We start from the raw sequence: 113,318 nt of genomic DNA, 5'->3' as shown, positions 1-113,318 counted from the left end.
ATGTGGCGTGGGTCGCGGGTGAACAGCGGTTCGATGTAGAACGGCTTGTCGGCCACCACGACGAAATCGACCCAGGAGGCCGGGATGTCGACGCGAGGCAGGTCAGTGACGTCGTCCACCAATTGATTGACCTGGACAATGACGATGCCGTCGCTGAAGGCGGCTGGTTCGATCAATGCCGGAGTGTCTTCAGTGCTCGCGCCGGTGTAGATGTTGCCGGCGCGGTCGGCCATGAAACCGGCCGAGAGCACGACGTTGGGAATCAGGTCCACCACCAGCCGCGCGTAGAGTTCGATGTAGGTGTGGATCGCGCCGATTTCCAGCAAGCCGTCTTCCAGCAACTGGCTGATGCGCAGGCTCTGGGTACCGGCGAAGGAAAAATCGAGCTTGCGGGCAATGCCGCGTTCGAACAGGTCCAGGTGCTCAGCGCGGCCGACGCTGGGCATGATCATATGCAGGTCATGCAGCTTGGCGGGGTCAGCCTTGACCAGCGAGCGCGAAAGAAAATCCGCCTGCTTCTGGTTATTGCCCTCCAACACCACACGGTCGCCGGGCAGGATCAACGCCTCCAGCGCCGCAACGATCTTGTCGGTGGGCAACACCACACCGTCAGCCAGATCCTTGACCAACGCCAGACGCCGCTGCTTCTCGCTGTGCCGCCGCGTCCATCGCGAGTCGGGGGATATTGTTGTTGTCATGACCACTCCACGGGTTCGCTGTCGTGGGGTAACCATAGGAGGGATGTGTCAGGGCATCAATCAAGCGCAGCGTTGGATCGTTACGCTCACCGTAACGATCACGCAAACCCCTGTGGCGAGGGAGCTTGCTCCCGTTCGGCTGCGCAGCAGTCGTAAAACCATGACGCGGTGCACCTGACACACCTCGGTTGCAGGGGTTGGGGCCGCTTCGCGACCCAGCGGGAGCAAGCTCCCTCGCCACAGCATTGCCCGGTCAGGTCTGCGGTGAATTGAAGGCCGCCATCGCGAGCAAGCTCGCTCCCACATTTAATCTGCGGCGTGCACAAAACCTGTGGGCGCGGGCTTGCTCGCGAAGGGGCCAGAACAATCACCACAACTTTCAATGACAGAGCATCACAACCCGGCCATCTGCTGCTGCACACGAATCAGAAGCTGCTCAGCACTTTCCAACAGCTGCGCCAGCAACGCCGGATCTTCATCCATATAGCCTTCGTACTCCGCCAGGTTCCGTCGCTCATGACACAGGGCGAACAACCGAACCTGTACTTTGCCAATATCAGCCGTATGAACCAGGCACTGAAACACCAGATATCGCTTGTCCGAACGGTAGCCACACAAGCGAAGCGCCGTCAGTGCAAGCGCATGGGCAGCGTTGTAAGCCAGGTCGAACCGACTCGCGAAGGACAGCGAAGGCGTTTGCGCATCTTTCAATCGATCCACCGCCGAACGCAGCAGCCCTTCGCACTCCTTGCGAGTCCGACGGCTCGGCTTTCAGTCCACCGCTACGTAACAGGTTCTCCAGATTCTCGTTGCTGCCCATCCTTGGACTCCAAAGGGTTTTGCCCCATCAGGTTGATCTTGTCCTGCTGCGCTACCGCACGACAAAGCTGTTTTCAGCCGCCAGTTTTGCGGCCCAGTCGCCGGGGGTGTAGAGCGTCGGGTTGAGGACGCGGCCCAGTTGTTCCTCCAGAGGCATGAGCCGCTCCATCACTTCACTGTAGTGGAGGCTTTCGCCGATCAGCATGAGATCAATGTCACTGGATGCGTTTGCCGAGTCCTTGGCGATGGAACCGTACACAAAGGCCCAGGTGATCTGTTCGGCAAAGGGTTGCAGCGCTTGGCGCAGAGGCTCGGCAATACCAAAGGTCTTGCGGGCGATGCCCAGCAGTTCGGCATAGATCGGGCAGTCGGGATTGGCTTGATAGTGGGTCTGGTTACCCTGGCGTGTCAGGGTCAGCACGCCGGCCTGCTGCAACCGATCCAGCTCGCGCATGAGGCTGCCTTTACCCACTTGCGCCCAGCGCGCGATCTCGTTGGCGTAAAAACTGCGGTCGGGTTTGCCGAACAATAAGCCCAGTACTTTTTGCTGAGTAGTTGTGAACAAGGCTTCGCTGAGGGAAAGGTTTTTCACAGTGGCAACCGATGAGTCCCAAAAAGGGAACGATAGGTCCCTTTTTGGGAATCTTCAACCCTGTGGCGAGGGGGCTCGCCCCCGTTCGGCTGCGCAGCAGTCGTAAAACCATTGCGCGCGGTGTACCTGATACACCTCGGTTGCAGGTTTTGGGGCTGCTTCGCAACCCAACGGGGGCAAGCCCCCTCGCCACAACAGCGCTGGCTGCCGATTGGGGTTTTGTGTTTAAACGTTTGTCCGTATGAACGGCTGGAGGCTACACAGTCTGGCGTCGCTGCCTACAGCAATGCCGGAATCCGCTGACTGGTGGGGTTTTGCGTTGATCTTTATCGTTTACGGGTCGCTGACAACTCAGCGACCGGGCTTGGAAACCCGAGGTGTAAACGACACAAAAGCGCTGTTCTTAACGTATGCTTGCGCACCTTTAATGTGTGCACTCCGTTATGGCGGCTGTGCGCGGGAGACTTCAATGTCTGCCGGGTTTTGTCCGTTTACCCCGGGTTTCCAGCCCGCGTACAGCTGCCACCCTTTCGCCTGGAAGCCTAATGGAGCAGCTAAAACTCGTTAGACGGAGCTTCACTATGTTCAAACCTACCCCCAATCCCCCGGAATCCGGCACCGATTCCCAAGCATCCCTCGATGCAGAAAAAATGAAAGAAGCCGCCGACCGCGCCTTCGCTCACTACTTCCCCCCGGCTGACGAAAAACCGGCCAAGCGCCGTAAACACCAGCTCTTCAACGTCGCCCCCGACATCGACGCCGAAGCCCTGCTCGCCAACGCCTCCGAAGACTTGCTGTCCATCAGCGCGATTGCCGCCAACCTGGCGGACGATGTGGAAGGCTCACGCCGCTCGGTGGCCTTGGCCCTTAGTCGATTGGCGGATGGGGTGCAGTTGCTGGTGGAGCAGGCGTTGGATCATTACGAGGCGTTGCAGATGCAGATGCGCGCCAAGGTCTAGCGCATAACCCCTGTGGCGAGGGAGCTTGCTCCCGCTCGGCTGCGCAGCAGTCGCAAAATAATCGGTTCGCTGGAGATTTTGGGGCTGCTTCGCAACCCAGCGGGAGCAAGCTCCCTCGCCACAGGGTACGGGTCAGACCAACCCGGCACTCACAAGTAACTCCTCAAGCGCCAGCAAATCCGGCACTTTCGCCACTTGCTCCCCCACCTGCACCGCCGCCTGTTCCAGCGAACACAACGGCACATCGACATAGCTCAACTGGCTATCGAGCTTGTAAGACCGCGGAATCCCCTGCACCAGCAGTGCAATGAACTTCAACTCCGGCCGTCCTCCAAGGGCATTGAGGATGACGATCCGCGCGCGCTCGCCAATCACCACTTTATTGCCACACGCCGACTCGAAACTCAGCAACGGAATCTGCCGATCCCGCCACGTCACCAACCCCAAATACCACGGCGGTGTATCGAGGTCGAACGCCCCCGGCTGATAGTCGATCAACTCCGCGACGGCGACGTTTGGCAGGATCAAATTGCGATCAGCCAAGGGCAGCAACAGCCCGGTGAGGTTGCTGGTGCGGTGCTCAAGCATGGGTTTTGCTCCACAGGGCGATGCTTTCGAGCAGCACCGATTCCTGGTATGGCTTGCCGAGGTAGTCGTTGACGCCGATGGCCATGGCGCGGTCGCGGTGTTTCTGGCCGGTGCGCGAGGTGATCATGATGATCGGCAGGTGCTGCAAACGTTCGTCGGCACGGACCTGGGTCGCCACTTCGAAGCCGTCCATGCGTGGCATTTCGATGTCCAGCAACATCACGTCGGGCAGGTGATCTTCGAGCAGCAGCATGGCGTCGACCCCGTCCTTGGCGGTCAGCACGTTCATGCCGTGGCGTTCGAGCAAGCGGCTGGTGACTTTGCGCACGGTCACCGAGTCGTCGACCACCAACACCAGCAGCGGCTTGTGCGGCTCGGCTTCAACCTCTTGAGTCATCGACTGTTGCGGCACACGCGCCTGCATGGCGCGAATCGGCGCCAGCAAATCCAGAATCAGCACCACCCGGCCGTCACCGAGAATCGTCGCCCCGGACAAGCCCTGCACCGCCGCAAATTGCGGACCGAGGCTTTTGACCACAATCTCGCGGGTGCCGGCCATTGAGTCGACCTGCACCGCGATGTGCCGCTCGTTGCATTGCACCAGCAACACCGGCAACGGCAAGCTCTGGCCCAGCAGTTTCGGCCGAGTGCTGGTTTTCAGCAGTTCGCCGAGGTAGCACAGCTCATAGTGCTGGCCGGCGTATTTGTAGGTCGGCGGATCGAGCCGGTAATGCCCTTCGAGTTCGTTGGGCAGCACACGGACGATGCCGTCGATGGTGTTCAGCGGGATCGCGTATTGATCATCAAAGCACTGCACCATCAGCGCCCGATTGACCGACACGGTGAATGGCAGGCGAATGCGGAAATGCACGCCCTGCCCCGCCGTCGAGTCGATGCTCATCGTGCCACCGAGTTGCCGCACCTCTTCATGCACCACGTCCATGCCGACGCCTCGCCCGGAAATCTGGGTGATTTTTTCAGCGGTGGAGAACCCCGGTTGCAGGATGAATTGCAGCACGTCACGGTCGCTGATGTTGCTGTCCGGCGCGAGCATGCCGCGCTTGATCGCCTTGCGCCGCACCGCATCCAACGGCACTCCGGCACCATCGTCGCGGATGTCGAAAATGATGTCGCCACCCTCACGGGACAGGTCGAGGGTGATCCGCCCCTGGGCCGGTTTACCCGCCGCGATCCGCGCTTCGGTGGATTCCAGACCGTGATCCACGGCGTTGCGCAGCATGTGTTCCAGCGGCGGCGCCATGCGTTCCAGCACGTTGCGATCCATCTCGCCTTCAGCGTTGCCGACGACGAATTCCACGTCCTTGCCCAGCTCGCTGGACACCTGGCGGACGATGCGTTTCAAACGCGGCAGCATCCGTTCGAACGGCACCATGCGCGTGCGCATCAGGCCTTCCTGCAATTCGGTGTTGATGCGGCCCTGCTGTTGCAGCAGGTTTTCCGCGTCCTGATTGCGCCGGTCGAGGGTTTCCTTGAGGTCGAGCAAGTCGGAGGCGGATTCGAACAGTGCCCGAGACAGTTGCTGCAATTGCGAATGACGGTCCATTTCCAGCGGATCGAATTCTTCGTAGCCCAGGCGTTCAGCTTCTACCTGCTGACGGCTGAGAATCCGCCCCTGGGTTTCGGTGTCGAGGCGACGCAACTGGTCGCGCATCCGCTCGATGGTGGTTTCCATCTCGCTCAGGGCCACGCGGGCATCGTTGACCTGCTGCTCGATACGGCCACGGAAGATCGAGGTTTCCCCGGCCAGGTTGACCAAGTCGTCGAGCAATTCCGCCGAAACCTTGACCATGTCGGCGCCGGCATCAGGCGTTGGCGTCTCGACTTTGACCGTGGCCGGTGCCACCACTGGCGCCTCGGGCACGGCCGGGTGGCTGAAGTTCTTGATCGCATCGATCAGCCGATCCGCCGGCGGGCAAGGTTCCCCGGCGCGAGTGGCGTCGAGCATCTGCGCCAACCGGTCGTGACTGCTTTGCAACAGCGTGAACAGCGCCGTCGTCGGTTGCAGCACCCCGGCCGACAGGCCTTCGTAGAGAAACTCCAGTTCGTGGGCCAGGTCGCCAATCGGGGCGATTTCCACCATCCGCGCGCCGCCCTTGAGGGTGTGCAGGTCGCGCAGCAGGGTCTCGACTTCCTGTCGATTCGACGGCTCGGCCTGCCAGCGCACCAGCGCCGCGCCGGAGTTTTCGATGATGTCGAAACCTTCCTCGAGGAAGATTTCCAGTAGCTCCGGATCGTGGCCCGGCGAATCATGATCGTGCGTCGGTTCGACGGTTTCAGCCGTGCCGGCATTGCCGTGGCGGAACGCGCGAATCGCTTCGATCAGCTCGTTCGGGTCGTCTAAAGGCTTTTGCTTTTGCAATTGCTCAAGCAACACCGCCAGTCGGTCATGGCTGGTTTGCAGCAACTGGGCCAGTGCTTCGCTGTGGCTGTAGCGGCGATCCACCAGACCTTCATAAAGGTGTTCCAGTTCGTGGGCCAGGTTACCGACCGGCACGACTTCGGCCATCCGCGCGCCGCCCTTGAGGGTGTGCAAATCCCGCTGCAACGACGATAGCGGCGCGGCGTTGTCCGGGTCGCTCAACCAGCGCTGCAACGCCTGGCCGGCGCTTTCGAGGATATCCATCGCTTCTTCGAGGAAGATCGAAACGATCTCGTCATTCTGCTCAACCCGAGTCGAGGACTGCGCCAGCTCAGCGGTGGCACTGCCCAGTTCGCGAATGCTCAACGTCCGGCTGCCGTCGCTGCGGATCAGCCCCGTGGCCGACGGGTCGAGGCTTGTATCGAGCAAATCGCGCAAGGCCCGGACGCGCTCCGGTTGCGAACTGACTTCCTGGCCGGCGGCCAGTTCGTCGAGCATATTGATCAGCGCTTCATGGGCACTTTGCGCTTCATGGAAAAACCCGTCGCTGACCGCCAGGCTGCTTTCTTCCACCGCGCCATACAGGTCGAGCAAGGCTTCGCAGAGTTCGTCCACCGGATGCAGATCGGCCAGGTGCGCGCCTTCGCCGAGGGTGGTCAGTTCGTCCAGCAGCGCGCTGAGTTCCTGGCGCTCGCCGGGGTGTTGCTGCCAACGGCGCAACAGGCTTTCGGCATCCAGCAGGATGTCCATGCCCTGGGCCAGGAAGTTGTTGATCAGTTGCGGATCGCGCTTGATCCGCAAGCCGCGGTTTGGTGCTGTAAGAATGGAATGCAGGTGTTCTTCCAACAACGTGTGAGTGCGCTCGATCAACGAACGAGCGCCGGGAATCTCGCCCAGCGGATCAGTCTTGAGTTGGCGCAATCCGAGGCGGAACAGCCCTTCGGCTTCCAGTAGCAACTCGACTTCATCCAGGTCCAGGGCGATCAAGTGCGCCTTGTACTCGCGGGCCAGTTGGTCCAGCGGCGCCGCCAGTTCGACAATCGGCAACACACCAGCCATCGAGGCGCTGCCCTTGAGCGTATGCAAGGCCCGCTGCAACTCGTCGCTGGCTTGCAGTGGCACATGTTCGGCGGCCTGATCGAGAAAACGATTGAGGCTGGCGAGATGGGTTTCGGCCTCTTTGCGGAAGATCTCCAGCAGCAACGGATCGAGGGCGGCGACGTCTTGGGTGTCCTCATCCGACAGCGACCCATCGCCCTTGGCCAAGGCGTGCGCCCGAGCGGCCAAGCGGTCCACGTCGTCGCGTTGACGCTGGGCATTGGCGGCAAATTCGGTGACCAGTTCCGGCAGCAGGTTCAGCGCGTCAGTCAGCAACTGTTGCACTGCTGGTCCCGGCTCGACGCTGTGTTCCAGCACCCGGTTCAGCAGGTTTTCCATCGCCCAGGCCAGCTCGCCCAGCACCAATGCGCGGACCATCCGGCCACTGCCCTTCAAGGTGTGGAAGGCCCGGCGTAGCTCACTTAATGCGCCTGTGTGATCAGCGTTGGCCGACCAGCGCGGCAGGTATTCGTGCAGGGCTTCCAGCACCTCTTCAGTTTCTTCGAGGAAGACTTCCCGCAGCTCATCGTCCACCGGTTCTTCGTCCACTGGCGGCGGCAATAGGCTGCCCGGCGTATTCAGGGCCGGTGGATTGACAGCAGAAACCGGGCTGGCCAGCACATCGGCCAACGACTGCACGGTGTCGGGATCATCCAGTTCCTGCATATCCTGCATGACCTGGGCTTCATTGGGGCTGAGCACGTCTTCGAGCACCGGCACCCGTTTTTCGCTAGGGAAAAACCCGAGCGCGGCCAGGCTCTTTTCCGCCACGTCGAGCAGTTGTTCACTGGACTCTTGCGGGTCGTCGTTGAGACGCTCCAGGTAATACTCGATGCTGGTAATGACGTCGGCCAGGCTGTCCAGTTGCTGCCAACCGGGATGATCGGTGTCCACCAGCAGGTGTTCGCGAATGAAGCTGTTGCACGCTTCGATCAGGCTCGCGGCACGGCTCAGCGGAATCATCGCCAGCGCACCGCGCACTTGGGTCAGCAACGCCGGCAAAGGCTGCAGTTGCTGGCGATCCCAGTCGGCGTCGATGTAGTCGACGATCATGTCCTTGGCTTGTTGCAGGCAGATCCGTGCTTCGCGGATCACGATCTGGTGGATCTGGGTCAGGTCGGTGGTCGGCAGGCGACTTTCTTCCTGGCTCTCCGGCTCCACGGTGCCGACCATCCCGGCCAGCGTCGCCTCGACGTAAAGCAAGGCGCCAGCCACGTCCATCAGGATCGCGTCGTTGGGCTCGCGCTGGCCCTGGGCGAGGCTCAGCACCACCGCCAGTTGATCGATGATGACCTTGCGCGGCTGGCCAAAACCGAGCACCGCCAAGGTGTCGGCGATTTGCCGCAGCGGCGCCAGCAGGCTTTCGAGGTCCGAGGTGTGCTGGCGGTCGCTGCGCACAAACAGGTCCAGGCGTTCCTTGACCCGCACCAGCTCTTCGCACAGCGCGGCGAGCACCGAGCGCATGGCATCGCGGTCAGGGCCGGCCAGCCGTGCGCGTTCTTCGTCGACCATCGCGCTGTCGGGCAGCGCTTCGTCCAGTCCGTAGCGATCTTTCATAGTCAGCATCTGCCCGGTGGGATGTTCGGCTTTGGCAATGTAGAACAACAAGCTTTTGAACAGCTCTGGCGGTGGCGCCTGATTGACGCCGGACATGCCCTGTTCCAGCAAGCGCTTGAGTTCTTTGTCAGCGTTCTTGAACAGACTGCGCAGCGCCGGGCTGTTGGCAATCGAGCCGCCGCGCATGCCTTCGACCAGCGCCGAAGCGACCTGCCACAACGGGCTCAGCGGCGCGTCACCGCACAACGCTTCGAGCCTGGCGAAGACTTTGGTCAGGTAGTCGAGATTGGTCTCGCCATCCTGTTCACGCAACAGACCGACCAGCGCCATCTGCAACATTTGCCGCAACTTGCGCAGCACATTGGGTAATTCCGCCGGTTCCAGCAGCGCCAGGGCTTCCTTGTCCAGCGCCGGCAAATGCGGCAGTTGCGGGCTGAACAGGCTGGTTTCCGACAGCAGGCTTTCACCCCGGGCACTGCGCAAATCGTTGATCAACGGCAGCACCACCAGCGGCAAGTCACGTCGTGCCCCTTGCACCCGGTCGAGGTAGATTGGCAGTTGCCCCAGTGCCTGTCTTAACAGGTGGATGGCTTCATCGCGATGATTGACGCGGTTTTGTTGCAAGGCGACGGTCAGTTGTTCCATTTCTTCGGCGAGCAGGGCCGCACCGTAGAACTCGACCATCTGCAAACTGCCGTGAACCTGGTGGATACACCCCAGGCACTCGTCCAGCGCATACGTCGCCTGCGGGTCATCCAGCAAGGTTTCCAGTGCTTGATGAGCCTGCTTCAGCGTTTCGGCAATCTCGCCTTTGACCCACTCGAGGGCCACATAGTCGTGCCGATCACCCATAACCACTCCAATCCCCACTTCACTCAAAATGCAGTCGCCCGCAGGCGGTTCAGGCTTTGTCCGTGACCTCGGCCGGCGCGGTCGGCAAGGTGAAACCCGATACAGAACGCCGCAGCTGACTGGCCATTTTCGCCAGGTTGCCGATGCTTTCGGCCGTCGCCGTGGAGCCGGACGAGGTCTGCGTGGTGATCTGCTGGATCACGTTCATCGTCAGGGAAATCTGGCCGGCTGACGACGTCTGTTGCTGCGCAGCGTTGGAAATGCTCTGGATCAGCGCCGCCAGGGTCTTCGAAACGCCTTCGATTTCTTCCAGGGCCACACCGGCATCCTGCGCCAGCCGCGCGCCGCGCACCACTTCGGTGGTGGTCTGCTCCATCGAGATCACCGCTTCATTAGTATCGGTCTGGATCGCCCGCACCAGTGTTTCAATTTGTCGGGTCGCGGCGGACGAGCGCTCGGCCAGGCGCTGCACTTCGTCCGCCACCACGGCAAACCCGCGCCCGGCATCACCGGCCATCGAGGCCTGGATCGCCGCGTTGAGGGCGAGGATATTCGTCTGGTCGGCAATGTCGTCGATCAGGCTGACGATGTCGCCGATTTCCTGGGAAGACTCGCCCAGACGCTTGATCCGTTTGGCGGTGTCCTGGATTTGCTCGCGGATGTTGTCCATGCCATGGATGGTGTTGTGCACCACCTCGTTGCCCTTGTTGGCGATTTCCACCGAACGCTCGGCCACCGCGGAAGACTCGGCGGCATTGGCCGAGACCTGGTCGATGGATTGCGCCATCTCGTTGATCGCCGTGGAGGCTTCCGAAATCTGCTGCGCCTGATGCTCCGAGGCCTGGGCCAGGTGCATGGCAGTGGCCTGGGTTTCCTGCACAGCGGCGGCGACCTGGCCGGCGGTGAGGTTGATGGTTGCCACCAAGTCGCGCAATTGGTCGACAGAATAGTTGATCGAGTCGGCGATGGTCCCGGTGAAGTCTTCGGTCACCGAGGCGGTCACGGTCAGGTCACCGTCGGCGAGGTCTTCAATTTCATCGAGCAGGCGCATGATCGCGTTCTGGTTGCGCTCGTTCTTCTCGGCGGTTTCCTGAAGCTGACGATTGGTTTCGCGGACCATCACCAGGCCGATAAGGATGATCGACATCAGCGCCAACAGACCCAGTACGTAGCCGCCGATGGTGTCGGTGTTGCGCCCGCCCGCCAGGTTTTCGAAACCGGTGGCCAGGTGCGAGGCTTCGTCGAGCAGGGTTTGCGACAGGGTGAAAATGTTGGTCGCCGATTCCCGGACCTTGAACAGCTCCGGCGAGGTTTCGAGGATTTCATCCACCGAGCCCGAGACGAATTCGAACAGTTCGGCGATTTCGCTCAGTCGGGCGCGTGCATCCTTGTCTTCAACCTGGCTGATTTTCAGTGCCGGATTGCCCTGGAGCATGCCGTTGAGCACCTGGCCGAACCGCGCCGCATCGCGACCGAAGGCGTCGGCGGCCTGTTGCGAGTTTTCGTCGCCGGACAACACCGTGTTCACCGCACCTAGAATCCGTTCAGCCAACAACGACTGACGCTGAGCCATCACCACCTGAGCCGCCGGGGCGCCGCGTTGGAGGAGGATCTCGACGACCTTCTCGTACTCGACCTGCAACTGCGGCACGGTTTCGGCCAGGGTCGCGGCGACTTGATGCAGGGACAGCACGGTCTGTTCACTGGAGAGAATGGCATCGGTGTTTTTCAGCAGGCGCTCCCAGTCCAGCTGCACGGCGCGCATTTCCGGGCGCACGGTGGACGGGGCTGGCGGCAGGCCGGTGCTCGGATCACCCTTTTTCAGGTAACCCCAGCGCTGGGCAAAGTCGTTGCGCGCATCGCCGAGCAACTTGAACGCGGCAGCCTTGCCGGCGGCGGCTTCGGTGGCGTTCTTGGCGATGCGCTGGGACAGCACGCGCAGCTCACCGGCGTGACCGATGTACTGTTTGTCGTAGGTTGCCTGAGTGTTGAGGTAAGCGAAGTTGGCGAACAGCAGCATGATGAAGACGATCAGCGCGATAAACAGCACGATAATCTGCGAACGGCTGCGCGATCCTTCTGGCTTGCCTGTTTTTGCTTTTGTCATCGGTCCTCGCCTGTTAACCAGCACCCTTCGAACTCACCAAGAAACCTGTGGCGAGGGAGCTTGCTCCCGTTGGACTGCGCAGCAGTCCCCTTCTTTTGTGTTAAGAGGGGCCGCTTCGCGGCCCAACGGGAGCAAGCTCCCTCGCCACAAAAGCTCACCCGCACAAAATTCTGCGATTACACCGCGACTTGCATGAAGCTCTGGGATTGCGCCAGTGCAAACGGGCTGAACACTTGCCAGCTCTGTTCACGCTGGAACCGGCCTTTGACGAAAGCGCCAATCGGGCCGTTGCGTTCGTTCGGCGGCACCGCTTCCAGGCTTTCCTGGGCAAAGTGCTGCAAACCGTAGACTTCATCGACCATCAACCCGGCAAACACATCTTTGTATTCCACCACCAGCACCCGCCGCTGCTTGCGCACCGCCGACAACTCATGACCAAGCTCTTGATCAGAAAAGAAAGCGCACACATCCATGATCGGCAGCAGCCGCCCACGCAAGTTGGCGACGCCCTTGACCCACGGCTTGACCCCCGGCAACTGAGTGAAGCGCGGTTCATGCAGGACTTCGCTGACTTCGCCCATTGGCGCGACATACCAGTGCTCGCCCAGGCGAAAACCGATGCCGCTCCAGCGGTCCTGTCGGGTCAGCTGGGACGGCAAGTCTGCCGCCAGCACGCGACAACGCTGGTCGATCTGCAGCAGCAGTTCGAAAGCCGTCAGCGACTCGGTCATGGCCGCACGATCAACCGGCCAGCACGTTGTTCAGGGTTTTGATCAGGGTTTCTTCGTCGACCGGTTTGGTCAGGTAGTCCTTGGCGCCCTGGCGTGTGCCCCAGACCTTGTCGGTTTCCTGATCCTTGGTGGTGATGATGATCACCGGGATGTGCCCGGTTTCCGGGTCTTTGGTCAGTTGACGGGTCGCCTGGAAACCGTTGAGGCCGGGCATGACGATGTCCATCAGCACGGCGTCGGGTTTTTCCTGACGGGCCAGGGCCACGCCGTCGGCGCCGTTTTCAGCTTTCAACACTTCATGACCGTGCTTTTCCAGCATGCCGGTCAGTTTGTACATTTCAGTCGGCGAATCATCGACGATCAGAATACGTGCCATGGTCTTCCCCATTCTTCTTGTCGACGCCGGGCCCGCTGGCCGAGCGTCACTGTGCGTGTCCTACTGCGGCAAAACGGCGGCAAAGCCCGGTACATGGGCCTGGATCGCGTTCAGCAGTTCTTCCTTGCTGAAAGGCTTGGTCAAAAACTGATCGGAGCCGACGATGCGCCCCTTGGCCTTGTCGAACAGCCCGTCCTTGGACGACAGCATAATCACTGGCGTGGACTTGAACGCACTGTTGTTCTTGATTAAAGCGCAGGTCTGATAACCATCCAGGCGCGGCATCATGATGTCGACAAAGATAATGCCGGGGTGATTGTCGGCAATCTTGGCCAGCGCATCGAAACCATCGATGGCGGTGATGACTTCACAGCCCACGTTTTTCAACAGCGTTTCGGCGGTGCGGCGAATCGTCTTCGAATCGTCGATCACCATGACCTTCAAGGCGCTGGAATGCTGTTCCATAAATGCTCTACCGTCGCCTTTGCGAATCAATTTGTCCGTTTGACGGCTCGAAACCCTTGATGCTCAAGGGCCAGCGCGACATGGCGACCTTTTTAGCACAGTCTCCAATACCAATCTATCGGGCGACCCTGGCGATGGTTTTTCCTTGACCGGGAACACACTCAGCGCCACTCTGACGCCACTTTTTCTGGCCTTGCGCCTACCCAAATTTCGAGGAAATACCCATGAGCGTTCGCGTCGGGATTGTCATGGACCCAATCGCCAGCATCTCCTATAAAAAGGATAGCTCGCTGGCCATGCTGCTGGCCGCGCAAAAGCGCGGTTGGGAACTGTTCTATATGGAACAGCGGGATTTGTACCAGGGCGAAGGTGAAGCACGGGCGCGGATGCGGCCGCTGAAAGTTTTCGCCAACCCGGAAAAATGGTTCGAACTGGAAGCCGAGACCGACGCGTTGCTGAGCGATCTGGACGTGATCCTGATGCGCAAGGATCCGCCGTTCGACATGGAGTTCGTCTACTCCACCTATCTGCTGGAGCAAGCTGAGCGCGCAGGCGTGCTGGTGGTCAACAAGCCGCAGAGCCTGCGCGACTGCAACGAAAAGCTGTTCGCCACGCTGTTCCCGCAGTGCACACCGCCAACCGTGGTCAGCCGCCGCGCCGACGTGCTGCGTGAATTCGCCGCCAAGCACGGCGACGTGATCCTCAAGCCGCTGGACGGCATGGGTGGCACCTCGATCTTCCGTCACCGCGCAGGCGATCCGAACCTGTCGGTGATTCTGGAAACCCTGACCGCGCTGGGCACCCAGCAGATCATGGGCCAGGCTTACCTGCCGGCCATCAAGGATGGCGACAAGCGCATCCTGATGATCGACGGCGAGCCGGTGGATTACTGCCTGGCGCGGATTCCTGCCGCTGGCGAAACCCGTGGCAACCTCGCGGCCGGTGGCCGTGGCGAAGCCCGTCCGCTGACCGACAAGGATCGCTGGATCGCCGCTCAAGTCGGCCCGACCCTGCGCGAGAAAGGCCTGCTGTTCGTGGGCCTGGACGTGATCGGCGAGAGCCTGACCGAAATCAACGTCACCAGCCCGACCTGCATTCGCGAGATTGATAACGCGTTTGGCACCGACATCGGCGGCCTGCTGATGGATGCCATCGATCAGAAGCTCAAGGCCCGTTGATGTAGAACAGCCAAGAAACAACCAACATTGCGTTATCATGCGCGGCCTGTAAAAAACGCGATGTTGGTTTTCTTGTCATGACGCTCCCGTCCGATCTGCCCGCTGAACTCGCCCATCGTGGCGTGCGCCCGGCCGATCGCCTCGGTTTTACCCTGTTTCTGGCGGCGCTGATTCACCTGGCCTTGCTGTTGGGCGTCGGGTTCACCATGGTCGAACCCAAGCAAATCAGCAAAACCCTGGAAATCACCCTCGCCACGTTCAAAAGCGAAACCAAGCCGAAAAAAGCTGATTTCATCGCTCAAGAGAATCAGCAAGGCAGCGGCACCCTGGATAAAAAGGCGATTCCCAAGACCACCGAGGTCGCGCCGTTCCAGGACACCAAGGTGCAAAAAGTCACCCCGCCGCCGGCCGCCAAGCCTGAAGTGCAGGCAGCCGCGCCCAAGGCAGCCGTGACGACCATCGCGCCGAAGCCGAAAAAAGCCGTCGCCAAAAACGAAGAACCCAAGACTGAACCCAAACCCGCCGTGGCCGCGCCGACGTTCGACAGCTCGCAGCTGTCCAGCGACATCGCCAGCCTCGAAGCGGAACTGGCCAACGAACAACAGCTGTACGCCAAACGCCCGCGTATCCACCGCTTGAGCGCGGCGTCGACCATGCGCGACAAGGGCGCCTGGTATAAGGACGAATGGCGCAAGAAAGTCGAGCGCATCGGCAACCTCAATTACCCCGACGAAGCACGGCGCAAGCAGATCTACGGCAATTTGCGGCTGATGGTTTCGATCAACAGCGATGGTTCGCTGTTTGAAGTGCTGGTGCTGGAGTCGTCCGGGCAACCGTTGCTGGATCAGGCAGCACAGCGGATCGTCAGGCTGGCGGCGCCATTTGCACCGTTTACCGGGGATTTGTCGGATGTCGATCGGCTGGAAATCATCCGCACGTGGAAATTCGCCCGGGGCGACAAACTCTCCAGTAACTGAGCACCGCAAATCCCCTGTGGGAGCGGGCTTGCTCGCGAATGCGGTCGATCATTCAACATTGATGCCGACTGACACGACGCCTTCGCGAGCAAGCCCGCTCCCACATTTGATCGCCGTTGACTGCCAAATTGCGGCATCCCCAGCTTGTCAGTTCGCCCCTCCAACGCCACACTAGCGCTCATGAAGAACGTCAGCCCCAGCTACCTCAAGCATCACTTCCTGATCGCCATGCCGCACATGGCCGACCCGAACTTTGCGCACACCTTGACCTACATCGTCGAGCACACGGCCAATGGTGCCATGGGGCTGGTGGTCAACCGTCCGCAAGAACTGAACCTGGCCGATATCCTCGAGCAACTGCGCCCGGACATCGAGCCGCCGTTGCTCTGCCAGCATGTGCCGATATTTATCGGCGGGCCGGTGCAGACTGATCGCGGGTTTGTCCTGCATCCCTCGGGGAAAACCTTTCAGGCCACCGTCGAACTCGACGGCGAACTGGCCCTGTCGACCTCCCAGGATGTGCTGTTCGCCATCGCTGACGGCGTCGGCCCGGCGAAAAGTGTGATCACTCTCGGCTACGCGGGCTGGGAAGCCGGACAACTGGAGGCCGAACTGGCCGACAACGCCTGGCTGACCTGCCCTTACGACGCCGACATCCTGTTCAACACCAGCAGCGAACTGCGCCTCGAAGCGGCGGCCAAGCACCTGGGTGTCAATCTCAGCCTGCTGACCAGCCAGGCGGGCCACGCCTGATGGCCCTGCGACTGATTTTGGGTTTCGACTACGGCACCAAACAGATCGGCGTAGCGGTCGGCCAGGTGATTACCGGCCAGGCCCGTGAGCTGTGCACCTTGAAGGCACAAAACGGTATTCCCGACTGGAATCAGGTCGAAGCCCTGATCAAGGAATGGAAGCCCGACGCCGTGGTGGTCGGCCTGCCGCTGAACATGGACGGCACGCCAAGCGACATGTGCCTGCGGGCCGAGAAGTTCGCCCGCCGCCTCAACGGTCGTTACAACTTGCCCTTCTATACCCACGACGAGCGTCTGACCACGTTCGAAGCCAAGGGCGAGCGGCGTGATCGTGGCGGCCAGAAAGGCAGTTACCGCGATAACCCGGTCGATGCCATCGCCGCCGCCCTGCTGCTGCAAGGCTGGCTCGACGAAAACACCGCACTGTTCGAATCCTGAAGAGCCGCCCCTGGCGACTCTCTATAGCTACAACCCGAGCCACCACTCAAGCATCACTCGGCTCGGGCCCAAGAAGGAGCAACCATGAGCCTGCCCAATCCCGTTGAACTGATCAGCCAGATGGCGACCCGGCTTGACGCCTACCTGGCCAAACGTGGCATCAGCGAACCGCGCTACATCGGCATTCGTACCGGCGGCGTCTGGGTCGCCCAGGCGTTGCTCGATGAACTGGGCAGCGATTCGCCGCTCGGCACCCTGGACGTTTCCTTCTACCGCGACGACTTCAGCCAGAACGGCTTGCACCCGCAAGTGCGCCCTTCGGCCCTGCCGTTCGAGATCGAAGGCCAGCACCTGGTGCTGATCGACGACGTACTGATGAGCGGCCGGACCATCCGCGCCGCCATGAACGAACTGTTCGACTACGGCCGCCCGGCCAGCGTAACGCTGGTCTGCCTGCTGGACCTGGACGCCGGCGAGTTGCCGATCCGCCCGAACGTGGTGGGCGCGACCTTGTCGCTGGCCGCCCACGAGCGGGTGAAGCTGTCCGGCCCGGAGCTCAAGCTCGAACTGCAAGACCTTGCCCTTTAATTCGCCCTATTGAGAGTCCCCCTCGCGATGACGCCTCTAGACACCAAGCGCCCGCTGCAGCTCAATGATCAGGGCCAGCTGCGCCACTTCCTCTCGCTCGACGGTTTGCGCCGCGAGCTGCTGACGGAAATCCTCGATACCGCCGACTCGTTCCTCGAAGTCGGCGCCCGGGCGGTAAAGAAGGTCCCGTTGCTGCGCGGCAAAACCGTGTGCAACGTGTTCTTCGAGAACTCCACCCGCACCCGTACCACTTTCGAACTGGCGGCCCAGCGCCTGTCGGCGGACGTGATCACCCTGAACGTATCGACGTCGTCGGCGAGCAAGGGCGAAACCCTGCTCGACACCCTGCGCAACCTCGAAGCCATGGCCGCCGACATGTTCGTCGTGCGTCACGGTGACTCCGGCGCGGCGCACTTCATCGCCGAACACGTGTGTCCGCAGGTGGCGATCATCAACGGCGGCGACGGCCGTCACGCCCACCCGACGCAGGGCATGCTCGACATGCTCACCATCCGTCGGCACAAGGGCGGCTTCGAAAACCTCTCGGTGGCCATCGTCGGCGACATCCTGCACTCGCGGGTCGCGCGCTCGAACATGCTCGCGCTGAAAACCCTCGGCTGCCCGGACATCCGCGTGATCGCGCCGAAAACCCTGCTGCCGATCGGCATCGAGCAATACGGCGTGAAGGTCTACACCGACATGACCGAAGGCCTGAAAGACGTCGACGTGGTGATCATGCTGCGCTTGCAGCGTGAACGCATGACCGGCGGCCTGCTGCCGAGCGAAGGCGAGTTCTACCGCCTGTTCGGCCTGACCACCGCGCGCCTGGCCGGCGCAAAACCGGATTGCATCGTCATGCACCCGGGGCCGATCAACCGCGGGGTGGAGATTGAGTCGGCAGTGGCCGACGGCCCGCACTCGGTGATCCTCAACCAGGTTACCTACGGTATTGCGATTCGTATGGCCGTGCTGTCCATGGCCATGAGCGGGCAGACTGCGCAACGTCAATTCGAGCAGGAGAAAGCCCAGTGAAGCTCAGCATTCTCGGCGCCCGCGTCATCGATCCAACCTCGGGGCTGGATAAAGTTACCGACATTCATATCGAAGCCTGCAAGATCGTCGCCCTTGGTGCTGCGCCGGCCGGTTTTGTCCCGGTCGAGACCATCGACGCCAAAGGCCTGGTGGCCGCACCTGGACTGGTTGACCTGAACGTCGCCCTGCGCGAGCCGGGTTACAGCCGCAAAGGCTCGATTGCCAGCGAAACCCGCGCCGCTGCGGCCGGTGGCGTGACCAGCCTATGCTGCCCGCCAAAAACCAAACCGGTGCTGGACACTTCGGCCGTGGCCGAATTGATCCTCGACCGCGCCCGCGAGGCCGGCAACACCAAAGTCTTCCCGATTGGCGCCCTGAGCAAAGGCCTGGACGGCGAACAGCTGGCCGAGCTGGTCGCCTTGCGCGATGCCGGCTGCGTGGCCTTCGGCAACGGTCTGGAGAGCTTCCGCAACACCCGCACCCTGTGCCGGGCGCTGGAATACGCGGCGACGTTCGACCTGACAGTGATTTTCAACTCGCAGGATCATGACCTGGCCGAAGATGGCTTGGCCCACGAAGGCCCGACCGCGAGTTTCCTTGGCTTGCCGGGCATTCCGGAAACCGCCGAAACCGTGGCCCTGGCCCGGGATCTGTTGCTGGTCGAGCAAAGCGGCGTGCGTGCGCACTTCAGCCAGCTCACCAGCGCTCGCGGCGTGGCCCTGATCGCCCAGGCCCAGGCCCGCGGACTACCGGTGACCGCCGATGTGGCGCTGTATCAGCTGATCCTGACTGACGAAGCGCTGATCGATTTCAACAGCCTCTATCACGTCCAGCCGCCGCTGCGCACCCGCGCCGACCGTGATGGTCTGCGTGCGGCGGTGAAGTCCGGGGTGGTTTCGGCCATCTCCAGCCATCACCAACCTCACGAGCGCGACGCCAAACTGGCGCCGTTCGGTGCCACCGAGCCGGGCATCAGCAGCGTTGAACTGCTGCTACCGCTGGCGATGACGTTGGTGGAGGACGGTTTGCTCGATCTGCCGACACTGTTGACCCGTCTCAGTGCCGGACCTGCCGAGGCCTTGCGCCTGCCGGCGGGTAAATTGACCGTCGGTGGGGCGGCGGACATCGTGCTGTTCGACCCGGCGGCTTCGACCGTGGCCGGCGAAACCTGGCTGTCCAAGGGTGAAAATTGCCCGTTTATTGGCCACAGCCTGCCGAGTGTGGTGCGTTACACCTTGGTGGATGGACGGATTAGCCACCAGGTTTAAGACCGCGCCGCTCCCATCGCGAGCAGGCTCGCTCCCACATTGGAATGCGTTCCCCTGTGGGAGCGAGCCTGCTCGCGATGACTTACTGGAAGGCGCCGCGACTCTGTGCGTTACGCACCGACACTTGGTCGTTCAGTGTCCAGAAGTCATACAGCACTCCCACGAAGAACAACCCGCCCGTCACCAGGTACAGCAACCCGCTGATCCACTTCCCTTGATACATCCGGTGCACGCCGAATACCCCAAGAAACGCCAGCAGAATCCACGCAACGTTGTATTCGATGGGCCCGGCGGTAAACCGCAGGTCGGCTTCCCGGTCCATGGCCGGAATCAGAAACAGGTCGATCAGCCAACCGATGCCCAGCAAACCAAACGTGAAGAACCAGATCGTCCCGGTCACCGGCTTGCCGTAATAGAAGCGGTGAGCCCCGGTAAAACCGAAAATCCAAAGCAGGTATCCGATCACTTTGCTGTGGGTGTCTTGCTGCGCCGCAGACTGTTGATAGGTGTTCATGAAGGACCTCGATTCACACGATAGATAAATATTGTTGAATTCTTTGTGACTTTTTTACAGGCGTCCGACGTATGGCAAATGCTACCTTCACTCCCGTCAAAGCCTTATACCACCTGACCTCTGTCAGACAATCGCGTCAATCTACCGCTTATTTGGTTCCGTTGACCCCCAGGTCCAATCGACCAACGGACTCGGAAGGGCCAAAAAAGCTGTTATAAAGTTGCGCGCTAACCCATATGAGCCTTGCCTAATGCGTCCATTTTTCAAGACATGGCTAACCATTTGCCTATTAATGCCACTGGCCGCCCACGCCACCAATCGTGAGCAACGTCTTCCTAACGTTAATGGTTACACCCCTAAATCCCATGTTTCTGCTCCTACGAGCAAAAACAAACAAACTGCAAAACATTCCACCCACCTGGCCACTGCCAACAGCAAGCTGGTTCCGCCGATGGCGAACAAGCAAAGCAGCAACGTGTTGAGCCGTGCCGTGAATGTCCTCGGCACTCCTTATCGTTGGGGCGGCAGCAGCCCAAGTAAAGGGTTCGACTGCAGTGGTTTGGTGAAATATGCGTTTAACGACGCTACCTTCGACCTGCCACGGACCTCCAACGCGATGGCCAGCGGTCATGGGCAGAAAGTCGAACGCAAGGATCTGAAGCCGGGCGATCTGATTTTCTTCAATATCAAGAGCCGTAAGGTCAATCACGTTGCCATCTACCTGGGCAACGACCGCTTCATCCACGCACCGCGCCGTGGCAAGGCGGTGTCCATCGATACGCTGAAGAAACCGTACTGGGAAAGCCACTACGTGGTAGCCAAGCGGGTTTTGCCGAAAGAACCGCATCAGATGCGCGTCGTTCAGCGCTGATTTGAATTTCCGGGGTCAGCTCCGGAAGTTGCTTTGGACATGATGGCCTCTTCGCGGGCAAGCCTCGCTCCTACAGGTTTTATATGTGCCGCAAAAATGCGCATAACCTGTAGGAGCGAGGCTTGCCCGCGAAGGCGTTTCTGGACCGATCAAAAGTTATCCGGCGACCGCGCCTTCTCCCGCGCATGCTCGCGGCTGATCAAGCCCTTGGTCACCAACTCCTTCAGGCACATATCCAGCGTCTGCATCCCCAGGTTGCCCCCGGTCTGAATCGACGAGTACATCTGCGCCACCTTGTCCTCGCGGATCAGGTTACGGATCGCCGACGTGCCGAGCATGATCTCGTGTGCCGCGATCCGCCCGCCGCCGATCTTCTTGACCAGTGTCTGGGACACCACCGCCAGCAATGACTCGGACAACATCGAGCGCACCATCGACTTCTCGTCCCCCGGAAACACGTCAACCACCCGGTCGATGGTTTTCGCCGCCGACGTGGTGTGCAGCGTGCCAAACACCAGGTGACCGGTCTCGGCCGCCGTCAGGGCCAGGCGAATAGTCTCCAGATCGCGCATCTCCCCGACCAGAATCACATCCGGGTCTTCGCGCAGGGCCGAGCGCAGGGCGGTGGCGAAGCTTCGGGTATCGCGGTGGACTTCGCGCTGGTTGATCAGGCATTTGCGCGATTCATGGACGAACTCGATCGGGTCTTCGATGGTGAGTATGTGGTGATGGCGATGGTTGTTCAGGTAATCAATCATCGCCGCCAGGGTGGTGGACTTGCCGGAACCGGTCGGGCCGGTCACCAGCACCAGGCCACGGGGCGCTTCGGTAATCTTGCGAAACACATCTCCCATGCCAAGGTCATCCATGCTCAGGACCTTGGACGGGATGGTCCGGAACACCGCACCGGCGCCGCGGTTCTGGTTGAACGCGTTAACTCGAAAGCGCGCCACGCCTGGCACTTCAAAGGAGAAGTCGGTTTCCAGGTGCTTCTCGAAGTCCACCCGCTGGGTGTCGTTCATGATGTCGTAGATCAGCTCGTGCACCTGTTTGTGGTCCAGGGCCGGCAGGTTGATGCGCCGCACGTCGCCGTCGACGCGAATCATCGGTGGCAGGCCGGCAGACAGGTGCAAGTCGGACGCGCCCTGTTTCGCGCTGAATGCCAGCAGCTCAGTGATATCCATAGCGCTCCTCAATTCCAGTAGAATGCCGCGAACCTTCAGACCAGCGGCGCCTCTTGATGTCCACGATAGCAGACAACATTCTCCAGGTTAGTTCGCGCATACACGCAGCAACACTCGCCGCCCAGCGCGACGAGCACAGCGTCCAGCTACTGGCCGTGAGCAAGACCAAGCCTGCCGAGGCCCTGCGTGAAGCCCACGCCGCCGGGATCCGCGACTTTGGCGAGAACTATCTGCAGGAAGCCCTCGGCAAACAGCTCGAATTGGCCGACCTGCCCTTGATCTGGCACTTCATCGGCCCCATTCAATCGAACAAGACTCGCGCTATCGCCGAGCACTTCGCTTGGGTGCATTCCGTGGATCGTTTGAAAATCGCACAACGCCTGTCCGAACAACGTCCTGCCGATCTGCCCCCGCTGAACATCTGCATCCAGGTCAACGTCAGCGGTGAAGACAGCAAGTCCGGCTGCACCCCGGCCGACCTGCCGGCCCTGGCCAATGCCATCAGCGCCTTGCCGCGCCTCAAGCTGCGCGGGTTGATGGCGATCCCTGAGCCGACTGAAGATCGCGCCGCCCAGGACGCCGCTTTTGCTGCCGTGCAAAGCCTGCAAGCCAGCCTCAATCTGCCGCTCGACACACTTTCCATGGGCATGAGCCACGACCTTGAGTCAGCCATCGCCCAAGGCGCCACTTGGGTCCGCATCGGTACGGCCCTGTTTGGCGCCCGTGATTACAGTCAACCGAACAATGGCTGACTTCTCTCTTGATAAGGACCTGACATGAGCAAGACTCGTATTGCCTTTATCGGTGCCGGCAACATGGCCGCCAGCCTGATCGGTGGCCTGCGCGCCAAGGGTCTGGACGCGGCCCACATCCGCGCCAGCGATCCCGGCGCTGAAACCCGTGCTCGCGTGAACGCTGAACACGGCATCGAAGTATTCGCGGACAACGCCGACGCGATTCAAGACGCCGACGTGGTCGTACTGGCGGTCAAACCCCAGGCGATGAAAGCCGTGTGCGAAGCGATTCGCCCAAGCCTCAAGCCGAATCAACTGGTGGTGTCCATCGCCGCCGGCATCACCTGTGCCAGCATGACCAACTGGCTCGGCGCCCAGCCGATCGTGCGCTGCATGCCCAACACCCCGGCGCTGCTGCGTCAGGGCGTGAGCGGTTTGTACGCCACCGCCGAGGTGAACGCCGAACAACGCCAACAGGCGCAAGAGCTGCTGTCCGCCGTCGGCATCGCGCTGTGGCTGGACGAAGAGCAGCAACTGGACGCGGTGACCGCTGTTTCCGGTTCGGGCCCTGCGTACTTCTTCCTGTTGATCGAAGCGATGACCGCCGCGGGCGTGAAACTCGGCCTGCCGGCAGACATCGCCGCACAACTGACCCTGCAAACCGCACTGGGCGCCGCCCACATGGCGGTCGCCAGTGACGTGGACGCAGCAGAACTGCGTCGCCGCGTGACTTCGCCGGCCGGCACCACGGAAGCGGCCATCAAGTCGTTCCAGGCCGGGGGCTTCGAAGCCCTGGTCGAAAAAGCACTCGGCGCCGCCGCCCACCGCTCAGCCGAGATGGCCGAGCAACTGGGTCGCTAATCAGCTCTTACAAAGGAATCAATGATGCTTGGACTCAATGACGCTGCCATTTTTGTAATTAAAACCCTGGGCAGCCTGTACCTGCTGATCGTGCTGATGCGCTTTATCCTGCAACTGGTTCGGGCGAATTTCTACAACCCGCTCTGCCAGTTCATCGTCAAAGCCACTCAACCGTTGCTCAAGCCTCTGCGCCGAGTCATCCCGAGCATGTTCGGGCTGGACATGTCGTCACTGGTATTGGCGCTGATCATTCAGATGGCGCTGATCGCGGTCATCCTGACGCTCAAGGGCTTCCAGGTCGACTGGCTGTTTTTGATCCCTTGGGCTCTGATCGCTCTCTTCGCGCTGTTTTTGAACATTCTGTTCTACGCGATGATCATCAGCGTGATTCTGTCTTGGGTCGCACCGGGTAGCCACAATCCGGGCGCCGAACTGGTTGCTCAGATTACTGAACCGGTACTCGCGCCGTTCCGCCGGATTCTTCCGAGCCTGGGCGGCCTCGACATCTCGCCGATCTTCGCGTTTATCCTGATCCAGTTGCTGCAAAGCTGGGTGATCCCGCGCCTGGCTTACTTCGCCTTCATGCCGCAGGGCCTGCTCGGGCTGATCTGATGAGCTACTTTCGCTGGGACGGTGATGATCTGATTCTGGAGTGTCACCTGCAACCGGCGGCCCGCGGCGATGATTTCTGCGGGCTACACGGCGATAGATTGAAGATCCGCCTGACCGCGCCGCCCGTTGAGGGCAAGGCCAATGCGTACTTGATGGCGTTTTTGGCCAAGGCGTTCGGGGTTTCCAAGAGCCAGGTGAGCTTGCTCAGCGGCGAGTTGAACCGGCAGAAACGAGTGCGGATTTGTTCGCCGAAGAAGCTGCCGGAGTTGCCGGACCTGGTGCGTCCGGCAGGTTGACCGCGTCATCGTTCTTCGCGGGCAAGCCACGCTCCCACAGGGGTACGCATTCCAATGTGGGAGCGTGGCTTGCCCGCGATGGCCGCACCACGGTTTAACTGAATGAAATCAGGCCCGGCCTTTGCTTGCCGCTAGCCACACTGGTCTTTAGACTTACGCCTCATTTCAACGAGAGCAGGGTCGATGCCAACTGCCTTTCCCGCCGATTCTGTTGGTCTGGTGACGCCGCAAGTGGCGCACTTCAGTGAACCCCTGGCCCTGGCCTGCGGCCGTTCGCTCCCAGCTTATGACCTGATCTATGAAACCTACGGCACGCTGAACGCCACGGCGAGCAACGCCGTGCTGATCTGCCACGCCTTGTCCGGCCACCACCACGCTGCCGGCTTCCACAGCCCCGACGACCGTAAACCCGGTTGGTGGGACAGCTGCATCGGCCCCGGCAAGCCGATCGACACCAGCAAGTTCTTCGTGGTCAGCCTGAACAACCTCGGCGGCTGCAACGGTTCTACCGGCCCGAGCAGTATCAATCCGGAAACCGGTAAACCGTTCGGCGCCGATTTCCCGGTACTGACCGTGGAAGACTGGGTGCACAGTCAGGTGCGCCTGTCCGACTTGCTCGGCATCAGCCAGTGGGCGGCGGTGATTGGCGGCAGCCTCGGCGGCATGCAGGCCTTGCAGTGGACCATCACCTACCCGGACCGCGTGCGGCATTGCCTGGCCATCGCCTCGGCGCCCAAGCTGTCGGCACAGAACATCGCCTTCAACGAAGTGGCGCGCCAGGCGATCCTGACCGACCCCGAGTTCCACGGCGGTTCGTTCCAGGAAGCGGGCGTGATCCCCAAGCGCGGCTTGATGCTGGCGCGGATGGTCGGCCACATCACCTACCTGTCCGACGATTCCATGGGCGAGAAATTCGGCCGTGGCCTGAAGAGCGAAAAGCTCAACTACGACTTCCACAGCGTCGAGTTCCAGGTCGAGAGCTACCTGCGCTATCAGGGCGAAGAGTTCTCCGGGCGCTTTGACGCCAACACCTATCTGCTGATGACCAAGGCGCTGGACTACTTCGACCCGGCGGCGAACTTCGACGATGACCTGGCGAAAACCTTCGCCGGCGCCACCGCCAAGTTCTGCGTGATGTCCTTCACCACCGACTGGCGCTTCTCCCCTGCCCGCTCGCGGGAACTGGTGGACGCGCTGATGGCGGCCAAGAAAGACGTCTGCTACCTCGAGATCGACGCTCCGCAAGGCCACGACGCCTTCCTGATTCCGATCCCGCGCTACTTGCAGGCGTTCAGCAACTACATGAACCGTATTAGTTTGTGAGAAAGCCATGAGAGCTGATCTGGAAATCATCCAGGAATGGATTCCCGCCGGTAGCCGCGTGCTCGACCTCGGTTGCGGCGACGGCGAACTGCTGACCTGGCTACGGGACAACAAGCAAGTCACCGGCTATGGCCTGGAAAACGACGCGGACAACATCGCCGAGTGCGTGGCCAAGGGCATCAACGTGATCGAGCAGGATCTGGACAAGGGCCTCGGCAACTTTGCCAGCAACAGCTTCGACGTCGTGGTCATGACCCAGGCGCTGCAAGCCGTGCACTACCCGGACAAGATCCTCGACGAAATGCTGCGGGTCGGTCGCCAGTGCATCATCACCTTCCCCAACTTCGGTCACTGGCGCTGCCGCTGGTACCTGGCGAGCAAGGGCCGGATGCCGGTTTCCGAGTTTCTGCCGTACACCTGGTACAACACGCCGAACATCCACTTCTGCACTTTCGGCGACTTTGAAGAATTGTGCCGCGAACGTGAAGCGAAGGTCATTGATCGGCTTGCCGTGGATCAACAGCACCGACACGGGTGGGCCAGTAAGCTATGGCCTAATCTATTAGGTGAGATCGGTATCTACCGCGTCAGCAGCCCAGGGCTGCAAGACCACAAGGTCGCGGTCTGAACCACGCCACTTCAAGGAGAACGATCATGGGTCGTCTAGCACTGTTTCTACTTACTGCCTGCCTGAGCGTCACTGCCATGGCCGCCGACGTCATCAAAGGCGAGCGTCAGGAAACCTTTGGCGACGTGACGGTGCACTACAACACCTTCAACTCCACCTACCTGACGCCGGACATTGCCAAAGCGGCGGAACTGATCCGCAGCAAGAGTCAGGGCGTGATCAACGTTTCGGTAATCAAGGACGGCAAACCACTGATCTCTCAGGTCAGCGGCACGGTCAAAGACCTGACCAGCCAGAGCGTCCCGTTGAGTTTCAAACAGGTGACTGAGCAAGGTGCGGTTTACTACATTGCGCAGTACCCGGTGCCTCAGCAGGAAATCCGCACGTTCGAGATCAAGGTCCAGAACGGCGACAAAATCAACACCATCAATTTCAACCAAGAGCTTTTCCCCGGCGAATGATGAACTTCACGCAACTCGTACTGGCCAGCCATAACGCCGGCAAACTCAAGGAACTCCAGGCCATGCTCGGCGAATCGGTGCAATTGCACTCGATCGGCGAGTTCAGCAGCGTCGAGCCGGAAGAAACCGGCCTGTCGTTCGTCGAGAACGCCATCCTCAAGGCCCGCAATGCCGCGCGCATCTCCGGCTTGCCGGCGCTGGCCGATGATTCGGGGCTGGCGGTGGATTTCCTTGGCGGTGCGCCGGGGATCTACTCCGCGCGTTACGCTGACGGTCAGGGCGATGCGGCGAATAACGCCAAGCTGCTCGACGTACTCAAAGACGTGCCTGAAGCCGAACGCGGCGCGCAGTTCGTTTGCGTCCTGGCGCTGGTGCGGCATGCCGACGATCCGTTGCCGATCCTTTGCGAAGGCTTGTGGCACGGGCGCATTCTGCCGACGGCCAGCGGCCAGCACGGTTTTGGCTATGACCCGCTGTTCTGGGTGCCGGAGCGCAACTGCTCCAGCGCCGAGCTGAGCCCAAGCGACAAGAACCTGATCAGCCACCGCGCCCGTGCAATGGATCTGCTGCGCCAGCGTCTGGGCCTGAAATGACCCACGACTCATCCGCGTCGCCGCTGATCTTCGGCGGCGCCGCCCAATCGCCTCGGGCCGCGCTGCCAACGTTGCCGCCCCTGGCGCTGTACATCCACATCCCGTGGTGTGTGCGCAAATGCCCTTATTGCGACTTCAACTCCCACACCGCCAGCCCGGTGTTGCCGGAAGAAGAGTACGTCGACGCGTTGCTGGCCGACCTTGATCAGGATCTACACGCGGTTTACGGCCGTGAGCTGAGCTCGATCTTCTTTGGTGGCGGCACTCCGAGCCTGTTCAGCGCCGAGGCCTTGGGCCGTTTGCTCAAAGGCGTGGAGCAGCGGATTCCGTTTGCCAGCGACATCGAAATCACCCTGGAAGCCAACCCGGGGACGTTCGAGCAGGAGAAGTTCGTCGCCTACCGGGCACTGGGCATCAATCGCCTGTCGATCGGCATCCAGAGCTTCCAGGAAGAGAAACTCAAAGCGCTGGGGCGGATTCACAACGGTGACGAAGCGGTGCGAGCCGCCGGCATGGCCCGTCAGGCCGGGTTCGACAACTTCAATCTGGACCTGATGCACGGTTTGCCCGATCAGTCGCTGGACGACGCCTTGAGCGACCTGCGCCAGGCCATCGCGCTGAAGCCGACCCACTTGTCCTGGTATCAGCTAACGCTGGAGCCGAACACGGTGTTCTGGAACCAGCCGCCGACGCTGCCGGAAGACGACACGTTGTGGGACATTCAGGAAGCCGGGCAGGCGCTGTTGGCCGAGCACGGTTACGCGCAATACGAAGTCTCGGCCTATGCCCAGCCCGGTCGCCCGGCGCGGCATAACCTCAATTACTGGAGTTTCGGCGACTTCATCGGCATCGGCGCTGGCGCCCACGGCAAGCTCAGCCACCCGGACGGGCGCATCGTCCGGACCTGGAAGACCCGTCTGCCGAAGGACTACCTCAACCCGGCCAAAAGCTTCAAGGCCGGCGAGAAAGCCCTGACCAACGACGAGCTGCCATTCGAGTTCCTGATGAACGCCTTGCGCCTGACCGAGGGAGTGGAATCGCGACTGTATCCGGAACGTACCGGGCTGCCGCTGGAAAGCCTCGCCGAAGGTCGCCGTGAAGCCGAACAAAGCGGCTTGTTGCAGGTCGAACCGTCACGTCTGGCGGCCACCGAGCGCGGACAACTGTTTCTCAATGACTTGCTGCAGACATTTCTGAGCTGATTTCAGCCTTAAGGGAAAACCAATGGATTTGATCCTCGACCTGCTCGCCACCGTGTCCCGCTGGAGCCGTAGCAACCTGTCGGAAATCTCTCTGGCACTGGTGGGTTGCCTGCTGGTGCTGTTCGGCGCGGACATCAAAGGCTGGGTCGAACAACGCCTGGGCGGCCTCGCCGGCGCCTTGCGCGTCCCGATGATGGCCCTGCTGTGCATGGTCGGCAGTGGGCTTGCGCTGATCTACGCCACGCCATGGATCATCAAAGGCCTGAGCCAGTTCAACAACTACAGCCTCGCACCGGTGTTGTTGGTGGTGCTGGTGTTGATTGGCGTAGTAGCCGACCGCCGCTGATTTCAGCTGCAACCGAAAACAACTGTGGGAGCGAGCTTGCTCGCGAAGGCGGTGTATCAGTCGACATTAAAGTTGAATGACACACCGCTTTCGCGAGCAAGCCCGCTCCCACATTGGGTATTGCGTAGGGCTTAGGACTGCTTTTCGAACTTCAGGTCCCACACGCCATGCCCAAGACGTTCGCCGCGGCGTTCGAACTTGGTGATCGGGCGCTCGGTCGGGCGCGGGACGCATTTGCCGTCTTCGGCAAGGTTGCGGTAACCCGGTGCGACGTTCATCACTTCCAGCATGTACTCGGCGTACGGTTCCCAGTCGGTGGCCATGTGCAGAATGCCGCCGACTTTCAACTTGCTGCGCACCAGTTCAGCGAACGACGCCTGAACGATACGGCGCTTGTGGTGACGGCTCTTGTGCCATGGGTCCGGGAAAAACAGCATCAGGCGATCGAGGCTGTTATCGGCCACGCAATTGTTGAGCACTTCGATCGCGTCGCAATCGTAGACCCGCAGGTTGGTCAGGCCCTGAGTCAGCACGCCATTAAGCAGCGCGCCAACACCCGGGCGGTGAACTTCCACACCGATGAAATCCTGCTCCGGCGAAGCGGCAGCCATTTCCAACAGCGAATGACCCATGCCGAAACCGATTTCCAGGGAACGCGGCGCCGAACGGCCAAACACTTGGTCGAAGTCTACCGGCGCATCGGCCAGCGGCAGGACGAACAGCGGGGTGCCCTGCTCCAGGCCTTTTTGCTGGCCTTCGGTCATGCGCCCGGCGCGCATCACGAAACTCTTGATGCGGCGGTGTTGGCGTTCTTCGCCTTCTTCCGGCTGGATAGGCGTGTCGTTTGATTCAGTCATCAATGGCTCTTACTTGATCAGACCATCCAGCGGCGAGGAGGCGCTGGCATAGAGTTTTTTCGGCATGCGGCCGGCGAGGTAGGCCAAGCGGCCTGCAACGATGGCGTGTTTCATGGCTTCAGCCATCATGATCGGCTGCTGGGCGTGAGCAATGGCCGAATTCATCAGCACCGCTTCGCAACCCAGTTCCATCGCGATGGTGGCGTCGGAAGCGGTACCGACACCGGCATCCACCAGCACCGGGATCTTGGCTTCTTCGAGGATGATCTGCAGGTTATACGGGTTGCAGATCCCCAGGCCAGTACCGATCAGACCGGCCAGCGGCATGACCGCGATAACGCCGATTTCCGCCAGTTGACGGGCAATGATCGGGTCATCGCTGGTGTAAACCATCACGTCGAAACCTTCCTTGACCAGCACTTCGGCGGCCTTGAGGGTTTCGATCACGTTAGGGAACAGGGTTTTCTGGTCCGCCAGCACTTCCAGCTTCACCAGGTTATGGCCGCCGAGCAGCTCACGGGCCAGGCGACAGGTGCGCACAGCCTCGGTAGCGTCGAAGCAACCGGCGGTGTTCGGCAGGAAGGTGTAGCGATCCGGCGACAGGACTTCAAGCAGGTTCGGTTCGCCCGGGTTCTGGCCCAGGTTGGTGCGGCGCACGGCGAAGGTGACGATCTCGGCACCCGAGGCTTCGATGGCCAGGCGGGTTTCTTCCATGTCACGGTACTTGCCGGTACCTACCAGCAAACGCGACTGGTAAGTACGACCGGCCAGGACGAAGGGCTTGTCGCTACGAACGATGCTCATGGGAAATCCTCTGTAGGGGTGAGGTTCTTGCAGAATTCTGTGCCCTTATGGGCCGGGCGACTAGCCGCCGCCGATGGCGTGCACGACTTCGACGTTGTCGCCATCGCTCAGCGTGGTGTCGGCATGCTGGCTGCGCGGGACGATATCCAGATTGAGTTCGACCGCCACCCGGCGTCCGGTCAGATCCAGACGGGTCAGCAGGGCCGCAACGGTTTCACCGTCGGGCAGTTCAAGGGATTCGCCGTTCAACTGAATGCGCATGCCGGATGCCGCCATCATTTTTAGGGGCAGGCATTCTAGCCCGATCGGTCAGGCTGACCCAAGCCATTCGTCTTGAAACACAATCCCGTAGGAGCTGCCGCAGGCTGCGATCTTTTGATCTTGCTCTTTTGAAGATCAAAAGAGCGCAGCCTGCGGCAGCTCCTACAAGGTCAAGTCAAGCGCCAGGCGGCAAGCCCCAGGCAGAACCAGCCCACCAGGAATGCCAGGCCGCCGAAGGGCGTGATGATCCCCAGCTTGCTGACGCCGGTGATGGTCAGCAGGTACAGGCTGCCGGAGAACAGCAAGATACCGATGGTAAACGATGCGCCCGCCCAAGTGATCAAACGACCGGGAATCTGCGTGGCTAGCAGGGCAACACCTAGCAATGCCAGGGTGTGTACCAGTTGATAGGTGACCCCAGTGTGGAAAATCGCCAGGTACTCGGGTGTCAGGCGGTTTTTCAAGCCATGGGCGGCAAACGCGCCAAGGGCAACGCCGGTGAAACCGAAGAAAGCGGCCAGCATCAGAAAGCCACGCAGCATGAAGAACTCCAGTCAGTCTCGATCAACAGGGTCTGTATAATGGCCCGCTCAACGGGTTCGGCCAAGCCATCTCTATGCTGCGTTTAATTTTCCGTCGTTTCACGAAGGCCCTGCTCTGGTTCGCTGGCGGCAGCATATTGCTGGTGCTGATTTTTCGCGTGGTGCCGCCACCGGGCACGGCGTTGATGGTCGAGCGCAAGGTCGAATCCTGGTTCGACGGCGAGCCCATTGACGTGCAGCGCACCTGGCAACCCTGGGATCAGATCTCCGACGACCTGAAAGTTGCGGTGATTGCCGGCGAGGACCAGAAATTCCCGGAGCATTGGGGTTTTGACTTTGGGGCGATTCAGGCAGCGCTGGCCCATAACGAACTCGGCGGCTCGATTCGGGGCGCCAGCACCTTGAGCCAGCAAGTCTCGAAAAACCTCTTTCTTTGGTCCGGTCGCAGTTGGCTGCGCAAAGGGCTGGAAGCGTGGTTTACCGGGTTGATCGAAGTGTTCTGGCCCAAGCAGCGGATTCTTGAGGTGTATCTCAACAGCGTCGAGTGGGATGACGGAGTGTTTGGCGCCGAAGCGGCGGCCCGGCATCACTTTGGCGTGAGCGCTAAAAATTTGAGTCGTCAGCAGGCGAGCTTGTTGGCCGCGGTGCTGCCGAACCCGCGGGTGTGGAGCGCTAGCCATCCGACCAACTACGTCGCACGCCGGGCCGGCTGGATTCGGCAGCAGATGAGCCAACTAGGCGGCGATAGCTACCTGCTCGGCCTTAACGATTCGCGGCGGGCGCCTTGGGCTCAATAACACCCAAGATCTCCTGTGGGAGCGAGCTTGCTCGCGATAGCGGTTAGTCATTCAACATTTATAGAGACTGACTTGACGCGATCGCGAGCAAGCTCGCTCCCACAGGGGCCAGGGTGAGGCTGGAATATCGGATACAAACAAAAACGCCCCGATCATCTCTGATCGGGGCGTTTTTTATTGCCGGTGCGCGGGCTAGGCGGCGATCGACAACTTGAGCTTGTTCATCGCGCTCTTTTCAAGCTGACGAATACGCTCGGCCGACACGTTGTACTTTTGCGCCAGGTCGTGCAGCGTGGCTTTTTCTTCTGCCAGCCAGCGCTGGTAGAGAATGTCACGGCTGCGGTCGTCCAGCACTTCCAGCGCTTCGTGCAGGTTGTGGTTGGAGTTGTCGCTCCAGTCGGCATCTTCCAGTTGACGGGCCGGGTCGTACCGGTGGTCTTCCAGATAGTTGGCCGGCGATTGGAAAGCGCTGTCGTCGTCCGCTTCGGCGGCCGGGTCGAAGGCCATGTCATGGCCCGTCAGGCGACTTTCCATCTCGCGCACTTCCCGCGGCTCTACGCCGAGGCTTTCCGCCACACGGTGGACTTCCTCGTTGTTCAGCCACGCCAGACGTTTCTTCTGGCTGCGCAGGTTGAAGAACAGTTTGCGCTGGGCCTTGGTGGTCGCGACTTTCACAATGCGCCAGTTGCGCAGGATGAACTCGTGAATTTCCGCCTTGATCCAGTGCACAGCGAACGAAACCAGACGCACACCCATTTCCGGGTTGAAGCGTTTTACAGCCTTCATCAGGCCGACGTTGCCTTCCTGGATCAGGTCAGCCTGGGCCAGGCCGTAGCCGGAATAGCTACGGGCAATGTGTACAACAAAACGCAGGTGGGCGAGCACCATCTGCCGAGCCGCCCCCAAATCCTGCTCATAATAGAGACTCTCGGCCAGTTCACGCTCCTGCTCCGGCGTCAGCAATGGAATGCTGTTCACGGTGTGCACATAGGCCTCCAGGTTTGCGCCTGGGACCAGAGCATAAGCAGGTTGCAAAGAAGTGGTCATACGAAAAAACCTCCGACTTACATAACTCGTGCAGTTCAGCACTGCGAAAATTGACCGGAAACCGTTGGACAAGTTCCCATAAAAACCGAAAGGTCAATACGCGCAAAAAGATACTACTTCGGCGCCAACTCCCTGAGATGGCGTGCGACTGCAATCCATGCACCGATATAACCCAACAGCACCGCGCCAAGCAAGAGCGACAGACCATCGGCAACTGGCACTCCGGCCAGCGCAAAATTACTGCCGTACAAGCCGGCCAAACCAACCACTGCGTCGTTCAGCCAGTTCAGGCCAAACGCCAAGACACCCCAGGAAAGAACCCCCGCACCGAAGCCATAAAGCGCGCCCATGTACAGAAAGGGCCTGCGCACATAGCTGTCCGTGCCGCCGACGAGTTTAATCACTTCTATCTCTGTGCGGCGGTTTTCAATATGAAGACGAATGGTATTGCCTATCACCAAAAGTAATGCAGAAACCAAAAGCACGGTCAGACCGAAGACAAACCGGTCACCCAGCTTGAGGATGGCGGCCAGACGCTCGACCCAGACTAGATCAAGTTGCGCTTGTTGTACCTTCGGCAATTCGGAAAGTTTTTGTCGTAATGCTTCAAGAGTCGGCTTGTCGACCTCTTTCGGCGTCACCAGGACCACGCCTGGCAGCGGGTTTTCCGGCAACTCCTTGAGCGCCTCACCCAGGCCCGACTGTTGCTGGAACTCTTCCAGCGCCTGATCGCGACCGACATATTCAGCATCTGCTACGCCGGGCATGCCTTTGATCTGTTCGCGCAACGACTCGCCCTGTTCCGGGCTGGCGCTGAGTTCCAGATACAAGGAAATCTGCGCCGCACGTTGCCAGGAACCACCGAGTCGCTCGACGTTATTCAGCAAAAGTGACAGGCCCATCGGCAAACTCAGGGCCACTGCCATCACCATGCAGGTGAAAAAGCTGCCGATCGGCTGTTTGCCCAACCGACGCAGACTGTCCACCAGGCTGGCGCGATGGCTTTCGATCCAGGCACGCAACAGCGTGGCGAAATCCGGGCCGTCGTCATCATCGCGTTTTTTCTTTTTCGGTTGCTGATCGGCAGCCTTGGGGGCTACGCGCTCGGAAACCTTGGGGCTGCGTGTCGCACTCATACGCCGGCCTCCCCGTCACCGATCAATCGACCGCGCTGCAAGGTCAGCATGCGATGGCGCATACGGGCGATCAGTGCCAGGTCGTGACTGGCGATGAGTACGCTGGTGCCCAAGCGGTTGATGTCTTCGAACACGCCCATGATCTCGGCCGCCAGACGCGGATCGAGGTTACCGGTCGGTTCGTCCGCCAGCAGCAAGGCCGGACGGTGAACGATGGCGCGGGCGATGCCGACGCGCTGCTGTTGACCGGTGGACAGGTCGCCGGGGTACAGATCGGTCTTGTCCGAGAGCGCCACGCGCTCCAGGGCCGAGTCGACACGTTTGGCGATCTCGGGCTTGGACAGGCCGAGGATCTGCAACGGCAGCGCGATGTTGTTAAACACCGTGCGATCGAACAGCAGTTGGTGGTTCTGGAACACCACGCCGATCTGCCGCCGCAGGTACGGAATCTGTGCGTTGCTGATGGTGCCCAGGTCCTGTCCGGCCAACAGCAATTTGCCGGTGGTCGGACGCTCCATGGCCAGCAACAGCCGCAGCAAGGTGCTTTTACCGGCGCCGGAATGGCCGGTGACAAACAAGAATTCGCCCCGACGGACTCGAAAGCTCAGCTCATGCAAGCCGACGTGACCATTCGGGTAGCGTTTACCGACCTGTTCGAAACGAATCATGAACGCTCCCGCTCGGCAAACAATGCCTGGACAAAGGGTTCTGCTTCAAAAGTACGCAAGTCGTCGATGCCTTCACCGACGCCGATGTAGCGAATCGGCAAGCCAAACTGCTTGGCCAGGGCGAAAATCACCCCGCCCTTGGCCGTGCCATCGAGCTTGGTCAGCGCCAGGCCCGTCAACTGCACGGTCTGGTTGAACTGCTTGGCCTGGTTGATGGCGTTCTGGCCAGTACCGGCGTCGAGCACCAACAGCACTTCGTGCGGCGCGTCGGCGTCAAGTTTGCCGATCACCCGACGAACCTTCTTCAGTTCTTCCATCAGGTTGTCTTTGGTGTGCAGGCGACCGGCGGTGTCGGCAATCAGCACGTCGATGCCCCGGGCCTTGGCGGCCTGCACAGCGTCGAAGATCACTGAAGCCGAATCGGCGCCGGTGTGCTGGGCGATCACCGGGATCTTGTTGCGCTCACCCCAGACCTGCAATTGCTCCACCGCAGCGGCGCGGAAGGTGTCACCGGCGGCGAGCATGACTTTCTTGCCCTCCAGCTGGAGCTTCTTCGCCAGTTTGCCGATGGTGGTGGTTTTGCCGGCGCCGTTGACGCCAACCACCAGAATCACGAACGGTTTGTTCTGCGAGGTGATTTTCAGCGGCTGCTCGACAGGCTTGAGCATCGCTGCCAGTTCCGCTTGCAGGGATTTGTACAGCGCATCGGCATCGGCCAGCTCTTTGCGCGCGACTTTCTGGGTCAGGCGCTGAATGATCACCGACGTCGCTTCGACGCCTACGTCAGCGGTCAGCAGACGGGTTTCGATGTCTTCGAGCAGCTCGTCATCGATGATCTTCTTGCCCAGGAACAGGCTGGCCATGCCTTCGCCGATGCTGGCGCTGGTCTTGGACAGGCCTTGCTTGAGGCGAGCGAAGAAACCGGCTTTGGTTTCTTCGGTGCGCGGCGGCTCGGCCGGGGTTTCGACGATGGCCACAGGCGCAGCAACAACCGGCGCGATGACCGGTGCAGGTGCAGGTGCAGGCGTTTGAACAATCGGGGCAACTGGCGCCACGAAAGCAGGTACTACAGGCTCTGGGATAACCGGCGCAGGCTCGGCGACAACCACTGGCGCGACAACTGGCTCAACCGCTGGCACATGAATCGGCGCAGGGGTAAACGCAATCGGGGCTGGAATCGGCGGAGTGACGTGCGGCACCTGCTCGTCTTCGACCAACGCCACCGGCTCTTCCGCTACCGGCAAGGTCAGCCAGGGCGCAGCGGCCGGCGTCACTGGCGACTCGGCCACGACTTCGACTTGAGGCTCAGGCTCAGGCTCAGCCACCGGTTGCAGCACCGGCTCGGCAATCGCCAGGACAATCGGCGCCGGCTCTTCTTCTATTACCGGCTCGGGCAGTGGCTGTGGCTGTTCGACGACGGTTTCCTGCGGCTTTTTGCGCAGCCATCCGAACAGGCTTTTCTTCTCGCCAGCCGCAGCTGGGGTCTTCTTGTCGTCGTTGGAACCAAACATGGAGGACGGCTATCTCACGGTAGCGACGCGCCAAAGGGCGCCCCGGCAAATAAATATTCAATGCAGAACAGACTGCGATTCATCCAGCTTGTTCACGCGCAACTATTTGTCGAGGCACCAACGGCACCTCAAAGGTCGACTAATACGAAGGACTGGACCGGCATCGTCGGCGAAAACGCAGAGTTTAGCTGACAAACTGAAAGCTTCTGCCGAGAACCCATACAACCTGCAGGCCGATTAATGGCCTGATAGGCGTGGCCGCCAGTAAAACGGATCAGTATCCTAGCACCTCCTCGCCCGCCTAGGCTAAGACCAAGCGGGCAGCTCAACAGGTTTAAAAACGTATGAATGCTCTAGCCCGCCGCGCCGCAGGCCTGCTGCTCAGCACAGTTTGTCTGCCCCTCTCGGCCCTGGCTGCCGATCCACAACCCACCCACGAATTCACCCTCGACAACGGCTTGAAGGTCGTCGTGCGCGAAGACCATCGTGCGCCGGTGGTGGTTTCCCAGATCTGGTACAAGGTCGGCTCAAGCTATGAGACGCCGGGGCAAACCGGTTTGTCCCACGCCTTGGAACACATGATGTTCAAGGGCAGCGAGAAGGTTGGCCCCGGCGAAGCGTCGCTGATCCTGCGTGACCTCGGCGCCGAAGAGAACGCTTTCACCAGCGACGACTTCACGGCGTACTACCAAGTGCTGGCCCGTGATCGCCTGGGCGTGGCCTTCGAGCTCGAAGCGGACCGCATGGCCAACCTGAAATTGCCGGCCGACGAGTTCAGCCGCGAGATCGAGGTTATTAAAGAAGAGCGTCGCCTGCGCACTGACGACAAGCCGATGTCCAAGGCTTACGAACGTTTCAAGGCCATGGCCTACCCGGCCAGCGGTTATCACACGCCGACCATCGGCTGGATGGCTGACCTCGACCGCATGAAGGTCGAAGAACTGCGCCACTGGTACAAGTCCTGGTACGTGCCGAACAACGCCACTTTGGTGGTGGTCGGCGACGTAACCCCGGATGAAGTCAAAGCCCTGGCCCAGCGTTACTTCGGCCCGATTGCCAAGCGCGACGTACCACCGGCGAAAATCCCGCTGGAACTGGCCGAGCCCGGCGAACGGCAGATCACCCTGCACGTGCAAACCCAACTGCCGGCCCTGATGCTGGCCTTCAACGTGCCGAGCATCGCCACCGCCGAAGACAAGCGCTCGGTAAATGCCTTGCGCCTGATCTCGGCCCTGCTCGACGGCGGCTACAGCGGACGTATCCCGACACAACTGGAGCGCGGCGAAGAGCTGGTGTCCGGCGGTTCGTCGAGCTACGACGCCTACACCCGTGGCGACAGCTTGTTCACTCTGTCGGCGACCCCGAACACCCAGAAAAACAAAACCATGGCCCAGGCTGAGGCCGGTCTATGGAAGCTGCTCGAACAGCTGAAAACCACCGCACCATCGGCGCAGGAACTGGAGCGCGTGCGGGCTCAGGTCATTGCCGGCCTGGTCTACGAGCGCGACTCGATCACCAGCCAGGCCACCTCGATCGGCCAACTGGAAACCGTCGGTCTGTCGTGGAAGCTGATGGACACCGAACTCGCCGATCTGGAAAGCGTCACCCCCGAAGACATCCAGAAAGCCGCCAAGCTGTATTTCACCCGCGAACGTCTCAGCGTCGCCCATGTACTTCCACTGGAGACGACTCATGAGTGAGCATAAAAAATCGCGCCTGCCACTGATTGGCCTGATCGCTGTCGCCCTGATCGGCTCGGCCGCGTTCTATTTTTCCAAAACCGATGAGTCCAAGGCCAGCGAAGCCCTCGATAAAGCCAAGACCAGCCAGAAGCTGCAGTCTTTGGCCGAACTCGACGGCAAAGCCCCGAGCCATCGCAACATGAACGTGCAATCCTGGACCACCGCCGAAGGCGCCAAGGTGTTGTTCGTCGAAGCCCGGGAGCTGCCGATGTTCGACATGCGCCTGATCTTCGCCGCCGGCAGCAGCCAGGACGGCAATGCGCCCGGCCTGGCCCTGCTGACTAACGCCATGCTCAACGAAGGCGTTGCCGGCAAAGATGTCGGCGCTATCGCCCAGGGCTTCGAAGGCTTGGGCGCAGACTTTGGCAACGGTGCTTATAAAGACATGGCGATTGCTTCGCTGCGCAGTTTGAGCGCTGTGGACAAACGCGAGCCGGCATTGAAGTTGTTCTCCGAAGTCATCGGTAAACCGACCTTCCCTGCCGACTCGTTCGCGCGGATCAAAAACCAGATGCTCGCCGGCTTCGAATACCAGAAGCAGAACCCCGGCAAACTGGCTGGCCTGGAGCTGATGAAACGTCTCTACGGCGATCATCCTTACGCTACCTCCAGCGACGGCACAGCGAAATCTGTTCCGGCGATCACCCTGGCGCAGTTGCGGGCCTTCCATGAGAAAGCCTACGCCGCGGGTAACGTAGTAATTGCGATGGTCGGTGACCTGTCCCGCGCCGAGGCTGAAGCGATTGCCGCGCAAGTCTCCAGCGCCCTGCCAAAAGGCCCGGCCCTGGCGAAGATTGCGCAGCCGACCGAACCGAAGGCCAGCATCAACCACATCGAGTTCCCTTCCAAGCAAACCAACCTGATGCTCGCGCAACTGGGTATCGACCGTGATGACCCGGACTACGCAGCACTGTCCATGGGCAACCAGATCCTTGGCGGCGGCGGTTTCGGCACCCGATTGATGAGCGAAGTGCGCGAGAAGCGTGGTCTGTCTTACGGCGTGTATTCGGGCTTCACCCCGATGCAGGCTCGCGGGCCGTTCATGATCAATCTGCAAACCCGCGCCGAAATGAGCGAAGGCACCCTGAAACTGGTGCAGGATGTCCTCGCCGACTACCTTAAAACCGGCCCGACCCAGAAAGAACTCGACGACGCCAAGCGTGAACTGGCCGGCAGCTTCCCGCTGTCCACCGCCAGCAACGCCGATATCGTCGGCCAACTCGGCGCCATGGGTTTCTACAACTTGCCGCTTAGCTATCTGGAAGACTTCATGCAGCAGTCCCAGAGCCTGACTGTCGAGCAGGTTAAAACCGCACTGAACAAACACTTGAGCACGGACAAAATGGTCATCGTCACCGCTGGCCCGACCGTGCCGCAAAAGCCGTTACCGGCCCCATCTGATAAACCCACCGAGCAGCCGCTCGGGGTTCCGGAGCATTAATGGCCAGTCCATCGCGTCCTAAAAAACCTGTTCACAACGTCCATAACGGCGTAAATCAACTGCGCATCATCGGCGGTGAATGGGGCAGCCGAAAGCTGAGCTTCCCCGATGCGCCGGGCCTGCGCCCGACGCCGGACCGGGTGCGTGAAACCCTGTTCAACTGGCTCGCACCGTATGTCGCCGGGGCCAAGGTGCTGGATCCGTTTGCCGGCAGCGGCGCACTGTTCCTCGAAGCGCTGTCCCGTGGCGCGGCCATGGGCCAGGCGCTGGACGCCAGCAACATCGCGGTCTCCAGCATCAAGGAACACTTGGGCACGCTGCGCTGCACCACCGGCCAGGTCCAGACCGCCGACGCCTTGCGCTACCTGGAAACCCAGACAGCAACCGCCTACGACGTGGTGTTCCTCGACCCGCCGTTCAACCAGAACCTGTTACCCGGTGTTTGCGCACTACTCGAAGAGCGTCAATGGCTGGCCGACGAGGCCTGGGTCTACACCGAAAGCGAAAATGCGCCGTCGTCGCTGGGTTTGCCGGGCAACTGGCGCCTGCACCGCGAGCAGAAATCCGGGCGGGTTTACTACGCGTTGTGGCAGCGTACAGCAGAGATTGCTGGTTAATCGACTAGCCTGAAACAAGGTGCGCACCGGTTGCGCACCGCTGCATCGAGAATAATGTGTCCCATCCGCCAGAACGCTTCACCCCGGCCTTCGGCTTTGGCAACCCGCACTTGCAAACCTTGTGGGGGCCGCTGTGGCGAAAAACCACCCATATTGATCGCGAGCGCGAACGGCTTTGGCTCGAAGACGGCGACTTCCTCGACCTCGACTGGCACGGCCCGCACACCGCCAACGCACCGCTGGTGCTGGTGTTGCACGGGCTGACCGGTTCGTCGAACTCGCCTTACGTGGCTGGCCTGCAAAAAGTGCTGGGCGATCAGGGTTGGGCCAGTGTTGCGCTGAACTGGCGCGGTTGCTCGGGCGAGCCAAATCTGTTGCCGCGAAGCTACCATTCCGGCGCCAGTGAAGACCTGGCCGAAACCATCAAGCACCTGAAAGCCAAACGACCGCTCGCGCCGCTGTATGCCGTCGGCTATTCCCTGGGCGGCAATGTGTTGCTCAAGCACCTGGGCGAGACCGGCAGCGACAGCGGCGTACTCGGCGCTGTGGCGGTGTCAGTGCCGTTTCGCCTTGATCAGTGCGCCGACCGCATTGGGCAGGGTTTTTCCAAGGTCTATCAAGCGCATTTCATGCGCGAGATGGTGGCCTACATCAAGAACAAGCAACGCCAGTTCCAGCATGACGGACGCCACGATGGCTTGGCCGAATTGGCCGCGCTAGGCTCGCTGGAAAACATGCGCACGTTCTGGGATTTCGATGGCCGGGTCACCGCGCCGCTGAATGGTTTCGCGGACGCCGAGGATTACTATCGCCGCGCCTCTAGTCGCTATTTCCTCGGTGAAATCCGCACACCAACCCTGATCATCCAGGCTGCTGACGACCCGTTCGTGTTTCCTCACAGCCTGCCCGAAGCCAGTGAGTTGTCTGCCTGCACCCAATTCGAGTTGCAAGCCAAGGGTGGGCATGTCGGCTTCGTCGACGGTACGTTCAGGCAACCGGGTTACTACCTTGAGCGGCGCATTCCCCAATGGCTGACCGCTGCGGGTCGCGAATAACGCCATGGATAACGATCAGGGCGAGTCGATTCGGTTCTGGCAAACGGCACCGCTGGCCGGGGTCGAACTGTTATCCGCGCGCTACATCGAACACCGCTTCGCACCCCATGTGCATGACGGCTATGTCATCGGCATGATCATGGCTGGCGCCCAGCGCTATCGTTATCGCGGCGCCGAGCATCTGGCGGGCAGTGGCACTCTCGTTTTGATCAACCCGGATGAATTGCACACCGGCCATAAAGGCGCCGAGGACGGTTGGTTGTACCGAGCGTTTTATCCCGACAGTGGGCAGATTCTCTCGCTGCTGGCCGAGCTGGAATTGCCAACCAGTGAATTGCCGGCATTCGGCGCCACGCTGTATCGCGATCCGGATCTGGTGAAGGGTTTCTGCCAGTTGCATCGTCTGCTGGAGAGCCCGTCCACAGCATTGCAACAGCAGACGGTCTGGCGGGAAATGATGCTGTCGCTGCTGCAACGCCATGCCGCCGTGTCGATTGCCGGCAAACCTGGCAAGGAACACCGGGCGGTGACGCAGGCCAAAGACTTGCTGCATTCGCAATTGGCAGCGCCGCCGTCACTGGAAGAACTGGCCACAGCAGTGAACCTGTCGCCCTTCCACTTTGCCCGAGTGTTCCGCCGCGCCACCGGCATGCCGCCGCACACCTGGCTGATGCAGCAACGTATTGCTCGAGCGCGGGCCTTGTTACAGGACGGCTGCCTGCCGCTGGAAGTCGCGACGCGATTGGGGTTTGCCGACCAGAGTCATCTGAGCCGGCAGTTCAAGCAGGTTTACGGGGTTGGGCCGGGGGCGTATCGCAGTGCCCGAAAACCGCTCAGGGGTTGAGCCTGGCGCAGAACCAAATGTGGGAGCGGGCTTGCTCGCGAAAGCGGTCTGTCATTCGACATTTCTATCGACTGACATGGCCTCTTCGCGAGCAAGCCCGCTCCCACATTTGGATCTGTGTTTATTCGCCGGTCGCAACGCCCCGCGCCGGTTCATTGATCCACTCACTCCACGACCCGGCATACAACGACGCCAACGGATAACCCGCCAGGCACAACGCAAACAGGTTGTGGCAGGCCGTCACGCCGGAACCGCAATACGCCACCAATTCCGTCGGCGAGCGATCACCGAGTTTCGCGGCAAAGCGCTGCTTGAGCTGATCGGCCGGCAGGAAACGCCCGTCGCTGCCCAGATTGTCAGTGAACGCCGCGCATTGCGCGCCGGGGATGTGCCCGGCAATCGGGTCGATCGGCTCCACTTCGCCTTTGAAGCGCGGCAAGCCGCGGGCGTCGAGCAGGGTCAGCGCAGGATGGCCGAGACGTTGCTGAAGTTGATCGGCACTAAGCAACAATGAAGCATCCGGCGTACCGCTGAAGGTTCCACGCAAAACCGAAGGCGCATCGAGACTCAATGGCAGACCGGCCGCGTGCCAGGCTTTGAGCCCGCCATCGAGGATGAACACGCCGTCACGCTTGCCCAGCCAGGCCAGTAACCACCAGGCCCGAGCCGCGTAGGCACCGGGACCGTCGTCGTACAGAACCACTTCGCTGTCAGGGCTGATGCCCCAGGCTTGCAGGCGTTCGATCAAATCTTCGGGTTCAGGCAGCGGATGGCGCCCGGTGACGCCTTTGATGACCGTCCCGCTGAGATCACGCTCCAGATCGGCAAAGCTCGACCCGGCGATATGCCCTTCGGCATAACTGCGCTGACCGTAGTCAGGGTCTTCGAGGGCAAAACGACAATCCAGAATCACCAGCCCCGGCTGCTCCTTCTTCAGGTCCAACGCTTGCGGGCTGATCAGTTGCGCAATGGGCATAACGGGCTCCTGTGATTAACTCGGTATTTGATCCTGCGGCCCTTCTTCCAGGGCTTGGGCCAGCGGCACGTAAAACTCTTCGAACAGGGCATTCACCTCTTCGCGAGACTGATCGGTGACAAACCCGGCTTCCAGCACCAACACCTGATACACCCCACGCTTGATCGCTTGCTCGCTCAAGTGGTTGGAGTTTTCCCGCGTGGTGCACAAAAAACGCACCCAGGACGTAAGAATGATCCAGGCATTGATGGTCAGGGATTCGATCTGCACCCGGTCCATGTTCAGGATGCCAGCCTCGACGAACCCTTTGTAAATGGCCGTGCCCTGAATCACGCAGCGCTGGGAAAAGCGCCGGTAACGGGCGGCCAGGTCCGGATCGCTTTCGAGCAGGTGTTCGAGGTCACGGTGCAAAAACCGGTAGCGCCACATCGCCGCCAGCAGCTCCTTGAGGTAGTAACGCTTGTCCTCAACCGTAGCGGCGCGGCCTTGGGGCGGGCGCAGGAAGCTGTCCACAAGGCTTTCGTACTCACTGAACAACACGGCGATGATCGCCTGCTTGTTGGGGAAGTGGTAGTACAGGTTGCCCGGGGAAATTTCCATATGGGCAGCAATGTGGTTGGTGCTGATGCTGCGCTCGCCCTGCTGATTGAACAGCTCCAGGCTGTTCTGCACGATGCGCTCGCTGGTTTTGATCCGTGGGGCCATGGCTTGAGCTTTAATTCAGAGTGCGGTGACGGGCATCTTACGACCTATCCGGGAGTGGATAAAACAAAGCTGCGCCAGGATGTCATTTGACTTTCTAGAGCATAGACTCTAAAAAGTTCCTCATTACAATAAATCCGGAGCCGACCATGAGTGCCGACATCGCCTACCTGCAGAACCTACAGCAGCCTTTGGACGAACTCCAAACACTGTTTGATGCGCAACGGGCCGCTTACGCCGCCAACCCGATGCCGCCCGCCGCCCAACGCCAGCAATGGCTCAAGGCTTTGCGGGATCTGCTGAGCGATGAACGTCAGGCCTTGATCGACGCCATCAGCCAGGATTTCAGCCACCGCAGCGCCGATGAAACCCTGCTCGCCGAGCTGATGCCGAGCCTGCACGGCATTCATTACGCCAGCCAACACCTCAAGGGCTGGATGAAACCGTCGCGGCGCAAGGTCGGCATCGCTTTTCAACCCGCTTCAGCCAAAGTCGTTTATCAGCCGCTCGGCGTTGTCGGTGTGATCGTGCCGTGGAACTACCCGCTGTATCTGGCCATCGGCCCTCTGGTGGGTGCGTTGTCGGCGGGTAATCGGGTGATGCTCAAACTCAGCGAGTCCACGCCGGCTACGGGTTTACTGCTCAAGGAGTTGCTCGGCCGGGTGTTTCCACAAGACCTGGTCTGCGTGGTGCTGGGCGAGGCTGATATCGGTGTCGCGTTCTCCCGACTGCGTTTTGATCACTTGCTGTTTACCGGCGCCACCAGCATCGGCAAACACGTCATGCGCGCAGCGGCCGAGAACCTGACCCCGGTGACACTCGAACTGGGTGGCAAGTCCCCGGCCATCGTCTCTCGCGACGTGCCACTCAAGGACGCTGCCGAACGCATCGCTTTCGGTAAAACCCTCAACGCAGGGCAAACCTGCGTGGCGCCGGACTACGTGCTGGTGCCCGAGGATCGTGTCGGATCTTTCGTCGAAGCCTATCGCCAAGCGGTTCGCGGGTTTTATCCGACCCTGGTCGACAACCCGGATTACACCGCCATCATCAATGACCGACAGCTGGCGCGGCTTAACGGCTACCTCAGCGACGCCACCAGCAAGGGCGCGCTGTTGATTCCGCTGTTCGACCAGGGCCAGGGCCGACGCATGGGCCACAGCCTGTTACTCAATGTCAGCGACGACATGACGGTAATGCAGGACGAAATCTTCGGCCCGGTGCTGCCTATCGTGCCGTACACCGACCTGAATCAGGCATTTGCCTACATCAATCAACGGCCTCGTCCGCTGGCGCTGTACTACTTCGGCTACGACAAGCGCGAGCAGAATCGCGTGCTTCACGAAACCCATTCCGGCGGCGTGTGCCTGAACGACACGCTGCTGCACGTCGCCCAGGACGATATGCCGTTCGGTGGCATCGGCGCCTCGGGCATGGGCCATTACCACGGTCACGAAGGTTTCCTGACCTTCAGCAAGGCCAAGGGTGTGCTGATCAAACAGCGGTTCAACGCGGCGAAGTTGATTTATCCGCCGTATGGCAAAGCTATTCAGAAACTGATTCAGAAGCTGTTTATCCGCTAATAACCCTCACCGCCGGGTAATAACAATAATGAGCCCAAGCCTGTCCGATACACCCGCGCTGTCACGGCGCGGCCTGCTGAAATTCAGCCTGGGCGCCAGCGCCTTTCTCGCCACCGCCGGGCTGGGGGCCAGCCTCAGTGGTTGCTCGTCGAGCATTCCGGCCAGCGGTTTTGCGATTTTGCGCAGCGGCGACCTGTTGTTTTTGCGAGCGCTGATCCCGGTGATGCTCGACGGCGCAGTGGCCTCAGTGAACATGCCGACGGCGGTCGACGGCACCCTGAAAAACCTGGATAGCGGCCTCAATCACCTGTCACCGGAAATGCTCAAACTGACTCAACAGCTGTTCGATGTGCTCGGGATGGCCGTGACTCGTGGACCGCTGACCGGGATCTGGGGCAGTTGGGAAAACGCCAGTGGCGATGAGATCCGGCATTTCCTTGATCGTTGGCAGAACAGTTCGTTGAGCCTGTTGCGCATGGGGCATAGCTCGTTGCTACAACTGGTGATGATGGCGTGGTACAGCCGGAAGGAGTCCTGGGCGCATTGCGGGTATCCGGGGCCACCGACCGTTTGAGACCGAGGCGACCCCTTCGCGGGCAAGCCTCGCTCCCACAGGGTTTGTGGCGGAGCGCCCATTTGTAAACGACTCAAACCCTGTGGGAGCGTGGCTTGCCCGCGAAGGCGCCAGCCGCCTCACGACTGAATCCAAAATAAAAAGAGAATTCTGAACATGCCCGTACCCGATCCGTTCCGCGAAGGCCTGGCCCGTGGCTGGAAAACCTACAACGGCGCGCAATTGACCCAGGACCTGACCCTGGAAGCCGACGTGGCAATCATCGGCAGCGGTGCCGGTGGCGGCACCACCGCCGAAATCCTCAGCGCCGCTGGCTACAAGGTGTTGCTGATCGAAGAAGGCCCGCTCAAGACCAGCAGCGACTTCAAGATGCTCGAAGACCAGGCCTACGCCAGCCTCTATCAGGAAGGCATCGGTCGCATGAGCAAGGATGGCGCGATCACCATCTTGCAAGGCCGGGCGGTGGGCGGCACCACGCTGATCAACTGGACCTCAAGCTTCCGCACGCCGGACCCGACCCTCGAACATTGGGCCAAGGAGCACAACGTCAAAGGCCACAGCCCGACCGAGATGGCGCCGTGGTTCGAAAAAATGGAACAACGCCTGGGCGTCGCGCCGTGGATGATTCCGCCCAACGCCAACAACGACGTGATCCGCAAAGGCTGCGAGCAACTCGGCTATAGCTGGCACGTGATCCCGCGCAATGTGCGCGGCTGCTGGAACCTCGGCTACTGCGGCATGGGCTGCCCGACCAACGCCAAGCAATCAATGATGGTGACGACCATTCCGGCGACCCTGGAAAAGGGCGGCGAACTGCTCTACCTGGCCCGTGCCGAGAAGCTGTCGATCAAGGATGGCAAGGTCACCGGCCTCAATTGCGTGGCCATGGACGATCGCTGCGTCGCACCGACCGGACGCACCATCACGGTCAAGGCCCGGCACTACGTGCTGGCCGGCGGCGGGATCAACAGCCCGGCGTTGCTGCTGCGTTCCGACGCACCCGACCCGCACAAACGGCTGGGCACCCGGACGTTCCTGCATTTGGTCAACATGTCCGCCGGGCTGTTCGACGAGGTGATCAACCCGTTCTACGGTGCGCCGCAGTCGATCTATTCCGACCATTTCCAATGGCAGGACGGCACCACCGGCAAAATGTCCTACAAGCTCGAAGTACCGCCGCTGCAACCGGCCTTGGCCGCGACTCTGCTGGGCGGCTTTGGCAAAGAAAACTCACAACACATGGAAAACCTGCCCCACACCCACGCCATGCTGGCGTTGCTGCGCGACGGCTTCCACCCAGACAGTCCCGGGGGCAGCGTCGAGTTGCGCGGCGATGGCACGCCGGTCCTCGACTACCAGGTTTCACCCTACGCCTGGGACGGCTTGCGCCGTGCGTTCCATAGCATGGCCGAGATCCAGTTCGCCGGTGGAGCCAAAGCGGTGATGCCGATGCACGCCGATGCGCGCTACGTGAAAACCCTCGCCGAGGCCCGATCCTTGATCGATGGCCTGAGCCTTGAGCTGTACCGCACACGCCTGGGCAGTGCTCACGTGATGGGCGGTTGTGCGATGGGCGAAGACCCGAAAAACGCGGTGACCGACAGCCTTGGCCGCCATCATCAGATCAGCAATCTGTCTATCCACGACGGATCGCTATTCCCCACCAGCATTGGCGCAAACCCACAATTGTCGGTCTACGGGCTGACGGCGCAACTGGCGACTTCCCTGGCCGAACGCCTGAAAAACCCATGAAAAACCGGAATTCTCCTATCGTCTATAGTGCTTTCTTACCCAACAGGCGACTTTCCCGACCGGGAAGGCTGCGATACCATCCGACTCCCCAACGGACTCCCGCCAGGACGACGCGATGAACCGAGTGTTGTACCCAGGTACCTTCGACCCTATTACCAAGGGCCATGGCGATCTGGTCGAACGCGCCTCGCGCCTGTTCGATCATGTGATCATCGCTGTCGCCGCCAGCCCGAAGAAAAACCCGTTGTTTCCCCTGGAACAGCGTGTGGAGCTGGCCCGCGAGGTCACTAAACATCTGCCCAACGTTGAAGTCGTCGGCTTCTCGACGCTGCTGGCGCACTTCGCCAAAGAGAAGAACGCCAACGTGTTCCTGCGCGGTTTGCGCGCAGTGTCGGACTTCGAATACGAATTCCAGCTGGCCAACATGAACCGCCAACTGGCGCCGGATGTGGAAAGCCTGTTTCTTACGCCTTCCGAGCGTTATTCGTACATTTCCTCGACGCTGGTTCGTGAAATCGCTGCCTTGGGCGGCGATATCACCAAGTTTGTCCACCCAGCGGTGGCGGACGCCCTCACCGAACGCTTCAAGAAGTAGGAGCTGCCGAAGGCTGCGATCTTTTGCCCTTGATCGCGCCCGCGTGCACTGCGGGCGCCAATGCGGCACAATTGCGCGCATTGGTTTATTGCGCCCGGGCCTGCCGCCCTGGCTGGAGTTAGCATGTCCCTGATCATCACCGACGATTGCATCAATTGCGACGTTTGCGAACCTGAGTGCCCGAACGCCGCCATCTCCCAAGGCGAAGAGATCTACGTGATCGACCCTAACCTGTGCACGCAGTGTGTCGGCCACTACGACGAGCCTCAGTGCCAACAAGTCTGCCCGGTAGATTGCATTCCGCTGGATGAAGCGCATCCAGAGACTGAAGAGCAGTTGATGGCGAAATACCGGATCATTACCGGTAAGGCGTGAGCCAGATGTTTCTGTGGCGTCTTTGCGGTCCTCTTCGCGAGCTAGCCCGCTCCCACATGGGATCTGCTGTGCTCAGACCCACTGATTAACAACACAGATCAACTGTGGGAGCGGGCTTGCTCGCGAAGGCGTCATCAGCCATACCGAAGATGTCACCGAGACTTCACTCGCGCTCCTCAAACCCATCCCCGGTACACCCCAGGCACCGCACAAACGCGGCTTTCGCCGGATCAACCACCAGCGCCTGCCCCGCATCGCCAACACCGCCACCCAACGCGGTAAACGGCAACGACACCACAAACACACCCGCACCGATCACTGTCGCCACCACCAATAAAGGTCGGGCAATCAGCAAGTCGCCGATCATGGCGTAGGCCGGTGGGTTCTGGATGGCGTAACGCGGGTCGCCGCTGCCGCCGCTGCTCTCAGCCGCCAGCGCCGGCAGACCGGCACTCAGCAGCAAAACAACGACAAAGGTTCGAAACGAATTCATGGCACGGTCCTTCGGCTAGGCAGTGAGAACACTGACTATAGACCGTAGGACGTATCAGCTCTGACAGCGTGGGCAAAAGACACTGGCGCGCTGCCCGAGGCGCACGTCCCGCAGCTCTGTGCCGCAGACTTTGCAGGGCTCACTGCCACGACCGTAGACGAACAGTTCCTGCTGGAAGTAGCCCGGCTGGCCGTCGCCGCCGATAAAATCGCGCAACGTAGTGCCGCCCCGCTCGATGGCATGGGCGAGGATGCGTTTGATCTCGATTGCCAGTTTCAGGTATCGCGCCCGGGAAATGCTCTTCGCTTCACGGCGCGGGTCGATGCCGGCAGCGAACAACGCTTCTGTCGCATAGATATTGCCGACACCCACCACCACCGCGTTGTCCATGATGAACGGCTTGACCGCCATGGAGCGCCCGCGAGACTTCTGGAACAAGCGCTCGCCATCGAACAGGTCGGTCAACGGCTCCGGCCCCAGGCGAATCAGCAATTCGTGATTGAGCGGGTCCAGGCTCCAGAGCATCGCGCCAAACCGGCGTGGGTCGGTGTAACGCAGGGCCAGGCCAGACTCGAGTTCAATATCCACATGCTCATGCTTGGCCGCCGGGGTGCCGACCTCGACCAGGCGCAAATTCCCTGACATCCCCAAATGGCTGATCAAGGTGCCGACCTCGGCATTGATCAACAGGTACTTGGCGCGTCGTTCCACCAGCACAATGCGCTGGCCGGACAGCCGCACATCCAGGTCTTCGGGAATTGGCCAGCGCAGACGCCGGTCGCGCACGATCACCCGGCTGACGCGCTGGCCTTCCAGGTGCGGGGCGATGCCCCGGCGGGTGGTTTCGACTTCTGGCAGTTCAGGCATGGTGCTCTCGAATCAGACGCTTTGATCAGGAAAAACCGGCCCCTCAGTGATGAGTGCCGAGGTCACGGATCGTTTGCTTGAGGGTTTCGAAATCGTAATCCGAGAGACCGACATAATCGAGCACCAAAGGCCCGACGCTGTTCCACTCGTGGTCCTCGGACTGGTTACCCAGCACCCGATAGGACGCGCAAATGTGTTCGGCCATTTTCAGGATCGACAGCAGGTTTTTCAGCTGGCTGTTGCGCGAGGATTCATCACTGAAGATCGCCAGCGCATTGTGGTGATTGGCGATGGCGGCGGTGATGTGTTCCGGCAAGCGCCAGGACTTGGCGGTGTAATAACCGACCACGGCGTGGTTGGTGTTGAACACCCGGTTCTCGGTGTCCACTACCCGGCATTCGGCACTCGCGTTGGCGTAGGCCTCTTCCAGGGTTTTCATGTAGTCGGGGAAACGCTTGAGCATCAACGGCACGCCGCAGTCATGGAACAAGCCCAGCGCATAAGCCTCGTCGCCGGCCTGGGAGCCGATGCGCTTGGCCAGCGTCAGGCATGTCATCGCCACATCCTGAGCGGTGTCCCAGAACCGGTTCAGGGTCACGATGGTGTCGTCGTTCATCTCACCCTTGATCGACTGCGCGTTGATCAGGTTGATGATCGAACGGCTGCCCAGCAAATTCACTGCACGCTGGATCGAAGCGATCTTGTTACTCAAGCCGTAGTAAGGCGAGTTGACGATTTTCAGCAGTGCCCCGGAGAGGCCTGGGTCCTGGGCAATCAGTTTCGCGATCACTTCCAGGTCCGGATCGGGCATGTACTGTTCCATCTGCAGATCCACCATGATCTGCGGCTGGGCCGGCACGCTGATGCCTTGCAGGGACTGTTGAATCTGTTCGGAACTCAGCTCTTGGGACATAAGTACACACTCTGGGACAGGCGGGGATTCTAACCTTTAAAAAGTTGGATCCGACACATTGGCCGGCAGATCGCCGAAAATTTCATCTATTGCCCAGTCATTCCCGGGCTGATGTGCAAGCGTCTGTGGCGAGGGAGATTGCTCCCGCTGGACGGCGACGCCGGCCCAAAATCAACGACTGCTCTGCAGCCGAACGGGGGCAAGCCCCCTCACCACAGGAAGCTCCCGCGCCACAGGTCTATCTGCCAAGCCGGGGCCTTGCACAACACGCTATACTCCCGCTCTTTTTTCCGGAGCGACGTCATGTCCCTGCCTAGCCTGCGCCTCAAAGCCAACGCCGACCGTCGCCTGCGAAACGGCCACTTGTGGGTCTATAGCAACGAAATCGATGTAGCGGCGACCCCTTTGCACGGTTTCAAGGCCGGTGACCAGGCGATCCTCGAAGCCGCCGGCGGCAAGCCGCTGGGCATCGTCGCCATGAGCCCGAACAACCTGATCTGCGCACGCCTGCTGTCGCGCGACATCAAGTTGCCATTGGACAAATCGCTGCTGGTGCATCGCCTGAACGTCGCCCTGTCCCTGCGCGATCGCCTGTTCGACAAGCCGTTCTATCGCCTGGTCTACGGTGATTCGGACCTGTTGCCAGGCCTGGTCGTCGACCGTTTCGGCGACATCCTGGTGGTCCAGATCGCTTCGGCGACCATGGAAGCTCATAAAGAAGACGTGATCGCAGCGCTGACCCAAGTGCTCAAGCCGAGCGGCATTCTGTTCAAGAACGACTCCGCGGCCCGTGACGCCGAAGGCCTCAACCGCTACGTCGAAACCGTATTCGGCCTGGTGCCGGAATGGGTTGCGCTGGAAGAGAATGGCGTGAAGTTCGAGGCGCCTGTCATTCAAGGCCAGAAAACCGGCTGGTTCTACGACCACCGCATGAACCGCGCACGCCTGGCGCCGTATGCCAAAGGTAAGCGCGTGCTCGACCTGTACAGCTACATCGGCGGCTGGGGCGTGCAAGCCGCCGCGTTCGGCGCCAGTGAAGTGTTCTGCGTCGACTCCTCAGCCTTCGCCCTCGACGGCGTCGAGCGCAACGCCGCGCTGAACGGCGTCGCCGAGAAAATGACCTGCGTCGAAGGCGATGTGTTTGAAGCCCTGAAAGAGCTCAAAGCCAGCGAAGAACGATTCGACGTGATCGTCGCCGACCCGCCGGCCTTCATCAAACGCAAGAAAGACATGAAGAACGGTGAAGGCGCCTACCGTCGCCTGAACGAGCAAGCCATGCGCCTGCTCAGCAAGGACGGCATCCTGATCAGCGCTTCGTGCTCGATGCACCTGCCGGAAGACGATCTGCAGAACATCCTGCTGACCAGCGCCCGTCACCTGGACCGCAACATCCAAATGCTGGAACGTGGCGGTCAGGGCCCGGATCACCCGGTTCACCCGGCCATCGCCGAAACCCGCTACATCAAGAGCATCACCTGCCGTCTGCTGCCAAACAGCTGATTACGCGGGTTTGACGGGGAGCCAACAGGCTCCCCGCTTGCTTTATCCCCCCTGAAATTTTTCTATTTCTTACACTTGTCGTCCTACTGACGTGCAGGAAGTTTCCCTGCATCTTTTATTCTAAAGAATAAGACTACAAGCCTTTTCAAGTTCAAAGATAGCTCCCACAAAATTTCTGGAAGTTTCCTACCGATATTCCCCTTGATAAGAACTCATTACAAACTATGATTGAGTTGTCACCACGAGGTGGCACTCACTATCACTTACATGGAGTTAAAAACATGAAAGCAATTACTCTGGAAACCAACAAAATCGCTAACCTGGCTTTTCTGGTCGCCCCTAAAGCCCGTTAAGTAAGCGAGACGCTGGGGAGTGCCGGCTACCCAGCGTTTTCCATGGCTCAGCCCAGAGTGAAACGCCCATCATGCATATAAACCCTGATTTATTCATATTGCCCCGTACACCCGGCCAAATAGTCTGGGACTACAGGCAACACAAGCAATTTGAACTCAGCCTGGAATATTCAACCCGACTCGCACAACTTATCGACAACCCTGAAGCATTCGATAACAACAACACAATAGACATTCAATTCCTGAACACCGGAATACTGACAACTGCAAAACAAGACACTACCGAATGGGGCTGGGATGAACTATCAAAGATATTTCATATCGGCACCAAGAATATACCTTGCGAACATGCCCCACAGAATATCCATGAATGGTCGAGACACTATCTGGACCATTGCAATGAAGTATTGGCCGCCAGCACACCGGGTTCCGAACTCACGCACCGCCCGGCCAGCGAACTGATTACCCTGCCTGCCCCCTCGGGACTGCCGGTCGATAGCCTGGCCAATGCCCTGGTCAGCCGTAAGACCTGCCGTTCTTTCACCGGCGAAGCCATGTCCCTCGGCGACATCAGTACCTTGCTTTACTTGTCCCTCGGGTACCTTAAAGAGCGCGAAGACGCTATCGATGAAACGGTCGCCGAAGGCCTGGGTGCCCGGCGCAGCAGCCCTTCGGGTGGCGGGTTGAATGCCTGCGAAGGTTTTCTTCATGTGCAAAACGTCGATGGCCTGGAGCCCGGGGTCTACGCCTACCATCCGGCCGATCATGCGCTGAGCTTCGTCAATACACTTCCAGGCTCGCCTCTTGGACAGCTCCTGTGTGGGCAACACTTCATCAACAACCTGCCCGCCGGCCTGTTCATCAGCGCGCGCTTCGACAAGTTGTGGTGGAAGTATCAACACTCCCGGGCCTACCGGATGGCTTACGTAGAGGCGGGTCATATTTCCCAGACCTTCCAACTGGTGGCCACTGCACTGGGTTTGAGCACCTGGCTTACCGGGGCGCTGACTGATGATCAGGTCGAAAAGCTGCTGGGGCTCGAAGACAGCGCAGAGCAACCGTTGTTTTTTGTCGGCTGCGGCCAGAGCGACGGGCAAGTGATGTGCAAGGAGCTGAAAGCGCTGCTGGACAATCAAGGCCCGCTGCAATGACCAGTGCCTCTCCTTTCCCCGATTCCTGGGCCCAGCGCTTCACCTTGGGTGAATGGAATACCCGAGCTTCGGTGCGCGTCAGTGAGCACACCTATGCATTGCCGGCTGACCTGGAACATCAACTGCAAACACGCTACTGGTTTCCCCCGGCGTTTCTGCCTTACCTCAATCACCCGAGCATCGAGGCGGCGGGCCAATCAACGCTCCATCGCTTATCGGCCAACCATCTGGTGTATTTCCTCGACTACACCACCCTGCTCGAACATCGCATCGTCAACCGCGCGGTAGAAACCATCGTTCATGGCGAACTGGATCTCAACATCCCGCAACGGATGAAAACGGCGGCGTTGCAGCTCTATACCGACGAAGGTTTCCACGCATTGTTCTCCAATAGCCTTGCCGAGCAGATTGCCCGTTTTTACGGCATCACCCAGCGTCCAATGATGCCCCAGCGGATCACCCGGCTGAACGCTCTGCTCGCCCAAACCCCGGACCGGCACAGCGCACTGGCCTGGTTCCTGGTCGGCTTTGTATCGGAGACGATTATCGCCAGGGAACTGCTCGACGTTTGCCGCGAGTCGCTGGTGACCAGCGTTCAGGAGATGCTCAGGGATCACCTCACGGACGAGGCGCGCCACAGTCGCTATTTTTCAGAGGTGTTCCACTACCTGTGGCTGACCCTGACCAGCAGTCAGCGCACGTTCGCCGCCAGACTGTTGGTGGACATCATCCAGGTGTTCTTTGAAGTCGATGAGCGATGGCTGAAGGAAAGCCTGCACAGCGCGGGCCTGAGCGCAGCCTGCATTGCAGACATCCTTGGCGGATTGACAGGCATTCAGGCGGTCGTCCAGCGTGCGCGTTCAGGCGCTGGCGCTACGCTCCAGGCATTGCGCAACGCAGGGTTCTTCGACCTGCGCAGCAACCAGCTACTTTTCACACAGGCAGGACTTCTCGATGGATGAAGGAAAATCTGCGGACAGTCTCAAAAAACGTCGTGCCGCGGTCATCCTGTTGATGACCATGGTGCTGCTCGGGGTCTTTCCGCTGGACGTTTTGTTGCCCTCTTTTCCAGCACTGGCCGAACACTTTCAGACCACCTCGGCCGACATTGCGTTTTCAATCAGCCTGTTCGCCGTCGGCATCGCCCTGTCTCAACTGCTGATCGGGCCGCTGTCGGACACCATCGGACGCAAGGGGCTGCTGCTGGCCGGGATGCTGGTCTCGATCATCGGCGCGGCAGGTTGCCTGCTTTCCACCGAGTACTCCTGGTTCCTGCTGTTCCGGGTGATACAGGCTATCGGTTGCGGTTGTTTCGTACTCACTCAAGCCTTGGTTCAAGATCTGTTCGAAGGCAAGGAGCGAGATCGCTTGAGGATTCTCATGGTGACTGCCAGCGGGATCTTCATTTCCATTTCGCCACTGGCCGGGACGCTGCTGCAACAAGCCCTGGACTGGCCCGGAAGCTTTGTGGCCTTCATCGCCCTGGCCAGTGCCGTGTTTCTGAAAGCCTGCTTCCTCCTTGAAAACCAGCGCCCGACCCATGTCATGCGCCAGGGCATTGTCCAGTCATACCGTTTGGTCTATCGCGATGCGGGGTTTCTTGGGTATTGGTTGATCGCCGCGATTGCCTTTGCCTGCCATTTTTCTTTCATCGTCATTTCGCCACTGATCTTCATGGACCAGTTGCAGCTTTCGCCGTACGAGTTTTCGCTGACGCTGTTGCTCTATGGCCTTGCGTACATCATCGGCGGCATCGTCGCCCGACTCCTCGGCGGCCGAATAGCACCCAATACGCAGATCCTCACGGGCCTGGGCCTGATCCTCTTTTCGGGCCTGGTGATGCTCATGCTTTCAACGTTGCTGGGGCTGTCGACCTTCACCGTCCTGATCCCGATGATCATCTGCACCGCCGGCACCACCATCGCCCGCCCGATCGCCACCTCCAAAGCCATGGAGGTATTTCCGGACAAGGCAGGTACATCTGCGGCGGCCGGGAACACCCTGATCTTCATATTCGGCGGATTGATCAGCGCCTTGATCAACCTGAGTGCCACCGACCTGCAGTCGACCCTGGCACTGAGTTTTCTGCTTCTCAGCGCCACCGGTATAGGCCTCAATGCGCTGATTACCCGACGCCATCGGGTACTGACCGCCGGGTGAACGTTGCCGGTCGTCATCCCACATGTTGCGTTAGCGCTGGATCAACACTTTCCGGCATTCCCTCTTGACGCCAGCGGTGTAGAATCGCGGGATTCATCGCCATTCACCCCCCGGCGGGTTTATGAGCTCAGGCTGAGGCAAGCGGCGATCCCGCAAAGTCATCGGCAACTTCCGGACACACGGCCATTTCTGAGTGTTCCAGACGTCAATAGAAGCTCACTCCCCTTTGATACCTGATTAGCCGCCCGGAGTGCTCCATGCCTGATTACCGCTCGAAAACATCCACCCACGGCCGCAACATGGCCGGCGCCCGCGCACTGTGGCGCGCCACCGGGATGAAAGATGACGACTTCAAGAAGCCGATCATCGCCATTGCCAACTCCTTCACCCAGTTCGTACCGGGCCACGTCCACCTCAAGGACCTTGGCCAACTGGTCGCCCGCGAAATCGAACGGGCCGGCGGTGTCGCCAAAGAATTCAACACCATCGCCGTGGATGACGGCATCGCCATGGGCCACGACGGCATGCTGTATTCGCTGCCGAGCCGCGAGATCATCGCCGACTCCGTCGAATACATGGTCAACGCCCACTGCGCCGACGCCATCGTCTGCATCTCCAACTGCGACAAGATCACCCCTGGCATGCTGATGGCCGCCCTGCGCCTGAACATTCCGGTGATCTTCGTTTCTGGCGGTCCGATGGAAGCCGGCAAGACTAAACTGGCCAGCCACGGTCTCGACCTGGTCGATGCCATGGTGATCGCCGCCGACTCCAGCGCTTCTGACGAGAAAGTCGCTGAGTACGAGCGCAGCGCTTGCCCGACCTGCGGTTCGTGCTCCGGCATGTTCACCGCCAATTCGATGAACTGCCTGGTTGAAGCCCTGGGCCTGGCATTGCCGGGCAACGGTTCGACCCTGGCCACCCACAGCGACCGCGAGCAATTGTTCCTGCAAGCCGGCCGCACCATCGTCGACCTGTGCAAGCGTTACTACGGCGACAACGATGAGTCGGTATTGCCGCGCAACATCGCCAACTTCAAGGCGTTCGAAAACGCCATGACGCTGGACATCGCCATGGGCGGTTCCACCAACACCATCCTGCACTTGCTGGCCGCCGCCCAGGAAGCCGAGATCGACTTCGACCTGAAGGACATCGACCGCCTCTCCCGCCACGTGCCGCAACTGTGCAAAGTCGCGCCGAATATCCAGAAGTACCACATGGAAGACGTACACCGCGCCGGTGGCATCTTCAGCATCCTCGGCTCGCTGGCTCGTGGCGGCCTGCTGCACACCGAGCTGCCGACCGTGCACAGCAAGAGCATGGCTGAAGGCATCGCCAAGTGGGACATCACCCAAACCACCGACGAAGCCGTACATCACTTCTTCAAGGCCGGCCCTGCGGGTATTCCGACGCAAACCGCGTTCAGCCAGTCGACCCGTTGGGAAACCCTGGACGACGACCGTGAAAACGGCTGCATCCGCAGTGTCGAGCACGCTTATTCGCAAGAGGGCGGCCTCGCCGTTCTGTACGGCAACATCGCCCTGGACGGTTGCGTGGTGAAAACCGCCGGCGTCGACGAGTCGATCCACGTCTTCGAAGGCAACGCGAAGATCTTCGAAAGCCAGGACAGCGCCGTACGCGGCATCCTCGCTGACGAAGTGAAGGCCGGCGACATCGTGATCATTCGTTACGAAGGTCCGAAAGGCGGCCCGGGCATGCAGGAAATGCTGTACCCGACGTCCTACCTGAAATCCAAAGGCCTGGGCAAAGCCTGCGCGCTGCTCACCGACGGTCGTTTCTCCGGCGGCACCTCGGGTCTGTCCATCGGTCACGCTTCGCCAGAAGCCGCTGCTGGCGGTGCGATTGGTCTGGTGCAGGACGGCGACAAAGTGCTGATCGACATTCCGAACCGCTCGATCAACCTGTTGATCAGCGATGAAGAACTGGCGGCACGCCGGGTCGAGCAAGACCAGAAAGGCTGGAAACCGGTAGAGAAACGTCCACGTAAAGTGACCACCGCGCTGAAAGCCTACGCCCTGCTGGCCACCAGCGCTGACAAGGGTGCTGTGCGTAACAAGGCGATGCTCGACGGGCTGTAAGGCTTAACCGTCGAACAAAAAAATGCCCCGCCAAGTGCGGGGCATTTTTTTGCGTTCAACTCGGTCAAGTAATGAAATGGCTCCCCCCGCCGCCCCCTGTGATCACCCACTAAGCTTTCACAGGGGGCTCATCGGAGACCGTTGCCATGAACAAAGTAGCTATTGTCGCCATCGATCTGGGAAAACACACCTTTCATCTGCATGCACAAGATGATCGTGGTCATGAGCTTTACCGCAAAAAGTTTAATCGGGCGGCGCTCATCCAGCATCTGGCCAATCTCGAACCCTGCACCGTTGCGATGGAAGCTTGCGGCGGAGCCCACTTCATGGCGCAGGAAGTCTCAAGACTGGGGCATATACCCAAACTCATTGCTCCGCATCTCGTGCGTCCGTATGTGAAAAGCAACAAGAACGACTTCGCTGATGCCGAAGCGATCTGCGAGGCTGCAACTCGTCCAACAATGCGCTTTGTGCCGCCTAAGAATCAGGCTCAGCAGGCGCTGGCCATGCTCAACTCGACACGTGATTCGTTCATCAAAGAACGTACTGCTACCGTCAATCGGATTCACGCAGCCCTCCTGGAAGTCGGAATCAGCTTGGCCCCAGGCTTCAAGTCCATCAAAGATCTTCCAGCGCTGCTTGAAGCGCATCCACTTCCCGATTCCATCAAAAAACTACTGACCAGGCTGCGTGAGCACTTCAATTACTTGCACGAGCAGGTCAAGGCTTTGGATAAGGAAGTGGAGTGCCAAGCCGCTGAAGATGATCTGGCTGTTCGCTTGATGACGATGCCGTGTGTCGGCCCGATCACCTCCAGCGTCCTGGCTGCCGAGTTGGGCGATGGCAAACAGTTCAAGTGCGGCCGAGGCTATTCGGCCTCGATCGGGCTAGTGCCCAAACAACACTCCACGGGCGGAAAAACCGTACTTTTAGGCATCAGCAAGCGGGGTGACCGAAACCAGAGACGTCTGCTGATCCAGTGTGCCCGCGTCTATCTGATGCAGTTGGATCGACAGAAAGGAGCGCTGGCGGACTGGGTCCGACGGCTATGGGACAACCATCACTCCAATCATGTGGTCTGCGCACTGGCCAACAAACTGGCGAGAATCGCCTGGGCGATTGCAGCACACCACACCGAATTCGATGCGGGGCCAGGCGCGATGAACGCCTGACCCCGCTGTCACCCGAGCACCACCCACCTGGTTTGCGATGCTGGATAACAGATGACGTGAACGGCCAACCGGCCTGACGAAAACCCTGAGCTCCCACACGGCTGAAAGGCCGTCCAAGTAATTAGGATCGCCGGGCATCGATTCTCATCAAGGCGCGAATGGACCAACCTCCACTCAGACGCCGGATAGATGAAAGCAAGCCAAACACATCATCAAAAACAGTATTGCAGAAAAGGGGGGAACCATAGATGTGGGAGCGGGCTTGCTCGCGAAGAGGGAGTGTCAGTCAATATCACTGTTGCCTGACACACCGCTTTCGCGAGCAAGCCCGCTCCCACAGGGGATTTGTGTCGATCACAATATTGTGGCCTTACACAAATCTTGTGGAAGCGAGCCCGTCTTACTGAATCTCTTCAGGCTTGACGATCACCCAGTTCTTGTCCGCCGTCACCGGCAAGCCTTCTTTCGCCTGAGCCGCAGCGTGCTTGGCCATCATGCCGTTGAGCTGAGTCATGTATTTGTCTTTGCGGTTGACCCACAAGTGGATGCCACCCTTGGCCACGTCGACGCTGTGAAACAGCATGTAGCCGTCACTGGTCGGTGTATCGCCACCCACCAGCACCGGTTTTTTCCACTCGTCGATGTAGGTGAGGATCGCCGCTTGCTTGCCGGCCATCCAGGTTGCCGGTGTCCACAGGTATGGCGTCAGTTCCAGGCCGAGGTTGGCCTTCTCGTCATACTTGCCAGCAGTGATCTGTTTGCGCGCGGTGGTCAGTTCGCCAGTCTTGCGGTCCTTGAGCAGCGTGCTCACGCCGATCACGTTCTGCGGTTTGACGTTGTAGCCGTACTTCGGATCGGCCGCGACCATGCGCACCAGTTCCTCGGAGGCGGCGGTCATCACGTAGACCTCGATGCCGTTCTCCATCAGCTTGTTGTAAAGCTCGGCCTGGCCGGTGAAGACTTTCGGTGGCTGGACGTCGATGTTCTTGACCACATCGCCGTCGTAATACGTGCTCGGCACCGGTTTGCCGGACGCCATCAGCTCATCGACATAACCCTTGAGCTCTTGAAGGGTGAAGCCTGCGAACACTTGGGCGACCCATGGATAGCAAACCATGTCGTCGATTTCACAGAGGCGATAGTAGTAACTGAACAGGCTTTCCTTATGGTCGGCGGTGTCCTTGAACGGAATCAGTTTCAGGGAGGGATCGAGGGTCTCGCGGGTGATCAGGCCCTTGTTTTCCAGGAACGGCAGCAACGACTCTTCGAGGTCGTAGCGGTAACTGGTGTTGTCCATGTCGAACACCGCGAAGTTACCTTTGTTGGCATTGGCCGCGATCATCGCGTCCAGTGCCTTGGCCTGATCGGCTGGCCAGTGTTTCAGGTCAGTCGCGAACGCCTGGCCCGCAAGGCTCAAGCCCAATCCTAAACCCAGTGCGACAGCCAGCATTTTCGGTGCGAACTTCATCTGCATGCTTCCTTGTAGAGAGACCCTGATTCAAAGAGATCGACGCTAACAAAAAAGTGTGACCGTTCTCGTCCGCCCGCGACCGCTTACGTCCTGATTCCGTCAGGCGCATTCCCCAGAGCGGCACTGGCTTATTCCAAAAACGACAGTCCACCTCTGTTTTTGATATTAATTCATTAGATATCAAGCTGTTAGGCTTGCCGGTTCGCAGCTGCCCTGGAAGGCAGTTGGCACAAGCCTTATCGGAGTCTTTATGAATCTGCCGCTGATTCTCAATCTGCTGGTGTTCCTCGCCCTGCTCTTCGGCCTGGTGCAAACCCGTCACACCTCCTGGAGCCTGGCCAAAAAAGTCCTGCTCGCACTGGCATTGGGTGTGGCATTCGGCGTGGCGTTGCACGCCATTTACGGTGACGGCAACCCGGTGCTGAAAGCCTCGATCGGCTGGTTCGATCTGGTCGGTAACGGTTACGTGCAGTTGCTGCAAATGATCGTGATCCCGCTGGTGTTCGCCTCGATCCTCAGCGCTGTGGCCCGTCTGCACAACGCCTCGTCGCTGGGCAAAATCAGCTTCCTGACCATCGGCACGCTGCTGTTCACCACCGCCATCGCGGCACTGATCGGTATCGGCCTGACCAACCTGTTCGGCCTGACCGCCGATGGCTTGGTGGCCGGCACTCAGGAAATGGCCCGTCTGCAAACCATCCAGACCGACTACGCCGGCAAGGTCGCTGACCTGAATGTGCCGCAGTTGCTGCTGTCGTTCATCCCGCAGAACCCGTTCGCCGACCTGGCCCGCGCCAAGCCGACGTCGATCATTAGCGTGGTGATCTTCGCTGCGTTCCTCGGGGTCGCGGCGCTGCAGCTGCTGAAAGACGACGTCGAGAAAGGTCAGAAAGTGATCAACGCCATCGACACCCTGCAAGCCTGGGTGATGCGTTTGGTGCGTCTGGTGATGAAGCTGACCCCGTACGGCGTTTTGGCGCTGATGACCAAAGTGGTCGCCGGCTCCAACCTGCAAGACATCATCAAGCTCGGTAGTTTCGTGGTGGTGTCCTACATCGGCCTGGGCCTGATGTTCGTGATCCATGGCCTGCTGGTGTCGGCGGCCGGGATCAACCCGCTGCGTTTCTTCCGCAAGATCTGGCCGGTGCTGACCTTTGCCTTCACCAGCCGCTCCAGCGCAGCGAGCATTCCGCTGAGCATCGAAGCGCAGACCCGTCGCCTGGGCATCCCGCAGTCCATCGCCAGTTTCGCCGCTTCGTTCGGCGCGACCATTGGCCAGAACGGTTGTGCCGGTCTGTATCCGGCGATGTTGGCGGTGATGGTCGCGCCGACCGTGGGCATCAACCCGCTCGACCCGCTGTGGATCGCGACGCTGGTGGCGATTGTGACCCTGAGTTCGGCCGGTGTGGCCGGGGTCGGTGGCGGCGCGACGTTTGCCGCGTTGATTGTGCTGCCGGCCATGGGCTTGCCGGTGTCACTGGTGGCGTTGCTGATTTCGGTCGAGCCGCTGATCGACATGGGCCGTACGGCGTTGAACGTCAGCGGTTCGATTACGGCGGGGGCGATTACCAGCCAGATCATGCAGCAGACGGATAAAGAGCTGCTGGATGCGGATGAGCATGCGGAGTTGGCTCAGGCTTGATCAGCGCCTGACAGACCGCTATCGCGAGCAAGCTCGCTCCCACAGGGTGTGTCGATCACACATCCAATGTGGGAGCGAGCTTGCTCGCGATGCTTTTAGGCTTTTTCCCAAATTTCAAATGCGTACGCCGGCTTATCCCCTTCCGCCGGATTCGGCACATTCGACACCAGTTTCCACTGGTTCAAATCAAACTCCGGAAACCACGCATCCCCTTCCGGGCTCAGCGCGACACGCGTCAGGTACAGCCGATCGGCCTGTGCCAAGCCTTGGGCATACAACTGCGCCCCGCCAATCAGCATCAGCTCATCGATGCCCTGCTCCTTCGCCCACTCTTCAGCGCGAACAACCGCAGCCTCCAGCGACGGATAAACCTCCGCGCCCGCCAACACCAGATCCGCCTGACGGCTGACCACGATGTTCAACCGGCCCGGCAGCGGACGACCGAGGGAATCCCAGGTCTTGCGCCCCATGATGATCGGCTTGCCCAAGGTGGTGGCCTTGAAGTATTTGAAGTCCCCCGGCAAGTGCCAGGGCATGCTGTTGTCGACGCCGATCACACGGTTTTCACCGAGGGCTGCGATCAGGCTAAGGGGGAGTGATTTAGTCATGCCGGCGAGGATACCAGAGCCTCCCTTTCCCGGATAAGCGCCACAGCGGTTATGCTCACCGTTCATTTAAGCGACGGGATGCCGCGTGACTGAACTGACTAACCTCTGGCTGACGGAAACCATCCGTTTGCGCGAAGAACATGCCGGGCCACTGGATGACCTGGAAGCCAACCGACTGGCCCGCACGGCTGGCGGCGACCTGCCGACACGGATTCAACGCCGCGCCCTGTGGCTGGCCGAACGCGATGGGCTGACCAACGCGCTCACCCACTGGCTGCAAGGTGCACGACTGGCGTTGTTGGTGCTCGTCATAGTGGCCGTGGTCAGCGGCGCCGGCCTCGCGTTTGCGGCGCTAAGCGATGGGCAAATTGCGGTGAATGTGTTCTGGGCCTTGGGCAGCCTGCTCGGGCTGAACCTGATTCTTCTACTGAGCTGGGCCTTGGGCCTGGTATTTGCCGGTGAACACGGCGCTACTCTCGGACGACTGTGGCTGTGGCTCAGCGAAAAACTCGCCCGCGACGCCAAAGCCGCACAACTGGCCCCGGCCCTGCTGCTGTTGCTGCAACGGCACAAACTCAATCGCTGGGCCATCGGCGTGCTGGTCAACAGCATGTGGCTGTTGGCGATGCTCAGTGCCCTGGCGATTCTGCTGACGCTGATGGCGACCCGGCGTTACGGCTTTGTCTGGGAAACCACCCTGCTCAGCGCCGACACCTTTGTCGCCATGACCCAAACCCTCGGCACCCTGCCGGCCTTGCTCGGCTTCAACGTGCCGACCGTGGAGATGATCCGCGCCAGCGGCGACACCGCGCTCAACATCGAAAGCGCCCGTCAGGCCTGGGCAACCTGGCTGGTCGGCGTCTTGGTGGTTTACGGCGTGGTGCCGCGCCTGCTGCTGGCGCTGTTTTGCCTGTGGCGCTGGAAAACCGGCCAGGCTGCCTTGCGTCTGGATTTGAACCTGCCCGGCTACGCTCAATTACGCGAACGCCTGATGCCCACCAGCGAACGCTTGGGCATCAGCGATGCCGCCCCGGATCAACTTCACCGCGTCGAAAGCAGCGTCAGCGAATTGCACAGCGATGGCGCGCTGCTGGTGGCCATCGAACTGGACGGTCAACGCCCATGGCCGCCGCAACTACCAAAAACCGTGAGCGATGCCGGCATCCTCGACAGCCGCGAGTCGCGCAACAAACTCCTCGAACAGCTCAGCCGCTTTCCCCCGGCTCGCCTGTTGATTGCCTGCGACCCGCGCCGTTCACCGGATCGCGGCAGCCTGGCGTTGATCGCCGAACTGGCGCGCAACGCCAGCGCCACCCGCGTCTGGCTGCTGCAAGCGCCGCCCGGCGAAGCGCTGGATGCCGAGCGACTCGGTGACTGGCATACGGCGTTGCAACAGCTTGAACTGCCATTCGCTGATTGCGCGCCCATGAACTGGCTGGAGACCGGTCATGACTAAGCCGTTGAAGCTCGCCGTCGTCGGCCACACCAACGTCGGCAAAACCTCATTGCTGCGCACCCTGACCCGGGACGTCGGTTTCGGTGAAGTGTCCCATCGGCCCAGCACCACCCGCCACGTCGAAGGCGCGCGGTTGTCGGTGGACGGTGAGCCGCTGCTCGACCTCTACGACACGCCCGGCCTGGAAGACGCCATCGCCCTGCTCGACTACCTCGAACGCCTGGAACGCCCCGGCGAACGCCTCGACGGCCCGGCACGCCTGGCGCGATTCCTCGAGGGCAGCGAGGCCCGACAGCGGTTCGAACAAGAGGCCAAGGTGCTGCGCCAACTGCTGGCCTCGGACGCCGGACTCTATGTGATCGACGCCCGGGAACCGGTGCTGGCCAAGTACCGCGACGAACTGGAAGTGTTGGCCAGTTGCGGCAAACCGTTGCTGCCGGTGCTGAATTTCGTCAGCAGCGCCAACCATCGCGAACCGGATTGGCGCGAGGCTCTGGCGCGGCTGGGTTTGCATGCGTTGGTGCGTTTCGACAGCGTCGCTCCACCAGAAGATGGCGAACGCAGACTCTATGAAAGCCTCGCACTGTTGCTGGAAAACTCCCGCGAGCAGCTTGAACGGCTGATCGCCGATCAACAGGCTCAACGCCTGGCTCGCCAGCAGAGTGCAGCGCGGCTGATTGCCGAATTATTGATCGATTGCGCCGCGTGCCGGCGCAGCGTGGCGAGTAAACCTGAGCTGGAACAACAAGCAATCAACGAATTGCGCAAAGCCGTTCGACAACGGGAGCAACGTTGCGTCGAAGCGTTGCTCAAGCTCTACGCCTTCCGCCCACAGGACGCGGCGGCCAGTGACTTGCCGCTGCTCGATGGCCGTTGGGGCGATGACTTGTTCAACCCGGAAACCCTCAAGCAATTGGGTGTGCGGGTTGGCAGTGGCATCGCGGCTGGCGCAGCGGCGGGGGCTGGCGTGGATCTGCTAGTCGGCGGCCTGACCCTCGGCGCAGCAGCACTGGCCGGTGCGATTGCCGGCGGCGCCCTGCAAACCGCGCGCAGCTATGGCGGCCGGTTGCTGGGCAAGATCAAGGGGCGGCGGGAGCTGACTGTCGACGACAGCGTGTTGCGGTTGCTGGCGTTGCGTCAACGGCAGTTGGTACAAGCCCTGAACCAGCGCGGACATGCGGCGATGGAAAGCATCCAGGTCGCCACACCGCAGGACAAAACCTGGCGCGAAGGCAAACTGCCCGAAGCCCTGAACAAGGCTCGGGCGCATCCGCAATGGTCGTCGCTTAATCCCCATGCGAAGTTGAATCAGGGGGAAAGGCAGGAGCAGGTTGAGGTGTTGGCGCAGCAGCTTTAGATCTGCGGTGCTCGAACCGGCCCCTTCGCGAGCAAGCCCGCTCCCACAGGGGAACGCATTCCAATGTGGGAGCGGGCTTGCTCGCGAAGGCCGCACCTCGGTCTTGGGGCCCTACGCAACCAATAGCCGCAACGCCTTTTCCTTCAAGACGCCAAGGTCCATCACCGGCACCCACTCTTCCTTTGCCAGTTCATCCCACTGCCGCATCCGCAAACTGACCGCACACAACGGATCACGCTCAAACGCCTCAGCCTCGGCCACCGTCATCACCCCACCCTGATATTCCAGTGTCCGGCGACTGGCTTCGCTCAAACGCTCGTAGTACCCCGGCTCCTTGAGCGTCAGATAACGCTTGGCTTGAACGTGGTATTCCACCAGCCGCGCCATGCGCTCGCTGAAGCCAGCCCGACGCAAATAATCCGCGCCCAAACGCTCATGACTGACCACGCCAAACCCGCCCATGTTCTCGGCATCTTCAGCACAGATATGCCCGATATCGTGAAAGAACGCCGCCAACACCACTTCATCGTCGAAGCCTTCGGCCATGGCCAGTTCGGCGGCCTGGGACATGTGCTCGATCTGCGACACCGGCTCACCGATGTAGTCGCTGTCGCCAAAGCGCTCGTACAGCGCGAAGACTTCGGCGATCACTTGTTCATGGCGCTCCATCAATCCTCTCCCAACAACAGTGCGACGTTACGTTCGGCCATCGCCGGCCCGACGCTCATGCCGACGCCGGTGTGCATCAACGCCACATTCACTCCCGAAGCCGGGCGCAGGAACGAGAACGGCCCCGGTCCCCGTGAACCATAGACACCCTGCCAGCGCTCGACCACTTGCACTTTGCAGCCCAGGGTCTGCTCGGCCAGCTCGATCATCCAGTCGTCCACCTGCTCGGCGTTGAACGGTGAAGGGTCGCTGCCGTAATGGTGGGAATCGCCGATGATCAGTTCGCCGTGAGGCGTCGGGCTGATCAGCAGGTGAATGCCGTTCTCCTGCAAGTGCGGCGCGTCCCGCAGGATCTGTGCTTGCACCGCCGCAGCTTCCGGCAGGTCGGCAAACGCGCCGTAATGCACGCAACTCAATCCGGTGAGCAGTGCGTGTTGCAGATTCAGGTTGATCTGCGGCCGGGCGCGAAGCATTTGCAGACGACAGATTTGCGGGTTGAGCGCGGCAATCGACTCAGCCAGCAAGGTCTGATAGTCGTGACCGGAGCAGACGATGATCTGCTCGGCAAAGAAGCTGCCGGCAGTGCTGTGCAAGCGGCCGGGCTCAATGTCGCGCACCAGGGTGGAGAAGTGAAACTCGACGCCCAATTCGCGGCGCAGGTAGTCGATCAGCGCTGGAATTGCTTCGCGCGAATACAGTTGCTGATCGTCCTTGCCGTGCAGCGCGGCGCGGTGATGGCTGAACTGGCCGCCGTACAAATCCCGCAGTGCCGCGCCACGCAGCAACTCGACGTTGTAGTTGTACTCCACGGCGCGGCCGTTGCAAAAGGCTTGCAGCAGATGTTCTTCAGCTTCGGTGCGGGCAAACAGGTACGAGCCGTTGCGCTTGAGTTGCAGGCCGGCCAACTCCGCCCATTGGCTCCAGATTTCGCGGCTGGCCTTGGCCAGTTCGAGCATTTTGCCTGGCGGTTGGCCGGTGACCAGGGCTTGGCCGAAGTTGCGGACCGAGGCGCCGAGCGGGGTTTCGCTGCGTTCGAAAACAGTGACTTTGAGGCCGCGTCGGGCGGCGGCGTAGGCGTGAGACAGGCCCAGAATGCCGGCGCCGACGATCAGCATGTCGTTGTGTTGTGTCATTGGGTTTTGTCCTGAATGACAGACCGCCATCGCGAGCAAGCTCGCTCCCACATTGGAACGCGGTCAACTGTGGGAGCGAGCTTGCTCGCGATGAGGCCGTATCAGCCGATAGAGATCTTACTTGGCAACGACCTTCTCGGACTTGCCGTCATAGCGCTTACGCCACTCGGTCAAGATCTCGTCGCGATTCTTCGAGGCCCAGGCAAAGTCGTTCTTGATCAAACGCTGCTCGTAATCCGCGGGCAATTCGGTCTGCGGCTTGGCAATACCCGGTTGCGCGAGGACCGCGAAGTTCTCTTTGTACAACTCCATCGCCGCCGGGCTGGCCGAGAAGTCCGCCAGTTTCTTCGCCGCTTCTTCATGGGCCGTGCCCTTGATTACGGCGGTCGCTTCGATCTCCCAGCCCAGGCCTTCTTTCGGCAGGATGATGTCCAGCGGCGCGCCCTGGCGTTTCAGCTGGACGGCCGGGTATTCGAAGGAAATACCAATCGGGAATTCGCCGGAAGCCGCCAGTTTGCAAGGCTTGGAACCGGAGTGAACGTACTGGCCGATGTTCTGGTGCAAGCCGTCCATGTACGCCCAACCCTGCTTCTCGCCGAAGGTTTGCAGCCAGGCGCTGACATCAAGGAAACCGGTGCCGGACGAGGCCGGGTTAGGCATGACGATCTTGCCTTTGTACTCAGGCTTGGTCAGGTCTTGCCAGCTCACGGGTTTGCTCAGGCCCTGCTTTTCGGCTTCGACAGTGTTGAAGCAAATGGTCGCGGCCCAGACGTCCATGCCGACCCAGGCTGGCGGGTTGGCGGCGTCGCGGTAGTTGCCGCCGATCTTGGCCAAATCCTTTGGCGCATAGCTTTGCAGCATGCCTTGCTGATCAAGGATCGCCAGGCTCGACGCCGCCAGGCCCCAGACTGCGTCGGCTTGTGGCCGGGCTTTTTCGGCCAGCAGTTTGGCGGTGATGATCCCGGTGGAGTCACGCACCCACTTGATCTCGACGTCCGGGTTGGCCTTTTCGAAGGCAGCCTTATAGGCCGTCAGTTGTTCGGCTTCGAGGGCGGTGTACACCGTCAACTCGGTTTTCGCCGCAAAGGCGTTCAGGCTGAAAGCGGTGAGGACAGCAGCGGCCAGGGCCAGGGGCTTGAACATGATCTTTTCCTGTTTGAGTTGAGGTTTGCGGGATTGAAAATCAATGGCCAGGCGCGGTCTGCCGCCAGGCCTGGGAGCGGCGCAGCAAACCGCGCGAAGCCCAGGCCAGCAGCAGGGACACGCCCGCCGAAGTGAACAGAATCAAAGTCGACATCGCCGCCGCGCCACCGACGTTGCCGGCGTCGTCCATGTTCAGCACCGCCACCGCCGCAAGGATGGTGTCGGGGCTGTAGAGGAAGATCGCTGCCGAGACGGTGGTCATCGCCGAGACGAACAGGTAGCGCACGATGTCCAGCAGCGCCGGCAGGCAGATCGGCACGGTGACCCGCAGGTAATGCCGATACAGCGGTGCCTTGAGCGATAGCGCGGCGAATTCGAACTCGGCGTCGAGTTGGCGCAGCGCAGTGGTGGCGGTCATTTGCGCGGTGGTCAAATAGTGAGCAATGGTGCAGACCACCAGCAGGGTCATGGTCCCGTAGAGCACATGCAGCGGGTTGCCGGTGAGGTTGAAGAAGAAGACGTAACCCAGGCCCAACACCAGACCCGGCACCGCCATCGGTACGAAACTGAGCATGCGCAGGGTCAGATTCAATCCGCGCTGGCCCTTGGTTTTTTCCATCAGGTAGGCGCCGGTGAAAATCAGCACGCTGCCGATCAACGCCGTGCACAGGGCCATCTTCACGCTGTTGCCGTAGGCCAGCCAGCCACCGCCTGCGGTGTCGTTGAACTGGTAATGGTTGAGCGACAGCGACAGGTTGTACGGCCAGAATTTCACCAGCGACGAATACACCGCCATGCCGAACACCAGCAGCAACACCGCGCAGATCAGCAGCACAACGGCCAGGTAGCAGCCGTCCCGCATCTTCGACGGCGCCGGTTTGAACACTTGCGCCCGACCGCTCATGGAATCGCCGTGACGCCGACGCAGCCAGGCGTCGACCCCGAAACTGAATAGCGCCGGCAGCAGCAGAACCATGCCGATCAACGCGCCACGACCGAACTGTTGCTGGCCGACCACGGCTTTGTAGGCTTCCAGCGCCAGCACTTGATAGTCGCCGCCAACCACTACGGGCACGCCGAAGTCGGTGATGGTCAGGGTGAACACCAAGCAGAACGCCGCGAACACCGCCTGACGCGTCGCCGGCCAGGTGATGCTGCGGAAGGCTTTCGCCGGACTGGCGCCCATGCTTGAAGCGGCATCGAACAGTCGCGCATCCGCCAGGGACAGCGCCGACAGAAGAATCATCAAGGCGTGTGGGAAGGTGTAGATCACCTCACCGAGAACAATCCCCCAGAAACCGTAGATATTGTCCGAGAGCAAACCGCGCAACATGCCCTGGTTACCGAACAGGTAAACCAGTGCAATCCCCGGCAGCATCGACGGCGCCATCAGCGGCAACAGAGACATCCCGCGCCAGATACCTTTGCCCGGAATCAACGTACGTTGCAGGGCGTAGGCAAACAGGTAAGCCAGCGGTACGACGATGGCCGCGACGCTGAGGGAAACTTTCAGACTGTTGCCGAGCAACCAATGGAAATTCGCGCTGGTCACCAATTCACGGGCAGCCACCAGACCACCGCCCTGCCCGGCTTCAGCGCTGAAACCGCGCCAGAAGATCGCCAGCAACGGCATCAACACCGCGACACCGAGCAAGACCAGCAACAGAACTTTGCCGCCGACCACGAACACCCGGTCGCCGATCTCGGCACGGGAGGTCTGCCGAACCTGCTTGTGCGGTATCGGCAGCGCGAGGTTCGCGCCCATCAGGCAAACACCTGCAGGCTACGCGGAGGCAAGGCAACCATGATTTGCTGGGCGCCGAGGCGCGGCATGGCCTCCGGGGCGAGTTCGGCCAGCAGCGGATGGCCCGGCAGTTGGTCGAGTTCGAAACTCATGCGGCAGCGATTGCCGAGGAAGGTGATTTCACGAACCTTGGCCGGGAACAGGTTTTCTTCGTGCACCGGCGGGTTGACGTTGATCGCCTCCGGGCGGCAGAACAAACGGCCGGACGCGGTTTTCGCACTGCCTTCGGCCAGGCGCATGTTCATCCCGCCGACCTGGGCGTGGCTGTCGCTGCTGCGGCGGAACGGCAGCCAGTTGCCCTGACCAACGAACTCCGCCACAAACGGCGTGGCCGGACGGTCGTAGATTTCCTGCGGCGTGGCGTACTGCTCGACTCTGCCGTTGTTCATCACGGCGATGCGATCGGCCATCAGCATGGCCTCGTCCTGATTGTGCGTGACCATCAGGGTCGTGACGCCGAGGTTGCGCTGCAATTGGCGCAGCTCGGTGCACAGGTGCTCGCGGACTCGCGCGTCGAGTGCCGACATCGGTTCGTCGAGCAGCAACAACGAAGGCGCCGGAGCCAAGGCTCGGGCCAGTGCGACGCGCTGCTGTTGGCCGCCGGACAATTGGCCGGGGTACTTTTTCTCACTGCCGAGCAGGCCGACCAGTTCCAGCATCTGACCGACACGCTTGCGCACTTCATCGCGACCACTGCCGGCGAGGCCGTAGGCAATGTTCGCTTCGACGGTCAGATTGGGGAACAGCGCGTAGGACTGGAACAGAATGCCGTAGTCCCGGGCTTGCGGCGCCAGGTGGGAAACGTCGCGATCACCCAGGTACAACTCGCCGCTGTCCTGCTTCTCCAGACCGGCAATGCAACGCAGCAAGGTGGTTTTGCCACAACCCGACGGGCCCAGCAGACACACCAGCTCACCGGCCGCCACGTCGAGGGAAACGTTATCCAGCGCGGTGAAGGCGCCGAAGCGTTTCTGCACGCCGCGCACTTTCATGGGTGCGCCGGGGTTGGTCAGGGCAGTTGCGATCGAGTGGTTCATGGACAGACCTCATCAAGCAGATGAGGGCCATCCTAGGTTTGTAATGCGTCCGTCATGTGGCAACGAGGCAAAAACGGCCGATAGTGGTATTCGGGGATTTGGGTTGAGAGAAATCCACAGCCTTATGCCAGATGAAATTGTGGCGAGGGGGCTTGCCCCCGTTGGGTCGCGAAGCGGCCCCAAAACTGCGAGGGTGTTTTTTCAGGCATACCGCATTTAATGGGTTTACGACTGCTGCGCAGCCGAACGGGGGCAAGCCCCCTCGCCACAGGAATCTAGGCGGGGGCCATTTCCTGCGCCAACCCCAGAAACGCCGCCGGCAACCGCGCGCCCTTTCGCTCCTTGAGGCAGTACAAGTACTCCGGAATCTGCGGCGCATTCTCGATGGTCAGCACCCGCAATTGCGGGTCATGCGGCACTTCCTGCCGGGCGATGATGCTGATGCCGATATTGCGCAGCACCGCTTCACGGATCGACTCACGGCTACCAATCTCCAGCAGCGGCCCGAAACTCACCCCGGCGCTGGCCAGTAACTCTTCAGTCAGCCGCCGAGTGGTCGAGCCCGACTCACGCATCAACAAGGTATGCCCCGCCAACGCGCTGAGCGGCACATGATCGTGTACTGCCAACGGATGATTACGATGTACCGCCAGCACCAGCGGATCGCTGCCGAGCACTCGGCGAATCAGCCGCGCATCGTCCAGCAACTGCGAAGACGCGGCGACATCGACCCGGTAATCCTCCAGCGCTTCGAGCACTTGCTGGGAGTTGCCGATTTCCACCGACACTTCCACCTGCGGCAAACGCTCGCGAAAGGTCTTCACCAGATCGAGGATGTAATACGGAGCGGTGGCGGCGATGCGCAACGTGCCCTGGAACTGGCCGCTGTTGCGCAGGAAAAACTCGATGTCGGCTTCCTGCTGCAACAGCGCCTTGACCATCGGCAGCAGCCGCGCGCCTTCATCGCTGACGCTGAGGCGGCGACCGCCACGGTAGAACAGCTCAACCGAGTATTGGCTTTCCAGATGCCGAATCTGGGTCGTCACGGTGGGTTGGCTCAGGCCGAGCTTCTTGGCCGCCAGGGTAATGCTGCCCAAGCGGGCCACCATGTAAAACGCCTTCAGCTCGGCACTCAGCACACCCGTTCCTCATCGCTTATTTGCGCAACAGGCGCAAACCGTTGAACACCACCAACAGGCTGACGCCCATGTCGGCGAACACCGCCATCCACATGGTGGCGATCCCGGCGAAGGTTACCCCAAGAAAGATAGCCTTGATGACCAAAGCGAGGGCGATGTTCTGTTTCAGGATGCTTGAGGTCTGACGCGACAGTCGGATGAACGCAGGGATTTTGCGCAGATCGTCGTCCATCAGGGCGACATCAGCCGTCTCGATGGCGGTATCGGTGCCTGCGGCGGCCATGGCAAAACCGATCTCAGCCCGGGCCAATGCCGGGGCGTCGTTGATGCCGTCGCCGACCATCCCGACGTTATGTCCTTTCGCATAAAGGGCTTCGATGGCTTGCAGTTTGTCGGTCGGCAGCAGGTCGCCCTTGGCTTCGTCGATCCCGACTTGCGCGGCAATCGCCTGGGCGGTGTGGACGTTGTCGCCGGTCAGCATCAGGGTTTTGATGCCGAGATCGTGAAGCTGTTGAATCGCTTCACGGCTGGACTCTTTCACTGTGTCCGCCACGGCAAACAGCGCCAAGGGGCCAGACTTGTCGAGCAGCAGCACCACCGATTTGCCCTGTTTCTCCAGGGCGAACAGTTTTTCTTCCAGCGCTGGCGAGCAGAGGTTCAGCTCTTCCACCAGTCGATGGTTGCCCAAGTGGTAGACCTGACCATCGATTTCACCGCGCACACCGCGACCGGCCAAAGCCTCGAAGTTATCCACAACCCACGGCGCCAGTTGTTTATCCACAGCGGCGTTGGCGATAGCCAGCGACACCGGGTGATCGGAACGGCCGGCCAGCGCTGCGGCAATAGCTGGCGCGGTTTCATCGGTAGTCGGGTCGAGGGACAGATAATCGGTCTGTACCGGTTTGCCGTGGGTGATGGTGCCGGTCTTATCCAGGGCCAGGTAATCGAGCTTGTAACCGCCCTCCAGATAGACGCCGCCCTTGACCAGAATCCCTTTGCGCGCCGCTGCCGCGAGGCCGCTGACGATGGTCACCGGGGTGGAAATCACCAGCGCACATGGGCAAGCAACCACCAGCAACACCAGCGCCCGGTAGATCCAGTCGAACCACAGCGCGCCCATGAACAATGGCGGAATAACCGCGACAGCCAGGGCGAAGATGAACACTGCCGGGGTGTAGATTTTCGAAAACTGATCGACGAAGCGCTGGGTCGGTGCCCGCGCGCCTTGGGCTTGCTCGACGGCGTGGATGATCCGCGCCAGGGTCGAGTTGTTGGCCGCAGCGGTCACGGTGTATTCCAGCGAACCCGCCTGGTTGATGGTGCCGGCGAAGACTTTATCGCCCACAGTCTTCTCGATCGGCAGGCTTTCGCCGGTGATCGGTGCCTGATCGATGGACGAAGTGCCGGAAACCACTTGGCCGTCGAGGCCAATCCGCTCGCCGGGACGCACGCGAACTCGGGCACCCAGTTCGATGGTTTTGACATCTTGCTCGACCCAACTCCCGTCGGCCTGCTGCACCGTGGCTTGTTCCGGGGTCATCTGCATCAGCCCGCCGATGGCGTTGCGGGCGCGGTCCAGGGACTTGGCTTCGATCAATTCAGCGATGGTAAACAGGAACATCACCATCGCCGCTTCCGGCCATTGGCCGATGAGGATCGCACCAGTCACCGCGATGCTCATCAGTGCGTTGATGTTCAGGTTGAGGTTTTTGAGGGCGATCCAGCCTTTCTTGTAAGTGGTGAGGCCGCCGCTGAGGATCGAAATCAGCGCGATGATCGCCACCACCCAGGTCGGTGCGGCGTTGGTGAAGTGGATGACTTCAGCTGCCAACGCGCCCACACCGGACAGCGCCAAAGGCCACCAGTGCTTCTTCTCGGCGGCTGGCGCGGGGGCTTCGACGCCCTGCTCCAATGGCTCCGCGACCATGCCCAGCGACTTGATCGCCTCGATGATCGGCGCAGTGCTCGGCAGGTCGTGGGTCACGCCCAACACCCGGTTGATCAGGTTGAATTCCAGTTGCTGCACACCCGACAGCTTGCCCAGTTTGTTCTGGATCAGTGTTTGCTCGGTCGGGCAGTCCATCGCGTCGATGCGGAAACTGCTCAGCCGCGCGCCGTCGGTCGGCTTGTCGCTCAGCTTGATCAGCGATGGCGCGGCGGCTTTGGAGGAACAGCAGGAATCCCCGTGGCCGCCATGGTCGTGCTTCTTCTGCACAGGCTGCAGCTTGTGGCTGTGATCGTGATCGTGATCGTGATCGTGATCGTGATCAGCCTCGGGTTTGTGGGTGTGAAGGGAATCGCTCATCGGGTTGCGTCCATAAAGATGCCTGTTGCCAAGTAAAGACCCTGTAGCCACTATAGGGTCAAGCAACCTTTTGGAGATTGTCGCGATGAAGATCGGAGAACTGGCCAAACTGACCGACTGCGCAGTGGAAACCATCCGCTATTACGAGCGCGAAAACCTGCTCCCGGAGCCGGCCCGCAGCGATGGCAACTACCGCGTCTACACCCAGGCTCATGCCGAGCGCCTGACTTTTATCCGCAACTGCCGCACCCTCGACATGACTCTCGAAGAAATCCGCAGCCTACTGACCCTGCGCGACAGCCCGCAGGATCAGTGCGAAAACGTGAATGCGCTGATCGACGAACACATCCATCACGTCAAGGCACGGATCGATGGTTTGCTGGCCTTGCAGATACAACTGCTCGACCTGCGCCAACGTTGCAGCGAAGGGCCGGATATCGATCAGTGCGGGATTTTGCAGCGGCTGGAAGTGAGCGGCGGGGTTGTGGCGACGGAGGTTGAGCATTCCCATGTCGGGAGAAGTCATGGGCATTGAGGACGCCTTCGCGGGCAAGCCTCGCTCCTACGGGAATGGTGTGAACCTGTAGGAGCGAGGCTTGCCCGCGAACACCGCGAAGCGGTGCCTGAATCAGACCGCCATCGGCGCGGTCATCGGCGCATGGTGCTGATAACCCTCAAGCGAGAAATCACTCGGCTCGATCAACTCCAGCCACTCCGGCTGGTACTCGCCAGTCTTGGCAAACTCCGGCACACGGTCACTGATCACCAGTTTCGGCATCGGGAACGGCTCGCGGGTGAGCTGTTCATTCAGCATGTCCAAATGGTTTTCGTAGACGTGGGCGTCACCGATGAAATAGGTGAACCAGCGCGGCGTGTAGCCGGTCAGGCGACCGATCAGGCTCAGCAGCGCAGCGCCTTCGGTAAGGTTGAACGGTGTGCCCAGGCCCAGGTCGTTGGAGCGGATGTAGAGGGTCAAAGAAATCTCTTTGGTCTCGACATTCGGGTGGAACTGGTACAGCAGGTGGCACGGCGGCAAGGCCATTTCATCGAGCTGGGCGACGTTCCAGCCGTGGAACAGGATGCGACGGCTGCCCGGGTCCTTGATGATGGTGTCGACGCACTGGCGGATCTGGTCGATCGCCTTGTACAGCACCACGTAGGCCTGACCGTCTTCTTCACCTTCGGCAATCTGACGATAGCCCTGGCTCAGGGTCTGCTCGATGGCCGCCGGGTTGCTGAGCGGGATCTGCTTGTACGCCGGCCATTTGCGCCATTGCACACCATAGATCTCGCCGAGGTCGTCTTCGCCCTGACGGAACGGGTTGGCCAGCCACTGGGCATTTTCGTTGGCGTTCTGGTCCCAGACTTTGCAGCCCAGCGCCCGGAATTCGGCGGCGTTGTTCACCCCGCGCAGGAAACCGCACATCTCGCCGATGGCCGATTTGAAGGCCATCTTGCGGGTGGTGATCGCCGGAAAACCTTCCTTCAGGTCATAACGCAGCATCGCGCCAGGGAAACTGATGGTGTTGACGCCGGTACGGTTGGCCTGTTTGGTGCCGTTCTTGATGACGTGAGCCACCAGATCGAGATATTGCTTCATGAGTTACCTGTGTCCTGGAACCCGGAGCCGTGGCCCCGGATTCGAATCTAAAGCGCGGCGTCTTAAGCGGCCGAAGTCACTGGGGTCTTTGGCTCGCGATGATAAGCCAGCCAGATCAGGAACAGACCGGCGACGATCATCGGGATGCACAGAATCTGCCCCATGGTCACCCAACCGAACGCCAGGTAACCGAGTTGCGCGTCAGGTACGCGAACGAACTCGACAACGAAACGGAAGATCCCGTAGAACAGCGCGAACATGCCGGAAACTGCCATGGTTGGCCGTGGCTTGCGCGAGAACAACCAGAGAATCAGGAACAGCGCCACGCCTTCCAGTGCGAACTGGTACAGCTGCGAAGGGTGGCGCGGCAGTTGTGCCGGGTCGCTGAACGGTGGAAACACCATCGCCCATGGCAGATCGGTCGGTTTGCCCCACAACTCGGCGTTGATGAAGTTACCGATACGCCCGGCGCCCAGACCAATCGGCACCATCGGTGCGACGAAGTCCATCAGTTGGAAGAACGACTTGCCGTTGCGGCGACCGAACCACCAGGCCGCGATCATCACCCCGATAAACCCGCCGTGGAACGCCATGCCACCCTTCCACACTTCGAAAATCAGCGTCGGGTTGGCCAGGTAAGCGCTCAGGTCGTAGAACAGCACGTAGCCCAAACGGCCACCGACAATAACCCCCATCGACAACCAGAAGATCAGATCGGAGAGTTTTTCCTTGGTCCAGGTCGGATCGAAGCGGTTCAGCCGACGGGACGCCAGCAGCCAGGCGCCGCCGATGCCGATCAGGTACATCAGACCGTACCAGTGGATTTTCAGCGGACCGATGGCCAGGGCCACCGGGTCGATCTGCGGGTAAGGCAGCATTGCGACTCCTCGTTAGAGTTGAAACCTTCAAAATTCCCGGGGGACGCTGCCACCTCAGGATTAAGCCAGGATTGCGATTGGCGTCAGAGCAGGAAATTCAGCCCGACGCAGAACAGCAAAGCGGCGAATAGTCTTTTGAGCAAGCGCGGCGACAAATTGTGAGCCAGTCGCGCACCGAAGCGGGCAAAGAACATGCTGGTCAGGGCAATCCCCAGCAACGCCGGCAAATAAATAAAACCGAGACTATGGGCCGGCAACAATGGATCGTGCCAGCCCAAAATCATGAAACTTAATGCACTTGCCAGGGCAATCGGCAGCCCGCAGGCCGACGATGTGGCCACCGCATGTTGCATCGGCACGCTACGCCAGGTCAGGAACGGCACGGTCAACGACCCGCCGCCAATCCCGAAAATCGCCGAAGCCCAGCCAATCACACTACCGGCCACGGTCAGACCGACTTTCCCCGGCACCGTTCGGCTGGCCTTGGGTTTGAAGTCCAGGGCGAGCTGAGCGGAGACGATCAATGCGAATATGCCGATGATCTTCTGCAAATTCGGGCCGGAGATCGCTTCAGCGGTCAGCGCGCCGAAACCGGCGCCGATGAGAATGCCAACGGTCATCCAGGCAAAAATCGGCCAACGTACGGCGCCCCGGCGGTGATGCTCGCGAACCGCATTGACCGAGGTAAAGATGATCGTCGCCAGTGAAGTGCCGACGGCCAGGTGCGTAAGGATCGACGGATCGAAGCCTTGCAGTTTGAAACTGAACACCAGCACCGGGACGATGATGATCCCGCCGCCTACCCCGAACAGCCCGGCCAGCACGCCCGCACAGGCGCCGAGCGCCAGGTAGAGCAGAAATTCCACGACCGTATCCTCACGCATCCCCAAAAACAGGTGCGGCATGGTAACGGATGCATGGCCTCGGGCTCTACTACGCAAGCCGATGGATCGACGGGCGATGTCTGCGTAGAGTGAGCAAAAAACACACAAGGACCACCTTATGTGCCTGATTGTCTTTGCCTGGCGGCCCGGCCACGCCCAGCCGTTGATCGTGGCGGCCAACCGCGACGAATTCTATGCCCGGCCCACCCTGCCCCTGGCTCAGTGGTCACATTCGCCCCACGTTCATGCCGGCCGGGATCTGGAAGCGGGCGGTACCTGGCTCGGCGTGGGTGCCGATGGGCGCTTTGCCGCGCTGACGAATATCCGCGATCCGCATCAACCTCCGTCGCGCAAGTCACGGGGTGAATTGGTCGCGGGGTTTCTCAGCGGCGACATGTCCATTGACGACTATTTGAGCGACGTTGTCGGACGTTCGCTGGAATATGCCGGGTTTAACCTACTGATAGGCAATACCAACGAGCTGTGGCACTTCAATGCACGGGAAACCGCGGCGGTGATGCTGGCGCCGGGGGTTTATGGATTGTCGAACGCCGGGCTGGATACGCCGTGGCCGAAGGTGCTCAAGGCCAAGGCTGCGTTGAGTGAAGTGCTGGACGATCCGCGGCCTGAGGCGTTGTTGGCGATTTTGAGCGACTCGCAGGCAGCGCCGTTTGCGGAACTGCCGGATACCGGGGTGGGGTTGGCCACCGAGACGTTGTTGTCGAGTGTGTTTATTGCCAGCCCGACGTATGGGACACGGGCGAGTACGGCGTTGATCGTTCAGGCGGATGGGACGCGGGTGATGGTGGAGCGCAGTTTTGGGCCGTATGGCGGGCATTTGGGGGAAGTGGAGTTGACGATTTAGATTGGTGTTATCTGGGCGGACGCCTTCGCGAGCGAGCCCGCTCCCACATTTGGAATGCATTTCAAATGTCGGAGCGGGCTCGCTCGCGAAGAGGCCGCAGCAGGTTTAGAGCGTCTTGACCGAAGCCGGATTAATCATCCGCGCCAACCCAAGGTTCTTCAGCGCCAATTGCAGCGAGCTGTGGATAACTTGCGGGTTGTCGATGGTCATCAGCTCAGCCAGCAATTCCTTGGCCTTGCTCAGGTTGATCTGGCGCAGCATCCACTTCACCTTCGGCAAGTTGGTGGCGTTCATCGACAGGCTGTCGAAGCCCATCGCCATCAACAACACTGCTGCCGCCGGGTCGCCGGCCATTTCGCCGCAGATACTCACCGGTTTGCCTTCGGCATGGGCGTCACGCACTACATTCTGCAAAGCTTGCAGCACCGCCGGGTGCAGGTAGTCGTAGAGGTCGGCCACTCGCGGGTTGTTCCGGTCCACCGCCAGCAGGTACTGGGTCAGGTCGTTGGAGCCAACCGACAGGAAGTCCACCATCCGCGCCAGTTCCTTGGTCTGGTACACCGCTGCCGGAATCTCGATCATCACGCCAATCGGCGGCATCGGCACGTCGGTGCCTTCGTCGCGGACTTCGCCCCACGCCCGGTGAATCAGGTGCAGGGCTTCTTCCAGCTCATGAATGCCGGAGATCATCGGCAGCAGAATCCGCAGGTTGTTCAAGCCTTCGCTGGCCTTGAGCATCGCGCGGGTCTGGACCAGGAAAATTTCCGGGTGGTCGAGGGTGACGCGAATCCCGCGCCAGCCGAGGAACGGGTTGTCTTCCTTGATCGGGAAGTACGACAGCGACTTGTCGCCGCCGATGTCCAGGCTGCGCATGGTCACCGGTTGCGGGTGGAACGCGGCGAGCTGCTCGCGATAGATCGCCAGTTGCTCTTTTTCGCTCGGGAAGCGCTGGTTGATCATGAACGGCACTTCGGTGCGGTACAGGCCCACGCCTTCAGCGCCACGCTTCTGCGCCCGCGCCACGTCCGCCAGCAGGCCGGTGTTGACCCACAGCGGCATGCGGTGGCCATCGACGGTGACGCACGGCAAGTCCCGCAGCGCATCGAGCCCGAGGGCCAGTTGTTTTTCTTCCTCGACCACTTCGGCGAACTGCTTGCGCAGCAAATCACTCGGGTTGGTATAGACCTCACCGTGGTAGCCGTCGACGATCATCTGGATGCCGTCGACCTTGGCGTACGGCAGGTCGACCAGGCCCATCACCGTCGGGATGCCCATGGCACGGGCCAGGATCGCGACGTGAGAGTTACCGGAACCGAGTACCGAGACCAGACCCACCAGCTTGCCTTCCGGCACCTCGCCGAGCATCGCCGGCGTCAGTTCTTCGCTGATCAGAATGGTGTTGTCGGGGTAGACCAGAGTCTGCTGGCGCTCTTCCTGCAAGTAGGCGAGCAGACGGCGACCGAGGTCCTTGACGTCCGAGGCGCGCTCACGCAGGTAGGCGTCGTCCATCAATTCGAAACGGTTGACGTGTTCGGTGACCACCTGACGCAACGCGCCCTGGGCCCACTGGCCAGTCTTGATCACGGTGGTGATTTCGCTACCCAGCGAGGCATCGTCGAGCATCATCAGGTAGACGTCGAACAGCGCGCGCTCTTCCGGGCGCAGCTGGGTCGCGAGCTTGGCGGACAAGGCACGCATGTCGGCGCGCACGCCTTCGATGGCGGTCTTGAACAGCCCGAGTTCGGCGTCGATGTCGGTGATGGTCTTGTCCGGCACCACGTCCAGATCGGCGGGTGGCAGCATGACTACCGCGGTACCGACCGCCGCACCCGGCGAACCCGGTACGCCGACGAACTTGGCTTCCTGGATACCTTTGCCCTGGCGGCCCAGGCCACGGATCGAACCGGTGGCCTCGGCGTGGGCGATAACGCCCGCCAGTTGCGCGCTCATGGTCACGAGGAAGGCTTCTTCACCTTCATCGAACTGGCGGCGTTCTTTTTGCTGAATGACCAACACGCCGACGACGCGACGGTGGTGAATGATCGGCGCCCCGAGGAATGAGGCGTAGCGTTCTTCACCGGTCTCGGCGAAGTAACGGTAGCGCGGGTGATCCGCGGCGTTTTCGAGGTTCAGGGGTTCTTCACGCGTGCCGACCAGGCCAACCAGACCTTCGTTGGGTGCCATGCTGACTTTGCCGATCGAGCGCTTGTTCAAGCCCTCGGTGGCCATCAGCACGAAGCGGTTGGTCTCTGGATCAAGCAGGTAGACCGAGCAGACCTGGCTGCCCATGGCCTCTTTGACGCGCAACACAATAATCCCCAACGCCGCCTTGAGATCCTTGGCGGAGTTAACTTCCTGGACGATCTTGCGCAGCGTATTGAGCATGGCTCGGGGTCGAACTCCGTCGTCAGTCGCGCGTTAAAAGGCGCGGGGCAAGCTCTTTGAGAGCGCGTCGATACACCTCGCGCTTGAATGTCACCACCTGGCCCAACGGATACCAATAACTGACCCAGCGCCAGCCATCGAATTCCGGTTTACCGGTCAAATCCATCCGCACCCGCTGCTCGTTGGAGATCAGGCGCAGGAGAAACCATTTCTGCTTCTGGCCGATGCACAGCGGTTGGCTGTGGGTACGGACCAGACGTTGCGGCAAACGATAGCGCAACCAGCCCCGGGTGCAGGCGAGAATTTCAACATCTTCGCGCTCCAGACCCACTTCTTCGTTCAACTCGCGGTACAAGGCGTCTTCCGGCGTCTCCTGGGGGTTGATCCCGCCCTGTGGAAACTGCCAGGCATCTTGATTGATACGGCGAGCCCATAGCACCTGGCCAGCATCATTCGTGAGAATGATCCCGACATTGGGGCGGAAACCATCGGGGTCGATCACGGCAACAACCTCGCAAACGCATGTCGCCGCATTGTTCCACAAAGGTTGTGAAGGCAGCAACGAGCCGGCCCACCTTATGTGCACTCTTGTGAAAAGTACGTATTCTGGGGGCCTTTCTACAGACTTTTCAGCGAGTAACTGCAATGCGGCTGGCTTTATTCGACTTGGACAACACGCTTTTGGGCGGCGACAGTGACCACGCCTGGGGCGATTACCTATGCGAACGCGGCTTTCTCGACGCCGTGACGTACAAGGCACGCAACGACGAGTTCTATCAGGACTACTTGGCGGGCAAGCTGGATAACGCCGAGTACCTGAACTTTTGCCTGGAAATCCTTGGCCGCACCGAGATGGCCACGCTGGATCAGTGGCATTCGGATTACATGCGCGACTGCATCGAACCGATCGTATTGCCCAAGGCCATCGAACTGCTGGCCAAACACCGCGAAGCCGGCGACAAACTGGTGATCATCACCGCCACCAACCGCTTCGTTACCGGGCCGATTGCCCTGCGCCTGGGTGTCGAAACCCTGATCGCCACTGAGTGCGAAATGGTCGATGGCCGTTATAGCGGGCGCAGTACCGACATTCCGTGCTTCCGTGAGGGCAAGGTGACACGGTTGAATCGTTGGTTGGAAGAGACGGGGTATTCATTGGAAGACAGCTATTTCTATAGCGATTCGATGAATGATTTGCCGTTGTTGGAGCAGGTGACGAATCCGGTTGCTGTGGACCCTGATCCGAATCTGCGGGCCGAGGCCGAGAAGCGTGGTTGGCCGGTGATGACTCTGCGCGACTGACATCGCCTTCGCGGGCAAGCTCGCTCCCACAGGATTTGTGAAAGGCCACAATGTTGTGATCGACACAAATCCCCTGTGGGAGCGAGCTTGCTCGCGATGGGGTCAACGCGGCCCAACGCCTTAAACCGGCTTGGCGCCCATCAACCCCGCAATCGCGATAAAGCAGACAAAACTGAACAACGCCAAGGCAAAGGTAAATTTACCCACGCCACCCGGCGCCTTGCGCAGTTTGTTGAGGCGCACCAGCAGCCAGAACCACGCCAGCGCCGCCACGGTGTAGAGCACGCTCGACGCCAGAATCCAGGTCTGCCCCAGCGGCCAACCCACCAGATGCACCATCCACCACCCCGTGAACGGCATGCTCAGCAACGCCAGGCCCATCAGCAGCCAAACGAACACCCGGGGCCGCTGCAACGTGCGACTTCCCGCCGTTGCGTCGCCCTTGCGCCGTGCAAGCCCGACCCAGATCGCCAGACCCAAGGCACTGGCCAGCAGCAACACCGTTGCCACCATATGAGCCATTTTCAGGGCGGTTAACGTTTCCATTGTTCGATTTCCTTATGACTTGCCCATCAGCGTAGCCGCTCAGCCGAGAAACAGCTTATAGGCCGGGTTGTCGCTTTCGTCCCAGTACGGGTAACCGATTTCTTCCAGCGCTGCCGGCACCAGATGACGTTCGTCATGCGGGACTTGCAGGCCGGCGACCACACGGCCATCCGCCGCTCCGTGGTTGCGGTAGTGGAACATCGAGATGTTCCAGCGCCCGCCCAGTTTGTTGAGGAAGTTGAACAGCGCTCCCGGACGCTCCGGGAATTCGAACCGCAGAATCACTTCATCAACCACATGCGCCGCGCGACCACCAACCATGTGGCGGATGTGCAACTTGGCCAGTTCGTTGTCGGTCAGGTCGAGTACCGGGAAGCCCTGCTCGCTCAGGCTGGCGATCAGCGCACTGCGCGGATCGGTTTCCGGGTGCGTCTGCACACCGACGAAGATGTGCGCTTCGCTGCCGGTGTTGTAGCGGTAGTTGAATTCGGTGATCTGGCGCTTGCCAATCGCCTCGCAGAACGCCTTGAAGCTGCCCGGCTTCTCGGGGATGGTCACGGCGATGATGGCTTCTCGGCCCTCGCCCAGTTCGGCGCGTTCGGCAACGTGGCGCAGGCGGTCGAAGTTGACGTTGGCGCCGGAGTCGATGGCCACGAAGGTGTGCCCGGTGACGCCGTTCAGCTCGACGTATTTCTTGATCCCGGCCACGCCAAGCGCGCCGGCAGGCTCGGTGATCGAGCGGGTATCGTCGTAGATATCCTTGATCGCCGCGCAGATTTCATCGGTACTGACGGTGATCACATCATCGACGTAGTCTTTGCAGATATCGAAGGTGTGCTTACCGATCTGGGCCACCGCCACGCCGTCGGCAAAGATGCCCACAGTCGGCAGAATCACCCGCTCGCCAGCGGCCATAGCGGCTTGCAAGCAGTTGGAGTCATCCGGCTCGACGCCGATGATTTTGATTTCAGGGCGCAGGTATTTCACGTAGGCCGCGATACCGGCGATCAAGCCGCCGCCGCCCACCGGGACGAAAATCGCATCCAGACGACCAGGGTGCTGGCGCAGAATCTCCATCGCCACCGTGCCCTGCCCGGCAATGGTGTGGGGATCGTCGTACGGGTGGATGTAGACGTAGCCTTTTTCGTCGACCAGTTTCAGCGAGTAGGCCAGGGCCTCCGGGAACGAATCACCGTGCAGCACCACTTTGCCGCCACGGGAACGCACGCCTTCGACTTTGATTTCGGGAGTGGTCTTGGGCATGACGATGGTCGCTTTGACGCCCAACACCTTGGCCGCCAGGGCCAGGCCTTGCGCGTGGTTGCCCGCCGATGCGGTGACCACACCACGAGCGCGTTCTTCATCGCTCAGTTGGGTCAGCTTGTTGTAGGCGCCGCGAATTTTGAACGAAAACACCGGCTGCAAGTCTTCGCGCTTGAGCCAAATATTGTTGCCCAGCCGCTCGGAGAGCTGGCGAGCAGTCTGCAATGGGGTTTCTACGGCAACGTCATAAACGCGCGAGGTGAGGATCTTTTTGACGTACTGTTCGAGCATCGGAAAGCATCACTGAGCGGGTTGGGCAGGGCCAAGGAGTCTAACCCGGCTTTTACCTGAGCGACCACACTAAACAGGTGGTTTTAACCTTCGGGGACACCGTCGATCCATTGTGGCGAGGGGGCTTGCCCCCGTTCGGCTGCGAAGCAGTCGTAAAACCTACTAATTTGATGTACCTGGAAGAATGCTGGGGAGCGCTTCGCACTCCAACGGGGGCAAGCTCCCTCGCCACAGGGATCTGCGCCGACCGCCTCATCTCCATCCCGCCAATCGGGCAATGACCTTCACCGCCCCGAAGCCTATAATGCCGGCCTTTCCGTTCCCTCCTTGCCCGCTTCGGAGCCCGCATGACCCAGGATCAACTCAAACAGGCAGTGGCTCAGGCCGCCGTCGACTTCATCCTTCCGAAACTCGACGACAAGAGCGTCGTCGGTGTCGGCACCGGCTCCACCGCCAACTGCTTCATTGATGCACTGGCCAAGCACAAGGGCGCTTTCGATGGCGCGGTCGCCAGTTCCGAAGCCACCGCCGCCCGCCTCAAGGGCCACGGCATTCCGGTGTATGAGCTGAACACCGTCAGCGACCTGGAGTTCTACGTCGACGGCGCCGACGAAAGCGACGAACACCTGAACCTGATCAAGGGTGGCGGCGCCGCCCTGACCCGCGAGAAGATCGTTGCGGCCGTGGCCAAGACCTTCATCTGCATCGCCGATGGCAGCAAACTGGTGCCGGTACTCGGCGCGTTCCCGCTGCCGGTGGAAGTGATCCCGATGGCCCGCAGCCACGTGGCCCGCGAGCTGGTGAAACTGGGCGGCGACCCGGTTTACCGTGAGGGCGTGCTGACTGACAACGGCAACATCATCCTCGACGTGTTCAACATGCAAATCACCAACCCGGTAGAGCTGGAAACGCAGATCAATGCGATCGTCGGCGTGGTGACCAACGGTTTGTTCGCGGCGCGTCCGGCAGATTTGCTGTTGTTGGGCACGAGCGAAGGCGTAAAAACCCTGCGCGCTGAATAAGCCATACACAGATCCCAATGTGGGAGCGGGCTTGCTCGCGAAGAGGCCGTGTCAGTCGATAGAGATGTCGACTGACAAACCGCTTTCGCGAGCAAGCCCGCTCCCACATTGGGTTTGTGGTGATTGTTAGGGTTTTGTCGGTTTTTTGAAGGTGTAGAACAGGTTCGGTTCGCTGACGAGGTACAAGGTGCCGTCGTCGTCCATCGCGATCCCTTCCGCCTGCGGCACGGTCTTTTGCAGGCCCTGGCGCCCACTGTTCAGTGACATCGTACTCAGCGGCCGGCCGTCGATATCCAATTCCAGAATCAGCCGTGACTCATCGGACAGCGCCATCAAGTGGCCGCTGCGCTCATCGTATTGCAGGCTCGACAGGTCTCGCACAAACATCCCGGCATCGCGCTTGGGGTTGTTGACGACGTGTACAGCGTAGGATTTCTCCGGGTTGTAATGCGGGAAACCCTGCACTTCGTAGATCAGCATCGGGTCGCGCTCCTTGGCGACAAACAGCCGCTTGCCCACCGAGTCATAAGCCAACCCTTCAAAGCCCTTGTTGCCGCTCATGTGCACGCCAAGGGTCATTTGCTCGGCGTCCGCGGCATCGAGGAACGTCGTGCCCTTCTCCAGATGAATCTTGATCAGCCGCTGCTGGCGCTCATCGGTCACCACGTAGGTATCGGCGCTGATGAACTCCACCGCCTCCGGGTCACCGAAGCCGATCAGCGCCACCCGCCGCAGGAGCTTGCCGTCCAGGGACAGCTCGATCAGCTCGGCGTTTTTGTTGGTCACGGTGAACAGGCTTTTGCGCACAGGATCGTAGGTCAGTGCCGAGACGTCGTCGTTCAACCCGTCAATGACGTGCGCCTCGACCACGACTTGATACTGGTCGAGGCCAATCGACTGGGCATTTTCCGGCAGCCAGACCGTCTGAAGGTTGAACCAGGCACGTTCGAACAGACGCAAGTACTGGCCCACCGCGACGAGCACGCTCAGCGCAATCACCGACAGAATCAAAATCAGGGGTTTGGGGCGGGCAAGTCGACGCATTCAGGCAAGCTCGAAAACAGGGCGGGCGGATGAAATATCACGGCCGTCTGAATTCAAGCTTAATGGCCAGTAGCCTTGAACCACAACCGTGGGAGCGAGCTTGCTCGCGATGGCGATCTCAAGGACGCCTTCGCCGGCAAGCCGGACTCCTACAGGTGTTTCCCGCAGGGCGGGGGGAATGTGGTTACTTTTGCTTTTCGAAGCGATAGAACAGGTTCGGCTCACTGACCATGTACAGCGTGCCCGCTTCGTCCATGGCCACGCCCTCGGCGCGGGGAATGGTCTTCTTCAAGCCGTTGAAACCGCCCAGCAGGGTCATGAAGCTGACCTGATCGCCCTTCTCGTCCAACTCAATCAGCAGGTGCGAGTCGGCGGACAGCACCAGGGTGTGACCAGTGCGCGGGTCGATGGTCAAGGCCGACAGGTTACGGATGTCCAGATCGTTATTAATCAGTTTCTCTTTGTCGCCCTTAAGGCTCTGGCTGCCGTCGCTCTTCCAGCGGAACAGTGCTGGCGGACGCTCTTCACCCAGCAAAAGCTGCTGATTGCGCGGGTCCCAGGCAACGGCTTCGAAGGCCTTGTTCTGGTCTTTTGACGGGCCCAGATCGTATTTCGGGAAGTTGTCGCGGTTCAGTTCGCGGGTAGTGGCATCGACCTTGATGATGGACAGCATGTGCTCTCGCTCATCGGTGATGGCCAGCAGACCGTTGCCCATGACCGTCACACCTTCCGGATTGACCCAACCCACCAGCGGCATCTTGCGCAGCACATCGCCCTGCAACGTCAACTCGACCAGGAACGGGTTCTTGCCCATGACCGAAAACAGGGTTTTTGTCTGCGGGTCGTAGGACAGGTCCGAAGCTTCGTCCTTTTCCATGCCCGGCAGCAGTTTGGCGTCGATCACCGCCCGATAATCCGGCAGCCAGACACTTTGCTGGCGTTCGGCCGGGCTTTCGAAGCTCTCCTTGACCCAATGCACAGCGCGGTTGTCCCAATGCATCGCGAACGCGAGGCCATAGCCCGCCGCCGCAGCCAGCAACAGCCAGTAATACCAGCGCATGAGGAATCGTGGACGACGAGGAGTTTGCAGGGGCGGGAGCGGTTGCGTTGCCATCAGGGGATGCGTTCCAAAATTCAGGCTAGAGGTAATAGCACAAACGGGCAGGCTCAGCCGCCAAGAGTCCCGGATTTTCCAGACAGGATGTGAAAAAAACGGAAAATGGCTGGAAAGCCTTGTGTGGGCAGATGCAGTTTGCGGGCAGGATCACAAAACCAATGTGGGAGCGGGCTTGCTCGCGAAAGCGGTGGATCAGTCAACATCGTCGTTGAATGACACACCGCTTTCGCGAGCAAGCCCGCTCCCACAGGGGTTCAGCGGTGTTGCAGTTAGCGGACGCTGCTGGTGAAGCTGCTCGCACCGGCCAGTTCCAGCACCAGGTCGTCACCGACATTCAGCGGGCCAACACCCACCGGGGTGCCGGTCAGAATCACGTCACCCGCCTGCAGCGAGAAGCAGCCAGCCATGTACTGAATCATCGGCACGATCGGGTTGAGCATGTCCTTGCTGTTGCCATCCTGGCGCACTTCGCCGTTGATGGTCAGGCGAATGCCGATATCGGTCAGGTCGGCAAAGGTGCTGCCAGACACGAATGGGGCAATCACCGCCGCGCCGTCGAAGGACTTGGCGACTTCCCACGGCAAGCCCTTGGATTTCAGCTCGGCCTGTTTGTCCCGCAGGGTCAGGTCCAGGGCCGGAGCGAAACCGGAGATCGCGTCGAGCACTTCTTCACGGCTCGGCTTGGTCGACAGCGGCTTGCCGATCAACACAGCGATTTCCGCTTCGTAGTGCACCGAGCCACGCTCGGTCGGAATGGCAAAACCGCCTTCCAGCGGTACCACGCAACTGCCCGGCTTGATGAACAGCAACGGCTCGGTAGGCACCGGATTGTCCAGTTCCTTAGCGTGTTCGGCGTAGTTGCGGCCGATGCACACCACTTTCCCGAGCGGGAAGTGAATACGCGTACCGTCGACATACTGGTGCTGATAGCTCATTACCGACTCCTGCTCGTGGATTCTTAAAACTCGCGGATCACACCGCGAAGATCTTGCCCGGGTTCATGATGCCGTTCGGGTCGAACACAGCCTTGACGGCTTTCATGTACTCGATCTCAACCGGGGAACGGCTGTAGGTCAAGTAGTCACGCTTGGTCATGCCCACGCCGTGCTCGGCGGAAATCGAACCGTTGTACTTCTCGACGGTTTCGAATACCCACTTGTTCACCGTAGCGCACTTGGCAAAGAACTCGTCCTTGCTCAGGTTATCCGGCTTGAGAATGTTCAAGTGCAGGTTGCCGTCGCCGATATGGCCGAACCAGACGATTTCGAAGTCCGGGTAATGTTCGCCGACGATCGCGTCGATTTCCTTCAGGAACGCCGGGACTTTCGATACGGTGACCGAAATGTCGTTCTTGTACGGCGTCCAGTGGGAGATCGTTTCGGAGATGTATTCGCGCAGCTTCCAGAGGTTCTGCAACTGGGTTTCGCTCTGGCTCATCACGCCGTCCAGCACCCAGCCCTGCTCGACGCAATGTTCGAAAGTTTCCAGGGCATGGTTGGCCACTTCTTCGGTGGTCGCTTCGAATTCCAGCAGCGCGTAGAACGGGCAATCGGTTTCGAACGGTGCCGGCACATCGCCGCGGCCCATGACCTTGGCCAGGGCTTTGTCGGAGAAGAATTCGAACGCGGTCAGGTCCAGTTTGCTCTGGAACGCGTGCAGTACCGGCATGATCGAGTCGAAATCGGTGGTGCCGAGGACCATCGCGGTGAGGTTTTTCGGCGCACGGTCCAGACGCATGGTCGCTTCGACCACAAAACCGAGGGTGCCTTCGGCGCCGATGAACAGCTGGCGCAGGTCGTAGCCGGTGGCGTTCTTGATCAGGTCGCGATTCAGTTCCAGCAGATCGCCCTTGCCGGTGACGACTTTCATGCCGGCCACCCAGTTGCGGGTCATGCCGTAGCGAATAACCTTGATCCCGCCGGCATTGGTGCCGATATTACCGCCAATCTGGCTCGAACCTGCCGAAGCGAAGTCCACCGGGTAGTACAACCCGTGTTCTTCGGCCTTGTTCTGCAACTGCTCAGTGACCACACCCGGCTGACAAACGGCCGTACGGTCGGTGAGGTTTACCTCGAGAATCTGGTTCATGTAGTCGAACGAGACGACCACTTCGCCATTGGCCGCCACGGCAGCGGCGGACAACCCGGTGCGCCCACCGGACGGCACCAGCGCGACCTTGTGCTCATTGGCCCAACGGACAATGGCCTGGACCTGCTCGGTGGTCTTGGGGAACACGATGGCGGTGGGCGCGGGGGCGAAATGCTTGGTCCAATCCTTACCGTAAGCATTCAGGGAGTCGGCGTCGGTCAGGACCTTGCCAGGCTCAACCAGGGTCTTCAGCTCTTCAATCAGGGAAGGATTGGTCATCGACAGAACTCTCGAACAATTCATGGTCATCCTGAGAACGCTTCACGTCGCAGGAATGAGTGTTTAGCGGGGTGCGTATGCTAGCATACCGACCCCGCAGGGTAGTGCCCAAAGGCTATTCTGCGGTGACGGCATTGTTGCCGTCCGGGTCAGCATCTGCTGGCTACTTCCTGCCAATTTTCTCCGGGATACAGGTTTACGCAGATGAGCAAGACTTCTCTCGATAAGAGCAAGATCAAGTTCCTTCTTCTCGAAGGCGTCCACCAATCGGCTGTCGACGTTCTCAAGTCGGCTGGCTACACCAGCATCGAGTACCTTACAGGTTCTCTGCCGGAAGCCCAGCTGAAGGAAAAGATCGCTGATGCGCACTTCATCGGCATTCGCTCTCGCACTCAACTGACCGAAGAGATCTTCGATCACGCGAAGAAGCTCGTGGCTGTAGGGTGTTTCTGCATCGGCACCAACCAGGTTGACCTGAACGCTGCCCGCGAACGCGGTATCGCCGTGTTCAACGCCCCGTACTCCAACACTCGCTCCGTTGCCGAGCTGGTGCTGGCCGAAGCGATCCTGTTGCTGCGCGGCATCCCTGAGAAGAACGCTTCCTGCCACCGTGGCGGCTGGATCAAGAGCGCGGCCAATTCCTTCGAGATCCGTGGCAAGAAGCTCGGCATCGTCGGTTACGGCTCGATCGGTACGCAACTGTCGGTCCTGGCTGAAGGCCTGGGCATGCAGGTGTTCTTCTACGACACCGTGACCAAGCTGCCATTGGGCAACGCGACTCAGGTCGGTAACCTGACCGAGCTGCTGGGCATGTCCGACATCGTCACCCTGCACGTACCGGAAACCGCAGCCACCCAGTGGATGATCGGCGAGAAGGAAATCCGCGCTATCAAGAAGGGCGGCATCCTGATCAACGCCGCTCGCGGCACCGTGGTCGAACTGGACGCCCTGGCGGACGCGATCAAGGACAAGCACCTGATCGGCGCGGCCATCGACGTATTCCCGGTGGAGCCTCGCTCCAACGACGAAGAGTTCGAGAGCCCGCTGCGTGGCCTGGACAACGTGATCCTGACCCCGCACATCGGTGGTTCCACCGCTGAAGCGCAAGCCAACATCGGTCTGGAAGTGGCAGAAAAACTGGTCAAGTACAGCGACAACGGTACGTCCGTATCGTCGGTGAACTTCCCGGAAGTGGCCCTGCCGGCTCACCCTGGCAAGCACCGTCTGCTGCACATCCACCAGAACATTCCGGGTGTGATGAGCGAGATCAACAAGGTCTTCGCCGAAAACGGTATCAACATCTCCGGTCAGTTCCTGCAGACCAACGAGAAAGTCGGCTACGTGGTTATCGACGTAGACGCCGACTACTCGGAAATCGCCCAAGAGAAACTGCAGCACATCAACGGCACCATTCGTTGCCGTGTACTGTTCTGATAACTGCTTGAGCGACAAAAAAAGGGAACCCTCGGGTTCCCTTTTTCATGCCTGCGGAAAAGTTACTTCACCGTCACGGTGATCTTTTCCGAGACGATTGGCGGATCGAAAGCCATGTGGTTCTTGTCGCCCAGTTCGAGTTGCAACGTGTGCTGGCCTGGGGTCAATGTCACCTCGGTTTCAGTCTGGGCCTTGCCGAAGTGCACATGATTGGCATCTGACGGGATCACCGAACCGGCAGGAATGACCTCCTTGGCGTCGATCAGCAGGTGGTGGTGGCCGGTGTTCGCAGTGGCGTCACCCGCCGGAGCCAGAGCAACGCCTTTGACTTCAAACTTGACCTTGAACGTCTTGCCAACAGTTTCGCCGCTGGTTGGCGAGCCGATGTTCACTGCGGCACCTTGCGGGGCCGGGGTAGCTGCGCTGGCCATCATCGAAGCGCCCAGCAAAAGGGCCGCCAAAACAGCACGTGACATGAATGTTTGCATTCTCTTCTCCAGTTTTTTCGTAAAATCCGCTTGGCCGTGACAACTTCACGGCTATTCGTTGTCGAAGGACCTCAATAACCATAGCAAAGCGCGCCTGAACCAGAGCGACGCGATAATGAATTCAAAGGAGTGACCATGCGTTTTTTGCCTGGCCTGATCTGCCTGCTACCCCTTTTGAGCCCTTTGGCTCATGCCGAACTGATTGATGACGTTAACGACCGTGGCGAATTGCGCATTGCCCTGGAAGCCAATACACCGCCATTCAATTTCAAGGACGACGGCAAACTCACAGGGTTTGAAGTCGAGCTGGGTCAGTTGCTGGCCAATGAACTGGATGTGCGGGCCGACTTCGTTGTCACTGAGTCAAACGATCTGCTGCCAGGCGTTGAAACCGGCAAGTACGACGTCGCCATCAACCACATAGCAGTGACCGCGAATCTGAAGGATCGTTTCGACTTCAGCGAACCTTACAGCCACACCGATGCGCAATTGATCACACAGAAAGAAGAAGCGCCGCGCTCGATGCTGCTGGTGCAGTCGCTGAAGGAAGAGGCGCCCAAGGCGAGCCAGCCAGTGAGCCTGGCGATTCCGTTCCAGAAAGGAAACCCGGCATTCCACGCCAGCCTCGACAACGCGTTGCAGCGGATCAAGGCGGATGGTCGGTTGGAGGCGTTGACGCAGAAGTGGTTTGGGGCGGATACGAGCGTAGAGCCCAAACCCTGATTAACCCGCAATAGATCAAGTGCTGGAGGTCCAATGTTGGAGCGGGCTTGCTCGCGAATGCGGTGTGTCATTCAATGATGATGCTGACTGATCCACCGCTTTCGCGAGCAAGCCCGCTCCCACAGGGGTTTTGTGTAAGTCGTCAGTCTTGCGCGATTAATGCCACTGCGGCTTGCGGCAACTCAAGTTCGCTGAACACTTGGACTCCATGGCGCTTAAGCAACGCCGTCGTCACCCCTTCGCCACTGACCTTCACCCCACTGAAGCTCCCGTCATAGGTCAGCAAATTCCCGCACGACGGACTATTAGCCTTCAAAACGGCAATCCGGATGCCGTGCTTCTGCACCAGCTCCAACGCTTGATAAGCCCCCGAAAGAAACGCCGCGCTGACGTCGTCACCCTCGGTAGTGATCACCGGCGCACGGCCATCCAGCACGTCACCACCCTGCCCGCCCGGAATCTCCGCCGCAGCCCTTGGCGTCGGCAACCCGCCGGCCATTTCCGGGCACAACGGCACGACCCGGCCTTCGGCGACCCACTGATCCAGCAAATCAAACGGCCCACTGGCCCCACCGTCGTAGCGCACGCGGTGGCCCAACAGGCAGCGGCTGACCAGAATCTTTTGCATGATCAGAACGGCTCGTTGCCACGACGCCGGAACCAGCCCGTCAACGACAGGCGCTCCCGGGTCGCAGGCAGGACTTCGTGGGGCACTTCGCCCGACAGGAATACCACCAGGCAGCCACCAGTAGGCACGACGTTGTGTTCGACGCCATCCTCCAGGTACATGCGCAGTTCGCCGCCGTGCTCGGGCAGCCAGGCGTCATTGAGGTAGATCACCGCCGAGACCATGCGCCGGTCGTCGTCGCGGAAACGGTCCACATGCTTGAGGTAGAAAGCACCGGGCGGGTACAGGGCGAAGTGGCTTTCGAAGTCTTCCAGACCGAGGAACAACCCGCGATTCATCGCCTCGCGCAGGCTGTCCATCAAACTCAGATAACTGTCGCAGGCCTCGGTTTCACCGGGTTCGAGCCACTGAATGTGGTCGCCACGAATGCCTTCGCGAATCTCTGAAGTCGGCCCACGGCCCACCGCCGCCGGGGCCAGTTCACCCTCGGCCGCACGTTTACGGCACTCAGCCGCCAGTTCCCGGGTCAGACCCAGAGGCAGGAAAATATTCTGCCGCGACCAGCCACGTTCGGCCAAGTCGTCGACGATACGTAACAGCAGCGGGTGATCAGAGGGTATTTGCATGGCGCGCATAGTATTCCTGTGCCTGCAAATCCGACAGAGCCGCGCAGCGGGCTGATACGAATTCTCGACAAGTTCTTGTACCGCACGGAGAATAGTCGCCTGCTGACAGGAGTCCCTATGCGCCGTTTGCTTTTTTCACTGTTGATGTTCTGTGTTTTGCCCGCTTGGGCAGACGGCCACGACCAGTTGTACAAGGTCGCCGGTTGGCCAGACCAACGCGCGCATTTCAACGACGCACTCTCGGCCGCTCAGCAGCGCTACCAGAACAGCTTGCCGCCAGCGGTGTTTCAGGCTCTGGTGAACAACAGCAACCAGCGCTTCGCCCCCCAAGCCATGGACCAGCGCGCCGAAGCGCAATTGCGCAAGACCCTGGCCGACCCGAAACCGGCCCTGACTTTCTTTCAAACTCCACTGGGCAAGAAAATCGTCGCCGCCGAACTGCTGGCGACCCGGCGCGATCAACTGGCGAAAAACGCCAAGGGCTTGCCCAAGATCGAGGCCAGCGACACGCGTCTGTTGATCATCGGCCATCTGGCCCAAGCCTTACCGGCCCGCGAGGCAGGTGCTGAAGTCACCTTGGCAATTGCCGGCATCGCGGCGGACAGTCTGAGTTCGATGATCCCCGGTTTGCTCGGTGGCGGTCAGGCGCCAGGGATGTTGAATGGTCAGCGCCAGCGCTTGATGGATCAGATTGGCACCGACCTCAACAACACGCTGCTCTACGTTTATCGCGACTTGTCGGATAACGAACTGGAAGAATTCGCCACGTTTGCCGAATCGGCTGAGGGCAAGGCGTATTACCAGGCAGCGCTGGCGGCGATTCGCGCGGGGTTGGCGGTGGGGCAAAGCACCTCGAATTTAAATCAGTAATTTTGGGCGTTTGGAAGATTGCCTTCGCGGGCAAGCCCGCTCCCACATTGGAATGCATTTCAAATGTGGGAGCGGGCTTGCCCGCGAAGAGGCCCTAACAGCCGCTACAGATTCCGGCCTTTAATCCGCTTCGTCAAAAACCCGAAATACTCTTCCCGCAACGCCAGCGTCTCGTTCGCCAGATGATGCCGCGCCTCAGGCAGCATCAACACCTGCGGCCGATCAAACTTGGCCTTCAACACCTCCAGGTTGTGCTCCCAGTCCACCGTCATGTCCGCCTGCCCCTGCACGATCAGCGGCCGTCGTGGGCTGTTCGGTGCGGCCTCGACGCGCTTGATCCAGCGTCCCAACGCGCCCACCCACGCCGTCGGCAAACGCAGCGGCTGCAACGGGTCGGCGAGCAGAAATGGCAAGAACGCCGGGTCATTGGAGTTCTCGCTGAAACGCCGGGCAATGCCTTTGACGAAGGGCTTGAGCAGGTAATAGCTCAACTGCGACCAACCCCAGGCTCGCGGTCGTACCAGCGGCGACAGCAAAATCAACTGACCCTGAGCCGGACTGTTCGCACCTTGGTTCAGCACATGATCAATCACGATCGCCCCGCCAGTGCTCTGCCCGCACAGGTGCCACGGCTGCGGCAAATTCAGCGACTGCGCTTCAGTGAACAAGCCTTGCAGGGTGTCCTGATACTCGGCGAAATCCTTGATGCTCGCGCGCTCGCCGCTGGACAGGCCATGCCCCGGCAAATCGCAGGCGATCACCGCAAACCCCTGATCCAGCGCCCACTCAATCACATGCCGATAGAGCCCGGTGTGATCGTAGAAGCCGTGAAACAGGAACAACGTCGCCTTCGCCCGCGCCGGCCACCAGACCTGGCTGACCACCTCATAACCATCGACCGCGAAACGACCGAGCCCCTTGCGCAGCGTACGTCCGGGGAAATCCAGCCCATAAAACGTCTGATAGGCCTGGCCCTCAGTCGACAACGGCTGCCACTCGGCCAATGGCCGCAGGCCGGCGCGCAAATGATCGGGAGTGAAAGTGGCAGGCATGGTTATTCCAGAACGTGAAACAGACTTTATGGGCCTGCGATATTCATCTGTCGCGGCAAGCATGGCAAGCTAGCCGACCTTCGAGGATCGAAACCCATGCGTCCGGCCTACCGCACCACTCTGCTTGCCAGCCTGCTCGTCCTCATGTGTGCCGGCGTGCTGTGGGCGGCGTACGACTGGTTTCAGGGTCGCTACCTGCGGGCGTTCAGCGAGCACACCGCGGTGTTTTCCGGCGACCCATTGCGCCTGCCCGACAACCTCGCCGGCCCCGGCGCCATCCGCCTCGTACATTTCTGGGACCCGGCCTGCCCGTGCAACGTTGGCAATCAACAGCACCTCACCGAACTGGTTGAGCGCTATGTACCGCAGGGCGTCGAGTTTTACTCGGTACAAAAACCCGGCAGCCACGGCCAGTTGCCCAGCACCTTGAGCAGCCTGAAAACCATCACCGTACTGCCCGGCTCCGAGCAGATCCCCGCCAGCCCGGCGGTGGCGATCTGGGACCGCGCCGGCAAGCTCGCGTATTTCGGCCCGTACAGTGAAGGCCTGACCTGCAACTCGAGCAACAGCTTTATCGAACCGATCCTGCAAGCGCTGAACGAAGGCCGCACGGTGAACGCCACCCACACGCTGGCGGTGGGTTGCTATTGTCCGTGGGCGGTGGAAGTGAAGTAAGGCATTCCGGACTATTCAAGGACGGTGGGTGCCCGGCACAGAAAGTCTGTGCTACATGTTTGCAGCCCACACGGGCGGCAATCTCGAAGAACAAGGAGTCACCATGAAACGCGTCCTGACCGTACTTGCCTTGCTGATCGTCGCGCTCGCCATCGGCGTGGGCGGCTACATCTACAGCAAGCAGCCGACGCGCCAGGGCCAGGTGACGCTGAACAACCTGCAAGGTTCGGTGACCGTGCGCTACGACGAGCGCGGCGTACCGCATATCCGCGCCGACAACGAAACCGACCTCTACCGCGCCCTCGGCTACGTCCACGCCCAGGACCGCTTGTTCCAGATGGAGGTCATGCGCCGGCTGGCCCGTGGCGAACTGGCGGAAGTCCTCGGGCCGAAACTGGTGGACACCGACAAACTGTTCCGCAGCCTGCGCATCCGCGAGCGTGCCGAGAGCTATGTGGCCGCGCTGGATCGTCAGTCACCGGCGTGGAAAGCCCTGCAAGCTTATCTGGACGGGATCAACCAATATCAGGACACCCACGCTGCACCCGCAGAGTTTGACGTGCTGGGCATCCACAAACGCCCCTTCACCGCCGAAGACAGCATCAGCGTCGCCGGCTACATGGCCTACAGCTTTGCCGCCGCGTTTCGCACCGAGCCATTGCTGACCTACGTCCGCGATCAGCTCGGCCCCGACTACCTGAACATCTTCGACCTCGACTGGCAGCCCAAAGGCGTGTTGGCCAAGGCCCGCGCCAAACCCGGCCCGGCACTGGCCGCCAGCGACTGGAAAGACCTGAACGCCCTCGCTCGCCTGAGCGAACAAGCCATGACCGAGAACGGTTTGCCGCAGTTCGAGGGCAGCAACGCCTGGGTCATTTCCGGTAACCGCAGCAAAAGTGGCAAGCCGCTGCTGGCCGGTGACCCGCACATTCGCTTCTCGGTGCCGTCGGTGTGGTACGAGGCGCAACTGTCGGCACCGGGCTTTGAGCTTTACGGTCACCATCAGGCGTTGGTGCCGTTCGCGTTCCTGGGGCACAACCTGGATTTCGGCTGGAGCCTGACCATGTTCCAGAATGACGACCTGGACTTGATCGCCGAGAAGGTCAACCCGGACAACCCGAACCAGGTCTGGTATCGCGGCAAGTGGGTGGACATGGTCAGCACCGAACAGCAGATCGCCGTGAAAGGCCAGGCGCCGGTCACGCTGACGCTGCGTCAGTCGCCTCATGGCCCGATCATCAACGACGTGCTCGGCACCGCCGCCGGCAAGACGCCGGTCGCCATGTGGTGGGCGTTCCTCGAAACGCCGAATCCGATTCTCGAAGGCTTCTATCAGCTCAACCGTGCCGACACCCTGGCCAAGGCCCGCGCCGCAGCGGCCAAGGTTCAGGCGCCGGGGTTGAACATCGTCTACGCCAATGCCAAGGGTGATATCGGCTGGTGGGCCTCGGCCCTGCTGCCCAAGCGCCCGGCTGGAGTGAAACCGGGCTTCATCCTCGATGGCAGCACCAGTCAGGCGGACAAGGAAGGTTTCTACCCGTTCAGCGCCAACCCCCAGGAAGAGAACCCGGCGCGGGGCTATATCGTCTCGGCCAACTTCCAACCCGTCTCGCCCACCGGCATGGAGATTCCCGGCTACTACAACCTGGCCGACCGCGGTCAACAGCTCAATCGCCAGCTCAACGACAAAAACGTGAAGTGGGACAACGACGCCAACCAGAAGCTGCAACTGGGTACCACCACCGCTTACGGCCCGCGCTTGCTGGCGCCGTTGCTGCCGGTATTGCGTGAAGTGGTCACTGACTCGGCCGAACAGAAACTGGTGGAGCAACTGGCCCAGTGGCAAGGCGATTACCCGCTGGATTCAATCAATGCCACGGTGTTCAACCAGTTTCTGTACAACCTGGCCGACGCGACGATGCGCGATGAACTGGGCAACGACTTCTTTGAAACGCTGCTCTCGACCCGGGTGATCGACGCTGCGTTACCGCGCCTGGCCGCCAGCCCGGATTCGCCGTGGTGGGACAACCGCAACACCCCGGCCAAGGAAACCCGCGCCGACACGGTGAAGGTCGCGTGGCAGGCGAGCATTGCGCACCTCAAGACCACGCTGGGTGCTGATTTCACCCAGTGGCAGTGGGGCAAGGCGCACACGCTGACCCACGGTCATCCGCTGGGGATGCAGAAGCCTTTGGACCGGATTTTCAACGTCGGCCCGTTCGCCGCTCCCGGCAGCCACGAAGTACCGAACAACCTCTCGGCCAAGATTGGCCCGGCGCCATGGCCAGTGACGTATGGCCCGTCGACCCGGCGGCTGATCGACTTCGCCGACCCGGCCCACAGCCTGACCATCAACCCGGTCGGCCAGAGCGGCGTGCCGTTCGACAGCCACTATGACGACCAGGCTGAGGCGTATATCGAAGGGGTTTATTTGCAGGCGCATTTCAGTGATGAAGAAGTGACGGCGAATACCCGGAGTACGTTGAAGCTGTTGCCGGCGCGGTAGTTTTTTGTTGTTCGGATTGCCGTCTTCGCGAGCAAGCCCGCTCCCACATCGGACCGTGTCCGTGCAAACAACGCGGTCAACTGTGGGAGCGGGCTTGCTCGCGAAGAGGCCCGCACAAACACCCCAAAATCTAAATCCCCCGCCGCACCCTCCCCGGCGCCTCGCCATAAATCTCCTTGAATTTCTTGCTGAACGCCGCTTGTGATTGATACCCGACCTGCAGCGCAATATCGCTCAACCCCAGGTGCGATTGGCTCAGCAAACTGAACGCCAACTCCATCCGCACTTGCGTCAGCAACACCCACGGCGACACGCCGGCCACCTTCACAAACGCGCGCATGAACGTCGCCCGGGACATGTTCGCCGTTTCCGCCAGACCTTCGATGGTCCACTCATGGGCCGGGTCCGCCAGCATCGCCTGCCAGGCGCGGCCCAGGCGTTTATCACCGAGTAGCGCCAGTGTGCCGCTGGCTGGCCCCAACGTCGCCAGATGCGCCCGCAGCATCAGGGTGAACAACGCCTGCGATAACGCGTCGAGCAAAAACTTCGCCCCGGCCTGATTGCTCTCCGCCTCACCGCGCAACACCTCGACCAACGCCGGCAACGGCCCATTGGCCGGGAGCGCACCGCTGGGGATCACCAAATACGCGGGCAGCGCGGCAAACAGCAAGGAAGCGCGGTTGTAATGGAAGGTCCCGCAGAGCATGTCCAGATCCGCGCTCGCACCACCGATGCGATGCACCTGCAACGCACCACCGACGATGATCTTCGGCACAGTCGGGGTGACGGTTTTTCCGGGGCTGTGGATAACGTGGGGCGTGCCGCCGGGCAGCAGCAGGATATCGCCTGCGCGCATCGGCAGACGCTGGCCGTCGGGAAACTCCACGCGGCATTCGCCCGCCAATACGATGTGATAAGGCGCCATACCCAGCGCTTCCTGCCCATGGGCCAGCGCCCAGTCGCCCTGGAATTGGCAGCGCAGGTCCAGACTGCCGCGAACGTTGGCCAGCGTGATGAGTTTATCGATCGGATTCATTTGAGCGCATCGAGGAAAGATCTGAGCGGATCGAACAAACCCGAACCGCGCCAAGGAGCAAGACTGAACGTGTCGAAACAGTACACCCAACCTGCTCAGGAGTTAACGCAATGTTCAATAACTGGTCCGAACTGCTGCCCACCATCCAGAAAGCTTTTGGCGCGCTGGGCAAGAGCAACCCGAAAATGGTCAAGGCCTACATGGCCCTTGGTGAAGCCGCTGCGGAAAACGACGTGCTGGATGCCAAGACTCGCGAATTGATCTCCATTGCCGTGGCCATTACTACTCGTTGTGATGGCTGTATTGCCGCGCATACCGATGCGGCGATCAAGGCTGGAGCGAGTCGCGAAGAAGTCGCGGCGACCCTGGCGACGGCAATTTCGCTGAATGCCGGCGCGGCGTATATCTACTCGCTGCGCACGCTGGAGGCGTATGACTCGTTGAAGGGCTGACACACATCCTGTGGCGAGGGGGCTTGCCCCCGTTGGGTTGCGAGCAGCCCCAAAACCTGAAACCCGGCTGCATCAGGCACACCGTGTTTATCGGATTTGGGAGTACTGCGCACTCCAACGGGGGCAAGCCCCCTCGCCACAATGGTTTCTCGTAACCGTCCTAGACCATCGCCGCAAAGTTCAGCCTGAACTGCTGCGGTGTCACCCCGAGCCGGCGGTTGAACACACTGCGCATGTGCTGGGCATCGCGAAACCCGCATTGATACGCCACGGTCTTGAGCGGCGACCGCGTACTTTCCAGCAGCACCCGCGCCGCATCCACCCTCGCCCGCTCGACGAATTCCGCCGGGGTCACTTTCGCTTCCTTGGCGAACACCCGGGAAAAGTTGCGAGCGCTCATGTTGGCGGCGTTGGCGAGGTCGGCGATGGTCAGGTCGCCGTTGAGGTTGGCGAGGACATAGAGCTGCACCAGCGCCACCGCCGAAGTCGGTTCGGCGTGAGGTGTGAGGAACGGGCTGAACTGCGATTGCCCGCCCGAGCGCTGGGTGAACACGACCAGGCGTTTGGCGACGCTGAGTGCGACTTCCGGACCGTGATCGAGACCCAACAGGTACAGCGACAAATCAATCCCCGCCGTTACCCCGGCCGAGGTGTAAAGCTCGCCGTCCTGCACGTACAAACGATCAGCCTCCACCTGCGTCGACGGACACATCGCCGCCAACGCAGCTGCGTCGCCCCAATGAGTTGTGACAGTTCGTCCTTCGAGCAAACCGGCCCGGGCGAGCATGAACGCGCCGTTGCAGATCGAACCAAAGCGTTGCGCCCGCGCACTCGCGTCCCGCAGCCAGGCGTCGAACGTCACGCCAAAATCCATGAACGGCAACTGCGGCCCACCGGCCACCAGCAGCAAGTCATAAGCCTCAAGCGCTTCGCTGAAATGCCGGTGAGCGTTCAAGGACAAACCGTTGGAACACGGCATCATCCCGCGCTCGACGCCGATCACTTCCAGCCGATAGTGATCCTGCGGCGCCAGAAAACGATTGGCCTCGGCGAACACATCCATGGGCCCGGTGACGTCCAGCGACTGAACGCCGGAAAACACCACGATGGCGACGGTTTTTTGCATGGTTCGAAACGCCTCTCTGGCTTCAAGTATCAACACTGACCTGTGGCGAGGGAGCTTGCTCCCGTTCGGCTGCGCAGCAGTCGTAAAACCTCTGGATGCGAGATGCCTGACAGAACCAGGTTGCAGTTTTGGGGCCGCTTCGCAGCCCAGCGGGAGCAAGCTCCGTCGCCACAGGTAGTCACCTGTTTGAAGTGCGCGACAACGCTTCACCCTAGCCAATCCAGCCCCAACAAGCGAGGTTGGCGCGATATGCCTGCTCATTGGCCGGGATCGCAGCCATGGATCGATTGTCCGGTTTCAGGTGCAGGCACAGACTTTACCCATCAGCGCCGCCACGGCGTTCCCCATGAGGAAAGCACTATGAGCAGCATCATTGCCGGTATCAAAATCCCCGACAGCGCGTTGGCCAAAGCCACCACCGAATACATCCGCGACGTCGAATCCGACCTGCTCTATCACCACTCGCGCCGTGTATTTCTGTTCGGCGCCTTGAGCGGTGAACGCAAGCAACTGGCCTACAACCCGGAGTTGCTGTACGTCGGCGCGATGTTCCATGACTTGGGTCTGGTGGAAGGTCAGCGCAGTGATAACGAGCGCTTTGAAGTCGACAGTGCCAATGCCGCCAAAGCCTTCCTCAAGCCTTTCGGGCTGAGCGATGACGATATCGAACAAGTGTGGTTGTCGATTGCGCTGCACACCACTCCGGGCGTGCCGCAACACCTGCGGCCGAACGTGGCGCTGGTCACAGCGGGTGTCGAGATGGATGTGCTGGGCATCGATTACGCGGCGTTCCCGACGCAGCAGCGCGAGGCGGTGGTGCATGCCCACCCTCGTGGCGAAGGTTTCAAGGAATGCATCCTCTGTGCGTTCGCCAATGGCTTCAAACACAAGCCGGACACCACGTTCGGCACGGTGAATGCGGATGTGCTGGTGGACAGCGAGCCGGGGTTCAAACCGATGAACTTTGTCGAGATCATCCGCAAATCCCCTTGGGCTGCATAAACAACTGTGGGAGCGAGCTTGCTCGCGAAAGCGGTGTGTCAGGCAACATTGATGTCGACTGACACTCCTCTTCGCGAGCAAGCCCGCTCCCACATTTGAACCGGGTTGACCACAAGAATGGGGTCAACCCTGCATCAGGCTTAAGCCGCTTCCGGCGCCTGCGCCCGACGCACGTCCGGTTGCTTCCAGGAATCGGCAGCACCTTCTTCGATCGCTTGCTGAATCGCCCGCTTGCGGCTTTCCTCGGCACGGCGGCTGAAGAACCAGACCATGAAGGTCACGATCGATACCGCCAACAGGATCAGGCTGGCCACCGCGTTGATCTCAGGCTTCACGCCCAGGCGTACCGCCGAGAACACTTCCATCGGCAGGGTCGTCGAACCCGGGCCGGAGACGAAGCTCGCCAGCACCAGGTCATCCAGCGACAGCGCGAAGGACATCATCCCGCCCGCCGCCAATGATGGCGCGATCATCGGAATGGTGATCAGGATGAACACCTTCCACGGCCGCGCGCCAAGGTCCATGGCCGCCTCTTCGATGGACAGGTCCAGCTCACGCAAGCGCGCCGAGACCACCACCGCCACATACGCCGCACAGAACGTGGTGTGGGCGATCCAGATCGTCACAATGCCGCGTTCCTGCGGCCAACCGATCATCTGCGCCATGGCCACGAACAGCAGCAACAGCGACAGACCGGTGATCACTTCCGGCATCACCAACGGCGCAGTCACCAGGCCACCGAACAGCGTGCGGCCCTTGAAACGGGTGATCCGGGTCAGGACGAACGCCGCCAGAGTGCCCAACGCCACCGCCGCAATCGCGGTGTAGCAGGCGATTTCCAGCGAGCGCATCACCGAGCCCATCAGTTGGGTGTTGTCGAGCAGGCCGACGTACCACTTGATCGACCAGCCGCCCCAAACTGTTACCAGTTTCGAGGCGTTGAACGAGTAGATCACCAAGATCAGCATCGGCGCGTAGATGAACAGCAAACCGAACACCAACATAAAGCTCGAGAAACTGAAGCGCTTCATTCTTTGCCCTCCATTTCTTTGGCCTGGCTACGGTTGAACAGGATGATCGGCACAATCAGGATCAACAGCATCACCACCGCCAGGGCAGACGCCACCGGCCAGTCGCGGTTGTTGAAGAACTCTTGCCAGAGCACTTTACCGATCATCAGGGTTTCCGGACCGCCGAGCAGTTCCGGGATCACGAACTCGCCCACCACCGGAATGAACACCAGCATGCAGCCGGCGATGATGCCGTTCTTGGACAGCGGAATAGTGATCTTCCAGAAGCTGTTGAAGGTGCTCGAACCGAGGTCCGACGCGGCTTCCAGCAGGCTATGGTCGTGCTTCACCAAGTTGGCGTAGAGCGGCAGGATCATGAACGGCAGGTACGAATAAACCACGCCGATGTAGACCGCCAGGTTGGTGTTGAGGATCTGCAACGGCTCGTTGATCCAGCCCATGCTCATCAGGAAACCGTTGAGCAGGCCGTTGTTGCTGAGGATGCCCATCCACGCGTAAACGCGGATCAGGATCGCGGTCCAGGTCGGCATCATGATCAGCAGCACCAGCACCGTTTGCAGCTCTTTACGGGCGCTGGCGATGGCGTAGGCCATCGGATAGCCAATCAGCAGGCAGAGGATGGTGCTGAAAAACGCCATCTTCAGCGAGCCGAGGTAGGCAGCGATGTACAACTCGTCGTCGCCGAGCATCGCGTAGTTGCCCAGGTTCAACAGCACCTGGAGCTTCTGGTCAACGAAGCTGTAGATCTCGGTGTACGGCGGGATCGCCACGTCGGCTTCGGCGAAGCTGATCTTCAAGACGATGAAGAACGGCAGCATGAAGAACATGAACAGCCAGATGAACGGAACCCCGATGACCAGTTGGCGGCCACCGGGAATTATTCGATTGAGTCGGCGTTTGAGTTTGCGCATGTTCATGAGCGAAGTACCACGCCGCTGTCGTCTTCCCAGTACACGTAGACCTGATCGCCCCAGGTCGGACGCTGGCCACGGCGCTCGGCGTTGGCAACGAACGACTGCACCAGTTTGCCGCTCGGCAATTCGACGTAGAACACCGAATGGCCGCCGAGGTAGGCAATGTCGTGGACCTTGCCGCTGGACCAGTTGTATTGGCAGGTCGGCATTTCGGCGGTGACCAGCAGTTTTTCCGGGCGAATCGCGTAGGTAACGGACTTGTCCTGCACCGAGGTGCTGATGCCGTGGCCGACGTAGATCTGGCGATCCAGGTCTTTGCAGGTGATGGTCGCGTGGCCTTCGGCGTCGTCGATCACTTCACCTTCGAAGATGTTGACGTTGCCGATGAACTCGCAGACCAGACGGCTGGTCGGGGTTTCGTAGATGTCGATCGGGCTGCCGATCTGGGCGATCCAGCCCAGGTGCATGATCGCGATGCGCTCGGCCATGGTCATGGCCTCTTCCTGATCGTGGGTCACCATGACGCAGGTTACGCCGACGCGTTCGATGATCTCGACCAACTCCAGTTGCATCTGCGAACGGAGTTTTTTATCCAGTGCACCCATCGGTTCATCGAGCAGCAACAGCTTCGGCCGCTTGGCCAACGAACGCGCCAGGGCTACACGCTGACGCTGGCCACCGGACAACTGATGCGGCTTGCGCTTGGCGTACTGGCTCATCTGTACCAGCTTGAGCATTTCAGTTACGCGGGCATCGACTTCCGACGACGAGATCTTGTCCTGCTTGAGGCCGAAGGCGATGTTCTGCGCCACGGTCATGTGCGGGAACAAGGCGTAGGACTGGAACATCATGTTGATCGGTCGCTCGTACGGCGGCATCTCGGTGATGTCGACGCCGTCGAGGTAAATGCGCCCCTCCGTGGGCCGTTCGAACCCTGCGAGCATCCGCAGCAAGGTGGATTTGCCCGATCCCGAACCGCCGAGCAGGGCAAAGATTTCACCCTTTTTGATTTCCAGGGACACATCGTCCACCGCAATCGTCTCGTCGAACTTCTTCGTGACCCGGTCGATTTTGACCAACACCTGTTTAGGTGATTGGTCGCCCTCGAGGGCTTTCTTATAGGCGCCGGAGGCAACTGCCATTTACGAAACTCCCAGAAAAAAAGAGTGCAGTTCGCTCGAGGTGAGCCAACCTTGGATAGTTTGAGCCTTGAAGCTATTTACCCGACTTGACCTTGGTCCAGCTGCGGGTCATCAAACGTTGAATGTTCGGTGGTAACTCGACCGACACGTAGGTCTTGTCGAGCACTGCTTGCGGTGGATAAACCGCTACGTCGGTGCGGATGGACTGTTCCATCAGTTTGTCCGACCCTGGATTAGGGTTGGCATAGCCGACCGAATCACTGACCTGGGCAATCACCTCAGGTTTCAGCAAATAGTTGATGAACGCGTGGGCTTCTTTGACATTGCTCGAATCCTTTGGAATCGCCAGCATGTCGAACCACAGCGCGCCGCCCTCTTTCGGGATGGTGTAAGCGACCTTCACGCCTTTGCCGGCTTCGGCTGCGCGGGACCGGGCCTGGAACATGTCACCGGAGAACCCGATCGCGATGCAGATGTCGCCGTTGGCCAGGTCCGAGATGTACTTGGACGAGTGGAAGTAGGTCACGTAAGGCCGCACCGCGAGCAACTTGGCTTCGGCCTTTTTGTAGTCTTCGGGGTTGGTGCTGTTGGCGTTCAGGCCCATGTAGTTGAGGACTGTCGGCATCATTTCATCGGCGGAATCGAGGAACGCCACGCCGCAACTGTGCAGCTTCTTGATGTTTTCCGGCTCGAACAGCACGCTCCAGGAATCGATCTTGTCGACGCCCAGCACTTCCTTGATCTTGTCGACGTTGTAACCGATGCCGTTGGTGCCCCACAGGTACGGCACGGCGTACTGGTTGCCCGGATCGTTCTGTTCCAGGCGCTTGAGCAGCACCGGGTCGAGGTTGGCGTAGTTGGTCAGTTGCGAGCGGTCGAGTTTCTGGAACGCGCCGGCCTTGATCTGCTTGCCGAGGAAGTGGTTGGACGGCACGACCACGTCATAACCTGTACGCCCGGCCAGCAACTTGCCTTCCAGGGTTTCGTTGGAATCGAACACGTCGTAAACCGGTTTGATGCCGGTGGCCTTCTGGAAATCGGCCAAGGTGTTTGGAGCGATGTAATCCGACCAATTATAAATATGCACTGTGGGCGCAGCCTGGACACTGACGGCAATCGTCAGTCCGGCGCCGACCAGCAGGGCATTGCGCAACAAAGAAAAAATAGGCAAGTGGAGGTCCTCTAAAATTAGTTGGGCCCAAGTTGCCCCGTGTTACATGACAGCCTTAGCTGCCCAGCAACAAAACCGGCGCGCAACTTACCCTCGATAAACCGTTCCAGCAAAACTTTCTGTCATTTAATTATTCCTGTTGCCGCCACCGCGCAGGCAACGGCAACAGGATGTGGCTTCAAATCGGCTTATTTACCGGATTTGATCTTGGTCCAGCTGCGGGTCAGCTCACGCTGGGTAGCCGCTGGCAAGTCAGCGATCGCATACAGCTTGGCCTGCACTTCGGCGGACGGGTAGATGCCCGGGTCCGAGGTGATTTCCTTGTTCACGTACTGGGTTGCTTCGGCGTTACCGTTAGGGAAACGGACGGCGTTGGTGATGTCGGCCATCACTTTCGGCTGCAACAGGTAGTTCATGAACTTGTAGGCACCGTCGACGTTTTCCGCATCCTTAGGGATCGCGACCATGTCGTAGAAGCTGCCAGCGCCTTCTTTTGGAATGGCGTAGCTGACTTTCACCTTGTCACCGGCTTCAGCAGCGCGGGACTTGGCTTGCTGCACGTCACCCGAGTAACCGACGGCTACGCAGATGTTGCCGTTGGCCAGGTCGGAGATGTACTTGGACGAGTGGAAGTAAGTGACCGAAGGACGAATCTTCAGGAACAGATCTTCGGCTTTCTTGATGTCTTCTTTCTTCTGGCTGTCGGTAGGCAGGCCCAGGTAATGCAGCGCGACTGGCAGCATTTCGGTCGGCGAATCGAGGAAACTCACACCGCAGCCTTTGAGCTTGGCGATGTTTTCAGGCTTGAACAGGATGTCCCAGGAATCGATTGTGTCGACGCCCAGTGCAGCCTTGACCTTCTCGGGGTTGTAACCGATACCGATCGAGCCCCACATGTAAGGGAAGGCGTGTTTGTTGTCCGGGTCGCTGATGGAAACCGCTTTGAGCAGCGACTTGTTCAGGTTGCCGTAGTTGGACAGCTTGGACTTGTCCAGCTCCTGGTAAACGCCGGCCTTGATCTGCTTGGCGAGGAAGTTGTTCGACGGCACGACGACGTCGTAGCCGGACTTGCCTGCCAGCAACTTGGCTTCCAGGGTTTCGTTACTGTCGAAAACGTCGTACACCACCTTGATCCCGGACTCTTTCTCGAAGTTCGCGATGGTGTCCGGTGCAATGTAGTCGGACCAGTTGTAGATATGCAGCACCTTGTCATCGGCCTGTACTGCACCCGCCATCACGCCCATCAGGGACATGGCGAGGAGGGTCTTGCCAGCTATCTTCATACCTAATGCCTTCATGGGTAATGCTCCAATTTTTTCTTTTTAACCACGTGCTCAGCGGCCTGTTACTGGGCATCCGAACAACCGGTAGTCTGGCAAGTTACAAGGCAGGCTTTCAAGGAAAGACCCATCCTTTGTTTACTCCGGGCGAAGTGCCGTCTTCGCACCCCGCCCAGAGCCTAGCACTTAGGCCTGCAAGGCACTCAGGGTCAGGTCCAGGCACTTGCGCGCCTTGGCCACCAGCTCATCGATTTCAGCCGGTGTAATCACCAGTGGCGGAGCAATGATCATGGTGTCGCCCACGGCACGCATGATCAGGCCGTTGTCGAAGCAGAACGTGCGGCAAATCATGCCGACGCCCTTGCCTTCGTAACGCTTGCGAGTGGCCTTGTCCTGGACCAGTTCGATGGCCCCCAACAGACCAACGCCGCGCACTTCCCCCACCAACGGGTGATCGCTCAGTTCCCGTAGACGCTTTTGCAAATAGGGTGCCGTTTCTGCGTGAACGCGCTCGATAATTTTTTCTTCGCGCAGGATACGGATGTTTTCCAGTGCCACCGCAGCGGCCACCGGGTGACCGGAATAGGTGAAGCCATGGTTGAAATCGCCGCCCTCATTGAGCACCGCTACCACGTCGTCACGCACGATCAGGCCACCCATCGGGATGTAGCCGGACGTCAGGCCTTTGGCGATGGTCATCATGTCGGGCTTGAGGTCGTAGTAATCACTACCGAACCACTCACCGGTACGGCCGAAACCGCAGATCACTTCGTCGGCCACGAACAGAATGTCGTACTTGGCGAGGATTTCCTTGATGCGCGGCCAGTAGCTTTCAGGCGGAACGATCACGCCGCCGGCACCCTGGATGGGTTCGGCAATAAAGGCACCGACGTTGTCCACGCCGACTTCCAGAATTTTCTCTTCCAACTGATTGGCGGCCCAGATACCGAACTCTTCCGGGCTCATGTCGCCACCTTCACCGAACCAGTACGGCTGGGCGATGTGGACGATACCCGGGATCGGCAAGTCGCCCTGTTCGTGCATATAAGTCATGCCACCCAGGCTCGCGCCGGCCACGGTGGAACCGTGATAGCCGTTCTTGCGGCTGATGATGACTTTCTTCTTCGGCTGGCCTTTGATCGCCCAGTAATGGCGAACCATGCGCAGCATGGTGTCGTTGCCTTCGGACCCGGAACCGGTGAAGAACACGTGGTTCATGCCTTGCGGTGCGATATCGGCGATGGCTTTGGCCAGTTCCAGCACCGGCGGGTGAGCGGTCTGGAAGAACAGGTTGTAATAAGGCAGCTCGCGCATTTGTTTGCTGGCGGCGTCGGCGAGTTCATCACGACCGTAACCGATGGCTACGCACCACAGGCCGGCCATGCCGTCGAGGATCTTGTTGCCTTCGCTGTCCCAGAGGTAAACGCCCTTGGCGCTGGTGATGATGCGCGGGCCTTTCTCTTTAAGCTGTTTGAAGTCGCTGAACGGCGCCAGATGGTGATCGTTGCTCAGCGCCTGCCATTCACGGGTTTGCGGGTTATTGCTGGTCATGCGAATTCTCCTTGTTATTGGTTAGAGCGCAGCTAGACACAGCCGCGCCCGGCGCATCAGACGGCGAAGAGCAGGAATTCCCGCTCCCACGAACTGATCACGCGCTTGAAGTTTTCATGCTCGGCCCGCTTGACCGCGACGTAGCCAGTGATGAATTTTTTGCCCAGGTATTTCTCGATCGTCGCGCTGTTTTCCATCCGGTCCAGCGCGTCTTCGATGGTCAGTGGCAGGCGCAGGTTGCGGCGTTCATAGCCACGGCCCACTACCGGCGCACTTGGGTTCAAGTTTTCGACCATGCCGACATAACCGCAGAGCAGGCTCGCGGCAATCGCCAGGTACGGGTTGGCGTCGGCGCCCGGCAGGCGGTTTTCCACCCGACGGTTTTGCGGGCCGGCATCCGGCACTCGCAGGCCCACGGTACGGTTCTCTTCGCCCCACTCCACGTTCACCGGTGCCGAGGTGTCCGGCAGGAAGCGGCGGAACGAGTTGACGTTCGGGGCGAACAGCGGCAACAGCTCGGGGATCAGCTTCTGCAAACCGCCGATGTGATGCAGGAATAACTGGCTCATGGTCCCGTCTTCATTAGAGAAGACGTTCTTGCCGGTCTCGATGTCGATGATGCTTTGGTGCAAGTGCATCGCACTGCCCGGCTCGCCGGTCATGGGCTTGGCCATGAAGGTCGCCGCCACGTTGTGCTTGAGCGCGGCCTCGCGCATGGTGCGTTTGAACACCAGGATTTGGTCGGCCAGGGACAGGGCATCGCCGTGACGGAAGTTGATTTCCATCTGCGCCGTGCCGTCCTCGTGGATCAGCGTGTCGAGGTCCAGCTCTTGCAGTTCGCACCAGTCGTAGACGTCTTCGAACAGCGGATCGAATTCGTTCGCTGCTTCAATCGAGAACGACTGGCGACCGGTTTCCGGGCGACCGGAACGGCCAATCGGCGGTTGCAGCGGGAAGTCCGGGTCTTCGCAGCGCTTGGTCAGGTAAAACTCCATTTCCGGCGCCACGATCGGCTGCCAGCCCTTGTCGGAATAGAGTTTCAGGACCTTCTTGAGCACGTTGCGCGGTGACAGCTCGATCGGGTTGCCTTGCTTGTCGTAGGTGTCGTGGATCACCTGAGCGGTAGGCTCGATAGCCCAAGGCACCAGGAACACCGCGTTCTGGTCGGGGCGGCAGATCATGTCGATGTCGGCCGGGTCGAGCAGTTCGTAATAGATGTCGTCTTCGACGTAGTCGCCGGTCACGGTCTGCAACAGAACGCTCTCGGGCAGGCGCATGCCTTTTTCAGCAATGAACTTGTTGGTCGGCGAAATCTTGCCCCGGGTGATCCCGGTCAAGTCGGCGATCATGCATTCGACTTCTGTGATCTTGTGGTCTTTCAACCAATCGGTGAGCTGGTCGAGGTTGTTACTCATAAATGCCTCTAGGCTGAGTTTCCTGACTCTTATAAGTCAGGCGTTGTTTGACGCGTCGGCGTCGCGTGATACAGATTGCCACTGCAATGGCCGGGCACAAATACCCGTCGCGACCCTGGAGAGGGTCAGCGAAAGCTAGATGTGCGTGCAGAATCATGAGCAGAACCCGGCTTATTGGCTGGGCTGCCACGGTGAAACGGTTCTATATTGGAGGGAGAGCGATTAAAGAGAATGCCGTCCAGATCGTCCAGAATATCGGACGGGGCCAGCGAATCCGCCAAAGACGGAAGAATGAACGGCACGCCTTTGGCAACTGAGGCCATGGCATATACGTATTTGTCGCCACTGATGTGATAAGCATGCAGACCTATCTGCCTAGAGCAGATGGTGACGCCGATTAACGGCAGGCGAGACATGAAGCACCCCGGTATTATTGGTGTTATGGGTTTGAATCGAGCTTAGCCTTGTTCATTTTTTTACACAACACCCCCGTAAAAAATACAACACGGCCCGCTCAAGCCCGCGGGCGCCAAAGCGCTCAAAGGCAAAAAAACGCCCCAAAGTGCCTCAAAAAAGCCCTGCGAGCGCTTTTTTAGGGCAAAAAAGGCCTCGCTTGACTTCGGCATGCCGTTCGGGTTGACTGAAACCCGAAGAGATCAATGATTGATATTTTTAACAACAAAGGTGTTGCATCATGTCGGTACCCCCGCGTGCCGTTCAGCTTAACGAAGCGAACGCGTTCCTTAAGGAACATCCTGAGGTTCTGTACGTTGACCTTCTGATTGCGGATATGAATGGTGTGGTGCGCGGCAAGCGCATTGAACGCACCAGCCTCCACAAGGTTTACGAGAAAGGCATCAACCTGCCGGCCTCTCTATTTGCTCTGGATATCAATGGCTCTACGGTGGAAAGCACCGGCCTGGGTCTGGACATCGGCGATGCTGACCGAATCTGCTATCCAATCCCCGACACCCTGTGCAATGAGCCTTGGCAGAAGCGCCCTACCGCGCAACTGTTAATGACCATGCACGAAATCGAAGGTGAACCTTTCTTCGCCGATCCTCGCGAAGTCTTGCGTCAAGTCGTGACCAAGTTCGACGACCTGGGTCTGACGATCTGCGCCGCGTTCGAACTGGAGTTCTACCTGATCGACCAGGAGAACGTGAACGGTCGACCGCAACCACCACGCTCGCCGATCTCCGGC

The 113,318-nt window shown here is 60.3% G+C and carries 106 protein-coding genes and 3 pseudogenes (2 of these 109 cut by a window edge); 51 read left to right on the top strand and 58 right to left on the bottom strand.

Annotated features, from left to right (window positions below; all coding sequences use genetic code 11):
* The 3 genes and pseudogenes from mdcA to AC1MEW_RS05350 all read right to left on the bottom strand — a co-directional run.
* Nucleotides 1-698, bottom strand: the 5' portion of a protein-coding gene (gene mdcA, locus AC1MEW_RS05360; protein WP_480425604.1) for a malonate decarboxylase subunit alpha. The gene continues 973 nt to the left of window position 1, outside the view; only the first 698 of its 1,671 coding nucleotides appear in the window; it begins with the start codon at nt 696-698; its stop codon lies beyond the left edge, outside the window.
* 393 nt (nt 699-1,091) lie between these two features.
* Nucleotides 1,092-1,518 (bottom strand): annotated as a pseudogene (locus AC1MEW_RS05355) (hypothetical protein).
* Nucleotides 1,481-2,109 (bottom strand): annotated as a pseudogene (locus AC1MEW_RS05350) (transcriptional regulator). The pseudogenes AC1MEW_RS05355 and AC1MEW_RS05350 overlap by 38 nt, the downstream one beginning before the upstream one ends.
* A 581-nt stretch (nt 2,110-2,690) precedes the next feature.
* Here AC1MEW_RS05350 and AC1MEW_RS05345 point away from each other — a divergent pair.
* Nucleotides 2,691-3,068, top strand: coding sequence for a DUF6124 family protein (locus AC1MEW_RS05345; RefSeq protein ID WP_480425602.1), 378 nt, complete (start codon nt 2,691-2,693; stop codon nt 3,066-3,068).
* 132 nt (nt 3,069-3,200) lie between these two features.
* Here the strand turns inward: AC1MEW_RS05345 and AC1MEW_RS05340 are convergent, their stop codons facing one another.
* The 6 genes from AC1MEW_RS05340 to pilG form a co-directional block, all read right to left on the bottom strand.
* Nucleotides 3,201-3,656 carry a chemotaxis protein CheW gene (locus AC1MEW_RS05340; protein ID WP_322269872.1) on the bottom strand — a complete coding sequence of 152 codons (456 nt, stop codon included), beginning with the start codon at nt 3,654-3,656 and terminating at the stop codon, nt 3,201-3,203.
* Nucleotides 3,649-9,543 (bottom strand): Hpt domain-containing protein, encoded by a 5,895-nt coding sequence (locus AC1MEW_RS05335; protein WP_480425600.1) that lies wholly within the window; start codon nt 9,541-9,543, stop codon nt 3,649-3,651. The genes AC1MEW_RS05340 and AC1MEW_RS05335 overlap by 8 nt, the downstream gene beginning before the upstream one ends.
* Nucleotides 9,544-9,592: 49 nt before the next feature.
* The gene (locus AC1MEW_RS05330) at nt 9,593-11,650 is read right to left on the bottom strand and encodes a methyl-accepting chemotaxis protein (RefSeq protein ID WP_201198551.1); all 2,058 of its coding nucleotides are present in this window, start codon (nt 11,648-11,650) and stop codon (nt 9,593-9,595) included.
* 176 nt (nt 11,651-11,826) lie between these two features.
* Nucleotides 11,827-12,381: a chemotaxis protein CheW gene (locus AC1MEW_RS05325; protein WP_322269875.1), complete on the bottom strand. Its 555-nt coding sequence runs from the start codon at nt 12,379-12,381 to the stop codon at nt 11,827-11,829.
* 10 nt (nt 12,382-12,391) lie between these two features.
* Nucleotides 12,392-12,757 (bottom strand): twitching motility response regulator PilH, encoded by a 366-nt coding sequence (gene pilH, locus AC1MEW_RS05320; protein WP_008068134.1) that lies wholly within the window; start codon nt 12,755-12,757, stop codon nt 12,392-12,394.
* Nucleotides 12,758-12,817: 60 nt separating this feature from the next.
* Nucleotides 12,818-13,222, bottom strand: coding sequence for a twitching motility response regulator PilG (gene pilG / locus AC1MEW_RS05315; protein WP_008152601.1), 405 nt, complete (start codon nt 13,220-13,222; stop codon nt 12,818-12,820).
* A 224-nt stretch (nt 13,223-13,446) separates the two neighbouring features.
* Here pilG and gshB point away from each other — a divergent pair, with 224 nt between their 5' ends.
* From gshB to AC1MEW_RS05280, 7 genes are all read left to right on the top strand, one after another.
* Entirely contained in the window at nt 13,447-14,400 is a 954-nt protein-coding gene (gshB, locus tag AC1MEW_RS05310; RefSeq protein ID WP_322269877.1) for a glutathione synthase, read from the top strand.
* Nucleotides 14,401-14,477: 77 nt separating this feature from the next.
* The gene (locus AC1MEW_RS05305) at nt 14,478-15,377 is read left to right on the top strand and encodes an energy transducer TonB (RefSeq protein WP_201198558.1); all 900 of its coding nucleotides are present in this window, start codon (nt 14,478-14,480) and stop codon (nt 15,375-15,377) included.
* A 180-nt stretch (nt 15,378-15,557) separates the two neighbouring features.
* Nucleotides 15,558-16,130, top strand: a complete 573-nt coding sequence (locus AC1MEW_RS05300; protein WP_201198560.1) for a YqgE/AlgH family protein — start codon at nt 15,558-15,560, stop codon at nt 16,128-16,130.
* Nucleotides 16,130-16,567, top strand: coding sequence for a Holliday junction resolvase RuvX (ruvX, locus tag AC1MEW_RS05295; RefSeq protein WP_005792259.1), 438 nt, complete (start codon nt 16,130-16,132; stop codon nt 16,565-16,567). Before AC1MEW_RS05300 ends, ruvX begins: the two co-directional genes overlap by 1 nt.
* Before the next feature lie 84 nt (nt 16,568-16,651).
* Nucleotides 16,652-17,155: a bifunctional pyr operon transcriptional regulator/uracil phosphoribosyltransferase PyrR gene (pyrR, locus tag AC1MEW_RS05290; RefSeq protein ID WP_201198562.1), complete on the top strand. Its 504-nt coding sequence runs from the start codon at nt 16,652-16,654 to the stop codon at nt 17,153-17,155.
* A gap of 27 nt (nt 17,156-17,182) precedes the next feature.
* Complete coding sequence (locus tag AC1MEW_RS05285) at nt 17,183-18,187, top strand: aspartate carbamoyltransferase catalytic subunit (RefSeq protein WP_201198564.1); 1,005 nt, start codon at nt 17,183-17,185, stop codon at nt 18,185-18,187.
* Nucleotides 18,184-19,455, top strand: a complete 1,272-nt coding sequence (locus AC1MEW_RS05280; RefSeq protein WP_201198566.1) for a dihydroorotase — start codon at nt 18,184-18,186, stop codon at nt 19,453-19,455. Before AC1MEW_RS05285 ends, AC1MEW_RS05280 begins: the two co-directional genes overlap by 4 nt.
* Before the next feature lie 82 nt (nt 19,456-19,537).
* Here AC1MEW_RS05280 and AC1MEW_RS05275 read toward each other — a convergent pair whose 3' ends face one another.
* Nucleotides 19,538-19,969, bottom strand: coding sequence for an NINE protein (locus AC1MEW_RS05275; protein ID WP_201198568.1), 432 nt, complete (start codon nt 19,967-19,969; stop codon nt 19,538-19,540).
* A gap of 250 nt (nt 19,970-20,219) precedes the next feature.
* Here AC1MEW_RS05275 and AC1MEW_RS05270 point away from each other — a divergent pair, with 250 nt between their 5' ends.
* Entirely contained in the window at nt 20,220-20,840 is a 621-nt protein-coding gene (locus tag AC1MEW_RS05270) for a C40 family peptidase (protein ID WP_201198570.1), read from the top strand.
* Between the two features lie 149 nt (nt 20,841-20,989).
* On the opposite strand, the gene AC1MEW_RS05265 is transcribed toward AC1MEW_RS05270, so the two are convergent.
* Nucleotides 20,990-22,024: a type IV pilus twitching motility protein PilT gene (locus AC1MEW_RS05265; protein ID WP_201190041.1), complete on the bottom strand. Its 1,035-nt coding sequence runs from the start codon at nt 22,022-22,024 to the stop codon at nt 20,990-20,992.
* 56 nt (nt 22,025-22,080) lie between these two features.
* Between AC1MEW_RS05265 and AC1MEW_RS05260 the strand changes: the two genes are divergently transcribed.
* From AC1MEW_RS05260 to AC1MEW_RS05215, 10 genes are all read left to right on the top strand, one after another.
* Entirely contained in the window at nt 22,081-22,776 is a 696-nt protein-coding gene (locus tag AC1MEW_RS05260; RefSeq protein ID WP_201198324.1) for a YggS family pyridoxal phosphate-dependent enzyme, read from the top strand.
* Between the two features lie 24 nt (nt 22,777-22,800).
* A complete protein-coding gene (gene proC / locus AC1MEW_RS05255; RefSeq protein WP_322269880.1) occupies nt 22,801-23,619 on the top strand; it encodes a pyrroline-5-carboxylate reductase in 819 nt (272 codons plus the stop codon).
* Nucleotides 23,620-23,643: 24 nt separating this feature from the next.
* Complete coding sequence (locus AC1MEW_RS05250; protein ID WP_201198320.1) at nt 23,644-24,231, top strand: YggT family protein; 588 nt, start codon at nt 23,644-23,646, stop codon at nt 24,229-24,231.
* On the top strand, nt 24,231-24,527 hold the full coding sequence (locus tag AC1MEW_RS05245) for a DUF167 domain-containing protein (protein WP_322269881.1): 297 nt from the start codon (nt 24,231-24,233) through the stop codon (nt 24,525-24,527). Before AC1MEW_RS05250 ends, AC1MEW_RS05245 begins: the two co-directional genes overlap by 1 nt.
* 183 nt (nt 24,528-24,710) lie before the next feature.
* Nucleotides 24,711-25,850 (top strand): homoserine O-succinyltransferase MetX, encoded by a 1,140-nt coding sequence (gene metX, locus AC1MEW_RS05240; RefSeq protein WP_201198316.1) that lies wholly within the window; start codon nt 24,711-24,713, stop codon nt 25,848-25,850.
* Between the two features lie 7 nt (nt 25,851-25,857).
* Nucleotides 25,858-26,478, top strand: coding sequence for a methionine biosynthesis protein MetW (gene metW, locus AC1MEW_RS05235; RefSeq protein ID WP_201198314.1), 621 nt, complete (start codon nt 25,858-25,860; stop codon nt 26,476-26,478).
* A 26-nt stretch (nt 26,479-26,504) separates the two neighbouring features.
* The gene (locus AC1MEW_RS05230) at nt 26,505-26,939 is read left to right on the top strand and encodes a DUF4426 domain-containing protein (protein ID WP_201190055.1); all 435 of its coding nucleotides are present in this window, start codon (nt 26,505-26,507) and stop codon (nt 26,937-26,939) included.
* A complete protein-coding gene (gene rdgB, locus AC1MEW_RS05225) occupies nt 26,936-27,532 on the top strand; it encodes an RdgB/HAM1 family non-canonical purine NTP pyrophosphatase (RefSeq protein WP_322269883.1) in 597 nt (198 codons plus the stop codon). Before AC1MEW_RS05230 ends, rdgB begins: the two co-directional genes overlap by 4 nt.
* On the top strand, nt 27,529-28,734 hold the full coding sequence (gene hemW, locus AC1MEW_RS05220; RefSeq protein WP_242486407.1) for a radical SAM family heme chaperone HemW: 1,206 nt from the start codon (nt 27,529-27,531) through the stop codon (nt 28,732-28,734). Before rdgB ends, hemW begins: the two co-directional genes overlap by 4 nt.
* A 22-nt stretch (nt 28,735-28,756) precedes the next feature.
* Entirely contained in the window at nt 28,757-29,080 is a 324-nt protein-coding gene (locus AC1MEW_RS05215; RefSeq protein ID WP_201190067.1) for a DUF3392 domain-containing protein, read from the top strand.
* 131 nt (nt 29,081-29,211) lie between these two features.
* Here the strand turns inward: AC1MEW_RS05215 and trmB are convergent, their stop codons facing one another.
* The 4 genes from trmB to AC1MEW_RS05195 form a co-directional block, all read right to left on the bottom strand.
* Entirely contained in the window at nt 29,212-29,937 is a 726-nt protein-coding gene (gene trmB, locus AC1MEW_RS05210) for a tRNA (guanosine(46)-N7)-methyltransferase TrmB (RefSeq protein ID WP_201257179.1), read from the bottom strand.
* A 9-nt stretch (nt 29,938-29,946) separates the two neighbouring features.
* Nucleotides 29,947-30,741: a thiazole synthase gene (locus tag AC1MEW_RS05205; protein WP_008068101.1), complete on the bottom strand. Its 795-nt coding sequence runs from the start codon at nt 30,739-30,741 to the stop codon at nt 29,947-29,949.
* Nucleotides 30,742-30,801: 60 nt separating this feature from the next.
* Nucleotides 30,802-31,002, bottom strand: a complete 201-nt coding sequence (gene thiS / locus AC1MEW_RS05200) for a sulfur carrier protein ThiS (RefSeq protein WP_201198308.1) — start codon at nt 31,000-31,002, stop codon at nt 30,802-30,804.
* Nucleotides 31,003-31,172: 170 nt separating this feature from the next.
* A complete protein-coding gene (locus tag AC1MEW_RS05195) occupies nt 31,173-31,544 on the bottom strand; it encodes a DUF423 domain-containing protein (RefSeq protein WP_480425590.1) in 372 nt (123 codons plus the stop codon).
* Between the two features lie 74 nt (nt 31,545-31,618).
* Here AC1MEW_RS05195 and mtgA point away from each other — a divergent pair, with 74 nt between their 5' ends.
* Nucleotides 31,619-32,341 carry a monofunctional biosynthetic peptidoglycan transglycosylase gene (mtgA, locus tag AC1MEW_RS05190; RefSeq protein ID WP_201257180.1) on the top strand — a complete coding sequence of 241 codons (723 nt, stop codon included), beginning with the start codon at nt 31,619-31,621 and terminating at the stop codon, nt 32,339-32,341.
* A 192-nt stretch (nt 32,342-32,533) separates the two neighbouring features.
* On the opposite strand, the gene rpoH is transcribed toward mtgA, so the two are convergent.
* The 4 genes from rpoH to ftsY form a co-directional block, all read right to left on the bottom strand.
* On the bottom strand, nt 32,534-33,388 hold the full coding sequence (gene rpoH / locus AC1MEW_RS05185; RefSeq protein ID WP_003176698.1) for an RNA polymerase sigma factor RpoH: 855 nt from the start codon (nt 33,386-33,388) through the stop codon (nt 32,534-32,536).
* Between the two features lie 113 nt (nt 33,389-33,501).
* On the bottom strand, nt 33,502-34,524 hold the full coding sequence (gene ftsX / locus AC1MEW_RS05180; protein ID WP_201198572.1) for a permease-like cell division protein FtsX: 1,023 nt from the start codon (nt 34,522-34,524) through the stop codon (nt 33,502-33,504).
* Entirely contained in the window at nt 34,521-35,192 is a 672-nt protein-coding gene (ftsE, locus tag AC1MEW_RS05175; protein WP_201190075.1) for a cell division ATP-binding protein FtsE, read from the bottom strand. The genes ftsX and ftsE overlap by 4 nt, the downstream gene beginning before the upstream one ends.
* Nucleotides 35,189-36,703: a signal recognition particle-docking protein FtsY gene (ftsY, locus tag AC1MEW_RS05170; protein WP_201257181.1), complete on the bottom strand. Its 1,515-nt coding sequence runs from the start codon at nt 36,701-36,703 to the stop codon at nt 35,189-35,191. Before ftsY ends, ftsE begins: the two co-directional genes overlap by 4 nt.
* A gap of 344 nt (nt 36,704-37,047) precedes the next feature.
* Here ftsY and AC1MEW_RS05165 point away from each other — a divergent pair, with 344 nt between their 5' ends.
* The 5 genes from AC1MEW_RS05165 to AC1MEW_RS05145 are packed head-to-tail and all read left to right on the top strand — an operon-like array spanning nt 37,048 to nt 42,402.
* Entirely contained in the window at nt 37,048-38,403 is a 1,356-nt protein-coding gene (locus AC1MEW_RS05165) for a M16 family metallopeptidase (RefSeq protein ID WP_201198576.1), read from the top strand.
* The gene (locus AC1MEW_RS05160; RefSeq protein ID WP_201198578.1) at nt 38,396-39,886 is read left to right on the top strand and encodes a M16 family metallopeptidase; all 1,491 of its coding nucleotides are present in this window, start codon (nt 38,396-38,398) and stop codon (nt 39,884-39,886) included. The genes AC1MEW_RS05165 and AC1MEW_RS05160 overlap by 8 nt, the downstream gene beginning before the upstream one ends.
* Complete coding sequence (gene rsmD / locus AC1MEW_RS05155; protein ID WP_201198580.1) at nt 39,886-40,503, top strand: 16S rRNA (guanine(966)-N(2))-methyltransferase RsmD; 618 nt, start codon at nt 39,886-39,888, stop codon at nt 40,501-40,503. The genes AC1MEW_RS05160 and rsmD overlap by 1 nt, the downstream gene beginning before the upstream one ends.
* 56 nt (nt 40,504-40,559) lie before the next feature.
* Nucleotides 40,560-41,558 (top strand): hydrolase, encoded by a 999-nt coding sequence (locus AC1MEW_RS05150; RefSeq protein WP_201198582.1) that lies wholly within the window; start codon nt 40,560-40,562, stop codon nt 41,556-41,558.
* Between the two features lie 4 nt (nt 41,559-41,562).
* The gene (locus AC1MEW_RS05145; RefSeq protein ID WP_201257182.1) at nt 41,563-42,402 is read left to right on the top strand and encodes an AraC family transcriptional regulator; all 840 of its coding nucleotides are present in this window, start codon (nt 41,563-41,565) and stop codon (nt 42,400-42,402) included.
* 121 nt (nt 42,403-42,523) lie between these two features.
* Here AC1MEW_RS05145 and AC1MEW_RS05140 read toward each other — a convergent pair whose 3' ends face one another.
* Both AC1MEW_RS05140 and AC1MEW_RS05135 read right to left on the bottom strand, forming a co-directional pair.
* On the bottom strand, nt 42,524-43,378 hold the full coding sequence (locus tag AC1MEW_RS05140) for a sulfurtransferase (RefSeq protein ID WP_201198586.1): 855 nt from the start codon (nt 43,376-43,378) through the stop codon (nt 42,524-42,526).
* A gap of 15 nt (nt 43,379-43,393) precedes the next feature.
* Nucleotides 43,394-44,083, bottom strand: coding sequence for a TetR/AcrR family transcriptional regulator (locus tag AC1MEW_RS05135; protein WP_201198588.1), 690 nt, complete (start codon nt 44,081-44,083; stop codon nt 43,394-43,396).
* Between the two features lie 146 nt (nt 44,084-44,229).
* Between AC1MEW_RS05135 and AC1MEW_RS05130 the strand changes: the two genes are divergently transcribed.
* The 5 genes from AC1MEW_RS05130 (at nt 44,230) to AC1MEW_RS05110 (ending at nt 48,956) form a co-directional block, all read left to right on the top strand.
* A complete protein-coding gene (locus AC1MEW_RS05130; RefSeq protein ID WP_201198589.1) occupies nt 44,230-45,660 on the top strand; it encodes a coniferyl aldehyde dehydrogenase in 1,431 nt (476 codons plus the stop codon).
* Between the two features lie 28 nt (nt 45,661-45,688).
* Nucleotides 45,689-46,234: a twin-arginine translocation pathway signal protein gene (locus tag AC1MEW_RS05125; protein ID WP_201198590.1), complete on the top strand. Its 546-nt coding sequence runs from the start codon at nt 45,689-45,691 to the stop codon at nt 46,232-46,234.
* 156 nt (nt 46,235-46,390) lie between these two features.
* The gene (locus tag AC1MEW_RS05120) at nt 46,391-47,986 is read left to right on the top strand and encodes a GMC family oxidoreductase (RefSeq protein WP_201198591.1); all 1,596 of its coding nucleotides are present in this window, start codon (nt 46,391-46,393) and stop codon (nt 47,984-47,986) included.
* A 115-nt stretch (nt 47,987-48,101) separates the two neighbouring features.
* Nucleotides 48,102-48,581, top strand: a complete 480-nt coding sequence (coaD, locus tag AC1MEW_RS05115) for a pantetheine-phosphate adenylyltransferase (RefSeq protein ID WP_201198592.1) — start codon at nt 48,102-48,104, stop codon at nt 48,579-48,581.
* 123 nt (nt 48,582-48,704) lie between these two features.
* Nucleotides 48,705-48,956, top strand: coding sequence for a YfhL family 4Fe-4S dicluster ferredoxin (locus tag AC1MEW_RS05110; RefSeq protein ID WP_010466792.1), 252 nt, complete (start codon nt 48,705-48,707; stop codon nt 48,954-48,956).
* A 163-nt stretch (nt 48,957-49,119) separates the two neighbouring features.
* Here the strand turns inward: AC1MEW_RS05110 and AC1MEW_RS05105 are convergent, their stop codons facing one another.
* From AC1MEW_RS05105 to AC1MEW_RS05095, 3 genes are read right to left on the bottom strand one after another with little or no spacing between them, the layout of a single operon-like run.
* Nucleotides 49,120-49,449 carry a multidrug transporter gene (locus tag AC1MEW_RS05105; RefSeq protein WP_201198593.1) on the bottom strand — a complete coding sequence of 110 codons (330 nt, stop codon included), beginning with the start codon at nt 49,447-49,449 and terminating at the stop codon, nt 49,120-49,122.
* Nucleotides 49,450-49,503: 54 nt separating this feature from the next.
* Entirely contained in the window at nt 49,504-50,316 is an 813-nt protein-coding gene (gene mutM, locus AC1MEW_RS05100; RefSeq protein ID WP_201198594.1) for a bifunctional DNA-formamidopyrimidine glycosylase/DNA-(apurinic or apyrimidinic site) lyase, read from the bottom strand.
* A 43-nt stretch (nt 50,317-50,359) separates the two neighbouring features.
* Complete coding sequence (locus AC1MEW_RS05095; protein ID WP_201257187.1) at nt 50,360-51,175, bottom strand: HDOD domain-containing protein; 816 nt, start codon at nt 51,173-51,175, stop codon at nt 50,360-50,362.
* 357 nt (nt 51,176-51,532) lie between these two features.
* On the opposite strand from AC1MEW_RS05095, the gene AC1MEW_RS05090 reads away from it, so the two are divergent.
* The 6 genes from AC1MEW_RS05090 (at nt 51,533) to AC1MEW_RS05065 (ending at nt 59,664) form a co-directional block, all read left to right on the top strand.
* Complete coding sequence (locus AC1MEW_RS05090; RefSeq protein WP_201198596.1) at nt 51,533-52,729, top strand: class I SAM-dependent rRNA methyltransferase; 1,197 nt, start codon at nt 51,533-51,535, stop codon at nt 52,727-52,729.
* A gap of 424 nt (nt 52,730-53,153) precedes the next feature.
* The gene (locus tag AC1MEW_RS05085) at nt 53,154-54,233 is read left to right on the top strand and encodes a SagB family peptide dehydrogenase (protein WP_480425585.1); all 1,080 of its coding nucleotides are present in this window, start codon (nt 53,154-53,156) and stop codon (nt 54,231-54,233) included.
* The gene (locus tag AC1MEW_RS05080) at nt 54,230-55,195 is read left to right on the top strand and encodes a diiron oxygenase (RefSeq protein WP_201257184.1); all 966 of its coding nucleotides are present in this window, start codon (nt 54,230-54,232) and stop codon (nt 55,193-55,195) included. The genes AC1MEW_RS05085 and AC1MEW_RS05080 overlap by 4 nt, the downstream gene beginning before the upstream one ends.
* A complete protein-coding gene (locus AC1MEW_RS05075) occupies nt 55,188-56,393 on the top strand; it encodes an MFS transporter (RefSeq protein ID WP_201257185.1) in 1,206 nt (401 codons plus the stop codon). Before AC1MEW_RS05080 ends, AC1MEW_RS05075 begins: the two co-directional genes overlap by 8 nt.
* Nucleotides 56,394-56,650: 257 nt before the next feature.
* Nucleotides 56,651-58,492 (top strand): dihydroxy-acid dehydratase, encoded by a 1,842-nt coding sequence (gene ilvD / locus AC1MEW_RS05070; protein WP_054044474.1) that lies wholly within the window; start codon nt 56,651-56,653, stop codon nt 58,490-58,492.
* Nucleotides 58,493-58,638: 146 nt separating this feature from the next.
* Entirely contained in the window at nt 58,639-59,664 is a 1,026-nt protein-coding gene (locus tag AC1MEW_RS05065; protein WP_201256610.1) for an IS110 family RNA-guided transposase, read from the top strand.
* Between the two features lie 400 nt (nt 59,665-60,064).
* Here the strand turns inward: AC1MEW_RS05065 and AC1MEW_RS05060 are convergent, their stop codons facing one another.
* Nucleotides 60,065-61,132, bottom strand: coding sequence for an HAD family hydrolase (locus tag AC1MEW_RS05060; protein WP_201198615.1), 1,068 nt, complete (start codon nt 61,130-61,132; stop codon nt 60,065-60,067).
* 253 nt (nt 61,133-61,385) lie between these two features.
* On the opposite strand from AC1MEW_RS05060, the gene AC1MEW_RS05055 reads away from it, so the two are divergent.
* Nucleotides 61,386-62,777, top strand: coding sequence for an L-cystine transporter (locus AC1MEW_RS05055; protein ID WP_201198616.1), 1,392 nt, complete (start codon nt 61,386-61,388; stop codon nt 62,775-62,777).
* Between the two features lie 95 nt (nt 62,778-62,872).
* Here AC1MEW_RS05055 and AC1MEW_RS05050 read toward each other — a convergent pair whose 3' ends face one another.
* Nucleotides 62,873-63,385, bottom strand: coding sequence for a dihydrofolate reductase (locus AC1MEW_RS05050; RefSeq protein ID WP_322269898.1), 513 nt, complete (start codon nt 63,383-63,385; stop codon nt 62,873-62,875).
* Nucleotides 63,386-63,470: 85 nt separating this feature from the next.
* On the opposite strand from AC1MEW_RS05050, the gene AC1MEW_RS05045 reads away from it, so the two are divergent.
* Together AC1MEW_RS05045 and AC1MEW_RS05040 are read left to right on the top strand one after the other, a co-directional pair.
* Nucleotides 63,471-64,841 carry a DUF2868 domain-containing protein gene (locus AC1MEW_RS05045; RefSeq protein ID WP_480425584.1) on the top strand — a complete coding sequence of 457 codons (1,371 nt, stop codon included), beginning with the start codon at nt 63,471-63,473 and terminating at the stop codon, nt 64,839-64,841.
* Nucleotides 64,834-66,198 (top strand): GTPase/DUF3482 domain-containing protein, encoded by a 1,365-nt coding sequence (locus AC1MEW_RS05040; RefSeq protein ID WP_480425582.1) that lies wholly within the window; start codon nt 64,834-64,836, stop codon nt 66,196-66,198. The genes AC1MEW_RS05045 and AC1MEW_RS05040 overlap by 8 nt, the downstream gene beginning before the upstream one ends.
* A gap of 111 nt (nt 66,199-66,309) precedes the next feature.
* Here the strand turns inward: AC1MEW_RS05040 and AC1MEW_RS05035 are convergent, their stop codons facing one another.
* From AC1MEW_RS05035 to AC1MEW_RS05005, 7 genes are all read right to left on the bottom strand, one after another.
* Nucleotides 66,310-66,867, bottom strand: a complete 558-nt coding sequence (locus AC1MEW_RS05035; RefSeq protein ID WP_201256367.1) for a phosphonate degradation HD-domain oxygenase — start codon at nt 66,865-66,867, stop codon at nt 66,310-66,312.
* Nucleotides 66,867-68,000 (bottom strand): TIGR03364 family FAD-dependent oxidoreductase, encoded by a 1,134-nt coding sequence (locus AC1MEW_RS05030; RefSeq protein ID WP_480425580.1) that lies wholly within the window; start codon nt 67,998-68,000, stop codon nt 66,867-66,869. Before AC1MEW_RS05030 ends, AC1MEW_RS05035 begins: the two co-directional genes overlap by 1 nt.
* Nucleotides 68,001-68,117: 117 nt before the next feature.
* Nucleotides 68,118-69,143: a putative 2-aminoethylphosphonate ABC transporter substrate-binding protein gene (locus AC1MEW_RS05025; RefSeq protein WP_201198621.1), complete on the bottom strand. Its 1,026-nt coding sequence runs from the start codon at nt 69,141-69,143 to the stop codon at nt 68,118-68,120.
* 40 nt (nt 69,144-69,183) lie between these two features.
* Nucleotides 69,184-70,908: a putative 2-aminoethylphosphonate ABC transporter permease subunit gene (locus AC1MEW_RS05020; RefSeq protein WP_480425578.1), complete on the bottom strand. Its 1,725-nt coding sequence runs from the start codon at nt 70,906-70,908 to the stop codon at nt 69,184-69,186.
* Nucleotides 70,908-71,984 carry a putative 2-aminoethylphosphonate ABC transporter ATP-binding protein gene (locus AC1MEW_RS05015; RefSeq protein WP_480425577.1) on the bottom strand — a complete coding sequence of 359 codons (1,077 nt, stop codon included), beginning with the start codon at nt 71,982-71,984 and terminating at the stop codon, nt 70,908-70,910. Before AC1MEW_RS05015 ends, AC1MEW_RS05020 begins: the two co-directional genes overlap by 1 nt.
* Nucleotides 71,985-72,259: 275 nt before the next feature.
* Complete coding sequence (locus tag AC1MEW_RS05010; protein ID WP_480425576.1) at nt 72,260-73,123, bottom strand: LysR family transcriptional regulator; 864 nt, start codon at nt 73,121-73,123, stop codon at nt 72,260-72,262.
* A gap of 16 nt (nt 73,124-73,139) precedes the next feature.
* Nucleotides 73,140-75,428, bottom strand: a complete 2,289-nt coding sequence (locus tag AC1MEW_RS05005) for a heavy metal translocating P-type ATPase (protein WP_480425573.1) — start codon at nt 75,426-75,428, stop codon at nt 73,140-73,142.
* Nucleotides 75,429-75,513: 85 nt separating this feature from the next.
* On the opposite strand from AC1MEW_RS05005, the gene cadR reads away from it, so the two are divergent.
* Nucleotides 75,514-75,963 carry a Cd(II)/Pb(II)-responsive transcriptional regulator gene (gene cadR / locus AC1MEW_RS05000; protein ID WP_201198629.1) on the top strand — a complete coding sequence of 150 codons (450 nt, stop codon included), beginning with the start codon at nt 75,514-75,516 and terminating at the stop codon, nt 75,961-75,963.
* Nucleotides 75,964-76,056: 93 nt separating this feature from the next.
* On the opposite strand, the gene AC1MEW_RS04995 is transcribed toward cadR, so the two are convergent.
* From AC1MEW_RS04995 to AC1MEW_RS04985, 3 genes are all read right to left on the bottom strand, one after another.
* Nucleotides 76,057-77,028: a thymidylate synthase gene (locus AC1MEW_RS04995; protein ID WP_201198631.1), complete on the bottom strand. Its 972-nt coding sequence runs from the start codon at nt 77,026-77,028 to the stop codon at nt 76,057-76,059.
* Nucleotides 77,029-77,090: 62 nt separating this feature from the next.
* Nucleotides 77,091-77,906: a prolipoprotein diacylglyceryl transferase gene (gene lgt, locus AC1MEW_RS04990; RefSeq protein WP_201190142.1), complete on the bottom strand. Its 816-nt coding sequence runs from the start codon at nt 77,904-77,906 to the stop codon at nt 77,091-77,093.
* Between the two features lie 83 nt (nt 77,907-77,989).
* Nucleotides 77,990-78,772, bottom strand: coding sequence for a sulfite exporter TauE/SafE family protein (locus tag AC1MEW_RS04985; protein ID WP_322269906.1), 783 nt, complete (start codon nt 78,770-78,772; stop codon nt 77,990-77,992).
* Nucleotides 78,773-78,908: 136 nt separating this feature from the next.
* On the opposite strand from AC1MEW_RS04985, the gene AC1MEW_RS04980 reads away from it, so the two are divergent.
* Nucleotides 78,909-79,655, top strand: coding sequence for an NRDE family protein (locus AC1MEW_RS04980; protein ID WP_322269908.1), 747 nt, complete (start codon nt 78,909-78,911; stop codon nt 79,653-79,655).
* Between the two features lie 105 nt (nt 79,656-79,760).
* Here AC1MEW_RS04980 and ptsP read toward each other — a convergent pair whose 3' ends face one another.
* A complete protein-coding gene (gene ptsP / locus AC1MEW_RS04975; RefSeq protein ID WP_201198639.1) occupies nt 79,761-82,040 on the bottom strand; it encodes a phosphoenolpyruvate--protein phosphotransferase in 2,280 nt (759 codons plus the stop codon).
* Nucleotides 82,041-82,062: 22 nt separating this feature from the next.
* The gene (locus AC1MEW_RS04970; RefSeq protein ID WP_007945562.1) at nt 82,063-82,542 is read right to left on the bottom strand and encodes an RNA pyrophosphohydrolase; all 480 of its coding nucleotides are present in this window, start codon (nt 82,540-82,542) and stop codon (nt 82,063-82,065) included.
* A 143-nt stretch (nt 82,543-82,685) separates the two neighbouring features.
* On the opposite strand from AC1MEW_RS04970, the gene AC1MEW_RS04965 reads away from it, so the two are divergent.
* On the top strand, nt 82,686-83,342 hold the full coding sequence (locus tag AC1MEW_RS04965; protein ID WP_480425571.1) for a histidinol-phosphatase: 657 nt from the start codon (nt 82,686-82,688) through the stop codon (nt 83,340-83,342).
* Nucleotides 83,343-83,462: 120 nt separating this feature from the next.
* Here the strand turns inward: AC1MEW_RS04965 and AC1MEW_RS04960 are convergent, their stop codons facing one another.
* Together AC1MEW_RS04960 and ilvA are read right to left on the bottom strand one after the other, a co-directional pair.
* On the bottom strand, nt 83,463-83,888 hold the full coding sequence (locus AC1MEW_RS04960; RefSeq protein ID WP_201198643.1) for a DUF2269 family protein: 426 nt from the start codon (nt 83,886-83,888) through the stop codon (nt 83,463-83,465).
* A 39-nt stretch (nt 83,889-83,927) separates the two neighbouring features.
* Nucleotides 83,928-85,442 (bottom strand): threonine ammonia-lyase, biosynthetic, encoded by a 1,515-nt coding sequence (gene ilvA, locus AC1MEW_RS04955; RefSeq protein ID WP_201198645.1) that lies wholly within the window; start codon nt 85,440-85,442, stop codon nt 83,928-83,930.
* Nucleotides 85,443-85,789: 347 nt separating this feature from the next.
* Here ilvA and rpiA point away from each other — a divergent pair, with 347 nt between their 5' ends.
* Nucleotides 85,790-86,464, top strand: coding sequence for a ribose-5-phosphate isomerase RpiA (rpiA, locus tag AC1MEW_RS04950; protein ID WP_123404076.1), 675 nt, complete (start codon nt 85,790-85,792; stop codon nt 86,462-86,464).
* A 126-nt stretch (nt 86,465-86,590) separates the two neighbouring features.
* Here the strand turns inward: rpiA and AC1MEW_RS04945 are convergent, their stop codons facing one another.
* From AC1MEW_RS04945 to AC1MEW_RS04930, 4 genes are all read right to left on the bottom strand, one after another.
* A complete protein-coding gene (locus tag AC1MEW_RS04945) occupies nt 86,591-87,508 on the bottom strand; it encodes an SdiA-regulated domain-containing protein (protein WP_480425568.1) in 918 nt (305 codons plus the stop codon).
* A 184-nt stretch (nt 87,509-87,692) separates the two neighbouring features.
* Nucleotides 87,693-88,622, bottom strand: a complete 930-nt coding sequence (locus tag AC1MEW_RS04940; protein ID WP_201198651.1) for an SdiA-regulated domain-containing protein — start codon at nt 88,620-88,622, stop codon at nt 87,693-87,695.
* A gap of 272 nt (nt 88,623-88,894) precedes the next feature.
* Nucleotides 88,895-89,560 carry a fumarylacetoacetate hydrolase family protein gene (locus tag AC1MEW_RS04935; RefSeq protein WP_201198653.1) on the bottom strand — a complete coding sequence of 222 codons (666 nt, stop codon included), beginning with the start codon at nt 89,558-89,560 and terminating at the stop codon, nt 88,895-88,897.
* A gap of 37 nt (nt 89,561-89,597) precedes the next feature.
* On the bottom strand, nt 89,598-90,992 hold the full coding sequence (locus AC1MEW_RS04930; RefSeq protein ID WP_201198655.1) for an FAD-binding oxidoreductase: 1,395 nt from the start codon (nt 90,990-90,992) through the stop codon (nt 89,598-89,600).
* A 204-nt stretch (nt 90,993-91,196) separates the two neighbouring features.
* On the opposite strand from AC1MEW_RS04930, the gene serA reads away from it, so the two are divergent.
* Nucleotides 91,197-92,426, top strand: coding sequence for a phosphoglycerate dehydrogenase (serA, locus tag AC1MEW_RS04925; protein ID WP_201198657.1), 1,230 nt, complete (start codon nt 91,197-91,199; stop codon nt 92,424-92,426).
* Nucleotides 92,427-92,488: 62 nt separating this feature from the next.
* Here serA and AC1MEW_RS04920 read toward each other — a convergent pair whose 3' ends face one another.
* Nucleotides 92,489-92,914: a DUF4399 domain-containing protein gene (locus AC1MEW_RS04920; protein WP_201198660.1), complete on the bottom strand. Its 426-nt coding sequence runs from the start codon at nt 92,912-92,914 to the stop codon at nt 92,489-92,491.
* Between the two features lie 135 nt (nt 92,915-93,049).
* On the opposite strand from AC1MEW_RS04920, the gene AC1MEW_RS04915 reads away from it, so the two are divergent.
* Nucleotides 93,050-93,637, top strand: coding sequence for a transporter substrate-binding domain-containing protein (locus AC1MEW_RS04915; protein ID WP_201256775.1), 588 nt, complete (start codon nt 93,050-93,052; stop codon nt 93,635-93,637).
* 142 nt (nt 93,638-93,779) lie between these two features.
* On the opposite strand, the gene AC1MEW_RS04910 is transcribed toward AC1MEW_RS04915, so the two are convergent.
* Complete coding sequence (locus AC1MEW_RS04910) at nt 93,780-94,265, bottom strand: 2-thiouracil desulfurase family protein (protein ID WP_480425566.1); 486 nt, start codon at nt 94,263-94,265, stop codon at nt 93,780-93,782.
* A gap of 2 nt (nt 94,266-94,267) precedes the next feature.
* Nucleotides 94,268-94,900, bottom strand: a complete 633-nt coding sequence (locus AC1MEW_RS04905) for a 2OG-Fe(II) oxygenase (RefSeq protein WP_201198666.1) — start codon at nt 94,898-94,900, stop codon at nt 94,268-94,270.
* A 108-nt stretch (nt 94,901-95,008) separates the two neighbouring features.
* Here AC1MEW_RS04905 and AC1MEW_RS04900 point away from each other — a divergent pair, with 108 nt between their 5' ends.
* Nucleotides 95,009-95,761, top strand: coding sequence for a DUF2059 domain-containing protein (locus AC1MEW_RS04900; RefSeq protein ID WP_201198668.1), 753 nt, complete (start codon nt 95,009-95,011; stop codon nt 95,759-95,761).
* Nucleotides 95,762-95,865: 104 nt separating this feature from the next.
* Here AC1MEW_RS04900 and bipL read toward each other — a convergent pair whose 3' ends face one another.
* Nucleotides 95,866-96,813 carry a phospholipase BipL gene (bipL, locus tag AC1MEW_RS04895; protein WP_201198670.1) on the bottom strand — a complete coding sequence of 316 codons (948 nt, stop codon included), beginning with the start codon at nt 96,811-96,813 and terminating at the stop codon, nt 95,866-95,868.
* A gap of 96 nt (nt 96,814-96,909) precedes the next feature.
* Between bipL and AC1MEW_RS04890 the strand changes: the two genes are divergently transcribed.
* Both AC1MEW_RS04890 and AC1MEW_RS04885 read left to right on the top strand, forming a co-directional pair.
* A complete protein-coding gene (locus AC1MEW_RS04890) occupies nt 96,910-97,488 on the top strand; it encodes a DUF6436 domain-containing protein (RefSeq protein WP_480425563.1) in 579 nt (192 codons plus the stop codon).
* Nucleotides 97,489-97,591: 103 nt separating this feature from the next.
* Complete coding sequence (locus AC1MEW_RS04885) at nt 97,592-99,994, top strand: penicillin acylase family protein (RefSeq protein ID WP_201198674.1); 2,403 nt, start codon at nt 97,592-97,594, stop codon at nt 99,992-99,994.
* 130 nt (nt 99,995-100,124) lie between these two features.
* Here AC1MEW_RS04885 and AC1MEW_RS04880 read toward each other — a convergent pair whose 3' ends face one another.
* Nucleotides 100,125-101,030, bottom strand: coding sequence for an AraC family transcriptional regulator (locus AC1MEW_RS04880; RefSeq protein ID WP_201256777.1), 906 nt, complete (start codon nt 101,028-101,030; stop codon nt 100,125-100,127).
* A 110-nt stretch (nt 101,031-101,140) separates the two neighbouring features.
* Here AC1MEW_RS04880 and AC1MEW_RS04875 point away from each other — a divergent pair, with 110 nt between their 5' ends.
* Nucleotides 101,141-101,482, top strand: coding sequence for a carboxymuconolactone decarboxylase family protein (locus AC1MEW_RS04875; RefSeq protein ID WP_201256778.1), 342 nt, complete (start codon nt 101,141-101,143; stop codon nt 101,480-101,482).
* Nucleotides 101,483-101,642: 160 nt separating this feature from the next.
* Here AC1MEW_RS04875 and AC1MEW_RS04870 read toward each other — a convergent pair whose 3' ends face one another.
* The gene (locus AC1MEW_RS04870) at nt 101,643-102,608 is read right to left on the bottom strand and encodes a GlxA family transcriptional regulator (RefSeq protein WP_201256779.1); all 966 of its coding nucleotides are present in this window, start codon (nt 102,606-102,608) and stop codon (nt 101,643-101,645) included.
* Nucleotides 102,609-102,968: 360 nt separating this feature from the next.
* Between AC1MEW_RS04870 and AC1MEW_RS04865 the strand changes: the two genes are divergently transcribed.
* Nucleotides 102,969-103,610, top strand: coding sequence for an HD domain-containing protein (locus tag AC1MEW_RS04865; protein WP_201256780.1), 642 nt, complete (start codon nt 102,969-102,971; stop codon nt 103,608-103,610).
* Between the two features lie 140 nt (nt 103,611-103,750).
* Here AC1MEW_RS04865 and AC1MEW_RS04860 read toward each other — a convergent pair whose 3' ends face one another.
* From AC1MEW_RS04860 to AC1MEW_RS04825, 8 genes and pseudogenes are all read right to left on the bottom strand, one after another.
* Nucleotides 103,751-104,641: an ABC transporter permease subunit gene (locus AC1MEW_RS04860; protein WP_201256781.1), complete on the bottom strand. Its 891-nt coding sequence runs from the start codon at nt 104,639-104,641 to the stop codon at nt 103,751-103,753.
* Nucleotides 104,638-105,519, bottom strand: coding sequence for an ABC transporter permease subunit (locus AC1MEW_RS04855; protein WP_201205056.1), 882 nt, complete (start codon nt 105,517-105,519; stop codon nt 104,638-104,640). The genes AC1MEW_RS04860 and AC1MEW_RS04855 overlap by 4 nt, the downstream gene beginning before the upstream one ends.
* Before the next feature lie 35 nt (nt 105,520-105,554).
* Nucleotides 105,555-106,697, bottom strand: coding sequence for an ABC transporter ATP-binding protein (locus tag AC1MEW_RS04850; RefSeq protein ID WP_201198688.1), 1,143 nt, complete (start codon nt 106,695-106,697; stop codon nt 105,555-105,557).
* Between the two features lie 73 nt (nt 106,698-106,770).
* Nucleotides 106,771-107,868 carry a polyamine ABC transporter substrate-binding protein gene (locus tag AC1MEW_RS04845; protein WP_201198689.1) on the bottom strand — a complete coding sequence of 366 codons (1,098 nt, stop codon included), beginning with the start codon at nt 107,866-107,868 and terminating at the stop codon, nt 106,771-106,773.
* A gap of 188 nt (nt 107,869-108,056) precedes the next feature.
* Complete coding sequence (locus tag AC1MEW_RS04840; RefSeq protein ID WP_201205058.1) at nt 108,057-109,151, bottom strand: polyamine ABC transporter substrate-binding protein; 1,095 nt, start codon at nt 109,149-109,151, stop codon at nt 108,057-108,059.
* Nucleotides 109,152-109,334: 183 nt separating this feature from the next.
* Nucleotides 109,335-110,699, bottom strand: a complete 1,365-nt coding sequence (locus tag AC1MEW_RS04835) for an aspartate aminotransferase family protein (RefSeq protein WP_201190197.1) — start codon at nt 110,697-110,699, stop codon at nt 109,335-109,337.
* Nucleotides 110,700-110,755: 56 nt separating this feature from the next.
* Nucleotides 110,756-112,114, bottom strand: coding sequence for a glutamine synthetase family protein (locus AC1MEW_RS04830; protein ID WP_201198692.1), 1,359 nt, complete (start codon nt 112,112-112,114; stop codon nt 110,756-110,758).
* A 134-nt stretch (nt 112,115-112,248) separates the two neighbouring features.
* Nucleotides 112,249-112,530: pseudogene (locus AC1MEW_RS04825) on the bottom strand (gamma-glutamyl-gamma-aminobutyrate hydrolase family protein); the annotation flags it as partial.
* A 278-nt stretch (nt 112,531-112,808) separates the two neighbouring features.
* Between AC1MEW_RS04825 and AC1MEW_RS04820 the strand changes: the two are divergent.
* Nucleotides 112,809-113,318, top strand: the 5' portion of a protein-coding gene (locus tag AC1MEW_RS04820; RefSeq protein ID WP_201190203.1) for a glutamine synthetase family protein. It continues 867 nt past the right edge of the window; the window shows 510 of its 1,377 coding nt (coding positions 1-510); the start codon lies at nt 112,809-112,811; its stop codon lies off the right edge, out of view.

This window comes from Pseudomonas sp. ASL4, assembly GCF_056680395.1.
Note: the sequence above shows the minus strand (reverse complement) of the source record. Positions and strands in the feature narration are given on the sequence as shown.

Bases quoted from the DNA above. Each gene is read 5' to 3' on its own strand.
- AC1MEW_RS04890 (WP_480425563.1), top strand. From the start codon at position 96,910: ATGCGTCCGGCCTACCGCACCACTCTGCTTGCCAGCCTGCTCGTCCTC.
- AC1MEW_RS05335 (WP_480425600.1), bottom strand. From the start codon at position 9,543: ATGGGTGATCGGCACGACTATGTGGCCCTCGAGTGGGTCAAAGGCGAG.
- AC1MEW_RS04935 (WP_201198653.1), bottom strand. From the start codon at position 89,560: ATGAGCTATCAGCACCAGTATGTCGACGGTACGCGTATTCACTTCCCG.
- AC1MEW_RS05345 (WP_480425602.1), top strand. From the start codon at position 2,691: ATGTTCAAACCTACCCCCAATCCCCCGGAATCCGGCACCGATTCCCAA.
- AC1MEW_RS05020 (WP_480425578.1), bottom strand. From the start codon at position 70,908: ATGGGCGCGAACCTCGCGCTGCCGATACCGCACAAGCAGGTTCGGCAG.
- ftsE (WP_201190075.1), bottom strand. From the start codon at position 35,192: ATGATTCGTTTCGAACAGGTCGGTAAACGCTACCCGAATGGTCACGTC.
- AC1MEW_RS05215 (WP_201190067.1), top strand. From the start codon at position 28,757: ATGGATTTGATCCTCGACCTGCTCGCCACCGTGTCCCGCTGGAGCCGT.
- metX (WP_201198316.1), top strand. From the start codon at position 24,711: ATGCCAACTGCCTTTCCCGCCGATTCTGTTGGTCTGGTGACGCCGCAA.
- AC1MEW_RS04840 (WP_201205058.1), bottom strand. From the start codon at position 109,151: ATGAAGATAGCTGGCAAGACCCTCCTCGCCATGTCCCTGATGGGCGTG.
- AC1MEW_RS04980 (WP_322269908.1), top strand. From the start codon at position 78,909: ATGTGCCTGATTGTCTTTGCCTGGCGGCCCGGCCACGCCCAGCCGTTG.
- AC1MEW_RS05035 (WP_201256367.1), bottom strand. From the start codon at position 66,867: ATGGAGCGCCATGAACAAGTGATCGCCGAAGTCTTCGCGCTGTACGAG.
- AC1MEW_RS05230 (WP_201190055.1), top strand. From the start codon at position 26,505: ATGGGTCGTCTAGCACTGTTTCTACTTACTGCCTGCCTGAGCGTCACT.
- AC1MEW_RS05245 (WP_322269881.1), top strand. From the start codon at position 24,231: ATGAGCTACTTTCGCTGGGACGGTGATGATCTGATTCTGGAGTGTCAC.
- AC1MEW_RS05205 (WP_008068101.1), bottom strand. From the start codon at position 30,741: ATGAGCATCGTTCGTAGCGACAAGCCCTTCGTCCTGGCCGGTCGTACT.
- AC1MEW_RS04965 (WP_480425571.1), top strand. From the start codon at position 82,686: ATGCGGCTGGCTTTATTCGACTTGGACAACACGCTTTTGGGCGGCGAC.
- AC1MEW_RS05105 (WP_201198593.1), bottom strand. From the start codon at position 49,449: ATGAATTCGTTTCGAACCTTTGTCGTTGTTTTGCTGCTGAGTGCCGGT.
- AC1MEW_RS05250 (WP_201198320.1), top strand. From the start codon at position 23,644: ATGCTTGGACTCAATGACGCTGCCATTTTTGTAATTAAAACCCTGGGC.
- lgt (WP_201190142.1), bottom strand. From the start codon at position 77,906: ATGCTGCCTTACCCGCAGATCGACCCGGTGGCCCTGGCCATCGGTCCG.
- ptsP (WP_201198639.1), bottom strand. From the start codon at position 82,040: ATGCTCAATACGCTGCGCAAGATCGTCCAGGAAGTTAACTCCGCCAAG.
- AC1MEW_RS05330 (WP_201198551.1), bottom strand. From the start codon at position 11,650: ATGACAAAAGCAAAAACAGGCAAGCCAGAAGGATCGCGCAGCCGTTCG.
- AC1MEW_RS04900 (WP_201198668.1), top strand. From the start codon at position 95,009: ATGCGCCGTTTGCTTTTTTCACTGTTGATGTTCTGTGTTTTGCCCGCT.
- AC1MEW_RS05075 (WP_201257185.1), top strand. From the start codon at position 55,188: ATGGATGAAGGAAAATCTGCGGACAGTCTCAAAAAACGTCGTGCCGCG.
- ftsX (WP_201198572.1), bottom strand. From the start codon at position 34,524: ATGAGTGCGACACGCAGCCCCAAGGTTTCCGAGCGCGTAGCCCCCAAG.
- AC1MEW_RS04945 (WP_480425568.1), bottom strand. From the start codon at position 87,508: ATGCGTCGACTTGCCCGCCCCAAACCCCTGATTTTGATTCTGTCGGTG.
- AC1MEW_RS05025 (WP_201198621.1), bottom strand. From the start codon at position 69,143: ATGTTCAAGCCCCTGGCCCTGGCCGCTGCTGTCCTCACCGCTTTCAGC.
- AC1MEW_RS05085 (WP_480425585.1), top strand. From the start codon at position 53,154: ATGCATATAAACCCTGATTTATTCATATTGCCCCGTACACCCGGCCAA.
- trmB (WP_201257179.1), bottom strand. From the start codon at position 29,937: ATGACTGAATCAAACGACACGCCTATCCAGCCGGAAGAAGGCGAAGAA.
- AC1MEW_RS05160 (WP_201198578.1), top strand. From the start codon at position 38,396: ATGAGTGAGCATAAAAAATCGCGCCTGCCACTGATTGGCCTGATCGCT.
- AC1MEW_RS04885 (WP_201198674.1), top strand. From the start codon at position 97,592: ATGAAACGCGTCCTGACCGTACTTGCCTTGCTGATCGTCGCGCTCGCC.
- AC1MEW_RS05195 (WP_480425590.1), bottom strand. From the start codon at position 31,544: ATGCTGCGTGGCTTTCTGATGCTGGCCGCTTTCTTCGGTTTCACCGGC.
- AC1MEW_RS04870 (WP_201256779.1), bottom strand. From the start codon at position 102,608: ATGCAAAAAACCGTCGCCATCGTGGTGTTTTCCGGCGTTCAGTCGCTG.
- thiS (WP_201198308.1), bottom strand. From the start codon at position 31,002: ATGCGCATTCAGTTGAACGGCGAATCCCTTGAACTGCCCGACGGTGAA.
- serA (WP_201198657.1), top strand. From the start codon at position 91,197: ATGAGCAAGACTTCTCTCGATAAGAGCAAGATCAAGTTCCTTCTTCTC.
- AC1MEW_RS05005 (WP_480425573.1), bottom strand. From the start codon at position 75,428: ATGAGCGATTCCCTTCACACCCACAAACCCGAGGCTGATCACGATCAC.
- AC1MEW_RS04930 (WP_201198655.1), bottom strand. From the start codon at position 90,992: ATGACCAATCCTTCCCTGATTGAAGAGCTGAAGACCCTGGTTGAGCCT.
- AC1MEW_RS04860 (WP_201256781.1), bottom strand. From the start codon at position 104,641: ATGAAGCGCTTCAGTTTCTCGAGCTTTATGTTGGTGTTCGGTTTGCTG.
- AC1MEW_RS05130 (WP_201198589.1), top strand. From the start codon at position 44,230: ATGAGTGCCGACATCGCCTACCTGCAGAACCTACAGCAGCCTTTGGAC.
- AC1MEW_RS05125 (WP_201198590.1), top strand. From the start codon at position 45,689: ATGAGCCCAAGCCTGTCCGATACACCCGCGCTGTCACGGCGCGGCCTG.
- AC1MEW_RS05265 (WP_201190041.1), bottom strand. From the start codon at position 22,024: ATGGATATCACTGAGCTGCTGGCATTCAGCGCGAAACAGGGCGCGTCC.
- ftsY (WP_201257181.1), bottom strand. From the start codon at position 36,703: ATGTTTGGTTCCAACGACGACAAGAAGACCCCAGCTGCGGCTGGCGAG.
- rpoH (WP_003176698.1), bottom strand. From the start codon at position 33,388: ATGACCACTTCTTTGCAACCTGCTTATGCTCTGGTCCCAGGCGCAAAC.
- AC1MEW_RS05090 (WP_201198596.1), top strand. From the start codon at position 51,533: ATGTCCCTGCCTAGCCTGCGCCTCAAAGCCAACGCCGACCGTCGCCTG.
- AC1MEW_RS04940 (WP_201198651.1), bottom strand. From the start codon at position 88,622: ATGGCAACGCAACCGCTCCCGCCCCTGCAAACTCCTCGTCGTCCACGA.
- AC1MEW_RS05300 (WP_201198560.1), top strand. From the start codon at position 15,558: ATGAAGAACGTCAGCCCCAGCTACCTCAAGCATCACTTCCTGATCGCC.
- AC1MEW_RS05050 (WP_322269898.1), bottom strand. From the start codon at position 63,385: ATGACTAAATCACTCCCCCTTAGCCTGATCGCAGCCCTCGGTGAAAAC.
- ilvA (WP_201198645.1), bottom strand. From the start codon at position 85,442: ATGCTCGAACAGTACGTCAAAAAGATCCTCACCTCGCGCGTTTATGAC.
- AC1MEW_RS05270 (WP_201198570.1), top strand. From the start codon at position 20,220: ATGCGTCCATTTTTCAAGACATGGCTAACCATTTGCCTATTAATGCCA.
- mutM (WP_201198594.1), bottom strand. From the start codon at position 50,316: ATGCCTGAACTGCCAGAAGTCGAAACCACCCGCCGGGGCATCGCCCCG.
- AC1MEW_RS04905 (WP_201198666.1), bottom strand. From the start codon at position 94,900: ATGCGCGCCATGCAAATACCCTCTGATCACCCGCTGCTGTTACGTATC.
- hemW (WP_242486407.1), top strand. From the start codon at position 27,529: ATGACCCACGACTCATCCGCGTCGCCGCTGATCTTCGGCGGCGCCGCC.
- AC1MEW_RS05135 (WP_201198588.1), bottom strand. From the start codon at position 44,083: ATGGCCCCACGGATCAAAACCAGCGAGCGCATCGTGCAGAACAGCCTG.
- ruvX (WP_005792259.1), top strand. From the start codon at position 16,130: ATGGCCCTGCGACTGATTTTGGGTTTCGACTACGGCACCAAACAGATC.
- AC1MEW_RS05015 (WP_480425577.1), bottom strand. From the start codon at position 71,984: ATGAACCACTCGATCGCAACTGCCCTGACCAACCCCGGCGCACCCATG.
- mtgA (WP_201257180.1), top strand. From the start codon at position 31,619: ATGCTGCGTTTAATTTTCCGTCGTTTCACGAAGGCCCTGCTCTGGTTC.
- rsmD (WP_201198580.1), top strand. From the start codon at position 39,886: ATGGCCAGTCCATCGCGTCCTAAAAAACCTGTTCACAACGTCCATAAC.
- AC1MEW_RS04830 (WP_201198692.1), bottom strand. From the start codon at position 112,114: ATGAGTAACAACCTCGACCAGCTCACCGATTGGTTGAAAGACCACAAG.
- AC1MEW_RS05030 (WP_480425580.1), bottom strand. From the start codon at position 68,000: ATGACACAACACAACGACATGCTGATCGTCGGCGCCGGCATTCTGGGC.
- AC1MEW_RS05120 (WP_201198591.1), top strand. From the start codon at position 46,391: ATGCCCGTACCCGATCCGTTCCGCGAAGGCCTGGCCCGTGGCTGGAAA.
- AC1MEW_RS04920 (WP_201198660.1), bottom strand. From the start codon at position 92,914: ATGCAAACATTCATGTCACGTGCTGTTTTGGCGGCCCTTTTGCTGGGC.
- AC1MEW_RS04880 (WP_201256777.1), bottom strand. From the start codon at position 101,030: ATGAATCCGATCGATAAACTCATCACGCTGGCCAACGTTCGCGGCAGT.
- AC1MEW_RS04835 (WP_201190197.1), bottom strand. From the start codon at position 110,699: ATGACCAGCAATAACCCGCAAACCCGTGAATGGCAGGCGCTGAGCAAC.
- AC1MEW_RS04875 (WP_201256778.1), top strand. From the start codon at position 101,141: ATGTTCAATAACTGGTCCGAACTGCTGCCCACCATCCAGAAAGCTTTT.
- AC1MEW_RS05055 (WP_201198616.1), top strand. From the start codon at position 61,386: ATGAATCTGCCGCTGATTCTCAATCTGCTGGTGTTCCTCGCCCTGCTC.
- AC1MEW_RS05340 (WP_322269872.1), bottom strand. From the start codon at position 3,656: ATGCTTGAGCACCGCACCAGCAACCTCACCGGGCTGTTGCTGCCCTTG.
- bipL (WP_201198670.1), bottom strand. From the start codon at position 96,813: ATGCCTGCCACTTTCACTCCCGATCATTTGCGCGCCGGCCTGCGGCCA.
- AC1MEW_RS05275 (WP_201198568.1), bottom strand. From the start codon at position 19,969: ATGAACACCTATCAACAGTCTGCGGCGCAGCAAGACACCCACAGCAAA.
- coaD (WP_201198592.1), top strand. From the start codon at position 48,102: ATGAACCGAGTGTTGTACCCAGGTACCTTCGACCCTATTACCAAGGGC.
- AC1MEW_RS05145 (WP_201257182.1), top strand. From the start codon at position 41,563: ATGGATAACGATCAGGGCGAGTCGATTCGGTTCTGGCAAACGGCACCG.
- pilH (WP_008068134.1), bottom strand. From the start codon at position 12,757: ATGGCACGTATTCTGATCGTCGATGATTCGCCGACTGAAATGTACAAA.
- AC1MEW_RS04865 (WP_201256780.1), top strand. From the start codon at position 102,969: ATGAGCAGCATCATTGCCGGTATCAAAATCCCCGACAGCGCGTTGGCC.
- gshB (WP_322269877.1), top strand. From the start codon at position 13,447: ATGAGCGTTCGCGTCGGGATTGTCATGGACCCAATCGCCAGCATCTCC.
- AC1MEW_RS04960 (WP_201198643.1), bottom strand. From the start codon at position 83,888: ATGGAAACGTTAACCGCCCTGAAAATGGCTCATATGGTGGCAACGGTG.
- metW (WP_201198314.1), top strand. From the start codon at position 25,858: ATGAGAGCTGATCTGGAAATCATCCAGGAATGGATTCCCGCCGGTAGC.
- AC1MEW_RS05065 (WP_201256610.1), top strand. From the start codon at position 58,639: ATGAACAAAGTAGCTATTGTCGCCATCGATCTGGGAAAACACACCTTT.
- AC1MEW_RS05325 (WP_322269875.1), bottom strand. From the start codon at position 12,381: ATGACCGAGTCGCTGACGGCTTTCGAACTGCTGCTGCAGATCGACCAG.
- AC1MEW_RS05165 (WP_201198576.1), top strand. From the start codon at position 37,048: ATGAATGCTCTAGCCCGCCGCGCCGCAGGCCTGCTGCTCAGCACAGTT.
- AC1MEW_RS05080 (WP_201257184.1), top strand. From the start codon at position 54,230: ATGACCAGTGCCTCTCCTTTCCCCGATTCCTGGGCCCAGCGCTTCACC.
- AC1MEW_RS05110 (WP_010466792.1), top strand. From the start codon at position 48,705: ATGTCCCTGATCATCACCGACGATTGCATCAATTGCGACGTTTGCGAA.
- rdgB (WP_322269883.1), top strand. From the start codon at position 26,936: ATGATGAACTTCACGCAACTCGTACTGGCCAGCCATAACGCCGGCAAA.
- AC1MEW_RS05060 (WP_201198615.1), bottom strand. From the start codon at position 61,132: ATGAAGTTCGCACCGAAAATGCTGGCTGTCGCACTGGGTTTAGGATTG.
- AC1MEW_RS04995 (WP_201198631.1), bottom strand. From the start codon at position 77,028: ATGAAGCAATATCTCGATCTGGTGGCTCACGTCATCAAGAACGGCACC.
- ilvD (WP_054044474.1), top strand. From the start codon at position 56,651: ATGCCTGATTACCGCTCGAAAACATCCACCCACGGCCGCAACATGGCC.
- AC1MEW_RS04915 (WP_201256775.1), top strand. From the start codon at position 93,050: ATGCGTTTTTTGCCTGGCCTGATCTGCCTGCTACCCCTTTTGAGCCCT.
- AC1MEW_RS04910 (WP_480425566.1), bottom strand. From the start codon at position 94,265: ATGCAAAAGATTCTGGTCAGCCGCTGCCTGTTGGGCCACCGCGTGCGC.
- cadR (WP_201198629.1), top strand. From the start codon at position 75,514: ATGAAGATCGGAGAACTGGCCAAACTGACCGACTGCGCAGTGGAAACC.
- rpiA (WP_123404076.1), top strand. From the start codon at position 85,790: ATGACCCAGGATCAACTCAAACAGGCAGTGGCTCAGGCCGCCGTCGAC.
- pyrR (WP_201198562.1), top strand. From the start codon at position 16,652: ATGAGCCTGCCCAATCCCGTTGAACTGATCAGCCAGATGGCGACCCGG.
- AC1MEW_RS05140 (WP_201198586.1), bottom strand. From the start codon at position 43,378: ATGCCCATTGCGCAACTGATCAGCCCGCAAGCGTTGGACCTGAAGAAG.
- proC (WP_322269880.1), top strand. From the start codon at position 22,801: ATGAGCAAGACTCGTATTGCCTTTATCGGTGCCGGCAACATGGCCGCC.
- AC1MEW_RS04850 (WP_201198688.1), bottom strand. From the start codon at position 106,697: ATGGCAGTTGCCTCCGGCGCCTATAAGAAAGCCCTCGAGGGCGACCAA.
- AC1MEW_RS05040 (WP_480425582.1), top strand. From the start codon at position 64,834: ATGACTAAGCCGTTGAAGCTCGCCGTCGTCGGCCACACCAACGTCGGC.
- AC1MEW_RS05285 (WP_201198564.1), top strand. From the start codon at position 17,183: ATGACGCCTCTAGACACCAAGCGCCCGCTGCAGCTCAATGATCAGGGC.
- AC1MEW_RS05305 (WP_201198558.1), top strand. From the start codon at position 14,478: ATGACGCTCCCGTCCGATCTGCCCGCTGAACTCGCCCATCGTGGCGTG.
- AC1MEW_RS05260 (WP_201198324.1), top strand. From the start codon at position 22,081: ATGTCCACGATAGCAGACAACATTCTCCAGGTTAGTTCGCGCATACAC.
- pilG (WP_008152601.1), bottom strand. From the start codon at position 13,222: ATGGAACAGCATTCCAGCGCCTTGAAGGTCATGGTGATCGACGATTCG.